The organism is Novosphingobium album (ex Liu et al. 2023) (assembly GCF_029076845.1).
Lineage (GTDB): Bacteria > Pseudomonadota > Alphaproteobacteria > Sphingomonadales > Sphingomonadaceae > Novosphingobium.
Genome location: NZ_JARESE010000015.1, coordinates 1 through 113568, shown reverse-complemented (window position 1 = coordinate 113568; position 113568 = coordinate 1). Strand labels below are relative to the sequence as shown.

Genomic DNA, 113568 nt, shown 5'->3' with positions numbered 1-113568 from the left:
CCTCTACACCCCGCTCACCCAGGCCGAATATGCCGGCATCACCGCCTATTCGGTCTATCGCCCCAAGAGCTGGACCGACAATCTTTCGGCAACGGTCACCAACACCGCCCTGTTCGATCTGCCCGCCGGCCCGGTCGGCTTCGCGGCGGTGGCCGAAGGGGGCAAGCAGGGCTACGATCTCAATCCCGATCCGCTGGCGCTGACCGACTACTACTATGGCCTCAAGGACAGCGACGGCCACGGCAGCCGCAGCCACTGGGCGCTGGGCGGCGAATTGCGCGTGCCCATCACCAGCTTCCTGCAGGCTTCGGGCGCGGCGCGCTATGACAGCTATCGCTTCGCCGGCAACACCATCGGCAAGTTCACCTATAACGGCGGCCTGGAACTGCGCCCGATGCGCAGCCTGCTGCTGCGCGCGGCCTATGGCACGGGCTTCCGCGCGCCGGACCTGCATTACGTGTTCACCGGGCCGGGCAATACCCATCCCTCCGCCACCGACTATTACCAGTGCCGCACCCAGGAGCCGGACGAGGACATCGGCGACTGCTCCTATTCGGACGAGGGCATCGTCGCCCGGCGCACCGGCAACCGCACGCTCAAGCCGGAAACCAGCAAGTCGCTGAACGCCGGCTTCGTCTGGCAGCCGAGCCGCCACTTCGACGTCTCGGTCGATTACTTCCGCGTATCGCTCGCCAACCAGGTGCAGGACCTGTCGATCGACCAGTTGCTGCGCGACGAGGCCGATTGCCGGATCGGCGAGACCACGGCGGGCAGCGCGGTCGACATCAACTCCCCCACTTGCCAGGATGCCATCGCGCGCGTGCAGCGCTATGCCAGCGGCGTGAACGAGGGCGAACTCGACGCGGTCTCGGTCAACCCGATCAACATCGCCCACGAGAAGACCAGCGGCATCGACGTGGCCATCCACGGCAACCTGCCGACCGATTTCGGCCTGTTCGCCCTCACCGCGTCGCACACCCATGTGTTCAAGCACAGCTTCCGCCAGTATCCCGGCGATCCGACGATCAACAAGCTGGCCTACGACAGCGGCTATGACATCCCGCGCGACAAGTCGACCGCCAGCCTGACCTGGAGCCTGGAGCAGCTCTCGTGGACACTTTCCGGCACGCGCCTGGGCAAGCTGCCGAATTATGACGAGGACGCCTACATCAAGGCCAGCTACCTGTTCAACACGAGCGTGCAGTACGACTTCACCGATCACCTGCGCGGCTCGCTGACCGTCACCAACCTGTTCGACAAGAACCCGGTGAAGGACGCGACTTATGCCAGCTATCCCTATTACGACATTAGCTGGTTCGACAGCGTGGGCCGCAGCATCTACCTGGAGATGACCTGGAAGCTCGGCGGCGCCGGGTTCTGACCGGCCGGGATCGCCCTGTCCCCGCGCGGGCTGGCGGAATATCGCGCGCAGCGAACGCATCATGCCGTTTCGGAATGTTTGCCGTATAGGCCGCGCGGTGAAGTCGGCGTATGGGCCCGGTCAACATTATTCGGGATGGTGGAGCGGTCTATGTCGGAAGCGATTTTACCCGAGGCGGTGGGTTTGCTGCGACATGTCCTGGCGATGCTGGACGAAGGGCAATTGCATCTGCCGGCAGTCCATGTCGAACATGCCTTGCATGTGCTGGAGGTCGGCCAGCGCGGCAGCCCGTTCGGCGCGGGTGACGGGTTCGACGGCGCCGACGCCTGATCCGCGGGCCCGAGGATGCGGACGCATCCTGGCCGGCGCCCTGCCCCGTCCCGCGATTATTTCGGCATTTCGGCCCGCTTCCTGAGGATCGCGGTCATCTTCTCGACGGCGGTCTGGGTCAGGCGGATATAGATGCGCCGCGCGTCGGCCAGATCGCGGCAGCGCACCACCAGCCCGCGTTCTTCCAGGATCGCCAGCCAGCGATGCGCCGTGGTCGGCGGCGCGGCCGAAGCAATCGCCGCGCTTTTCAATGAAACGCGCCGGCCGCGACTTTCGGAAATATAAAGATCCAGCAGTATATCCCAGGCTGCCTCGCCAAACAGATCGACCCCCAGCACCTTGTCCCTAAATCGCCTGCCAGTATAAATGATCTCGGCGACTTTGCTGAGATCATCGCTGGGCACACGGCCGCCGATGGTCCTGATCAGATCCGCCGTGAGCGAATCCTGATCATGGCCGTTGATCCGATCATCTGGATCGGATTGTTCCAAGATATCAGCAATTTGCCGCAATTCGCGCGCCAGCGCGTGCGGCCTTGTGCCGGTAACCATGCCTCTCACCGCCAGACTTGAAGCTGTTAAGCTTGTTCTGTTTGTAATGTTAACCCTAGCAGACCGGATATTGGCCCGCAATCCAGTCTCCGCGTTAGATCAGGCTAATTGTCTTCATTCTGAAGTCATTTCGATCCATGCTGAAAAGTCCGGCGGATCAAGGCGATTCGGCGATCAATTACTTTCGCCGGCCCCGGAACTCGCTGTAAAATGCGCCTTTTCCGCGCGTTGCCAAGCCGACTCTCAGTCGCGCGGGCGCAGGCCGTCGAGCAGGAGCCGGACGGAATAGGCGATCCGGTCCTCCATCTCGGCCTCATCCACCGGGTTGCCCGAGGCGACCACGCGCGCCGGGCCGCCCACCACCATGCTCATGAACGCGGTGGCGGCCATCTCCGGCCGCCCGGCGACGATGAGGCCCTTTTCGGCATCGCGCAGCAGCAGCGCCGCCAGCGCGGCCACCACCGGCCGGGTCACTTGCTCGGCCGCGGCGACGAAGATCTCGGGAAAGCGGAACGCCTCGGCATTCACCAGCCGTTGCAGCTTCACGCCGATCGGGCTCGTCACCTGCCGCACGCGCATCCGCGCCACTTCGACCAGGGCGAGTTCGAGTTCCGCCGCCGCCAGCGAGCGGAGCTTTTCGTCCTGGTCGGCGGTCAGCCGTTCGATGGCACGCTGGACCGTGGCCTTGAACAGCGCGGCCTTGTCTTCGTGGCGCGAGTAGATCGTGCGCTTGGTCATGCCCACCGAACTGGCGATGCGTTCAAGCGTCGCGCCGTCATAGCCGTATTCGAGGAACAGATCGACCGAGGCATCGAGCAGTTCCTCATGCCGGATATCGGCCTCTTCCCTGGTCGGCCGGCCGATCTTGGAACTGTGCGGGCGGCGAGGGGCGGCCGGGGTTTGCGCGGTTGCCTTCAAGAAAACCTCTTGCGGTAGGAGTCGAATCGACGATAACGATACCAATCAGGTGCTCTTTTGATTCTAGCAATCGGGCCGTTCGGGGAGAAGGATGATGAGTGAGCAGATCGAACGTCTGCTGGCGCTGGTCGCGGCGGGCGATCGCTATGACATTCCCTATGAGGAAATCCGCCCCGCGCAGATCGCCGCGGCAAACGCGCGCTTCCAGCAGAGGCTGGGCGAGATCGGGCTGCTGCGGCATCAGGCCGAAGCATCGGGCATCGCCGCGATTACGGATCTTGCCGATCTGGTGCCGCTGCTCTTCGCCCACACCACGTACAAGAGCTATCCCGAAAGCTGGCTGGTGCAAGGCAAGTGGGACCGGCTCGAGCGCTGGCTGGAGACAGTCTCGACTTATCCGATCACCGGCGTCGATCGCGCGGGCATCGCCGACATCGATGACTGGCTGCGCCGGCTGGAGGCGGCCGGTACGTTCGTATCGTGCTCCAGCGGGACCACCGGCAAGTGCTCGATGATCGCGGCGGCCGCGCCCGATCGCGCGTTCAGCCGGCGCAATGCGGCCATGGCCTTCGCCTGGGGCACCGGCATCGCGCCCGCGCACGATTTCAAGCTCATGGGGACGGTGCCTGTCCCCACGAGCCCGCGCAATGCCGACAGCCGCGCGGCGATCGCTGACAATTTCACCAATGGCGACGATTTCAATTTCCCGGCACCGCCGATCACGATCGGCCAGGTGAGCCGCATGGTGGCGCTGCGCCGCGCCATTGCCGACGGCACCGCCACGCCCAACGAACTGACCGACTATGAGCGGATCGCCGCCGAGCGCCAGGCCGGGATCGACAGCGGCATGGAACGCACGATCGAGGCGCTGATCGCGCATCGCGGCGAAAAGCTGCTGATCTCCGGCCAATTGGGGCTGCTGTTCCAGATGACCGGCAAAATCCGCGCGCAAGGCTATGGTGCCGGTGACTATCACCCGGAAAACGCGATGTTCCTGGGTGGCGGCCCCAAGGGCGCGGTGCTGCCCCCCGATTACCTGCAGATCCTGATGGAGACCTACAATGTCCGCTACGAGCGGCTGTTCCAGTATTACGGTATGCAGGAACTCAACACGACGATGCCGCGCTGCGCGAAAGGCCGCTACCATGTGCCGCCCTGGCTGATCCTGCTGCTGCTGGACGAGGGCGGCGAGGCGCTGGTCCCCGCGACGAACGGCGAAGCCGAAGGGCGCGCCGGCTTCTTCGACCTGTCGCTCGACGGCCGCTGGGGCGGCGTGATCTCGGGCGACAAGATCACCGTGCGCTACGGCAAGTGCGATTGCGGGCACCAGGGGCCGACGATCGGCCCAGATATCGTGCGCTATGCCGATCTGGGCGATGGCGACAAGATCACCTGCGCCGGCACGATCGACGCTTATGTAAGGGGTGTGGCATGACCGACCTGACGAGCCTGGGCGCGGCGGCGGGCGAGGCCGTCCGCGCGCCGTTCTTCATTCGCGGCAAGCTGGTCGATCGCGACGAGGCGCGCCACGTCTCGCGCGATCTGGGCGTGGCCTTCGCCTCGCCAAAGCTCAATCTCGACGATCTGGTGACGCCGCGCGCCGAGCCCGGCCCGCTGTTCGACGTGAAGCTGGGCGAGATCATCGACTTCCTGGTCGAGACCGGGCAGCGGCTGGATTACAAGATCAATCCCTATCTCCAGGAATGCCTGGAACGCACCGCGAAGACCAATCCGTTGCCCAAGGCGGTGATCGAGAACATCTACCGGCGCCCCGGCCGCTTCGCCACGCGCGAGGCGCTGGAATTCCAGGTCGAGGCGAACTTCCACGATCCCGCCTTCCTCGACGGCTGGGTGGAGCGAACCGACCCTTATGGCCAGCGCGCCCGGATTCGCGCCTTCCCGCCCCGGCTGGTCCACATCGCGGCCGGCAATTCGCCCAGCGGCGCCTTCGCCACGATCTCGCAAGGCGCGCTGGTCAAGGCGGTCAACCTGATCAAGATGCCGTCCAGCGATCCTTTCACGGTGGTCGCGATCCTGCGCACGATGGCCGATATCGATCCCGACCATCCCGTGGTCCGCGCCTTCACTGCCGTCTACTGGCGCGGCGGGGACGAGGCGATCGAGCGCACCTTGTTCCGCCCGCAGTATTTCGACCGGATCGTCGGCTGGGGCGGCGGCGATGCGATCAACAACCTGATCAAGTATCTCGGCCCCGGCCTGCAGCTCATCTCGTTCGATCCCAAGGCGTCGATCTCGATCATCGGGCCGGAGGCTTTCGCCAGCGAGGAAACGATGGACGAAGTGGCCGAGCTGGCCGCCGCCGACATCACCGTGTTCAACCAGGAAGCCTGCATCGCCAGCCGCTTCGTCTTCGCCGAAGGGCCGGCGGAGGGAATCGACAGGTTCTGCGAAAAGCTGCTGGCGCGCTTGGCGGTAGACCGCGAATATGCCTCGGCCAAGGGGCAGCCGCCGCCGGCCGATATCCGCGACGAGATCAAGGTGCTGACGGCGATGGGCGGCGAATATCGCGTCTGGGGCCATCCCGACGGTGCCGGCGTGGTCATCCGATCGCCCGAGCCGGTGGATTTCCATCCGGTCAACAAGACCGCCAACGTGATCCCGGTGGCGCGGCTGGAAGACGCGTTCCGCTATGTCAACGTGGCGACGCAGACGGTCGGCGTCTATCCCGCCCAGCACAAGGCGCGCCTGCGCGATGGCCTTGCCGGCGCCGGGGCACAGCGGATCGTGCGGCTGGGCTCGGCCGCCCGCAACACGCTGGGCAGCCCGCATGACGCGATGTATCCGCTCGCGCGCTTCGTCCACTGGACCGTCGACGAGGATATCTGAGCGGTGGCCGGGGCCCTGTCAGGCAAAGTGGCGCTGGTCACGGGCGCATCCTCGGGCATTGGCGAGGCGACGGCGCTGGCGCTGGCCGGGCACGGCGCGACGGTGGCGATCCTCGCTCGCCGGCGCGAGCGGCTCGACGCGCTGGCGGCGCGAATCGAGGCGGCCGGCGGCGAGGCACTGGCCTTGCCGGGCGACGTTGCCGAGGCGGGGGAGGCCGCGCGCGCCGTCACGGCAGCGGTGGCCCGCTTCGGCAGGCTGGATATCCTGGTGAACGCGGCCGGCATCATCCGCGCCGGCGGCGCCGAGGCCCTGCCCGCCGGGGAGTGGCGCGAAGTGATGGACGTCAACCTGATGGGCACGCTGCATTGCTGCCAGGCGGCGATCGCGCCGATGAAGGCGCAAGGCGGGGGACAGATCGTCAACATCTCCTCGCTGGCCGCGCGCCGGCCTTCGGGCGCGCTGGGGGCCTATGCGGCCAGCAAGTTCGCCGTCTCGGGCTTTTCCGAGAGCCTGCGGCAGGAACTGGCGCCGGCCGGCATCCGCGTCTGCACCATCGAGCCGGGCCAGACGCGGACCGAACTGGCGAACGGGCTGGCCACCGGAAACGGGCAGGCCACCGCCGGGCCGGCCCGATCGCCGACCGATACCGGGCTGCGCCGGCAGGAATTCATGGAAGCCTCCGACATCGCCGCGGCGGTCTGCTTCGTCGTCTCGCTGCCGCCCCGGGCCAATGTCGCGCAATTGCTGATCCTGCCCGCGGCCAGCACGGCGGCAGTGTAGCGGCGGGGCGGACGGAAGCGCCGGATAAAGGCAAAATGGCAATTTGTTTCGCTTGACGGCACAAACGACACTAAATAGTATCTTTATCAGGGAACGAATAGAATCCGGGTAAATCGCCAAGATTTTCCGATTATATCCGTTCACCCTCAATAATTTTCAAAAATATAATCGGATTGGCCATCGGCCTGGGACAAAACCACAATATAGTGGCGGGAGGATTCTATGAAAAATCGCAAGGGGGCATTGCCCTCCGTTCTTTCTATTCCATTCATGTGTCTCATCTCATCCCCGGCGCAAGCGCAGGAGGTGGATCACGCGCTGGGCGGTGCGGATATCATCGTGACCGCCCGCCGCGTCGAGGAGCGGCTGCAGGACGTGCCGATCTCGATCACCGCCTTCAGCCAGGAACAACTCGATACCAACAATGTCGTCGCGGCCAAGGATCTGGTCGCCTACACCCCTTCGCTCTCGGTCAACACGCGCTACGGCTCGGACTATGGTTCGTTCTCGATCCGCGGCTTCACCCAGGAAGAGCGCACCACCGCCTCGGTCGGCGTCTACTTCGCCGATGTCGTCGCCCCCCGAAATGGCGGCGCCTCGAACAGCGGCGACGGCGGCGGGCCGGGCAGCTTCTTCGACCTGCAGAACGTGCAGGTGCTGAAAGGGCCGCAAGGCACGCTGTTCGGCCGCAACACCACCGGCGGCGCGGTGCTGCTGGTGCCGCGCAAGCCCTCGCGCGATTTCGAAGGCTATGTCGAAGGCTCGATCGGCAACTCCGACATGCGGCGGCTGCAAGGCGTGGTGAACCTGCCGGTCAACGATACGTTCCGCCTGCGCTTCGGCTTCGACCGGCAGAAACGCGAGGGCTACCTCAGGAACATCTCCGGCATCGGCCCGAAGGACTTCGCCGATATCGACTATTTCGCCGCGCGCGTCAGCCTGGTGGCCGATCTGACGCCGGATCTGGAAAACTACACGCTCGCCTCATACGGCCATTCGACGCCGCATGGCTCGGTCGCCAAGCTGACCGACTGCTTCGACGGCAGCGTGCGCGTGATCACCGCGCAGTTCGTCTGCGCCCAGCTTGACCGGGAACGCGACGCGCCGTTCATGGCGGTGTCCAACTACCTGGCCGATGCACGGCAGGAGATCGAGCAGTGGCAGGTGATCAACACCACCACCTGGCAGGCCAGCGACACGCTGACGATCAAGAACATCGCCAGCTATGCCGAGCAGGTGCAGGACCAGTCGGTAGACCTGTTCGGCCTGTCCTTCGTCGTCCCGGCGACGCTGCGCAACACCAGCGGCACGCTGATCACCGTGCCAGCCGAGTTCGTCGGCATGGTCAGCGGCAGTTCCACCGTCCAGTCGCCGCCCGGATACGAGGCGAGCGATCAGGCCACCTTTACCGAGGAACTGCAATTCCAGGGCCGCTCCACCGATGGCCGGCTGACCTGGCAGACAGGCGCCTATTTTGAGAAGAGCACACCGCTCTCCGCTTATGGCACGCAGAGCCAGACCAACAACTTCTGCACCGATTCCAATACCTTCCAATGTCGCGATATCTTCGGCGTGATCACGGGCGCCAGCGTCGGATCGGTCAACCGCCAATTGGCCAAGACCACGTTCCGCAACATCGGCCTTTACGCGCAGGCCAGCTATGACCTGACGGAGCGGCTGAAAGTCACGGCCGGCCTGCGCTACACCTGGGACAAGGTGCGCACCGAGATTGTCGACAAGGCGCTCTACCGCTTCCTTGGCCCCGACCGCGACCAGCCGGTGCGAAGCTGCGTCGATGAGCCGGCGCTCACCGAATGCGGCCGGATCCTGCGGCAGGATTCCAAGGCGCCGACCTGGCTGATCGGCCTGGATTACAAGCCGAACCCCGATCTCCTGCTCTATGCGAAATGGGCGCGCGGCTATCGCCAGGGATCGACCAGCCCGCAGAGCATCCAGGGCCGCGACACCTACCGCCCCGAAAAGGTCGACAGCTATGAAGCCGGCGTCAAGGCGACGTTTCGCGGCGCGATCCCCGGCACGTTCAACATCGCGGCCTTCTACAACGATTTCCGCGATCAGCAGTTGAAGGCCACCTTCACCGGCGTGCCGCCCTATCCCTCGAACCTGGCCATCGTCAACGCCGGCAAGTCGCGGATCTACGGCGCCGAAATCGAAGCCACGGTCTCTCCGTTCGACGGTTTCCGCCTCCAGGCCAGCTATGCCTATCTCAACAGCAAGCTGGAGGAACTCGACGCCACCTACCTCGCCACGCCCGATCCGCTGCGCTACACCGACGGGCGCGGCCCGCTTGTCGGCGGCGCGCTGCCGTTCACGCCCAAGCACAAGGTCTCGGCCACGGCGAATTATACCTTGCCGCTGGACCGGGCCATCGGCGAGATCACGCTGGGCGGCACGTTCAGCTATACCGCCAGGATGTTCTACCAGGATCCGGTCACCTCGACCGGCCGCAGGACGATCCTGGGCAGCTTCGACGACTATTCGTTCATCGCGGCGAACACGCTGGTCAATCTCAACGCAAGCTGGTCGGGCATCATGGGATCGCCGGTCGATGCCCAGTTCTTCATGACCAACGCCTTCGACAAGCGCTATTTCACCGCGCACAACATCAGCCCGGCACAAGGCTATCTGGCGCGCTACATCGGCGAGCCGCGCATGTACGGGGTGCGCCTGCGCTACAGCTTCTGACGGCCCCGTCCGGGGAAAGCGCCCTCGCGGCGGGCTCCCCGGACGCAATCTTCCCCTTGCGATGGCAAGGCCAGCGCCTACCATGGCGCCAATTATCCACGGGAAGCGGCCTACGGTAACTTTATGGAAGGCTTAACCGTGCCATCGGGCATGGCGACATGGACAGCAACCACGAATTCCAGCGACGCGCATCCCGGCATCCGGGGTTGAACGCGCTGCTGTTCCTGGCCGTGCTGCTCGGGTTTGGCTGGACCGCGCCCGCCAATGCCGCCGAAGTCCGGCTCGGCCGGTCGCTGTGCCACGCGGTCAGTGCCCGGCCCCCGGCCAGCGATGCCCTGCCCACCCGATTCGCCTGCAAGGGCAAGCCTGCGGACTATCAGCGGGGCAGCCTCTGGCTGCATGTCGATCTTCGCCAATACCCGGTCGATCGCGATGACTTTGTCCTGCTGGTCCACAACACGCGGTTCGACCGGATGCAGGTCGCCTTCACCTATGCCGATGGCAGGATCGTGCGCCAGACGGTGCGCGGCGGCGACATGGGGTCGCACTGGCGGGCCGGCGGCCAGATCGCTTTCCCGGCACCGGATCGCAATGTGCCGCTGGTCGCGCTGACGCTGCGGTTCGACAGGCTGGCCAGCGCCGATCTGCTGCGCCTGCGCATGATGCGCGATGGCGAGGCCTCCATGCAATCGATCGCGCTGGCCACCTCGATCGGCGCGGCGCTGATGCTGCTGGTGATCGGCGCCATCTACAATGCGTCGCTGGCTTTCGCCGTCCGCCGCCAGTTTCCCGCATGGTAAGGCGCCTGGGCCGGGTGCATGGCGGTGTGGGGCGCGGTCTGGTCGCAGCTTCACCTGTTCTTCCTGCCGGGCATGGCCGGCGTGGTTTCAGCGCAGCTTTGCACCGGCCTTTCCTGCCTTGCGGTGACGCTCGCGACGCTGAGCGCGATCACCGCGCTGGACCGGGACCACCTGCCTCGCCGGCTCGGGCCGGCCACGCTGGTGCTCGGCGGCGTGATCGGCGTGCTCGGCGTGCCGCTGGCGTTCATGCGCGCCGGGCCGATCATGGCCCTGGCCGATGTCCTGGGCGTGCTGATCCTGGTCGATCTGCTGGCGGTCGCGGTGTGCCTGGGCTGCGCCTGGCGCCGGGGCAGCGCCGAGGCGCGCACGTTCGCGGTGGCCTGGTCGCTGCCGATGGCGGCGCTGGCGGTGGCGCAGTTCCTCGATGTCGATATGCTGTTCTGGGGCGGCGGATCGCAGACGCTGGTGCTGCTAGCAGCAGCCTGGCAGACGCTGTGGCTCTCGTTCGCGGCCTCGCGCACCCATGCCCGCCTGCGCGTCGAGCGCGACCGGGCGCGCCGGGCCGAGGCGCAAGCGCACGAACTGGCGCGGCGCGATCCGCTGACAGGGCTGCGCAACCGGCGCGGCTTCATCGACGTCGTCACCCCGATGCTCGAAGCCGCGCGCGCCAATGCCAGCCCGATCGCGCTGCTGATCGTTGATGTCGACTGGTTCAAGCGGATCAACGATGCCCACGGGCACGAAGCGGGCGACATGGTGCTGGCCACGATCGCGCGCCGGATCGGCCGCTGGGAAGGCGCCCTGTGCACGGTCGCGCGGCTGGGGGGCGAGGAATTCGCGCTGATGATCGGCGGCCTGGAAGGCTTCGCGCTGGCCCGCTTCGCGGACAGCGTCCGCCAGGAAGTCGCCGCCTGCGATCACCACGCGGCGATCGGCGGCGGCAAGGTGACTGTCAGCATCGGCGTTGCCGAAGCAGCAAAGGGCGCCGATTTCCGCCACTTGTACCGGCTGGCCGACGAAGCGCTCTACACCGCCAAGCACAGGGGCCGCGATCAGGTGGTCCTGCGATCGCTCGACGATGCGTCCGAGCACGCGTATCGCTTCGCGGTGGGCGCGTAGCCCGCCGATCCCGCCGCAAGAGCGAACCGCACGCGACCGCTCCCTCGGGCCCGCCACGATGGCTTGGCACGGCGCGCGACGATAGTATGCTTCGCGAACGCGCGCGGCGGGGCGGTTCGCAGGCCCCGTCCGCTCGCGCGAGGAGCGCCGCGATGAAGCCTGTCCCCGACCAAGCCAGCCGCGCGCGGTCGCCGGACAGCGCGGACCGTTACTGGACCCGCACGGGCGAGGATCTGCTGGCAGCGCTGGGATCGGCGGCAGCCGGGCTGGCCGACACGTCGGCCGCGGCGCGGCTCGCGCGCGAAGGGCCCAACCGGGTCACGCGCGATCACCGGGCCGGGCCGCTGGCCTTGCTGCGCCGCCAGTTCGCCAGCCCGCTGGTGCTGATCCTGCTGGCTGGCGCGGTAGTGTCGCTGGCGCTGCGGGACTGGAGCGACGCGGGAATCATCGCGGTCATCGTCATCAGCAGCGCGCTGCTCGGCTTCGCGCAGGAATATCGCGCGTCGCAGGCGGTCGCGGCGTTGCAGCAGCGGCTGGCGCTGCGCTGCACGGTGCTGCGCGGCGGCGCCGAGCGAGAGATTCCCGTCACCGACATCGTTCCGGGCGACATCGTCCGCCTCAGCGCGGGCAATCTCGCGCCCGCCGATGGCGTGCTGCTCGAAACCCGGGATCTTACCGTCAGCGAAGCCGCGCTGACCGGCGAGAGCTTCCCGGTCGAGAAGCGTCCGGGCGTCTCCGCCGCCGAGGCGCCGCTGGCCGAACGGCGCAACTGCCTGTTCGCCGGCTCGTCGGTGCGCAGCGGCACGGCCACCCTGCTGGTGGTGCGCACCGGCGCCGCGAGCGAATATGGCAAGATCGCGCAGCGCCTGGGCCGCCGCGCGCCGGAGACCGATTTCGAGCGGGGCGTGCGGCATTTCGGCGAGATGCTGCTGCGCGCGATGTTCCTGATGGTGGTCTTCGTGCTGGCGGCGAACCAGATGATGGGGCGCCCCTTCACCGAATCGCTGCTGTTCGCGGTCGCGCTTTCGGTGGGGCTGTCGCCCGAACTGCTGCCGGCCATCGTCAGCATCACGCTGTCGGCCGGCGCGCGCAACATGGCGCGGCGCGGCGTGATCGTGCGCAAGCTGGAAGCGATCGAGATGCTGGGCAGCCTCGACATCGTGTGCACCGACAAGACCGGCACGATCACCAGCGGCATCGTCACGCTGGCGGATGCGGTCGATCCCGCGGGCACGCCCCGCGCCGACGTGCTGGCGAGCGCCTTCCTCAACGCCTCGCTGGAAACCGGCATCGCCAACGCGCTCGACGCGGCGATCGTCAAGGCGGGCGAGGCCGCCGGCCTTTCGGCCACGGGGCTGACCAAGCTTGACGAGATTCCCTATGATTTCAATCGCCGCCGGCTGACCATCGTGGTGGCCGAGCCGGACCGCGAGCGCCACCGGCTGATCGTCAAGGGCGCGGTGGCGGAAACCCTGTCGGTCTGCACCGGCGTGATCGCCGCCGATGGCGAGGCCCCGCTCGACGATGCGCGGCGCGAGGCCCTGCTCGCCTATGTCGCCGAACAGGGCGCGCAGGGCCGGCGCGTGCTGGCGGTGGCGCAGCGCTGCCTGGCGCCCCAGCCGCGCTACACCGTCGCCGACGAGCACGACCTGGTCCTGCTGGGCTTCCTGCTGTTCGACGATCCGCCCAAGCCCGGCGCGCGCGAGGCCCTGCGCGCGCTTGCCGGGCTTGGCGTCAAGGTGAAAGTCGTGAGCGGGGACAACCGCTATGTCACCGCCCATGTGGCGCGCGAGGTGGGGCTCGATCCCGAAGCGATCCTGACGGGAGCGGACATCGCGGCGATGGGTGACGAGGCGCTGTGGCACGCGGCCGAGCGCGCGCAGCTGTTCGTCGAGATCGACCCCCAGCAGAAGGAGCGGATCGTCCACGCCTTGCGCCGGCGCGGCCACGCCGTCGGCTTCCTGGGCGACGGGATCAACGATGCGCCCGCGCTCTATTCGGCCGATGTCGGCATCTCGGTGGAAGGCGCGGTCGATGTCGCGCGCGAAAGCGCCGACGTCGTCCTCATGACCGCCGATCTCGACGTGCTGCGCCGGGGCGTGGAGGACGGGCGGCATACCTTCGGCAACACGATGAAATACATCGCCATCACCACCAGCGCCAATTTCGGCAACATGATCAGCATGGCGCTGGCCGTGCCGCTGCTGCCATTCCTGCCGCTGCTGCCCAAGCAGATCCTGTTCAACAACCTGATTTCCGACCTGCCGTCGATGGCGATCGCCACCGACGTGGTCGATCCCGAGCGGCTGGCCCGGCCGCAGCGCTGGGACGTGCGCGAGATCACCCGGTTCATGGTGGTGTTCGGCGTGGTCAGTTCGCTGTTCGACATGCTGACCTTCCTGTTCCTGCTGAAAGTGGTCCACGCGGATGCGACGATGTTCCACACCACCTGGTTCATCGTTTCGGTGATGACCGAGATCGCCGTCGTGCTGGTGCTGCGGACCTGGCGCCCCGCCTGGCGCAGCCGCCCGAGCGCGATGCTGGCGTGGAGCACGGCGGCGGTCGGCCTGCTGACGCTGGCGCTGCCGTTCGTGCCGCCGATCGCCGCCCTGTTCGGCTTCGTGCGGCTCGGCGGCATCGAACTGGTGGCAAGCCTGGGGATCGTGGCCGCCTATATCCTGACCACCGAAGCGGTGAAATACGCCTATGTGCGCCGCTTCATATCCGGGCCGAAGCGCGGCTGAAGGCGATCGCGGCCATCAGGCGAAAGTTTCGCGCATGGTGCGCCGATAGTGCTCTTCCGACGTGCTCCAGCGCAGATCGGCGAGAAACCTGCTGTCCGCACCGGCGAGGTAGCGCAGCCGGTCGCCCGGATCGGTGGCGGCCGCATGGACCGCTTCGGCCACTTCCGCCTCGGTGCAATAAGCGGTCGGGTAGTTCGCCATCCGCGCGAAGCAGGCCTGGGTGAAGGCGTGATAGTCGGCCGGGAACAGCCCCGTCATCCGCTCGCTGCCGTTGGCGGCGAAGCTGGTGGTGGGCGCATAGCCCGGCTCCACCAGCCGCGCCTGGATGTTGAACGCGCCCAGTTCATAGGAAAGCGCTTCGGTAAAGCCTTCCACCGCGAACTTGCTGGCGGCATAGATCGCGACCAGCGGCATCACGCCGATCGTCACGCTGGAGGTGACGTTCACGATCACGCCATGCCCCTGCCGGCGCATCTGCGGGATGATGGCGCGGCAGGCGGCGATCACGCCGAACGTGTTGGTCTCGAACATCTCCCGGACAGTGCTGTCGGGCGTGGCCTCGACAATCGAGGCAAGGCCAATGCCGGCGTTGTTCACCCACACGTCGATGGCACCGAAGGCGGCGACGGCAGCCTCGATCGCATCGGCGATGCTGGCCGGGCTGGTGATGTCGAGCGGCAGCACTTTCAGCCGCTCGGTCTCGCCGCCGAACAACGAGGCGTCCGGCCGCCGCATCGTCGCGACGACGTTCCAGCCACGATCGAGAAACAGGCGCGCGGCCGCCTTGCCATAGCCCGACGACGTGCCGGTGATGAGAATGGTCCTGGACATCTGGGTCTCCATTGTTTGGTCGCGGCCACCCTAGACTGCGCAATCGGATGATCTATAATCCATGATCCGACTTTGATTACGGATCGTCCAATGGACCCGCTCAGCGACATCATTGCTCTCCTGCGGCCCACCACCGCCATTGCCAAGCCGATCACCGGCCGGGGGCGCTGGGGCGTGCGCTATGCCGCGCATCGCGCGCCGGGGTTCACCATCGTGCTGCAAGGCGAATGCGCGATCGCGCTGGAGGGCAAGGCGCCGATGCGCCTGCGCAAGGGGGATTTCCTGCTCCTGCCCTCCACGCCGGCCTTCACCTTGTCCAGCCATCCCGGCATCGCCGGCGAACCGCGCGAGCCGGTGAACGCCCCCGTCCGGCATGGGGAGCAGCAGGGCGAGCCCGATTTCGTCTCGCTGGGCGGGACGTTTCGGCTCGAAGCGGTCCATGCGCCGCTCCTGCTCGGTCTGCTTCCCGATGTCGTTCATATTCCCGCGTCGGCCGGGCCGGCCGACCGGCTCGGGCGCGTGGTGCAGCTCATCATGGACGAATGCGCGGGCGAGGAGCCGGGCAAGGAGATGATCCTGCAGCGGCTGCTCGAAGTGCTGATGGTGGAAGCGCTTCGCTGGCAAGGGCCCGATCCCGGCGCGATCGCCACCGGCCTGCTCGACGGGATGCGCGACCCGCCGATCGCCCGTGCCTTGCGCGCGCTGCACGGCGATGTCCGCGCGGGCTGGACGGTTTCAGGCCTTGCCGGGGTCGCGGGCATGTCGCGATCGGCCTTCGCGGCGCGGTTCAGCGCGGTTCTGGGGTGCGCGCCGATCGAATATCTGGCGCGCTGGCGCATGGCGCTGGCCACGGATGCGCTTTTGCGCGGGGCGAAGACGCTCGATCGGATCGCGGACGAGATCGGCTACGAATCCGCCAGCGCGTTCAGCACCGCGTTCCGCAAGCGCATCGGCTGCGCGCCGGGTCGATTTGCCCGTTCCGCGCGCGCCGCCCTCGTGCAATAGAAGGCCAAACAGTTCGCCGCGAGTCTGATTGACGCCGCGACCGGCTTGATCGGGTTGTCCCGGCCTCCCTGCGGAAATTATCGTACGCATGGATGCAAGCTTGCGTCGATCGATCCTTATATTATTAGTTCATGACGCAACCATGAAAGGGGAAATGGTCCATGCCCGCGCGGCCCGTACATTCCGGTTCGAAACGCCTTGTCTTATCGGCGGTTCTTTTGTCGACTGCCGCCCTGGCAATGCCGGGAGGGCCGGCATGGGCCCAGAGCACGCAGGTCTTTTCCGAAACGATCGTGGTCAATGGCCATGGTGAGCCGGTGGACAGCGCCTCGTTCGAAACCCGCCATGCGCTGGATGGCGAAGCCGTGGCCGGGATCAACGCGGCGTCGGCGGACGAGATCCTGCGCCGCCTTCCGGCCGTGTACCTGCCCACCAATTCGCGCGGCGAGACGATCGCCTTCGTGCGCAACGCGGCCGAGCGCCAGGTGGCGATCTTCTATGAAGGCGCCGATATCAACGTGCCCTGGGACAACCGGCTGGACCTGGCCATGATCCCGGCCGGGCTGATCGGAACGGCCCGATCGGCCGCCGGCCCGCTGGCGCCGCATTACGGCGTGAACGCGCTGGGCGCGCTCAGCCTTTCGCCGACCGCGGGCCTGCGCGGCAAGGTGGCCTATGGCACGGGCGACAGGTTCGATGCCGATCTGGCGGTGCCGCTGGGCCCGGTCATGGTGGGGGGCAGCTATGCCAGCCGCGATGGCGAGCCGCTTTCGGACGAGGCGGACCTGCCCTATTCGCAAGTCGGGCGCAAACTGCGCACCAACACCGATCGCGAACTGGCCAGCGTGTTCGGCCGCGTCGGCGGCGAGGTGGGCGCGCATACCCTCAGCCTGACGGCGTTTCACGTCTGGGGGAACAAGGGCATCGCGCCGGAAAGCAACCGCGCGTCGGGCGCGCGGTTCTGGCGCTATCCCGATCTGCAGCACACGCTTGTCGTGGGCAACGCCCGCAGCGCGCTGGGGGAATCGACCGAGCTGGACAGCGTCGCCTGGTACCAGCGGTTCGGCCAGACGATCGACAGCTATGCCAGCGCCGCATACGACAAGGTCGCCTCGCGCGAGGTGGACAAGGATCGCACCTGGGGCGTGCGCGAACTGCTGAAGCACCGGGCCGGCCCGGCGATGCTGGTGGGTTCGTTCAATTTCCTGCAATCCACCCATCACCAGCGCGACATCAGCTATGACAGCGCCGGCAATCCGCCCGCCAGCCTGCCCGACGCGCTGTTCTACAAGCAGCGCAACTGGAGCGTGGGCGGCGAGCTGGAGTATGATTTCTCCACCGCCCTGCGCGCCGAGGTCGGTCTCGGCTACGACGTGGTCGACTATATGCGCACCGGCGACAAGCCGCCGGTCAAGGATGCCCGCGACTGGACCGGACGGGCCGGCCTCGTCCTCGATGCCGGAAGCGGCTGGCGAGTGCGCGGCGCGCTGGGCCGCAAGATGCGCGCGCCCACCATGCGCGAACGCTTCGGCGAAGGCATCAAGCGCTTCATGCCCAACCCCGATCTCAAGCCCGAGCGGATCGTGACGGCCGAGGTCGGCGCCGAATGGCGCGGCGAGCGGGGCGGCTTCTATGTCATTCCGTTCGTGCAGGATCTGAAGAACACGATCGACCAGCGCAATGTCGGCTCGCTCCGCCAGCGGATCAACCTGAAGGGGTCCAAGGTGAAGGGCATCGAGGTGGGCGGCAACTGGCGCCCGCACGAATATGTCACGCTCGCCGGAAATCTCACCTGGACCCATGTCCGGCGCAAGAACGCCGATTCCGGCACGCTCAACCGGATCGCCGAAAAGCCGTCGCTGCTGGCGAACCTGACCGCCAGCTATGCCCATCCCAGCGGCTTTGCCACCTCGTTCGAGGCGCTGCACAACGGCCGCGCCTATTCGGCCGACACCACCGGGGACATGGTGCCGCTGGAACGCTCGACCAGCTTCAACTGGCAGGTGAGCCAGGGCTTTCGGGTCAAGAATCAGCCATTTGACGTATTCCTCCATGTCGAGAACATCGGCGATTCCCTGATCGAGCCGCAGCTTGGGCTGCCGGCGGCGGGCCGCGCGGTGCGGATCGGCATAAGGGTAGGCTGAAGGTGGCAAGGCCGCGTCTGCGCAAAGTCATGCGGCTGGTCCATCACTGGACCTCGCTGGCCGTGCTGCTGACCGGCGGCCTTGTCGCCGTGACGGGCGTGCTCCTGCTGCTCAAGAAGGATGTCGACTGGTTGCAGCCCCCGGTCGAGGCGGCGTCGCGCACCGGCGCCGCCCAGGTCCGGGTCGACGCGCTGTTCAACGCCGCGTCGAACGCGGCGCCGCAGCCGTTGAGCTGGAGCGAGATCGACCGGATAGATGTTCGCCCGGTCGATGGCATCGCCAAGGTGATCACCGAGGATGCGCTGGAATATCAGGTCGATCTTCATACGCTGGAAGTATTGAATATCGATCATAGGGGCGCCGACATCGTTGAGAAGATCCACGACGGGACGTTCTTTGCCTCGTGGGTCAAATATTACCTGATGCTTCCTTCCGGCATCGCGTTACTTATCCTTTGGCTTACCGGGGTTTATCTGTTCTTCCTAACCCAGTTCCAGAAATGGCGCAACAAGCGGCGTTGAGGCGCTACGCACGGTGCGTCGAATCGCTGGTTCCGGCCTCGGGAAGAGGACGCGTCCGGCCTTATAATGCAGTGTGTTTGATCTATGGTTTGGCATATCAGCAGGGTGATTGCACCAAACCATGGCAACACTTCGATTCAGTTTGGAAAGAAATATCTGTAGCGATCAGTTATAGTTCGATGAAATCTGCCAGAAATTTCTCCGCCGGGCTGGAAGCAGGGGCCAGCCGGCGGCAACGATATAATCACTGAATTCCTGATGGGGTGGCCATGCAAAGATCGGGACCGCGCAAGCTGGCGCTTGCCATGACAGCGATGTCCCGCGCCGCCGCCAGGCCGAGCGATACCGCGCCGCCGCCATCGCAAGAGCCCGCGCCACCAGCGGCGGCGCGCGGCACGGGTTTTTTTCCGACAATAGGCTACCGGCACGCACACAAGGAGCACGCCAGCATGAGAATACGCATCATGAATCGTTCATTGCCTTCGATCCGCGCTCTCACGCTGGCCTGCGCCGCCCTGGCGGTGCCGCTCGCGCTCAACGCCGAGCCGCCGGCCGCGCCGGTCCAGCCGCAGGATGAGGAATATGCCCGCCTGATCCAGCAGCACCTGATCGACAAGCGCTTCACGACCGAGCTGGTCGATCACATGCCGCTTTCGGACACGGTGCCCTCGCCGCTCAAGTTCTTCGGCCGCATCCCCGGCACGCCGGACGAACTGACGTATGCCAAGGATATCCAGCGCTATTACGAAGAGCTGGCCCGCACCTCGCCGCGCGTGAAGTTCATGAAGCTGGGCACCACCGAGGAAGGGCGCGACCAGATCGTCATCGCCATCGCGGACGAGGCGACGCTCGCCAAGCTTGACCAGGTGAAGGCCGATCTCGCCGCGCTGGGCGATCCGCGCCGGACCAACGAGGCGCAGGCCAGGCAGATCATCGCCAACGGCAAGCCGATCTACTGGGTGACGAGCGGCATTCATTCGCCCGAAACCGGCGGACCGGAAATGCTGATCGAGCTGGCCTATCGCCTGGCCGTGGAAGAGACGCCGTTCATCCAGAACATCCGCAACAACATGGTGACGTTCATCACCCCCGTCGTCGAAGTGGACGGGCGCGAGAAGCAGGTCGACACCTATTACTACGGCAAGAAGACCGGCAAGGCCCGCCCGCCGCTGGTCTATTGGGGCAAGTATGTCGCGCATGACAACAATCGCGACGGCATGGGCCAGTTCCTCAAGCTGACGCAGAACATCACCAGGGGCGTGCTGGAATGGCACCCCACGGTGCTGCACGATCTGCACGAAGCACAGTCCTATCTCTACACCTCGACCGGCACCGGCCCCTACAACCCGTCGCTCGATCCGATCCAGAGCAACGAATGGTGGCTGCTGGCGGAAACCGAGGTCATGGAAATGACCAAGCGCGGCGTGCCGGGCGTGTGGACGTACGGCTTCTATGATGGCTGGGTGCCCAACTATCTTTTCTGGATCGCCCAGACGCACAACAGCTTCGGCCGCTTCTACGAAGTGCAGAGCTATGGCCCCGATATCCAGAAGGGCCTGAAGCTGGGCCCCACCGTCACCAGCCGGGAATGGTATCGCCCCAATCCGCCGCTGCCCGAGATCGACTGGGCCCCGCGCAACAACACCAACATCCAGGAATCGGCGCTGCTGTTCGCGCTCCATCGCGTCGCGACCGACCATTCGCTGTATCTTGAGAACTACTGGGTCAAGAGCAAGAACGCGATCACTGCCGGCCAGACCGGCAAGATCAACGCCTGGGTGATCCCGGCCCAGCAGGTCGCCTCGCTGAACGTGATCGACATGGTCAACGAACTGCGCCACCAAGGCGTGGAGATCAGCACTGCCAACCAGGCCTTCACCGCCGGCGGCGTGCAGGTTGCGGCGGGCGACTACATCATCCGCGGCGACCAGCCCTATCGCACGCTGGCGGACATGTACCTGAGCGTGCAGAACTATCCCGCGAGCAATCCGCGTCCTTACGACGATACGGGCTGGACCATGCAGTTCATGCGCAACGTCGATCTCAAGACGGTCAGCGATCCGGCGATCCTGCAGCAGCCGATGACGCTGCTCGCGGCCGACGTCACGCCGCCCGGCACGATCACCGGCACCGGCTCGACCATCCTGCTCAACCACACCGGCGAGAACGAACTCGTCTCGCTGCGCTTCAAGCTCAAAGGCGCCAAGATGCTGGCGGCCGAGGCCCCGTTCGAGCTTGGCGGCAAGAACTATGCGGCGGGCACCTTCATCCTGCCGAACGCCGATCGCGCCTCGGTGGAGCGGGTCGTGCGCGAGCTGGGCCTGCGCGGCGAGGCCGTCACCGGGATGCCCAGCGTGCCCACGCACGCGCTCACCGCGCCGCGCATCGGCTATATGCACAGCTGGCTGCGCACCCAGGACGAGGGCTGGTGGCGCGCCGCGCTTGACACCTATGGCATCCCCTACACCTATTTCGCCGATATCAAGGCGCGGGCGGGCGGGCTGCGCGCCAAGTACGACATCATCATCTATCCGACCGTGGGCACCAGCGCGCGCGAGCAGGTGATCGGCGTCGCGATGAACGGCAGCGATCCCATTCCCTACAAGAACAGCGCCCTCACCCCGAACCTCGGCAAGCTGGACAGCGCCGACGACATTCGCGGTGGCCTGGGCCAGGATGGCCTGGCCGAGCTGAAGAAGTTCGTGGAACAGGGCGGCACCCTGATCGGCGATGGCTCTACGGTAGAGATGCTCGCCGAATATGGCGTGGCCGAAGGTGTCAGCGTTTCCAAGCCCAGCGAGTTGTTCACCAAGGGCGCGATCATGCGCGGCGTGTTCACCGACAAGGCGAGCCCGCTGGCCTATGGCTACCAGGGCAAGGAGCTGCCGATCTACTTCTCAGAAGCGCCGGTGCTCACCATCAGCCAGGGCGGTCGTGGCATGGGCTATTTCGATCCCAGCGGCCCCGGCGTCCGCCTGAGCCAGAACACCACGCCGAACGCGGGCAGCGCGCCGCTTTCGACCTGGGGCGCGCAGCCGGCTCCGGCGGAAAAGCCCGCCGGCACCGACACCACCTCCCCCTTCGGCTCGCAGCTGCCGGTCTCCCGCCGGGGCGGCGCCGATCCGACCCAGTTCCCGCGCGTGGTGATGCAGTTCCCCGACAAGGGCGACGATATCCTGCTGAGCGGTATGCTGAGCGGATCGCAGGCGCTGACGCGCAAGGCGCTGATCGTCGACGTGCCGGACGGCAAGGGGCACATGGTGCTGTATGCGCTGCGGCCTTTCTGGCGGTGGCAGACGCAGGGAAGCTATTTCCTGGGCTTCAACGCGATCCTCAACTGGGATCACCTGGACGCCGGCGCGCCGGCCAAGCCGCGCCCCTGATCGGCAACACCGGAGCGTGCCTGCCAGCCAGGCACGCTCCGCCCCCGCCGGGAATCCCGGTATCGCAAGGCCGGATCGCTCCTGCTGACGAGCCAGCGGGAGCACCGGATCGGGCGATTACGGATTTCGAGAGGTTAGCCCCCCGGCTGCACCGGGATCTTCCCGACCCGGAGCATGTCAGCCGGCCGATGGCGCGGCCGGACCTGGCCGATCAGATATAGAAGCCGGAACGCCGCACGACGGCCTTGAGCGCGAAGCTCGAATTGACATGCGCCACATTGGGAATGCGCGTCAGCTTGATCAGCAGGCGCTGATAGTGGTTCAGGTCACGCACCACCACGCGCATCAGGTAATCGACGTTCCCGGTCATCATGAAGCAGCTGGTGACTTCCTCCAGCGCGCCGATATGGGCCTCGAACGCGGTCAGCGTGTCTTCCGACTGCTTGTCCAGCGTGACGGAGACGAAAACGCTCAGCGAGCCGACCAGCCGCTGCTCGTCGAGCGTCGCGGTATAGCTTTCGATGAAGCCGGCCGCTTCCAGGCGGCGCACGCGGCGCAGCGTGGGCGTGAGCGAAAGGCCGATCTGGTCGGACAAGTCGCGCCAGCTGATCCGGCCATCGTTCACCAGCGCCTTCAGGATCTTCATGTCGCAGGCGTCAAGCTCCGACGGCAACTCGACATGTTCCTTGGCGGGCGGTGATCCGCGACGATCGGTAACGGGGCGCGCCATCAGAGCACCGAAACGAGCTGGCCGTGGTCGATCCGGTAAAAGACCCCGCCCTTGTTCTCATCCACCAGCCGCATCGTGCCGCGCAGCACCAGCGCGCGCTCGGTCGGCTCCACCGGCCGGTCGGTGCGCACCTCGACGAACTGGGTCGGCCCCACGGACATGTGGAACAGGCAATCGGGCGCGGATGCGAACAGCAGGAAATGCCTGCGCCCCTCCTCGCCCTCGGCCAGCGGCATCATGAATCCGGCCAGTGTGACCGGCTTGTCGCGCAGCGCCAGCACCTCGGGCGAAAAGCCGGGACGGATGTGCTCGCGTCCCGTGCCTTCGTCCTGCCAGGGGATCACTTCGGAGGAAGCGAGCACTTGCCAGCCCAGCCCGCCTTCGGGCGTGGGCGCGCTGATCGCCTCATGCGCGTATGCGTTCGCCCCGCTTGCCAGGAAGGCCGCTGCAACCAGCCTTCCCAAGGGCAACCATATGGATTTCAAGCCTGTTCTCCGCTCGTGACCGGAAGGAGGCCGTGGTGGCATCGTTCGTCGAAACGAACGATGCCACGGCTACCGGGCAGGAGCAATCATTTGCCCTCGGCCAGCATGGCGGGCGTCGCCAGCGTGATGGGCTTCAGCTTCGCCTTGGCCGCCAGCGCGTTGAAGGCCGCCAGATCGCTGGTCTTCAGGCTCGCCCACGTGCCCAGATGGGTCGTGGCCATGGCCTTCAGCTCATCGAACTCCACATAGAGTTGGGTGGTGGGCTCGACGTCCCCTTCGGTGACGGTCCGCGAAAGCGAGGCCAGCATGTTGTTCAGCCGCACCGGGTGGTTGAGCGGGTCTTGCGAAGAGACCGACTTCTTCTGGATCAGCTCTTCCTCGACCGCGTTGACCTTGGCTTCCAGCGCATCGGCCGCCGCGATGACCCCGGCCCCGTTCGCGCTGCCGGCGGCGGCCTTGCGGACGTCGGCCAGCTTGGCGTGGAAATCGCGGATCTCGAGCACGGCCATCTGCACCGCGTTGAGCTGCGTGTTCACCGCCAGCGCCAGATCGAACTGCTTCTTGAGCTGGTCCGGGCTGACCGGGATCTTGCCGTAAGGCACGATCTCGATCGGCTGGGTCTGCACCTTGCCGTTGACCGTCAGCCGGGCGGTGTACTTGCCGGGCAATGCCACCGGGCCCAGCGTGGAGGCGTGCCACAGCGCCGACTTGGGCACCTGGACCGCACCGTCATAGCGCATGTCCCAGGCAAAGCGGTTCAGCCCCGCCTTGGTGCCGGGCGCCGGCGGCCTGCGCGGACCATCCTCGTCCTCGCCACCGTCGCTGTCCGCCTTGGGCTTGGCGGCGGCATAAGTGCGGATCACCTTGCCCGAGGCATCGAGAATTTCCAGCTTGATGCGATCGGCGGGAACTTCCTGCTTGAGCGAGTAATAGATGATCGTGCCCTGCGGGGGGTTGGGTCCGGCGAAAGTCCCGGTCATGTCGCCACGTCCGGTATACTGGATGCGGACCGTCTGGCGCGGCTTGAACAGGTGGAAGTCGGCCTTGGTGATGCTGTCCGACCACTGGCGCAGCGGGCTGACATCGTCGAGCACCCAGAACGACCGGCCATGCGTGGCCACCGCGATATCGCCATCGTGGACGACGAGATCGTGCACCGGCACGCGCGGCATGTTCTGCTTCAGCGGCTTCCAGCTGGCGCCATCGTCCAGCGAGAAGAAGATGCCGCTCTCGGTGCCGGCATAGAGCAGGCCGTCCCGCTCGGGATCGGCGCGGACGACATGGACATAGGCATCGGCGGGCAAGCCCTTGGTGATCGAAACCCAGCTCTTGCCGTAATCGTCCGTGCGGAAAGCATAAGGCGTGTTGTCGCCCAGCTTGTGGCGCTCGACCGCGATATAGGCGGTGCCGGCCTTGTGCGGATGCGGCTCGACCATGTCGACCGTGCCCCATTCGGGCATCGCGGCGGGCGTGATGTTCGACCAGTTCTGGCCGCCATCGCGCGTGAGCTGGATCAGGCCGTCATCCGTGCCAACCCAGATCAGGCCCTTTTCGACCGGGGATTCGTTCAGCGAGAAGATCGTGCCGTAGACTTCGACGCTGGTGTTGTCCTTGGTCAGCGGGCCGCCCGAGGCGATCTGCTTGGACTTGTCGTTGCGCGTCAGGTCCGGCGAGATGATGTCCCAGGACTTGCCGCCATTGGTCGTCTTGAACAGCACTTCGTTGGCGTAATAGAGCACGTTGGGATCGTGCGGCGAGAACGCGAAAGGCACGGTCCAGCCACGGCGATGCTTCAGGCTTTCCACGCCCCAGCCCATGCTCTCGCGCGGCCAGGGCTTGACGGGAACCGCCTCGCCGGTCCGCTCGTCATAGCGGGAGATATCGCCCCAGTAGCTGCCGGCATAGACAATGTTGGGGTCCTTCGGATCGGGAACGACATAGCCGCTCTCGCCGCCGCCGACCGAACGCCAGTGCTGCACGCCGATCGGCCCTTCGGTGTTGGCGCTGGGGATGCGGATCGTGGTGTTGTCCTGCTGGGCGCCATAGATGTTGTAGGGCACCTGATTGTCGACCGAGATGTGATAGATCTGCGCGGTCGGCTGGTTCATCTGCTCGGTCCAGGTCTCGCCGCCGTTGACCGAGATACCCGCGCCGCCATCGTTGGCGTTGATGATGTAACGCGGGTCGCGCGGATTGATCCAGAGCTGGTGCGTGTCGCCGTGGAACAGCGGCAGCGTCTTGAACGTCTTGCCGCCGTCGGTCGACTTCTGGCCGTTGACGTTCATCACGAAGACCTTGTTCGGGTCTTTCGGATCGGCATAGACGGTGGTGTAATACCACGCGCGCTGGCGGATCGAGCCGTCGCTGTTCATCAGCTGCCAGCTCGCGCCGGCGTCATCGCTGCGGTACAGGCCGCCCTTTTCCGCCTCGATCAGCGCATAGATGCGCTTGGGATCGGACGTCGGGGCCACGCCGATGCGCCCCCAGATGCCCGGCGGCAGGCCATTGCCCGACAGCTTCTCCCAGGTGTTGCCGCCGTCGCGCGAACGATAGAGGCCGCTGCCGGGGCCGCCGCTCTCCATGATCCAGGGCTTGCGGTGCGCCTGCCACATCGCGGCATAGATGAGGTTGGGATCGTTGGGATCGATCTGCACATCGACGCCGCCGGTCTTGTCATCGACGTAGAGCACGCGCTCCCAGGTCTTGCCGCCGTCGCGCGTGCGGAAGATGCCGCGCTCGCCTCCTTCGCGGAAGACGGGGCCGAGCGCCGCCACGAACACCGTGTTGGGATCGGTCGCGCTGATCGCCAGACGCCCGATGGCCTCGGACTGGCGCAGGCCGATGAACTGCCAGGTCTTGCCCGCGTCGAGCGACTTGTACATGCCGTTGCCCGCCGCGACGTTGCCGCGAATGGCGCTTTCACCCGTGCCGACATAGATGATGTTGGAATCAGAAGGCGCAACCGCCAGCGCGCCGATCGACGGCGAGGCTTCGGGGAACTTGTCCCACAACGGCTTCCAGGTCCGGCCGGCGTCCGTGGTCTTCCACACGCCGCCGGTGGCCGCGCCCATGTAATAGGTCGTGGGATCGTTCGTCACGCCCGAAACGCCGCTGGCGCGCCCGCCCCGGAAGGGGCCGATCATGCGATATTGCATGCCATCGAGCGGAAGAGCCTGGCTCTCCGCGGTGGTCGCGGCAGCATCGACGGGCTTGGCGGCATCCTTGGCGGCTGCCACGCTGGGCACACCGGCCAGGACGGAACCCGTCATCAAAGCCAACAGCAGGAGATTTGTCGCACGCATCTGACGTCCCTTTTCATGTCTTCCCGCCATTGTCGGCGAGGCCCGGAGGAGCATTGATCCACACACAATTCGTACTTCAGACGACGGTGGCGTGCGGCAGGAATAGCGCCTCCCGCCATCGTCGCATATTCGATTCAGCGCGGCATGATGCCGCCGCGCTGGAAAACCTTGCCATCGCCCGGCCACCCTCGCCCGCCGCCCCTGGGCGACAGCCGATCGCCGCGAACGGCATCGCCGGGCGCGCGGTGGAGGACGAGGATTTCCCGGTTGGCAAAGGGGGTGGCCGCCGCCGAAGCATAGGAAGCAGCCGCGCTCAAACCAGGGACGCGACGGCGAACTTGCTGCATTGAAACCATCCCCCCCAGAATGCCGCTCATGCGAAAACGGCCGGCCCTTTTCCAGGACCGGCCGTCAAAGCCATCAACGCAGCATCGTGCCGTTCTGCTTGAGCACTTCGCCATTCTTCATGACGAAATCCACTTGCTGCAACACGGTGATGTCCGCCAGTGGATCGCCCTTCACCGCCACGATATCGGCGAAGCGGCCGGTCTGGACCGATCCGACATTCTCCGAATCGCCCAGCAGTTCGGCGGCGTTGCGCGTGCCGGTGAAAATCGCCTCGATCGGCGGCAGACCGGCCTTTACCAGCAGTGCGAACTCTTCCGCCTTGTTGCGACCCGACAGGGCGCCCTGGTCCGTGCCCAGGGCGATCTTCACGCCGGCCTTGTAGGCGCGGCCGGCGTTTCCGATCATCGTCGGCGTCACCGCGATGGCCTTTTCGGCAACCGTCGGTGGCAGGGTTTCGGGGGATTTGACCGCATTCTGGTAAATCGCATCGGCGACAAGCAGCGTCGGCACGAGGAACGTGCCATGCTCTTTCATCAGCTTGTAGCTCTCGGCATCGGAATAAGTGCCGTGGTCGATCGAATCGACCCCGGCCTTGACCGCCGTGTCGATCGCCTTCTTGCCGTGGGCGTGCGCCAGCACTTTCATGCCCAGTTCATGCGCCGCGTCGACGATCGCCTTCATCTCGTCATAGGTCATCGTCATGTGGTTGGGATCGTCGCCGATCGAACCGACGCCGCCCGAAGGCATGATCTTGATGACCTTGGCGCCCCGGCGATGGTGCTCGCGCACTTTCATGCGCCCTTCCTCGGGGCTGTCGACGATCCCGGCATCGCGGCCGGCGATGCTGATATCGGGGCGCAGGCCATTGAGCCGGTCGCCATGCCCGCCGGTGGGGCCCAGCGGCTCAAGCGCCGGCCAGTAACGCGGGCCAACGATGCTGCCCGCGGCAATCGCGCGGTTCACCGCCGGCAGCGTCAGCGGGCCGGAGCCCGCGTCACGCACCGTGGTGAAGCCGGTTTCGACTTCGCGCCGGGCACTGCCCACCGCGGCGATCACAGCATCGCCTTCGGTCTGGACGAAACGGTTGAGCGGCCGGCGATCGCCATTGGACGAAGGGTGATCGTGCATGTCGATGAAGCCGGGAAGCACGGTTTCCCCCGACAGGTCGATCACTTCGGCTCCGGCCGGCGTCACGAAACCGCTCTGCACGCCGGTGATGCGGTCGTCCTTGACGATGATCGACACGTTCGTCCTGGGCGTGGCCGAAACGCCATCGATAAGCTTGCCCGCGTGGATCACGAAGTCCTTGGCGCAGGCAGTGCCCGCGCCAAGGATGGAAGCCATCGCAAGCGCGGCAGCCGCGCGGCGATGGACAAGACCTCGTTTCATCATGCCCCCCTTAGAACTTCGAACGGAAGCTGAGGCCCATGACCCGCGGCTCGATCGTGCTGATGTTCTGCGTGTCGTAAGACTGGCCGTTGACGATGGTCTTGGCGATCGTCGAGCTGGTGGCGCTCGACGACTTCGACAGGATCGCCAGCTTGTTGAACACGTTGTTGACGAAGGCATAGACGCCCCAGCGGCCGTCTTCCTTCTCCAGGCCGATGCGCAGGTTGACCGTGGCGTAGCCCGCCAGGTGATCGTTGTCCGGGATCACGCCGGCCGCCGACGGATCGTAGATCGTCCAGAAGCCGCTGCGATAGCTGACATCGGCGTGGCCCATGGCCGCCAGATCACCACCGACCGGCCGGGTGTAGTCGGCCTGGCCCTGGAGCGTCCACTTGGACGTGTAGGGCAGCGTGTTGCCCTTCTTGCCCAGGCCCCGGAAGACGACGCAGCCGACATAGGGCGGCGAGGTGTTCTGGCAGACGTTCAGGCTGCTGGGCAGGTTGATGTCATCCTGCAGCTTGGCGGTGGTGTAGCTGCCCGAAGCGCGCAGCGTCAGCCCGTCGAGCGGCATGACCGTGCTTTCCAGCTCGATACCGCGGATCCGCGCCTTGGCGGCGCTGTTGGTCAGGAAGCCGAACGCGCCCTGGTACGAGGCCGAAACCTGCATCCCGGTCCAGTCCATCTGGAACACATCGGCATTGACGATGAGCTTACGGTCGAACCAGCTGCTCTTCACGCCCAGCTCATAGTCCCACAGCTTGTCGGACTCGTACGTCGCCGCATAGCTCGGCAGGCCGAGCGTCTGGTTGACGCCGCCGGGGCGGTAGCCCTGCGAGGCCGAGGCGAAGATCATCACGTCCGGCGTGATCTTGTAGCTCGCGCCGAACTTCAGCAGCGTGCCGTTTTCCTTGCCCTTCATTTCCGAATAAGGCGTGATCGTGTTGCCCGCGACGTAGTTCGGGATGATCACTTCGGCGCCAGTGACCTTCTTGTATTCGAAGTACCGGATGCCGCCCGTCACGCTGAGCGCGTCGGTGATGTCATAGGTCAGTTCGGCGAAGCCGGCGATCTGCTTGAGCGAATCGTCGATCGTGCGATCCAGATGGGTCTTGCTGCCCAGGCCGTACGGCAGGACATAGCCGTTCGGATAGGACTGCGCGCCGGTGATCGGATCGACCGTGTTCAGCAGGCTGCGCGTGAAGTTCTTGCGATCACTGTGGTAGAACCCGATCGTCCACTTGAGCGCGTTGGCATCGCTGGCAAGCCGGATTTCCTGCGTCGAGGTCTTGTTGGTCTGCGGCTGGTAGGCCGTGAGATCACCCCAGCTGGTCACGAAGTTCTGGTAATCGGTGCCGGTGCAGCCCGGCAGCCCGGTGACGCGGCCGGCGTTGCAGTCCGAAGCGAACGCGGCATAACCCGGAATCCTCGCCGGATCGCCGGTGTAGGTGCCGGTGAAATAGCGCCGGAAATAGGGCGTGTAGTCGAAGTTATATTCGATATCGCGCTTCGAATACGAAGCGACCGCGGTCAGCGTGGCGAAGCCGAAGTCCCAGTTCAGCGTGCCGCTGTAAAGCTGCATCGCATCGCTGCGGGGCTGGCGGATGGTAAGCGTCTGGTCGAACTTGTTCCCGGTGAGGCGGTACAGCGTGTTGTTCCACGCGCCGGAATCGCCGCGGCTGTTCTGATAGACGGCCATGCCGTCGATCGTCAGGTTCTCGATCGGCCGGGCGCGGACCAGCAGGCGGCCGCCGTAGCCGCGGCTGTCGTTGATATCCTTCAGGCCCAGGATCGAATTGTTCACATAGCCGGGCGCGAAGTTGTAATAGCCGACCGCGCGCACCGCCAGCTTGTCGGCGATGATCGGCACGTTGGCCATGGCGTCAAGGATCTGGCCCGTGCCGCTGGCGCTGTCGGTGGTCGTCACCTGACCGTTGAGCGCGCCTTCGAAATCGACCAGATTGGGCTTGTTGAAGATGATGCGCATGGTGCCGGCCATCGAGCTGGCGCCATAGAGCGTACCCTGCGGCCCGCGCAGCACTTCGGCGCGCTCCACGTCGAACAGGCGCACGCTCGGCGAGTTGGCGCCGGCGTCGTTGCTGACGCCGCCCGTGCCCGACAGCGGCGTTTCGTCGTAGTAGAGGCCGACCAGCGCTTCACCCGAAGCGCGCAGGTTACGGATGGTGATGCGGCTGCCGCCGTTGTTTTCCTCGATACGCAGGTTGGGCGTGACGCGCGTCAGCTGCGTCGAGTCCGTGATGTTCTGGTTGGCAAGCGTGGCTGCCCCCACGGCCGAGATGGCGAGCGGGGTATCCTGGATGCTCGTCGCGCGCTTGAGCGCGGTGACGACGATGTCGGCATCGCCAGCCGGAGCTTCGGCCGCCGCCGAGGTGGTTTCCTGCGCGAAAGCCGGCGCGACCAGAACAGAAGCCGCCGAACAGAAGAGAGCAAGCCGAGCGCCAAAACGCGCGCCAGACCGAACCGCATGAGTTTTCATATGCACCCCTATTTTTATATGCCACCGAAAAATATGACGAACGCAGAACATCTTACCAAAAAATACGACCACATGAGCTCCACGTGGCGGCACCCCTCCCGAATCTTTATTATGTAGAATTTAACGCAACCCTTGAGACCGACATCTGAAGCTTTTTACAAAATGACTAATATTTCGGAATTTTCATCACATTTTTGCGAAAGATGTCATTCTGAAGTCTTTTTTCCACCATACATCGCGGGATTCAGAGCCGATCTGCACTATCTAACATACATAGATTCGGTTGGTGTTTCTTGCCAAAATGCGACACATGCAATCATAAAATTGGCGCAAAACATCCAAAAAAGCGTCACACATTAGTGCGATTGGACTCAGTCCCGTTCCGAGGCATACGATATGCTCCCGAGTCGCGGCGATCGGGGGCCGCGGCGCGCGCTTTCGCGGGGCCCTGTCGCCTGTCGGGAGTCGATGGAAAGCGGGCGCCGCCAGGCCGCGCCGTGGCGGCTTGCCGCCTCAGCGCTCACTCATGCCGCAGCGCGTCGATCGGATTGAGCGAAGCGGCGCGGCGCGCCGGAAAATAGCCGAAAACCACCCCGATCACGCCCGAGATGACGAAAGCGAGCAGGTTGATCTGCAAGTCGAACGTCCAAGGTACCTGCATCAGCGGGGTCGCCACGGCGATCACCAGTTGTGCCAGCACCAGCCCGATCAGGCCGCCCAGGCATGACAGCACCACCGATTCCACCAGGAACTGCAGCAGCACCTCGCTCGCCACCGCGCCGATCGCCAGGCGGATGCCGATCTCGCGCGTGCGTTCGGTAACGGAAACGAGCATGATGTTCATGATGCCGATACCGCCGACCACCAGGCTGATCGCCGCCACCGCCGCGACGATGCGCGTCAGCAGCGTGGTCGTGCCGGTCAGCGTGTCGGAGATCTGCTTGGTGTCGAAGATGTTGAAATCGTCTTCCTTGCCGCCGGTGATGTGCCGCCGTTCGCGCAGCAGCTCGGTGATCGCGGATCGCACTTGCGTGGTCGAATAGGCCTGATCGACGCCCACCAGCATCAGCCGGATATCGGTGCTGCCGGTAAAGCGCCGCTGCACCGCCTTGATCGGCATGATGACGACATCGTCCTGATCGCCGCCGAAACCGGCCTGCCCGCGCGTGGTGAGCACGCCGATCACATCGCAGCTCACCTCGCCGATGCGGAAGCGCCGGCCGATCGCGGCGCCGTTCCTGAACAGGTTGTTCTTCACGGTGGAGCCGATGATGCAGACCGCCTTGCCCGCCGCCTCTTCGGCCGGGGTGAATTCGCGTCCGGCGGCCAGCGGCCAGGGCTGCACCTTGAAGTAGTCGGAAGTGGTGCCGTTGATCGTGGTCGACCAGTTGGCGCCTTCGTAGATCGCGGTCGCGGTCGACTGCGCCTGCGGGGCCACCGCCGTGATGCCGGCGATCTGCCGGGCGATGGCGGTGACGTCGCTGGCATCGAAATCGGGCGGACGCGGGCCGCCGCCTCCTCGGCCGAACCCCTGCCCCGGCCGCACTTGCAGGACATTGGTGCCCAGTGCCGCGATCTGCTGCTGCACGGCCGAAGTGGTCGCCTTGCCCAGCGTGGTCATGGCGACGACCGCGCCCACCCCGATGACGATGCCCAGGATCGTCAGGAACGAGCGCAGCATGTGCCGCCGGATCGAGCGCAGCGCGAGCAGGAAGATCGTCCCCAGCATCAGGCCGGCGCCCGATCCGACTGTTCGATGCGATCGACCACGCCGTCCTTGAAATGGACGATCGTGCGCGCGAAGCCGGCCATCTCGGGCTCGTGCGTGACCATCAGCACGGTGATCCCCAGATCCCGGTTCAGCCCGGCCAGCAGCCGCATGATCTCCAGAGACCGCTCGCTGTCGAGATTGCCGGTGGGCTCGTCGGCCAGCAGCACTTCGGGATTGGTGACGATGGCGCGCGCGATCGCCACGCGCTGCTGCTGGCCGCCCGAAAGCTCGGCCGGGGTGTGATCCCACCAGTCCTTGAGGCCGACCTTGTCGAGCGCGGCCATCGCCGCGCCGCGCCGCGCCGCCTTCTCGTCACCGCGATAGAGCAGCGGCAGCTCGACATTCTCCAGCGCCGAGGTCCGCGCCAGCAGGTTGAACCCCTGGAAGACGAAGCCGAAATACTTGCGGCGCAGCAAGGCGCGCTGGTCACGATCCAGCGCCTCGACGCGGTGCCCCTTGAACAGGAAGCTGCCGCTGGAGGGAATATCGAGGCAGCCCAGGATGTTCATCGTGGTCGACTTGCCCGAGCCGGATGGCCCCATCACCGCGACGAAATCGCAGCGCATGATATCAAGGTCCACGCCCTTGAGCGCTGCGAACGCGGTCGGCCCCTCGCCATAGACCTTGGTCACGCCGCGCAGCGCGATCAGCGGCTCGCCCGCGCCGGCCGGCGCGGGCTCAACCACCGCCGCCTCCCCCCGCGCTGCCCTGCCGGCGCCCCTGGCCCTGGCCCTGGCCTTGTCCCTGGCCCGATGATCCGTCGCCCGAGCCGGAAAGCTCGCCGGTGATCACCTCCATGCCGGGCTTGAGCCCGCCCGAGACGACCTCGACTTGCGAACCATCGGTGTCGCCGGTGACGATCTGGATGGGCCGGGGCTGGCCATCATCGCCCTTGACGTAGATCGTCTGGGCCGCGCCCCGGCTCAGGGTCACGCTGCGTTCGGTGGCGCCGCGCCGCATCGGCCGCGGGCTGATCTGGCTGGCGATGCCGCCGCCCGTGCCGCCACCGCCGGTCTGCGCCTGCGGCGTGAAGCGCAGCGCGGCATTGGGGATCAGCAGGACATTCTTCTTGTCCGCTGTGACGATGTCGGCCGTCGCCGTCATGCCCGGGCGGAGCTGCTCGCCGGCATTCGCCACCGCGAGGTCCGCCGCATAGGACACCACTTGCCCTGCCGAGGAGGCCGAGCCGGCGCTCGCCGAGGACGACGACGAGGCGCTCGCGTTCTGGGCCGTCAGGTTCGAGGCGATCTCCACGCGCGTGATCCGGGCCGGGAATGTCTTGCCGGGGAAGGCATCGACGGTGAACGTCGCGCTCTGGCCCTGGCGGACAGAGCCCACGTCCGCCTCGTCGATCGAGACTTCCAGCTTCATCGTGGTCAGGTCTTCGGCAATGACGAAAAGCGTCGGCGTGTTGAACGATGCGGCCACGGTCTGCCCCGGATCGACCTGGCGGGCCAGCACGACCCCGGACACGGGCGAGCGGATGATGGCGCGGGCGCGCTGCGTCCTGCTCTGGGCCAGCGTCGCCTCGCTGGCGACGACATTGGCCTGCGCCACTTTCAGCGCGGCCAGCGCGCGCGCCGCATCGGCGCGGCCCGCCTGCAGTTCGGTGCCCGACGGCACGCGGCCACTGGACAGGCGAAAAACCTCTTCCAGCCGGGCAAGCTGCGCCCGCGCCTCGGCCACCGTCGCGCGCGCCTGCTCGACTTGCGCGCGGTTGGCGCCCAGCTGCGCCTCGTTCTGGCGGATCTGGTCGTCAAGCTGCTCGGGATCGATCTCTGCCAGCGGCTGCCCGGCAACCACGCGATCGTTGACGTCGACCAGCACTTTGACGATCTGGCCGGAAAGCTGCGAGCCCACCGTCACCTGGTTGGTCGGCGCCAGCTTGCCGGTGGCGGAAACCGTGGTGACGAGACGGCCACGTTCGGCCTTGACCGTGCTGTAGCCCGGCGCGTTCGAACCGCCCAGGCAGCGCGCCAGCGCCAGCACCAGCGCGAGCACGACCAGCACGGCGATGCCCCACCGGGCATGGCGCCGCCATGCCGGCTGCGGCTTCACACCCAGGAATTCGTCCAGATTCTCATCGGCCATCGTCAGTTCGTCCCCGGCGTGGTCGCAGTCCGCGCGGTGGGCGTGACGCTGGCATCCCAGCCGCCCCCGAGCGCCGCGTAAAGCGCGATCAGCGCGGTCGCCTTGTCCTGGCGCGCCTGGACGAGCCCATCGCGCGCGGAGACCAGCGCCGCTTCCTGCGTGTTCAGCGTGGTGAAGTCGGTCAGGCCCGAACGGTACTGGCTGCGGGCCAGAAGCGCCGAATTGCCGGCCGCGTCATAAGCGATGGCGAACTGGCGCTCCCGCTCCCCCGCCGCGTTCAGCGCGACCGTGGCGTTCTCCACATCCTCCAGCGCCGCCAGCACCGAAGACTGGTACGCGGCCAACGCGGCATCGGCGGCGGCGCGGCTGGAACGGACTTGCGCGTTCAGCCGCCCGCCGTTGAAGATCGCCTGCGTCAGCCCGGCGAACAGCCCGCCGGTTATCGTATCGAACAGCCCCCCGGCGCTGACCGCGTTGGTATCGAGGCTGCCCGAGATGTTGAGCGCGGGGAAAAGCTGCGCCCTGGCCACGCCGATCTGCGCGGTCGCGGCGGCAAGGCCGCGTTCGGCCGCGCGCACGTCCGGCCGCTGGCGCAGGACATTGGCGGGAATGCCCGCGCCCACGCTCTCCGGCCCGCGCGGGATCGGCCCCGGCGCGGCCAGCAGCGGCTTGAACGCGCCGGGCGCCTGCCCGGTCAGCACGGCGATGCGCGATACGGCGGCGTTATATTGCTGCTCCAGCGCGGGAATGCCGGCGGCGGTCTGCGCCCGGCTTGCCCGCGCCTGCTCGGCATCGACGGACGAGACAAGGCCCGCCTGCACGCGGAAGCCGGCGATTTCCAGATTGTCGTCCTGGATGGCAAGGCTGGCCTTCGCGTTCTCCAGCCGCGCCTGATACCCGCGTGCCAGCACATAGTTGCGCGCGACCTCGCTTTCGACCGAGAGCAGCATGGCCGCATAATCGAAACCGGCGGCCTCGTATTGCGCGCCGCTGGCCTCCACCTGTCGCCGCACGCCGCCGAACAGATCGACCTGGTAGCTGGCATCAAGCCCGAGCGAGAAGCTGTTGCGCCCGCCGCTGTCCGTGGTCGCGACCGTGCCATCGGGCAAGGTCACGGTCGTGCCGCCGCCGCGCAGCGGCTCGGTGCGGCTATAGCCGGCCGAGCCGCCGATGGTGGGAAACAGGTCCGACCGGCTGACCACCAGCGCCTCGCGCGCCTGCCGCAGCCGGGCGATCGCCTGGGCAATATCGAGATTGGCCGCCGCCGCCTGTTCGACCAACCGGGTAAGCACCGGATCGTCGAACTTGCTCCACCAGCGGGTAAGGTCTTCGGGCTGGGGCGCCGCGGCCACCGACCAGCCATCGGGCACGCCCAGTTCCGCCGCGCTGCGCACACGATAATCCGCCCCCGCGCCGCAGCCGGAAAGCGTCGCAAGTCCCATCAGGAGAAGGCCGGTACGCCGCATGAGGCCATGGATGGCCAAACCGCGCCGATAGCGCCAGTCGCAAATTGTCGTAGGCCGTCTGACGGGCACTGCGCGCAGCCATTCGACTTATGGGGATGGCGTTCGGGAATGCGCCAGTGCCCGGAACGCCCGCCTTGTGCTCACAGCTTGCCGAACTTCGCCTCATAGGCCCCGGTATCGCCGCTCGCCAGGAGCCTGGCCTGCTCGACCCAGTTATCGCGGCGGATGCGGCCGGTGAAGGCGCCCATCCCGGCGTCGATGCGGTCGATATCGGCTTCGCTCCAGGCCGCGATCTGGGCGTAGCTGGTGATCCCCAGGCCGTGCAGCAGCGCGACCAGCTTGGGGCCGACGCCTTTCAGCTTCAGCAGATCGTCGGCGGTGCCGGCGGGTTCCGGGGCGGGTTCCGGGGCTGGCGGCGGCGGTGGCGCGGGCTGCGCGGCAGCCGCCTCCTCGGCATCCAGGCGCCGGGCTTCGGCTTCTTCCACTTCCTCTTGCGCGGCCACGGCGATGATCTCGCCGATGCCCGCCATCGTGCCCGCGCCGGCCATCGGCATCAGCGCTTCGGCAGCGGCGGACGGCGCGTCGATCAGCGCCTGGTTGCGCTGCGCCGGGGCGGCGCCCTCGTCGAGCACGTCGGGCCGGCGATCGCGCGGCACGCCTTTCGATCCACGCGCGAACAGCCACCAGGCCACGGCGATGCCGATCAGCAGCGCCAGAATGAAGATCAGCCAGTTGGCCTCGATCAGTTGTACCATGCCCTATCCCTTCCGGTTCCAGACGAGCCAGCCGATACCGATGCCCAGTCCATAGGCAAGCAGCGTCGAGACGGCCATTTCAAGCCACAGCGGCACGCGCGTGTTCCTTCCTGATCGGCGCCGGCGGCTTCATCCGGCCCCCGGCGTGTCGATGGGGGTGGGTTTTACCGGCATCGAGGCGATTACCGAGAATTCGATGCGGCGGTTGGCCGGATCACGCGGATCGAGCCCGGCGACCGGGTGCTTCGAGCCGATCCCGGTCGATCGCAGGCCGTCGGCCGGGATGCCGCGCCCGATCAGTTCGAAACGCACCGCGTCCGCCCGCGCCATCGACAGCGCGATGTTGGCCGCTTCGTTGCCGTTGCCATCGGTGTGCCCGGTTATGGCGATGATGCTGCCCACGCAAGGGCGCAAGGCATCGGCCACTTCGTCGAGCAGCTTCTCGCTCGCCGGGTCGATCCGCGCGCTGGCCTCGGAAAAGCGGATGGTGCGCGTCTTGAGGATGCCTTCCACCTCGTCCTGGCAATGCAGCGGGGTGGCGCCGGTCGGCTCGGCGAGCGCATCGCCCCGCTTGCGCGATCCGGCCCAGTTGACGCCGCCGACGCCGGGCACGGCGGCGATGGCCTGCGCGGCGCGGGCGCGCGTGTCCTTGTCGAGCCCCTTGCCGCCGCTCAGCACCGGATGGCGCGTGAGCCAGCCGTGGCCCTCGATGAAGGTGATGACGATGCCCGCGCCGCCGGCCGCATCCCGCGCCGCCTCGGCGCGCTGGCGCAGCATATCGATCAGCGCCGGCCCGTTCATGCGCGCGCCGACCAGCGCCAGCGCAAGGCAAGCGACGGCGCCGGCAAACAGGACAAGGGCGGCTCGGACGGGCATTCTGGCCGCAGCCTAACCGCCATATCCCCCCGGCTCAACGCCGCATACGCGCCATCGGGTCGGAATTGCCGGGAAATCAGCCGCCTTTGAGCGAATCGGCCACGCTCACCAGCCGGATGAACTCCTGCCGCCAGAAATCGGTCTGCCCTGCGGCCAGCGCCGCGATCTGCCCGGCGCCGAAGCCGTTCAGCATCTCGTCGCCGCGCAGCGACTGGCCGAAGGCGGCAACCGCGGCGGCGAAGGCGAAATCGCCGCGCGGCTTGCCGGCGCTGGCCAGCAGGCCGGCCGGCACCGCCTTTTCGATCAGGCGCGAGGTCTGCCCGTCGGGCAGCTTGTAGCGCAGCTTGACGAAAGCCAGCTCGCCCGCGCCTTTCGCCGCCGCCGGCAGATCATCGTCATAGCGGCGCGGCGCGATCCAGCCCTTCACGCCAGCCGGCACGATCTCGTAGATCGCCGTCACCTGATGGCCCGCGCCGATATCGCCGGCATCGACCCGGTCGTTGTCGAAATCCTCCTCGCGCAGCGCGCGGTTCTCATAGCCCAGCACGCGGTACTGGCTGACTTGCGCCGGGTTGAATTCCACCTGGATCTTCACGTCCTTGGCAATGGTGAACAGGGTGGAGCCCATCTGGTCGCCCAGCACTTTCTTGGCTTCCAGCGCGCTGTCGATATAGGCGTAGTTGCCGTTTCCGTGATCGGCGATCTGTTCCATCATCGCTTCGTTGTAATTGCCCTGGCCGAAGCCCAGCGTGGTCAGCGTGATGCCGTTCTCGCGCTCCTTCTCCACCAGCTCGATCAGCGCCTTGGTGTTCGAGACGCCGACGTTGAAATCGCCGTCGGTGCCGATCAGGATGCGGTTGACGCCGCCTTCGACGAAGTTGTCGCGCGCGATGTTGTAGGCCAGCTGCAGCCCGGCCGCGCCCGCCGTCGATCCGCCGGCCTGCAGCCGGTCCAGCGCGTCGCGGATCTTGCGCGGATCGTTGGTCGGCTCCAGCACCAGCCCGGCGGCGCCGGCATAGACCACGATCGAGACCTTGTCCCAGGGCCCAAGCTCGCCAGCCAGGCCCGCCAGCGCGGCCTTGAGCAACGGCAGCTTGTCCTGGCTGCTCATCGAGCCCGAAACGTCGACCAGGAACACCAGGTTGGCCGGGGGCCGGCTGGCACGCGGCAAGTCATAGCCGCGCAGGCCGATGCGCAGCAGACGGGTATTGGGGTTCCACGGGGTCAGCGCCAGATCGGTCGTCACCGAAAACGGCGTCGAGCGGCTTTCGGGCCGCGCATAGTCATAGCGGAAATAGTTGACCAGTTCCTCGGTGCGCACCGCGTCCCGCGGCGGAAGCTGGCCTTGCGTCAGGAACCGGCGGGTATTGGCATAAGCGCCGGTATCGACATCGACCGAGAAGGTGGAAACCGGCTCGGCGCGCGTCAGGTGCACCGGGTTCACCTCCTTGCCGTCATAGCGCTCGCGCCCCGGATCGGTCGCCACCATGGCCGGGGGGACATAGCCGGGCGCGGCGATCTTGGCCATCGCGCGCTCGTTGCGCTGGCCTGTGACCATGACCGGCGCGGCCTGGGCCTGGGCGGTCGTGGTGATCATCGGCGGAGGGGGCGGCGGAGGAGGAGGAGGCGGTGGCGGCAGGTTGCCCGCGCCGCTATCCGCACCCTGCGTCGGGCTGGCCGTGGGGGCGATCTCGTCCGCGACCCGAGGGCTGGCCGCACAGCCCGCCAGCAGCGCGGCAAGGCTCGTGGCGGCGGCTATCGTGCAAGCGTGACGTCTGGCCATGCGCATGGCGTCTTCCCTCCATCCGGTCTTCCCGCGCGCCAAAATGGCGGTAGCGGCCGTTAATGGCGACTGAACGCTTCAGGCGTGCGACAAGTGGTTATACAGACGCGCTTTTTCGGAACAGTACGCGATCCTCGGGGCCGAATCCACGCCGCCAGATGATCGTGAAATAGACCCCCAGGATCGCCGCCACGCCGAAGGTAAGCTGCGCCCATTCGGGCAGGAACCGGATCGCCGCCCAGCCGACCAGCCCGGCGGGCAGGCCCGCGCCCGCCACCGCCCAGCGCCAGTTGGTGATCGGCTGCGCGAGGATGCGCCCCAGCACCCAGGACTTCACCATCGAGGCGAAGGCGAGCGACACCATCAGCGCGGCGGCGGCGGCGGCGGCCTGATAAAGTTCGTTATAGCCCAGCCGCTGCATCAGCAGGATGCCGCCCATCGTCAGCAGCGCCTGCAGGCCGACCGTGAGGATCGAGATAAGCACATTGCGCATCCGCGCGACATAGATCAGCGCCGCCTCGCTCACCACCGATGGCGCGGCGGCGACTTCGGCGGCAAGCAGGAAGGCCAGCGCGCCCGTGCCGCCGACGAATTGCGGGCCGATCAGGCCCATCACGCCCTTGCCCGGAATGCCCAGCGCCAGCGCGATCCCGGCCTGCGCGGCGGTGATCCAGAAGCCGACCTGGCACACCTGCCGGGCGATCGCGGCATAATCGCGCGTCTTGAGATTGCGGGTGATGACCGGGCCCAGGATCGGCTCGAAGCTGGTCTTGAGCTTCTGCGGCAAGCTGGCGACCTGCTGCGCGACGTAATAGACGCCGACCGCGCTGGGCGCGGCGAAGAAGCCCAGGATCAGGATGTCGAGCCGCCGCGTGCCCCATTCGATCGCATCGGCCGTGGCGATCGGCAAGCTGCGCCAGGTGAGCTTGCCCAGCCCCTTGAGCGATGGCCGCCAGCCGCGCGGCAGGCCATAGGAGCGCGCGAAAGGCACGAAAGCGGTCAGCGCGGCGGCCAGGGTGGAAGCAATATAGGCCAGCGCCAGCCCGCTTTCGGGCGCGATGAAGGTCATTGCCCCGGCCATGATCGAGATCGTCCAGGGCTCGACAATGGCGCGCGCGCGCACGCTCGCGCCGATATCGAAGCGATAGGCCAGTGCCGCCAGCCAGATCTCGGTCAGGGCCAGCGACGGGATCGCCAGCACCATCAGCCGGTCGATCGTGCCGAAGCGTCCCCCCGGAAACAGCGGCGCGGGAAAGAACCAGAAGACCAGCGCCATGACCGAGGACACCAGGAACGCCACCAGCATCCCGTCGGCCACGACATTGGCCGGATGCTCCTCCGATTCCGACAGGCGCTGCGCCAGCCCGCGCTTTTCGCCCAGGGTGCACAGCATCGCGGTCAGCTCGATCACCACGAGCGCGGAGGCGAAGACGCCCAGCGCCGCCGGGCCATAGGCCGGCGCGCGCCCGGCGATGAACAGGAACGGGATGCGCCCGGCAAGGCGCAGGAAGAAGCCGAGGAAATTGGTGCGCCCGCCCCGGGCGATCGCGGCGATATCCTCGCGCGATTTGCTCTCGCTCAAGCCGGCGGCTCCTGCTCGGCCTTGAGCGGGCGGGCCAGCAGGTCCGCCACCACCGCCCCGGCCGGCGCCGTGCCGGCCAGCAGGCGGCACACCGCATCGACGATCGGCATGTCGATCCCGTCGCGCGCGGCCAGTTCGGCCAGCACCGGCGCGGTATGCGCGCCTTCGGCGACGCTGCTCTTGCCGCAAAGCGCCTCGCCCGCGCTCAGCCCCTGCCCGAGCGCGAGGCCCAGCGAGAAATTGCGGCTCGACGTGGAGGAACAGGTCAGCACCAGATCACCCAGCCCGCACAGGCCCGAAAGCGTATCCGCCCGCGCGCCGCGCGCCAGGCCGAAGCGCAGCATCTCGGCATAGCCGCGCGCGATCAGCGCGGCGCGCGCGTTCTGGCCCAGCCCCAGCCCTTCGACCACGCCGCAGGCGATCGCCAGCACGTTCTTCACCGCGCCGCCGATCTCGGCGCCAGTCACGTCATCGGAATAATAGGGCCGCAGCGCCGGCCGCGCGATCAGCGGCGCCAGCCGGTCCCACTGCGCCCGCCCGCCCGCGCAGGCCAGCGTCACCGCCGTCGGCAGCCCGACGGCGACCTCATGCGCGAACGTGGGGCCGGACAGCACCGCGAGGCGTGCGGCTGGCGCCGCGTCGCGCGCGACATCGGCCATCAGCCGCCCGGTTCCCGCCTCGATCCCCTTGGCGCACAGCACCAGATCACGCGGGCCATCGGGCAGGCCCGCCAGCACCGCGGCAAGGAACTGGGCGGGCACCACCACCAGCAGCGCAGGCAGGCCGGCGAAGCGTGCCAGATCGCTGGATGCGCGCACCGTAGCGGCCAGCCGCGCGCCGGGCAGGTAAAGACTGTTGGTGCGCCGGGCGTTGATCTCCGCGACCAGCTCGGCCTCGCGCGCCCAGATCAGCACCTCGGTGCCGTCGCTGGCGAGCGACTGGGCCAGCGCGGTGCCCCAGGCGCCCGCGCCGATCACGCCGATCGCGCTCATGCCTTCACGCCCGCGCCGCGCACCGCCTCGGCCTCGGGATCGAGCGGCCAGCGCGGCCGGGCCATGATGTCGAGCGGATCGGACTGGCCCAGCGCCAGACGCTCGATCCCGGCCCAGGCGATCATCGCGGCGTTATCGGTGCACAGGCCCAGCGGCGGGGCGACGAAAGGCAGGCCGCGGTCGGCCGCCAGCGCTTCGAGCGCGGCGCGGATCGCGGTGTTGGCCGCCACCCCGCCCGCGACGACCAGCGCGTTGACCGGGCCGGCGGCGGCCAGCGCGCGCCGCGTGCGGTCGATCAGGCAATCGATCGCGGCCTGCTGGAACGCGGCGGCGATATCGGCATTCTGGTGCACGCCGGCCTGCTTCGCGCGCATCACCGCGCTCTTGAGGCCGGCGAAGGAGAAATGCGGCTCGGCGCTGCCCACCAGCGGGCGCGGCAGCGGCACGGCCCCGGCATCGCCTTGCGCCGCCAGCCGCTCCACCGCCGGGCCGCCGGGATAGCCAAGGCCCAGCAGCTTGGCCGTCTTGTCGAACGCCTCGCCCAGCGCATCGTCGATCGTGGTGGCCAGGCGGCGATACCGCCCCACGCCTTCGACCAGCAGCAACTGGCAATGCCCGCCCGACACCAGCAACAGCAGATAGGGATAGGCCAATGCCGCATCGGCAAGGCGCGGCGACAGCGCGTGGCCTTCCAGATGATTGATCGCGATCAGCGGCTTGTCGGCGGCCATGGCCAGCGCCTTGGCCGTCACCAGCCCCACCATCACGCCGCCGATCAGCCCCGGTCCGGCGGTCGCCGCCACGGCATCGACATCGGCCAGCGTCATGCCCGCGTCGGCCAGCGTCGCCTCGATCAGCGGGGCCAGCCGCTCGGCATGGGCGCGCGCGGCGATTTCGGGCACGACCCCGCCATAGGGCCGGTGCGCTTGGTCCTGCGAGGCGATCCGCTGCGCCAGGATGACGCGATCCTGCGTCACCAGCGCCGCGGCGGTCTCATCGCAGGAGGATTCAATGCCAAGGACTATCCTCATCCCGACCTTTCCCTGAACGACATTGGCGAGTAGCACAAGCCGCCGATGAACAGTGATCCGCAACCCCGCACCCGGCCCAGGTTCCGACTGGGCACCCGCCGGTCCCCGCTGGCCATGGCCCAGGCCGAAGAGGCGCGCGCGCGCCTGGCGACAGCCCATGCCATCGCCCCGGCCGATATAGAGATCGTGGCGGTTACCGCCAGCGGCGATCGCATCCAGGACCGTGCCTTGGCCGAAATCGGCGGCAAGGCGCTGTGGACCAAGGAGCTGGACGCCTGGCTGCTGGCCGGCGAGATCGACTTCGCGGTGCATTCGGCCAAGGACGTCGAGACGATCCGGCCCGAGGGCTTCGCCATCGGCGCGGTGCTCCCGCGCGAGGATGTGCGCGACGTGCTGGTGGGCGCCGCGACGATCGCCGCGCTGCCGCAAGGCGCGATCGTGGGCACCAGCGCGCCGCGCCGCGCCGCGCAACTGCTCCACGCCCGGCCCGATTGCACGGTCATCACCTTTCGCGGCAATGTCGCCACCCGGCTCGCCAGGCTGGCGGCGGGCGAGGCGGAGGCCACTTTCCTGGCCGCCGCCGGGCTGAAGCGCCTGGGCGAGACCGGCACCGGCCATCCGCTCCCCGCCGAGGACTGGCTGCCCGCCCCCGGCCAGGCGGCGATCCTGATCGAATGCCGCCGCGACGATGTCCGCACGCGCGAGGCGCTTGCCGCGATCGACCATGGCCCCAGCCGCGCGGCGGTGCTGGCCGAGCGCGCCCTGCTCGCCGCGCTGGGCGGCAATTGCCATAGCCCGGTGGCGGTGCTGACCGCGCCCGATGGCGACGATCTGGTCATGCGCGCCGCGCTGTTCAGCCCCGACGGGGCCGAGCGGATCGAAGCGACCGCGCGCTTTGCCGCCAGCGACGCCGCCGGCCCGGCCGCGCTCGCCGCCGATCTGCTGGCCCGCGCGGTGCCGGCCATCGCCGATCATTTCGCCGGGGCGGGATGATTCCGCTGATCATCATCCGGCCGCAGCCCGGCGCCGACGCGACTCTGGCGGCGGCGCGCGAACGCGGCCTTGACGCGCATGTCTTCCCGCTTTTCGCGATCCACCCCCTGCCCTGGGACGCCCCCCCGCGCGAGGATTTCGACGCGCTGCTGATCGGCAGCGCCAATGCCATGCGCCATGCCGGCGGCGCGCTGGCTGCCTATCACGCCATGCCGGCCTATGCCGTGGGCGACAAGACGGCATCGGCCGCGCGCGAGGCCGGGCTGGATGTCATCGCCTCGGGCGATGGCGGCTTGCAGCAGGTGCTGGCCGCGGTGCGGCCCGAGCATCGCCGGCTGCTGCGCATCGCCGGGCGCGAGCATGTCGACCTCATCGTACCCGAAGGCGTCACGCTGATGGCGCGCGAGGTCTACGCCGCCGAGCCCAAGCCGATGCCCCCAGCGCTTACGGCGCTGTTGCGCGAACCGGCGGCGGTGCTGCTCCATTCGGGCGAGGCGGCGGCGCATTTCACCCGGCTGTGCGACGAGAACGGCGTGGCCCGCGCGCGCGTCTCGCTCGCGGCGATCGGCCCGCGCGTCGCCGAGCGGGCCGGCCAGGGCTGGGCCGCGCTGCATCTGGCGCCCACCGCCAGCGACGCGGCCCTGCTGGCCTTGGCGAGCGAGATGTGCCAAGAGATGCTTGGGAAGCCCGTTCCCGACAAGAGCCCGATGCCCGAAGATACCGCTCCATTCCCCTTGCCGCCCGCGGCCCCGTCGCCGCGCCGATCCGGCGGGCGCCAGTTCACCGTGGCGCTGCTGGCTTTCCTGCTGGGCGCGGCGCTGGTCGGCTGGCTGGGCTGGAGGGGCTATCTGGCCGATCTGTTCCCCGATCGCGCGGACACGCCGGCCGCGCTGGCCTCGCCCATGGCCGACGCGCGCCCGAACAGCGCGCCGGCGCCATCCCCGGCCACGCCAGCGCCTGACCTCGGCACGTTCGAAACGCGCGTGGCCATGCTGGAGGATCGCCTGTCGCGGCTCGATTTCCAGACGACCGCCGCATCGGGCAATGCCGCGCGCGCCGAAGGGCTGCTGATCGCCTTCGCCACGCGGCGGATGGTCGATCGCGGCGAGCCGCTGAGCTATGTGGCCGATCAGCTGCGCCTGCGCTTCGCCAACGCGCAGCCGCGCGCGGTCGATACGATCATCGAATTCGCGCGCAATCCCGTGACGATCGACGATCTGACCGCCCGACTCGAAGCGCTCTCGCCCGAATTGACCGGCACGCCCGACGACGTCAGCCTGTGGCAGCGGGCGCGGCACCAACTGGCCAACATGTTCACCATCCGCCGCGATTCGAGCGCGCTGCTGCGCCCCGAGGCCCGGATCGAACGCGCGCGCATGATGCTCACCGCGCGCCGCATCGGCGATGCCATCGCCCAGGTCGAACGGCTGCCCGGCGCGGGCTCGGCCGACAACTGGATCGCCGACGCGCACCGCTATGACGACGTGCAGCACGCGCTCGACCTGATCGAAACCACCGCGATGCTCGAACCGCGCCGCCTGCAGGATGGCACTGGCCGCCGCATCCAGCAGGAAAGCCCGCTCGCCGCGCCCACGCCACCAGCACAAGCCACGCCGACACCGGAAGCCAGCGCCACGCCGAAGACCTGAGGCGCAAAGGGGCTGCCGAGCCGGCTGCCCTGTTTCCTCCTTACGCCCTCACTTCGCGCTGGCGGCGGCGATCAGCGCCTTGGCCGTGGGCGTGCTCTTCGCGACAGCGGCCCCCACGCAGTTCGCATCGGAACTGAACGGATAGAGCCGGTCAAGCTGGGCGCAGGCATCGTGGGCCACGCGCTCGATCCGCGTCATCAGCCGCTGGCCATCCTCGGGCTTCGCCAAATCGAGATCGCCGTAAAGCACCTGGATCCTGACCGTGGTGGTCACGATCGGCGCGCCCGAATAGGGGGAGCGTTCCGCCGGGGCCGGAACCGCGCGCGGCGCTTCCACCGTGATCTCGCTCGACGTGGTCTCGTCCGAACCGTCCACCGGCTGCGCCCCGGCCGCCGAAGCCGCAACGGCGATCAACAACGCGGCGCCAAGCCGGCCTGCAAATCTGGTCATGCCTGTCTATCCTTTCGGCCTTGGTCCGTGCCGCCGCCGGGCCAGGAAATCATTGATGAACCTCAAGGACTTGGCCCAGTCAAACCAAATCGGCCCCGGCCCGGACGCCCACCCGCGCGGGCGGAGCGGCGCTACCCCTAGCCCCGCAGCAGGGCGGGCAGTTTGCCGGACATGCCCCGCGCCTCGTTCATGAAGACGCGCTTGAGCATGGGCAGGCGCTGCACCGCGCCCATGCCCAGGCGCCGCGCGGCGCTGGGCAGGCGGCCGGGAATGCCGAACAGGCGGGTGAGCCCGTCCGTCACCGACATGGCCATGAACGTATCGAGGCTGCGCCATTTCTCGTAACGCGCCAGCAGTTGCGCGTCCCCCGGCTCCAGCCCGAGCCGCATCCCTTCGGCCAGCACTTCCACCAGCACGCCGACATCGCGCAGCCCCAGGTTGAGGCCCTGCCCGGCGATCGGGTGCATGCCGTGCGCGGCATCGCCGATCACCGCCAGCCGCTCGCCGATCAGCTTGCCCGAATGGTGGAAGCGCAACGGATAGGACATGCGCGGCGCGGCCAGTTCGATCGCGCCAAACACGCCGTGCATCCTGTCGGCGACTTCGGCCAGGAACACCGCGTCGGGCAGCTTGATCACGCCGGCCGCGTCCTTTTCGGCCACGGTCCAGACCAGCGCGCTGCGATGGCGCCCGTCGGGCGCATCGAGCAGCGGCAGCAGCGCGAAAGGCCCGGCCGGGTAGAAGATCTCCCAGGCCACGCCCTGATGCGGCTTTTCGTGATAGAGCGCCGTGACCATGGCCCGGTGCCGGTAATCCCACCGGGCCAGCGCGAAGCCGGCCTCATCGCGCGTGGGCGACTGGCGCCCTTCGGCGGCGACCAGCAGGCTGCCCTTCAGCACTTTCCCGTCGGACAGTTCCACTGCGACGCCATAAGGCCCGCGATCGCGCCGCACCGCCTCGGTGCGGGTGTGCCAGGCGATCGCCGGCTCATCGCGCGCCGCCTCGAACAGCGCGAGGCGCAAGTCGCGGTTGGCGAACATCCGGCCGAGCGAGCCTTCATCGGCCCTGGGGCGGAAATCGAGCCGGCCCGGCTTCATCCCGTCGGTAACGGCGATCGCCTCGATCGGGCAACCGAGCGAATCGAGCCGATCGCCCAGCCCGATGTTGGCGAACAGGTTCCAGCTCGCAGTCGAGATCGCCGAGGCGCGGCCATCCGCGCCTTCCGCGGTCAATTCGGCGGGATCGGCGCGATCCACCACATGGCTGGTGATCCCGGCCCGCGCCGCCGCCAGCGCCAGCGTCATCCCGACGAGCCCGCCGCCCAGGATGACGAGATCGCGTTTGTCTGTTGAGTCGTTTCCGGTCATTTCCCGCATGTATCGGACGGACCGCCGTCGATGTCGAGGCATCGTCCATCCCAGGTGCCCTGCGGCGCGGAAATCCCGATCATCGCCGCCAGCGTCGGGGCGATATCCACGGTTTCCACCGGCGCGGGCTGCTCGAACCCGGCCATGCCCTTGCGCCAGAACAGCATCGGCACGCGGCGGTCATAGTCCCAGGGGCTGCCGTGGGTGGCGGTATAGCCCAGGCGCGGCGCGGTGCCGGGCACCACGCCGCGGCGCGTCATCATCAGCACTTGCCCGGAGCGTTCCGGGTCATAGGACGCGCGCACCCGCTCGGCCATGGTCCAGTCCTGCGGATGGCCGGTGGGCACGGCCACTTTCGCCATGTCCTCGGCCGTGAACACCGCCGCGACTTGCGGATTGGCGCGCAGGATCGCGACGAGCGCGGCGATGGCCTTCTTCGCGTCCTGCCGGCTCAGCCCGTCGGCCAGCCAGATATCGCCCGAGCTGCCCGCGCCGTAGAACAAGTCGCCCGATTTCGCCTTCACGCCGGTCTGGCGCGAAACCGCCTCGGACAGCGCGCCGGATTCGAGCGCGGGGTCCAGCCGGCTCGCCTCGGGCACGCCTTGCAGCCGCTGCCGCTCGGGCGCGTCGGTGCCGCCGTGATCGGCCGAAAGCACCGCGACGTAATCGATCCCGCGCTGGTCCAGCGCATCGAACAGGCGGCCCAGCGTGGCATCAAGCTGGGCGAGCTGGACGCACATCTCCACGCCTTGCGTGCCATAGGCATGGCCGACATAATCGGTCGCCGAAAAGCTCACCGACAGGACATCGGGCACCGCGTCGCGGCCCAGCCCCATCTCGTCGACCAGGCGGACGGCCAGATCGCCCGTCACCGCATCCATGCGCGGCGATCGGTTGAACGTCTTGGCATCGCCGGGCGCCAGCGGGAAACGGTAAGTGCCGATGCTGAAATCGCCCAGCGGCAGCGCGCGATCGACCGCGCCGCACCAGGCCGGCTCGGGCAGTTCGGGCGCGCCTTGCGCGATCAGCTTGCCGGCGTCCTCGTTCTCGCGCTGCGCGGCAGGCGACAGCGCCCGGCCCTTGTACGTGGTGAAGCCCTTGCCCAGCCACCAGTAGGCGGCATCGGCCACATGCCCGCTCATCATCACGGCGGCGCGGTCCTTGGCCGAGACGGCGACGTTCAGCGCCGCCGGGTTCGCCTGCTTCATCAGGTCACCCAGCGTCGGCGCCTTGAGGTGCCGGGGCGAGACCACCGGGCTGTCCGACGTGCTGGCCGGATCGGTTTCATCCTCGGCGCAATAGACCTGCTTGTCGGCCCGGGCGATGCCGGTGACGAACCAGTCGTTGGCGACGATGCCGGTGCGCGCCGGATGCACGCCGGTCAGCAGCGTGGAATGGCCGGGGCACGTCTCGGTGGCGGCGTGCGACTGGAAGCCGGAGGGGAACACCGCGCCTTGCAGCAGCCGGGCGAAGCCGCCGGTGAAATGTTCGCGATACTGGGCGAAGAGGTCGGCCGAGAACTGGTCGATCGAGATCGCGAGCACCAGCCGGGGCTGGCCTTGCGGCACGGGGGCGGCGACTGGGGCGGCGGCCGGGGCCGGAGCGGGCGGCAGCGTTTCGGCGGGCGGCGCATCGGCCAGGGCGGGAGCGGCCAGAACGAGACCGGTGGCCAGAACAAGCGATGCGATCGAACGGCGCATGGGGATTCCTTGAAAAGTCATCGCGAACGGGGCAGAGCGTCGATGGCCGCAAAGCGCATCGGGTGCAAGGCCAAGTCCGCGCCGGACACGGGAGTTTGATGGAACAGCGCTGCTATCGCCTGCTTGTTGCGGTGCTGTGGCAGTTCGCCGCGCTGCTGCTCGCGGTGCCGCCATCACCGGCGCTGGCCCAGGCGCAAGCGACGCATATCGCCGCCCGGCTGGTCGCGCGCCCCGCCGTCGCGCCGGGCCAGCGCACTGATCTGGTGATCGTGATGACGCCGGCCAAGGGCTGGCACGGCTACTGGCTCAATCCCGGCGACGCGGGCCTTGGCATGACGCTGGCGTGGACCGCGCCCGCCGCCGCGCGGATCGGCCAGCCGCGCTATCCGGTGCCCGAGACGCTGCTGGTCTCGGGCCTGATGAACCATGTCTACAACGGCGCCTATGGCGTCGTCGTGCCGCTGGAGATCGCCGCCGACACCGCGCCCGGCCCGATGCCGATCGTGCTGAAGGCGCGCTGGCTGGCCTGCACCGAAGAGATCTGCGTGCCCGAAAGCGGCGAACTGCGCGCGACGATCCGCGTCGCCTCCGGCCCGCCCGCCGTCGCGCACGATCACGATATCGACCGATGGCTGCGCCGCCTGCCCGCCCCGCTCGACGCGCCGGTGCGTTTCGCGCTGGCGGGCGAGACGATCCGCCTGGGCATTCCGCTGCCCGCCAGCGTGGCGCTGGCCGATCCGCATGTCTTCATCGCCGAGGACAAGCTGGTCGATTACGCCGCGCCGCAGGACTTGCGCCGCAAGGGCGATCTCCTGATCGTGACGCTGCGGCGCCCCAGGCTGGCGGCGGCGCCCACGGTGCCGGCGCTTTCCGGCGTGCTGCGGCTGAACGACATGGGCGACGGCATCGCCTTTGCCGCCCATCCGGGCGCAGTGCCCACCGGCGGCACCCCGGTGGCCAGCGGCGGCGCGCCCAAGCTGCCGGCCTTGCCGCTGCTGCTGCTCGGCGCGCTGCTGGGCGGGCTGATCCTCAATGTGATGCCCTGCGTCTTCCCGATCCTCAGCCTCAAGGCGTTGAGCCTGGCCCGCGCCGGCGAAAGCGAGGCGCACGCGCGGGTCGAGGGGCTGGCCTATGCCGCCGGGGTGATCGCCGCCTGCCTGGCGCTGGGCGGCGGCCTGCTGGCGCTGCGCGCGGCGGGAGAGGAAGTGGGCTGGGCCTTCCAGTTGCAGGAGCCGGTGGTGATCGTCGCGCTGCTGCTGCTGGCGGTGGGGATCACCGCGAATTTCCTGGGCGCCTTCGAATTCGCCGTGCCCGGCTTCGCCACGCAAGGCTCGCCGCAAGGGGCCTTCGCCACCGGGCTGCTCGCCGCCTTCGTGGCGACGCCGTGCACCGGGCCGTTCATGGCCACAGCGATGGGCGCCGCGCTGCTGCTGCCGGTGGCGCCGGCGCTCGCGCTGTTCGCCGCGCTGGGGCTTGGCATCGCCTTGCCGTTCCTCGCGGTGGCTTTCGTTCCCGCGCTGCGGCGGCGGCTGCCGCGCCCCGGCGCGTGGATGACGGTGTTCCGCCGCTGGATGGCGCTGCCGATGGCCCTTACCGCGCTGGCGCTGGCCTGGCTCGCCTGGCGGACCGCCGGCGACCAGTTCGCGCTTGCCGCGACCGGCCTTGCGGTCATGCTCGTGGTCATCCTGGTGCAAGCCGGCCGAGCCCAGCGCGCGGGGCGGCCGGCGGCCAAGGTGGTGCTGCAACTGGCGCTGCTGGGCGCGGTCGCGGCGCTGATCCTGCCCGGAACGGTGCGCGCGCCCACGGCGGCGACGGCCGGCGTGCTCGATGCCAGGCCGTTCAGCGAAACCGCGCTGGCCGATGCGCGCGCCAGCGGCAAGCCGGTGTTCGTCTGGTTCACCGCCGACTGGTGCCTGACCTGCAAGGTCAACGAGGAAGTCGCGATCGAGCGTGAGGAAACCCGCGCGGCTTTCGCCAAAGCCGGCGTGATCGTGCTGCGCGGCGACTGGACGCGCCGCGATCCCGAGATCACCCGCTACCTCACCGCGCAAGGCGCGGCCGGCGTGCCGCTTTACATGTGGTACCCGGCCAGCGGCGGCGCGCCCGAACAGTTGCCGCAAGTGCTGACGGCGGGATTGCTGGCGGACAAGGCGAAGCGGTAGAACCGGCGGAAGGCTCAGCGCGCCTTTTCGTCCGCCGCCGGCAGCAGCACGCGCGCCAGCGCCAGCAGCCCCGGCAGCAGCATGGTGAAGACGGCGACGACCGTCAGCGGCGGCAGCCGGCCGGGTGCCACGTAGCCCACCGCGAACAGCGTGTAGATCAGGATCGGCAGCAGCGTGAAGGCACCGCCGAAGCGGTACGCCGCCCCTTCCCGCCGGGTGATCGCCCGGTCCACCGCGTCGAACACGAGGTAGATGACGAAGGTGTTGAGCACCCAGCCCACATAGTTGCGCAGCGGCACGCCGAAATAGGGTCCGCCCCCATGCCACACCCACACGCCGGCGCGGACCATCGGCGGGTCCATCACCATGTCCCAGCCGGTCATGGCCAGTGCCGAGAAAAGCGCCAGCGCCGCCATCCCGGCGGGCCTGCGCACATCCACGCCGCGCAGCAGCGCCTGCGCCACCACCCACGACGGATAGATCATCATGAACCAGCCCAGCGGGATCAGCACCGGCACGTGGCTGAGCTTGAAACCAAGCTGGTCGCTGTAATGGTATGGGCCGAAGATCACCCCTGTGCGCACGCCCAGTTCCTCGACGATGTAGGAGATCACCACGGTCAGCCCGAAGAACAGCGCCGCGCGCCGGCCGCCCAGCATCGCCCAGGCATGGAGCAGCGAGAACAGCGTGAAAGTCGGCACGAAGCCGATGTTGCCCGGCGCGGGCAAGGCCAGCCAGTAGTCGAGGATGCCGGCAACGATGAAATAAGCCAGAAGGGCGAAGACCGCCCAGGCCGCCGTCCGCACCATACGTTCCATCCGATCCCCCGATCGCTTGCCCCACGCCCGCGCGCGGCCAAGGGATATCACAGCCATGGCGTGATCGCCACTAGGCGCTGCCCCGCGCCTTGCCTGCCAGGGACGCCTGCCGCTTCCGCTGCCCGGCGCGATCTGGCAAGCTGGGCCGGCACGGGGCCCGCCCCGGCCCCCTCGGAGAAGCCCGTTGCGCAATATCGACTTCAGTTCATGGCAAAGCGTGATCGCCACGGTGATCGGCCTGGCGCTCGTCACGCTAATCGGCGTCGGCATCCGGCTGGTGATGATGGTCACGATCCAGCAGCGGCGCGAGCGGATGAACCGCCAGATCAACGAACGGCTGCGCACGCTGATCGCGGCTTACAAGACGCTGGGCGGCTCGTTCACCGGCAACCTGGCGGTCGATCCCACGCATCTGCGCGACTTGCGTCGGCGCGCGCCGGAGGCGGGTGAGGACGCCGGCGAGAACATGGCCGAGCCGGCCGCCGCCGGCGCGGAAGGATCGGACCGCGCGCGCCGCATCCGCGACGCGGTGGAGGCCGCCTTGTCCGACATCATCCTGCTGGGCACCGAGGAACAGGTCCGCCTGGCCGAGCGCGCCGCGCGCGAACTGGTCGCCGGGCGGCCCGTGCACACGCACGAGCTGGTCGTCTCGCTGCGCGATTTCGTGCGCGAGGCGCTCGATCTCGATCCGATCCCGGCCGACCTCGCGATCCCGACGCAAGGGCCCGCGCGGCCATTGGCTTCCGGCGGGCGGACGAAAGGCGAAAGCGGCAAGGACGGCGCGCGGCAAGGTGGCGGCGGCAGTGGCATGGGCGGCGGAATGGGCGGCGGAATGGGCATGGGCATGGGGATCGGTGGCGGCATGGGCCTGGGCGCCGGCCTCGGCGCCGACGCCGTCGACGATCCGCTCCCGCCCGGCCAGCAGCCTTAAGGGGTGTTTTCCAGTGCGCCTCCGGGCGCAAGGCGGCACCAGCCCGCTTTCAGGCCAGTTGCCGCCGGGCAGTCATATCCCCGCTGCGCCGCGCCGCGATCTCCACCCGGTTGCGGCCGCGCGCCTTGGCATGGAGCAGCGCCGCGTCCGCGGTCAACGTCAGGCGGGCGAAGGGGCAGTGCTCGGGCGCGCTGGCAACGCCGATCGAGACCGTGACCGAGCCGAGATCCTCGCCCCCGACACTGATGTTCAGCGCGTTGATCGTGGCACGGATCTCCTCGGCCCGGGCCAGGGCAAGGTCCGCATCGAGGCCGGGCAGCAGCAGCAGGAATTCCTCCCCGCCATAACGGAAGGCCAGGCCGGGCTCGCGCGTGGCCCCGGTCAGCACCGCGCCCACTTTCTGCAGCACGGCATCGCCCGCCTTGTGGCCGAACACGTCGTTGAACCGCTTGAAGTGATCGACATCGATCATCAGGCAACTGACCGTCGCGCCCAGCTGCCCCATCAGGCCCAGCTCGTCCCCCAGCACCGCGTCGAGCCGGCGCCGGTTGCCAAGGCCGGTCAGGCCATCGACCATCGCCATCTCGCGCAAGGTATCGCGCAGCCGCAGGTTGGCCAGCGCCAGGCTGATGTTCTCGGCCAGCATCCCCAGGTAGATCTCTGAAGTCGGGCTTGCCGCCGCGACGCCGCCGCGCGGCTCGAAATAGAGCAGGCCCAGCGTTTCGCGCTGCGCCATCAGCGGCAGGCACAGCGAATCGGGATAGGCATCGCCCTCCAGCGCGAGATGATCGCACGGAACGTCGATCTTTCCGCCGGTCGGCCGATGCGGCAGGCCCCGGCGCAAGGCCCAGCAGGCCACCGGGGAGAATTCGGGCCGCGAATGGATCGGCTCGAACCAGCTGCATTGCTCCACCACGGTGTTGCGCTTCCGGTCGAGCAGATAGAGCCGCCCGGCGCGGGCCGGCTCGATTTCCGGGATGAAGCGCAACACCACTTCGCGAAGATCGGCCAGGGTATCGCACCCCTGCATCCGCTGCGTCATGCGCGAAAGCAGGTCGCGGATATTGCTGTCGGCATCGCGTTCGGCCTCAAGCCGCTGGCGTTCCAGGCCGTTCTCGCGGAAGATGCCGATCGCCTCGGCCATATCGCCGATCTCGTCGATCTGCGTCAGGTTGGGCAGCTCGGCCGCGTAGTCCTGCGCCGCCAGGCGATTGACCACGTCGCTCAGCTTGATCACCGGCCGCAGCACGCGCCGCTTGAACACGAAATAGAGCACGCACAGGAACAGCAGCCCGGTGATGGCCAGCACGATCTCCGACAGGGTCTTCCACAGCCGGGCGGCCTCGGTCGCCTCGTTCACCAGCGTTTCGGTCCGCCGGTCCAGCCGGTCCTGGAACCGATCGATCAGCGCCTGCACCCGGTCCAGCTCGCGGCCATATTCGGCGCCGAACAGCAACTTGCGCGCCAGCGCCTCGTCGCCCCGGTCGAACGCGGCGATCGCCTCGCGCTGCTCGTCGTGCAGCGTGTCCGCCCAGCGGATCGCGTCCTTGAGCGCCTGCAGCTCCTGCGGACTGGCGCCGGCATCGCGGATGTGGCGGATGCGCTCCTCGACGGAAGCCAGCACGGCGGCATTGCGGTTGTAGATCAGGCGATCGGCCGGATCGCCAGTGTTGAGATATTGCCGCGCATGGTCGGTCAGCGCGTAGACGTCCGCCCCCAGCCGCGAGGTTGCCTGATCGAGAGCATAGCGTTGCGCGACCGCCGCGCGTTCATGCTCCTGGGCGTTCGACGCCAGAAGCATCGTGGTGCCGGAAACCAGGGTGAGCGCGACCGTCGCCCCGTAAGCCCAATTCGTTATCGTTGCGAGGCGCATGGCGTGATCCCTAGCGGCGCCGAAGCAACAAAAGGTTAACGAATGGCTCCGCCGACCGCTGCCGGCGCGTGAGCCGCTTGCGCTTGTGCCGGCCGGACCATATGACGCGGGCTCAACGCCTTGCAGGCCGGCGCCGGCAAGCGAGCATGGAGTATCGCACGATGAAGACACGACTGCTGGCGACGGCGGCGCTCCTCTCCAGCACCTTGTGGCTGGCATCCTGCGGTGGCGACGACAATTCGAGCCCCACGCCGACGCCCACCTCGACGCCGACCCCCTCGCCCACGCCCACGCCGACCCCGACTCCCACGGGCCCGCCGCCGGAAACCGACGCCAACCTCGCCGGCGCGAACATCAACGGCGTGCTCAACGCGCTGCTCAACTGCAGCGGCAAGCCGGTGCGCAACGAAGCCGGGCTGCTCGCGAACATCACCGAATCGACCGACACCACGGTGAAGATCGCCAAGATTCTCTACAAGGCGGCGGACACCTTCGACGTCTCGGTCGAGAGCGCGACGGCGGTGAACTTCACCCCCGCGAACCGGGTCAGCGCCTCCGACCATGCGCTGACCTGGCTGGCGAGCGGCGCCAAGCAGCTCGATTTCATCCGCAAGGACCGATTCGCCGCGCCATCGGTGACGCTGGGCACCTATTCGGACACGACCGTGTGCGTATTCGCCGCCGGCCTTGCGCCCAGCAACGTTCCGACCACCGGCACCAAGACCTATTACGGCTATGCCGACGGCCTGGCCCGCGGCACGACCTCGCAGCGCCTGCTGCTGATCAGCCACGGCACCGTGGCGCTCGATGCCGCCAACAAGAAGGCGACCGTGCAGATGCAGTTCGCCACGCTGGCCGATCCGCAGGAAAAGGGCCCGTTCCTTGACCTGACCGGCCGGCAGTCGGTGCAGCTCATCAGTGGCACGGCCACGCTCACCCAGGAAGGCGCAACGCTGAAGGCCGGCACGTTTACCGGGACCAACGGCTATGCCGGCACGATCTACGGATCGTTCATCGGCGCATCGGGCATCATCCTGCCGTTCGAGCTGCACACTTCCACCGGCGAGCGCATCTGGGGCGTGATCGCGGCGGACAGCGCGCTGACTTCCTAGGGCCGGTCGCCCGCAACCCACATCCTCCTCCCGCCGGGGAAGGAGGCCGCGAAGCCGCGCCACGGGGTGTATCCCCGTGGGCGCTCGCTCAGATGATGTCGGCCACGCCTTCCAGCGCCTCGCGCAGCTTGGCCAGCGCCTGCGCCTTGAGCTGGTGGACGCGCGGGATGCTGACTTGCAGCACTTGCGCGATTTCCGACAGGTTCAGTTCCTCGACGAAATAGAGCTGGACGATCAGCCGCAGCCGCTCGGGCAATTCGGCGATCGCCCCGGCCACCGATTCGCGCAATTCCTCGTCCGCCAGCAGGGTGAGGCTGTCGGGTGTGTCGGCGGCATAGGCCATGTCGTGGTCCGTGTAGATATCGTCGATCGAATCGAAACGCAGCGGCATACTGGCGTCGCGCAGGTTCGCCAGTTCCGTCTCGTCGATCCCCATGGCCTCGGCCAGTTCGTGCGAATCGGGATCGCGGCCGAAGGCGCCCCGCAGTTCCTGTTCCTTCTCGCGCAATTGCCGCCGCCGCTCGACCGCCCCGCGCGACATCGGCACGGTGCGGCGGATCAGGTCCACCATGGCGCCGCGCACGCGCATCTTGGCATAAGCGGCAAAGCCGTCCTCGCCCGGCCCCTGATGGCGCTGCGCGCATTCGGTCAGCGCGACGAGCCCCGCCTGGATCAGATCCTCCAGCTCGATGCCGGGGCGCCCCGTCCCGTGGACATGCCAGGCCAGGCGGCGGACCATCGGCAGGAATCGCCGGACCCGGTCGGCGATGTCGCCGGTATAGGCGCCTGCGATGCGGCGGGCCTGCGGGTTGGCCGAAGGGGTGAACTGGGTGTGGTCTTGCTTCATGCGGCCATGCTTTCGGCTGGGTCGACGGCATCGGGGTAAGGCAGGCCGGGGGCCTGGTGGTGCGGTTGCGGGGCGCCGATCACGTCGATCACCTCGATGGGCTGCGCGGCGGGCAGCTCGGCGATCGACAGGACCAGGCAGGACGGCACGCGCAGCCGCAGCAGCGCCGCCAGCGCGCGCCGCGCGCGCGGCTGGACGACCAGCGCCAGCGGGATCGCGTTGGGCCCGCGCATCTCGGTGAGCGCGGTAATGCGTTCGCCGATCATGCGGGCAAGATCGGGCTCGATCACCGGCTGGCCCGTGACGGGATCGTGCATCCCCTGCACGATCGCCCCTTCGAGCCCGGCATCGAGCGTCAGCACCGGCAGCCGCTCGTTCGGCGCGCAGATCCGCCCGACGATCAGCGCGCCCAGATCGGCGCGCAGCAGCTCGATCAGCCGCTCGTGATCGACGGTCTGCTGGATCGCGCGGCTGAGGCTGGTGAGGATCGGCAGCGGATGGCCAATCGGAATGCCGTCTTCCAGCAGCGCGCGCAGCAGCCGGGTGATCGCGGCGAGCGAGAGCGGCTGCGGATAGATCGTTTCGACCAGGCCCGAGGAATGCTCCTTCATCGCATCGAGCAGCGCCTTGACCTCGTCCGGGCCGAGCAGCTCCTGCGGCCGTTCGGACAGGAGCTGGTTCAGGTGCGTGGCGATGACGGTGCCGGCATCGACGGTAAGGAACCCTTCGGCGATGGCATGGTCGCGCGCGGAAGGCTCGATCCACAAGGCCGGGCAGCCGAAGCTGGGATCGCGCGTGGTCTCGCCCTTCAGCGTGTGGTTGGGCCGCGCCTCGCCCGCGTCGATCGCGAGAATCCGGTCGGCCCGGATCGAGGCGGTGCCCAGCACCACGCCGCCCAGCAGGATGCGGTAATCGTGCGGCGGCATATCGAGCGCGTCGCGCACGCGGAACTGCGGCACGATGAAGCCGAACGACTGGCTGAGCTGCTTGCGCACCCCGGTGATCCGCGCGATCAGCGGCGATCCGCGCCGGTCGTCGACCAGCTGGACCAGGCCATAGCCCAGTTCGATGGTGACGAGCGTGTGATCGGACACGTCCTCCAGCAGGATGCGCGAGGGATCGGGCGGCGGCGCCACCTCCTCGATCACCACCGGCGGCCGGCTGACCCGCTTCTTCAGCGTGTGCCACAGCCACAGCGCGAGGCCGGCGGCGGGCAGGAACACGGTCTGCGGCATGGCCGGAATGCAGCCGATGGCGCCCAGCACCACCGCGACCGGCAGCCAGGTGCTCGGCGCGGCGAACTGGCCGCCGATCTGCCCGGCAAGGTCGCGGCTGTCGGACACGCGGGTGACGATGGCGGCAGCCGCGATCGACAGCAGCAGCGAGGGCACTTGCGCGACCAGCGCGTCGCCGATCGCCAGCGTGACATAGGCCTGCGCCGCTTCGCCGGCCGACAGGCCATGGCTGATCATGCCCAGGCAGAAGCCGGCGATGATGTTGACGCCCAGGATCAGCAGCGCGGCGATCGCATCGCCCTTCACGAACTTGCTGGCGCCGTCCATCGAGCCGTAGAAGTCCGCCTCGGTGGCGACTTCGCGGCGGCGGGCCTTGGCTTCGTCGGCGGTGAGCAGGCCGGCGGCAAGATCGGCGTCGATCGCCATCTGCTTGCCGGGCAGGGCATCGAGGGTGAAGCGCGCGGACACTTCCGAGACGCGCCCCGCGCCCTTGGTGACGACGACCAGGTTGATGATCATCAGGATCATGAAGACGAACAGGCCGACGGCGAAGTTGCCGCCGATCAGGAAGGCACCGAACGCCTCGATCACCTTGCCCGCGGCGGCCTCGCCCTCATGCCCGTGGACCAGCACGACGCGGGTGGATGCGACGTTGAGCGCCAGGCGCAGCAGGGTCGCGAACAGCAGCACCGAGGGGAACGAGGAGAAATCGAGCGGCTTTTGCGCATTCATCGCCGCCATCAGGATGGCGACCGAGAGCGCGATGTTGAGCACGAACGAGATGTCGAGCACGGTCGCGGGGACCGGCACGATCATCAGCACGATCAACGCCAGGATGCCGGCGGGCAGCGCCAGCGCCGAGGGATTGGGCGCTTTCTCGAGGAAGATCACAGGTTGAACCTCGAAAGCTTGGCATAGGCATCACGCACGTGCGCGGGCATTCCGGCGTTGCCGGCCGCGCCGAACGAGGCTTGCAGCGTTTCGGCCATCGAGCGGGTGGCGACTTGCGGCACTGCGGCTTGCGCGGCGTGGAATTCGCGGGCGACCGGCCCCATCGGATAGTCCGGCAGGGCCGACGGCGCGCCGGTGGCGAAGTCAGGCCCGCCATCCGCGACCGCCCAGGCCCCCGCGTCGCCGCCTTCCATCGCGGACGAGACCTTGGCGCGCATCAGGTCCATCACGCCCGAAACGCTGCGCGGCGCGCCATTGGCGCCGAAGAAGATGCCGTGATTGGCCGCCGCCGCCTTGGGCAGCAGCGCGGCGGCGCTTTGCGCCGGATCGCTGGCCAGCGCGGACAGGAACGTCGTGGCCCCGCCGACGCCGAGGAAATGGCCGAGGTAAAGCTCGGCCGCATCGGGTTCGCGGCCCAGCGAGGTGGCAAGCTGGGCGCGGTTGTCGCTGGCCAGTTCCGCCGCCATCAGGGCCGAGGCATCGGCGTTGTAGCGCAGCGACATGACTTGCGCGCGCATCGCCGGATCGAGCACGCGACCATTATCGATCGCCTCGCCGGCCCAGCCGAGCCCGTGATCGGCCCCGTGGCGGTCCAGCGTTTCCAGCCAGGTGCCCTTGGTGAACTGATAAAGCCCGGCCGCGCTCGATGTCGGCGCCTTCGCCGTGGGGTTCAGGCTCGATTCCAGCTTGGCCTGCGCCAGCAGGTACTGGAAGTCGATTCCCGTCGCCTGCGCCGCACGCGCGATGGCGGCGCGCACATGGGTGCCGCCGCCATTCGTTGTTCCAATCGCTTGCGCCTCGCTCAAGTCGAGCTCCCGGTTTCAATGTTACCGGGGCAACTCCAGCAAACTTCGTGCCAAGATCGCTATCGACGCTCGCGCGTCAGGCGCGCCCGCCCGCATAGCCATAGCGCGGACCGGCCCGGTAAAGCTGCGGGCTACCGGTCAGCGCGTTCAGCCGCGCGCTGACATTGGCCGCGATCAGGTTGCGAACCTGCCGATTCACTTCGTTCAGGCGCTTCGCCGCGTCGAGCATTCCCCGGCATTCCTCGTCGATCTCGCCATCGACGCCGGCGTCCAGAGTGCCGCACAGGCGGTTCTTGTCATTGGCCGCGCCGACGATCGCATCGAGGTCAAGCCCGGCAAGCGCCTGCCGCTCTTCCTCCAGCACGGCAAGCATCTGCCGCAGGGCTTCGCGAAGCTCGATCGAGGTCATTGCTTGCCGCTCCTCAAGAGTACGCCGGCCGCGATCATCGCGTCGGCAATCTGCGTCGGGATCACCGGATAGGTGCCGCTCTCCACCGCCTTGCGGATCACCTGGACCCGATCGGTATCGACCGGCGCCGGGCCCGGATCCAGCGCGGGGCTTTTCTCGACGGCCGGGGCCGCCTGCTTCTCCGTCGAAACACCATTGGCGCCGGACAGAGTCTCTCCGCCCGCCTTGCGGGCCAGCCTGGCATTGATCGCGCCGATGGCGCGTGCAGGTCCCACTTCAATAGGTGGCATGATGCCGCTCCTTGGTCTTTCCTGGACCTGAGAACGGCGATCGGGAGGGACTTTTAAGGGGAATGGCGGCAGAAAAATGCCGCCATGGCCGGCAAATCCCTTCAGGGCAGCGGCAGGGAGACCAGTCCGGGGCGCACGATCTGCGCGCGCATCGGCTCGTTGCCGGTTCGCCCCGCGCCCGCCGGCCGCACGCGAATCCATGCGCCGACCTGGCCTGACTCCATGGCCTCGCCGGGTTGAGAAACCGTGAAGCCCTCACCCGCGACAGATATGGATATGGCATCGCCGCGATTGATCACGGGCCCCGCCACGGCTTCGGGCGCGGCTTGCCGCACCGGCACGAACAGCCGCCAGCCGCCGGGATCGGGGCATTGCACCACCACGCTTTCGCGCATCTGGGTGCGCCAGCTCAGCGCCAGCGGATTGCGGCAGGGCTGCAACCGCAGCCGCCGGTCGACCGGCAAGCTGGCCCCGCCAATCTCGCCGACCGGCGATCCGGTGAAGCCGGCCACTTGCCGGTCGATCGTATCGAGATCGGCGAACGGCGTCGCCGCGGCGAAAATCAGGCCCAGCGCGAGGCTCATGGCGTGTCCTTCCTGGTCACTACGTCTGGCCCATTTCCATGCAATTCACGTGCCACTTCCTGCCGGAGATCGTCCGAAGCGTCGAAGGCCAGCACGGCGCGCGCGGCGCCCTCGCCCGGCTCGACCACGATCCGCGCGGCCGCGCCGGCCTTGCCCGCCTCGGCGGCGAGCCGGCCCGCCTCGGCCAGCGCCGCGGCCTGGCCGCCGGGGCGATAGCGCGCGGTGACGGTAAGCTGCTGGCGATCGTCACGTGGCTGGTGCGCCAGCCATTCGGCCAGCGGCGGCGCGCCGGGCGCGGCGACATAGATCGCCAGCGGCTCCGATTGCGGCGAAGGCCGGGGATCGGACCGCGCGGCGGCGGGCTGTTCCGGGCCGGTAGCAGGCTTCAGCGACGTCTTCGACAGCGCCGCCGCGGTAATCATGAACAGGATCAGCGACAGGTCGGCCAGCATCGTCTGCCAGCCGGTGCCGGGGCGCAGCGTGATCATTCGGCGGCAACCGCCAGCGGCCGCGCGCCGGGGATGGCGGGCGTCACCTGCTCTTCCAGCCAGTCGACCAGCTTCTGCCGCTCCCGCTCCTCGGCGCGCGCGGCGCGATCGACGATGCGCGCCAGCGGGGCGAAGAACAGGTTGCCCAGCAGCAATCCGTAAAGCGTGGTCAGCACCGCCATCGAGATCGCGCCCATGAAGGCTTCGGCCGTGCTGCCGATCCGGGGAAGCTGGCTGAGCGAGATCAGCGTGCCGGCCAGCCCGAAGACCGGGGCCAGGTCCGCCGCCTGGATCAGCGTCTGGACCGCCTGCATGTTGCGCTCGATCCGCCGGCGCCGGTGCGCTTCGTGCGCGGCCTGGAGCGCGGCGAGCGAGCGCTTCCCGATCAGCGCGTCGGTGGCTTCGTCGAACTCGGGATCGCCCGAACGGCGCGGTTCGGCGCGCAGCAGCCCCTCCTGCTGGATCTCGCGGACTTGCGTGGCCAGCGCGGCGCGCGCGCGCGCCGCATCGAAGCGGCGTTGCCACAGGCCGCCGATCGCGCCGATCGCGGCGCGGGTATCCTCCATGCCACAGCGCAGCACGGTCGCGATCAGCGTGCCACCGACGACGATGGCCGCCGAGACGGGATCGAAAAGCTGTTCGGCTTGCATCGGACAGGGTTCTCCTTCGTTACGGTAGAACGGCGGCAAAATTCTCGATTCAGCCGGCGGACGACATTTGCCGCTTTCCGGCAACGCTTTGCCGGCCGGCCTGCCCCCATCCCGCGAAATAACGGAAATCCGCGCTTTGGCACGGTCCTTGCTCATCGTGAGGACAGGACACGACGGAGCAACACCGATGAGCGATAGCCTGTTCGGAATTCATGGGGCGGCCCTGGAACTGCGATCGCAGCGCATGGGGATGATCGCCTCGAACATCGCCAATGCCGCGACGCCCGGCTACAAGGCGCGCGACATCGATTTCGCCGGCGCGCTCAAGGCGACGATGGCCGGCACCGATGAGGACAAGGCGGCCGAGGCGGCCACGCTCTATCGCGTGCCGGTGATGCCCTCGCTCGACGGCAATACCGTTGAGCTGCAGAACGAGCAGCTCGCCTTCTCCGAAAACGCGGTCGGCTATTCGGCGACGCTTTCGTTCATCCGCGGCCGGGTCGATACCGTGACGCGGGCGATCCGGGGCGACTGACGATGCCGCAGCCCTTCACCCTTTTCGACCTCGCGCAGCGCGGCATGTCGGCACAGCTCGTGCGGATGAACGCGGCGGCTTCCAACCTGGCCAATGCCGGCACGGTGGCGAGCAGCGAGCAGGCGACCTATCGCCCGATCCGCGCCGTCTTCTCCGAAGATCTCGATCGCGCCTCGGGCCTGGCGACCGTGAAGGTCCAGGCCGTGACGCGCGAGGATGCCGCGCCGATCCGCGAGCACAATCCCGACCACCCGCTGGCCGATGCCAACGGCGATATCTGGCAGGCTCCCGTCGATGAGAACGCGGAGATGGTCGAGATGCTGGAAAGCGCGCGCCAGTACCAGAACCTGGTGGAAGCGCTTTCCACCGCCAAGCAACTCATGCTCGAGACGATGAGGCTCAAATGACCGTGACTTCCACTTATGGCAGCTATTCCACCAATACCGCCACCACCCCCACCACCACGAACAAGACCGGGCTCGGATCGCTGGGCCAGGCCGATTTCCTGAAGCTGATGACAGTGCAGATGCAGCAGCAGGATCCGTTCAACCCGGTGGACCAGAAGGAAATGCTCGCGCAGATGGCGCAGTTCTCCTCGCTCGCCGGCACCGCCGAGATGGGCGAGACGCTGAAGGACATCGCCAGCAAGCTCGACGCCGTGCTCAAGGCGCAAGGCATCGCCGCTTCGGCCGGCGACACGACCACCGGCACCGATACCACCACCACCACCGAAACCGCGACCGATACCTCGGCCGACACCACCCCGCAGGAGAATTGAGCCATGTCCTTCTATACTTCGCTGAGCGGCCTGAAGAACGCCCAGACCGACCTGAACGTGATCGCGCACAATATCGCCAACTCGGAAACCACCGGCTTCAAGAAGTCGCGCGTGGAGTTCGCCGACATCGTCGCCGGCACCGCCTATACCAGCCCCAAGATGATCCAGGGCATCGGCTCGACCGTCGAGGCGATCGACCAGAACTTCACCATCGGCCCGATCGAGCAGACCGGCTCCGCGCTGGACCTGGCCATCACCGGCGACGGCTTCTTCCAGACCAAGAACGTCGTTTCGGGCGATACGCTCTATACGCGCAACGGCAGCTTCAGCATCGATGAGAACGGCTTCATCAACGATGGCGCCGGCAATCGCCTGCAGTTCTTCGCGCCGGGCACCACCCCGCCCGCCGGCGCCCCCGGTGAATCGGCGATCCCCGCGACCAACGCGGCCGGCGCGGCTTTCGCCGGCGTCACCGTGGAGACCGACGGCACGATCCGCGCATCCTATGCGGACGGCACCAACACCGTGGTCGGCACCGTCGCGCTTGCCTCGTTCACGTCGCCCACCGGGCTCAAGCAGGTCGGTTCGTCGAACTGGCAGGCCACCGGCCTTTCGGGCACGCCCACGTTCGGCCAGCCCGACAGCGGCGTCTACGGCGGCCTGCTTTCGGGCGCGCTGGAGCGTTCGAACGTCGATATCGCCGAGGAACTGGTCAACCTGATCACCGCGCAGCGCTATTTCCAGGCGAATGCCAAGGCGATCGATACGGCCACCCAGATCTCGCAGACCGTCATCAACCTGCGCACCTGAGCCGAACGAGGGTAACGCCGGATGGACCGCCTGATCTACACCGCCGTCTCGGGGATGAACGCCTCGATGATCCGCGAGCGGATGATCGCCAGCAACATGTCGAACGCGCAGACCATCGGCTTCCGCGCCGAGATCCTGCAGGCGACGCCGATGACGCTGGAGGGCCCGCAGCTCGAAGTGCGCTCGCTCTCCCGCGCCGAGGTCAAGGGCGCATCGATGAAGGAAGGCGCCATCATCGAGACCGGCCGCGAGATGGACATCGCCATGCAGGGCGATGCCATGCTCGCGGTCCAGTCGATCGACGGCGGCGAGGCCTATACCCGGCGCGGCGACCTTTCGATCGCCGCCTCGGGCCTGCTCCAGAATGGCGAGGGCCTGCCGGTGCTGGGCGAGAACGGGCCGATCACGTTGCCGCCCGGCGCCAACGTGGCGATCGCGCCCGATGGGGCGGTGATGGTGTCCGATCCGGCGACGCCCGACGCGCCGCCGCAGCGGATCGACCGGCTCAAGCTGGTCAGCACCACCGGCTCGAAGATCGAGAAGGATCTGGCCGGCGTGTTCCGCGTGCCGAACGGCGGCGTGCTGCCGGTGAACGAGGATGCCAAGGTCATGCCCGGAGCGCTGGAGCAGTCCAACGTCAACCCATCGGAAGTACTTGTCGAGATGATCGAGGCGCAGCGCCTGTTCGACCTGCGCACCAAGCTTGTCCAGACCGCGCGCGAGCTGGACGAAGGCAGCTCGCGCCTGATGCGCATCGATAGCTGAGGAAAAAGAAGACCATGCCCAGTTCCGCACTTCACGTCGCCCGCACCGGCCTGGAAGCCCAGGACGCCCGGATGCGCGTCATCGCCAACAACCTGGCCAATGTCGGCACCACCGGCTTCAAGCGCGATCGCGCCAATTTCGCCACGCTGGCCTATCAGGACGCGCGCGTCGCCGGGGCGCAATCCTCGAACGAGACGACTTACGCGACCGGGCTTAACCTGGGCACCGGCGTCGGCATCCAGTCGACCACCCGGATCGAGACGCAGGGCACGCTGGAGACCACCGGCAACACGCTGGACCTCGCGCTCGATGGCGACGGCTATTTCCAGGTGCAGCTTCCCGGCGGCCAGCTCGGCTACACCCGCGCGGGCAATTTCACCCGCTCGTCCGAAGGCCAGCTCGTGACCACGCAGGGCTATATCGTCCAGCCGCCGATCACGATCCCCGAAGGCACCACCTCGATCTCGATCTCCGATGACGGCACCGTCTCGGCCTCGGTCGCGGGGCAGACCGACGCGGCCCAGCTTGGCCAGATCACCGTCGCCAGCTTCGCCAATCCCGGCGGCCTGCAGGCGGCGGCAGACAACTTCATGCTGGAAACCGGCGCCAGCGGCCAGGCCCAGATCGGCATCGCCGGCGAGAACGGGCGCGGCCACATCAAGCAGGGGATGCTCGAAGGCTCCAACGTCAACATCGTCGAGGAGCTGGTGGACATGATCGAGACCCAGCGCGCCTACGAGATCAACTCCAAGATGATCTCGGCGGTCGACGAGATGCTGCGCAACGCCAACCAGACGCTGTGATCGCCATGAATGTCCGTTCGCCTTTCACAGCCGCGCTGCTTGCCCTGTCCGTGCTCGGCCTCGGCGCCGCGCCCGCGCTGGCCAAGAAGAAGGAGAAGATCTCCGGCTTCGAGCCCACCCTGCCCGTGGCCGTGCCCGAGCCGGTGCCGGCCAGCGGCGGGATCTTCCAGGTCTCGGCCGGCTACGCACCGCTTTACGAAGGCAATCGCGCACGCCGCGTGGGCGATCCGCTGACCATCCGGCTGATCGAAAGCACCACCGCCACCAAGGCGGTCAACTCGAAAAGCCAGAAGGGCGGCGACGTGGGACTGGTCCCGCCAACCACCGGGCCTTTTTCCTTCCTCAGCGCCGATGCGCTTAAAGCCTCCAGTTCCTCGACGTTCAATGGTCAGGGAACGGCCGGCCAGACGAGCACCCTTTCGTCCACGCTTGCCGTCACCATTGCCGAAGTGCGCCCGAACGGAACGGCGCTGGTCAAAGGGGAAAAGCAGATGTTGCTGAGCCAGGGTAACGAATGGGTCCGGTTTTCCGGCATCGTTCGCCTGGCCGATGTCGACACGGAAAATTCCATCCTGTCCTCCCGGGTCGCCGATGCGCATATCGAATACTCGGGCAAGGGCGCGTTGCAGAACGCGAGCAAGCAAGGCTGGCTCGGCCGGTTCTTCAACATCATTTCCCCGTTTTGAGGGCCTGACGCCATGTTCCGCGCACTTTTCTGCTTCCTGATCACGCTGACGGCGCTGATGCCCAGCCTTGCCCACGCGGAGCGCGTGCGCGATCTCGGCCAGTTCCAGGGCGTGCGCTCGAACCAGCTCACCGGCTACGGCATCGTCGTGGGCCTGCCCGGCACGGGCGATGACAACCTTGAGTATCTCACCCAGGCGATGAAGGGCGTTTCGGGCCGCATGGGCCTGCAATTGCCGCCCGGCATCTCGCCCGGCCTGAAGAATGCGGCCGCCGTGATGATCACGGCCGATCTGCCCGCCTTCGCCAAGCCCGGCCAGCGCATCGACGTGACCGTGTCGACCATCGGCAAGGCCAAGAGCCTGCGCGGCGGGGCGCTGATCATGACCCCGCTCTATGGCGCGGACGGCCAGATCTATGCCATGGCGCAAGGCAACCTCGCGGTCGGCGGCCTGGGCGTTGCCGCCAAGGACGGCTCCAACGTCACCATCAACATCCCCACCGTCGGGCGCATCAGCGACGGTGCCAGCGTGGAGCGCGCGGTCGATACCGGGTTCGACAGCGGCGGCACACTGCGCTGGAACCTGTTCAACGCCGATTTCCTCACCGCCAGCCGCGTGCGCGACGCGATCAACCGCATGGTGCCCGGCACCGCCAGCATCGAGGACGGCATCACGCTTTCGCTGCGCCTGCCGGCCGATGCCGATACCCGCGCCAGCCTGATGGCGGCGATCGAGATGATCGATGTCGATCCGGCCGAAACGGCCGCGCGCGTCATCGTCAACAGCCGCACCGGCACGGTGGTGATCAACAGCGCGGTGCGCCTCTCGCCCGCCGCGATCAGCCACGGCAAGCTGACCGTGCGGATTGACGAAGACCCGCGCGTGATCCAGCCGGGGCCGTTCAGCCAGGGCAAGACCGCCATCGAGCAGAACAGCACGATCACCACCGATGAGGAAAAGCGCAGCGTCGCCCTGTTCAAGCCGGGCGCCTCGCTGTCGAAGATCGTCGATGCGCTCAACATGCTGGGCGTCACGCCCGCCGATCTCGTCGCGATCCTCGAAGCGCTCAAGCAGGCCGGCGCGCTGAAAGCCGAGATGGTGGTGATATGACGACTGTCGCCGCATCCCCCCAGGGCCTCTCGCTCACGCCGCAGAAGACCTCGGACCGCGCGAAGCTGGCCGAAGTGGCCAAGCAGTTCGAGGCGATCTTCATGCGCCAGATGCTGGCGGCCGCGCGCAAGACCGATTTCGGCGGTGATGACCTGTTCGGCGGCCAGGCGATGGAAACCTTCCGCCAGATGCAGGACGAGCATTTCGCCGATCTCACCGCCAAGTCCGGCTCGCTGGGCCTGGCCGCGAAGATCGAGGCGCAACTCGCGCGCTTCCTGCCGCCCGAAAGCGCGAGCGGCGCGACGGCTTCCGGGAAGGAGGGCTAAGGCCATGGCCTCCGATCTCCTCTCGATCGCGCGCAGCGGCACGCGGGCGGCGCGCGCCGCGCTTGACGTTACCGCGCAGAACATCTCGAACGCCTCGTCCGAAGGCTATGTCCGGCGCAGCGTGCGGCTGGAGGAAGTCTCGGCCTCGGGCGGCGTAGGCCGCGTCGGGGATATCTCGCTTTCGGGCGTGCGCGTGGCGGGCATCGTGCGCAACGCCGATCTGTTCCGCCAGTCCGAAGTGCGCCGCACCGGCGCCGATTTCGCGCGCGCGGATGCCGAGGTCAACGGGCTGGACAACATCCAGTCCGCGCTCGAACAGACCCGCGTCTACGAATCGGTGGTCCAGTTCGAAAGCTCGCTCCAGCAGCTCTTGTCCGACCCGACCGACGGCTCGCTGCGCGCCTCGGTGGTCGAAGGCGCGCGCACCATGGCGAACACGTTCAACGTCGCATCCTCCAGCCTCGACGCGGTGGGCCAGGGCCTGCGCTTCGAAGCGGGCGACGGGGTCGACCAGGTCAACCTGCTGGCTGGCGAACTGGCGCGCGTGAACTTGCGCCTCGCCCGCGCGGCCGATGCGTCGAGCGACCAGTCCACCCTGCTCGACCAGCGCGATTCGCTGCTGCGCCAGCTTAGCGACCATGTCGATATCGCCGCCGCCATCAGCCCGGACAACACGGTGGAAGTGCGCATCGGCGGCACCGCCGGCCCGCAGCTGGTCGCGGGCGGCACCGCCGGCACCATGGCCATGGCGACCGCCGCCGACGGCACGATCTCCTTCACCCTCGATGGCAATGCCGTCACCCCGGCCTCGGGCGCGCTCGCCGGCCAGGGCCAGGCGCTGACCAAGCTGGCGCAAGTGCGCACCAGCCTCGATACCATCGCCAGCGACGTGATCGACGCGGTCAACACCGCGCAGGCCGCCGGCGTCGATCTGGACGGCACGGCCGGGCAGCCGCTGTTTTCCGGCACCGGCGCCAGCGATATCGCCGTGGTCCAGAGCGATGGCCGCAAGCTGGCCACCGCGCCTGCCGGGGCCGGCGCCAACAGCCGCGATCCGACCAACCTGGTCGGCCTGCGCCAGGCGCTCGCCGGCACCGATCCGGCCGGCCAGATGGACGCGCTGCTGTTCGACGTGTCGAGCGAGGTCGCCGGCCGCACCGTCACGCGCGATGCGCTCGATTCGATCGCCAGCACCGCCAAGGTCGCGCTGCAGGCGCAAGCCGGCGTCGATCTGGACCAGGAAGCGGTGAACCTGATCCGCTTCCAGCAGGCCTTCCAGGCCTCGGGCCGGGTCATGCAGGTCGCCAGCGACATCTTCGACACCCTGCTCGGAATCAGGTGAGGTAAGCCATGCCGATCGTCTCCACCAGCACCAGCGCTTTCTTCGAACGCTCCCGCCGCGACATCAAGGCGCTGCGTTCCGAAGCGGAATCGATCCAGGCGCAGCTTGGCCGGGGCGAACGGCTGTCCAAGTCGTCGGACGATCCGGTGGCGGCATCGCGGCTGCGCACGCTGATGCGCACCGACAAGCTTTCCGCGATCGACGTGGCCAATGCCAACCGCGCCAACGCCGATCTCACGCTGGCGGATTCGACGCTGTCGGACTTTTCCGACTACATCACCCACGCCACCGAGCTGGCGACGCAGGCGGCCAGCGACACCCTGACCACCGATCAGCGCGCCAGCATCGGCCAGGAACTCCAGGCGATCCACGACAACCTGTTCGCGCTGGCCAACGCGCGCGATTCGAGCGGGCACGCGCTGTTCGGCGGCGAAAGCACGGCCGATGCCTATCAGCTCGATGCCGCGGGCAACGCGGTCTATGTCGGCACCCCCGGCGCGGGCAGCCTGCCGCTGGGCGAAGGCCAGAGCGTGACGCGCAGTATCACCGGGCCGGAATTCCTGAACTTCACGGTCAACGGCACGCCCACCAACCTGATGGCGGTGGTCAAGAACCTGGCCGACGCGCTGCAGAGCACCGCCACCGATCCGGCCGGCGCCGCGCGCACCGCACTCGATTCGCTGTCGGCCGGGCTGGATTCGGTCACGACCGGGCAGACGGTGGTGGGCACGCGCCTGGCCTGGATCGAAATGACCGGCGATCGCCGCGTGGACATGGGCGAGACGCGTTCGGCCGAGGAAGCCGACATCGGCGGCACCGATGTCGCCTCGGCCGTGGCCAAGCTGCAGGAAACGATGACGGTGCTGGAAGTCAGCCAGGCGAGCTTCGGCAAGCTCGCCAGCCTGACCCTGTTCGACCAGCTGCGCTGACCGCGCGGCCCGGTTCCATTCTGGGGGTAGTTTAGAAATGTACGCTGCGATCGGTGTCGTCATCCTGCTGGTGATGGTCTTCGGAGGCTTCGCCATCACTGGCGGCGCGCTGGGGCCCGTCTTCGAAGCGATCCCGCACGAGATGCTGATCATCGGCGGCGCCGCCGTGGGCGCGATCATCACCGGCAATTCGCTGCACGAGCTCAAGTCGCTGGGCGGCTCGTTCAAGAAGATCTTCAAGGGTCCGCAGCACAACAAGCAGGATCATATCGACGCGATCATCCTGACGACGCGGCTGATGAAGCTGCTGCGCTCCGAAGGCCCGGTCGCGCTCGAGGCGCATGTGCAGGACCCCAAGACCTCGTCGCTCTTCGCCGAATTCCCCCGGCTGCTGACCAACAAGCCGCTGGTGGACCTGATCTGCGACACGCTGACGCTGATCGTCGTCTCCTCGGGCACGCTGGAAGTCCACGCGGTCGAGGAGGTGATGGACAATGCGATGAAGACGCATTTCCAGGAAATGCACGAGCCGCAGCATACGCTGCAAAGCCTGGCCGACGCGCTGCCCGCGCTCGGCATCGTCGCGGCCGTGCTCGGCGTGGTCAAGACCATGGGCTCGATCGACAAGCCCCCGGCGATCCTGGGCGCGATGATCGGCTCGGCGCTGGTCGGCACGTTCATGGGTGTGCTGCTGGCCTATGGCATCGTCGGGCCGATGGCCGGTCGGCTGAAGCAGGTGATCGAGCAGGACGAGATGATCTTTCACGCGGTCAAGCAAGTGGTGATCGCCTCGCTCCACGGCTGGCCGCAGCCGCTGGTGGTCGAAAGCGCGCGCTCGGGCCTTGGCCATTCGTTCCGCCCCGGCCTTTCGGAACTGCTCGACGCGATGCGGGGACGCTGACATGGCGACCCCCAAGCGCGGCAAGAACGAGCCGCCGCCGCCGATCATCGTCAAGAAGATCACCGTCGTTGCCGGCGGCCACCACGGCGGCGCGTGGAAAGTCGCCTATGCCGATTTCGTCACCGCGATGATGGCGTTCTTCCTCCTGCTGTGGATCCTGGGCGCGACCACCGAAAAGCAGCGCAAGGGCATTGCCGACTATTTCACCCCCACCCTGGTCAAGACCCGGGAAGCCAGCGCCGGTTCGGCCGCGGGCGTGCTGGGCGGCTCGTCGCTGGTCGATGCCGACAACTATCCACATCAGGCCGGGCAGACCGGCACCCGCGCCATGACCATCCCGCGCGACGCGACCGGCGGGCCCAAGGAAGGCGGCACCAAGATCAAGCGCACCGCGCGCGCCAAGCAGGCGATCCAGCAGAAGCTGGCGTCAAGCGAAGCGCTGCGCCGGCTGGCCAAGCAAGTGCGGCTGGTCGATACCACCGAAGGCGTGCGCATCGACATGGTGGACGATGCCAACTTCTCGATGTTCCGCCTGGGCACCACCATCCTGACGCCCGACGCCAGCGAACTCTTGCGCGCGATCGCCGACGCGGTGGGGCAGGATGCCGGCTCGCTCACCATTCGCGGGCATACCGATGCCTTGCCCTGGCGCGCCGGGATGAGCGGCAACAACTGGTCGCTTTCGGCCGGCCGCGCCGAAGCCACGCGTCAGGCGCTGATGAGCGACGGCATCGCCGAAAGCCGGTTCAGGCGGATCGAAGGCGTCGCCGATCGCGAGCTGCTGATCCCGAACGATCCGGCCGATCCGCGCAACCGGCGCATCTCGATCACGCTGCTGGATTGAACCCGTCGGCGGGGCGGAGGGCTCGGTCCCCCCGCACGAACCGGCCTGCCCCTCCCCGCGCGAGCGGAACCGCCCCGGCGGCGCATTCCGGGCTTGCGCGGCCCGATCGGCTCGCGCACCATCGCTCCCGAAAACGAAATCGGGAGAGAGCCGCATGTCCTTCACCGGGCCTATCGAAGACCGCCTGGCGATCCGCGAGCTTTACGGCACATACGGCGATGCCAGCTGGCGGGGCGACCGCGAGGCGTGGATCGCCTGCTTCACCAGCGACGGCAAGTGGACCAGCCACTTGTTCGACTGCACCGGCCATGACGAGCTGCGCGCCACCTGGAACGATCTGTGGAAGGACTGGGAAGCGGTCGCCTTCCTGGGCGAGATCGGCGCGATCGAGATCGACGGCGATACGGCCACTTGCCGGTCCTATGCCCGCGAGGTCGTCCAGCTCAAGGCCGGCGGCGTGTTCAAGCTCTGCGGCCGCTATGACGATCGCGTGGTGCGGCAGGACGGGCAATGGCGCTTCGCCCGGCGCGACTATACCCTGACCATTCCCGAGCTTCCCGGCTGAGCGGGCCAATGCCCTTTACCGGCCCGCGCGAGGACCACCTTGCCATCCGCGAACTCTACGAGACCAATGCCGATGGCGGCAGCCGGCGCGACCGCGCGGCCTGGCTGGCCTGCTATGCCCCGGACGCGCGATGGAAGAGCCCCTATTTCGACCTGACCGGCCACGCCGCGATCGGCGCCATGTTCGACGAGATCATGGCCGGCGTCGTCGATACGACCTTCTTCGTCCAGATCGGGGCGATCGAGGTGACGCACGATCGCGCGCGCTGCCGGCTGCAACAGGCCGAAAGCCTGCTCTATGCCGATGGCTCGACTTATGAACTGGTTGGCCAGTACCAGGACGAGCTGGTCCGCCGCGATGGCCGCTGGCTGTTCCTCGATCGCGACTATGCACTCAAGCGCGAGCAGCGCCCCCTGCCCGCCGCCCGCTTTTCCGGGCCGCCGGCCGACCGCGCCGCGATCCGCGAGCTGCACGCCACTTATGCCGACGCCGCCTCGCGCCGGGACAAGCAGCAATGGCTCGATTGCTGGACCGACGATGCCGTCTGGGTCACGTCGATGGGCGAGGTCCGCGGCAAGGCGGCGCTGGCCGAACGCTGGGACCAGCTTTTCACGACGATGGACGCGCTGGCCTTCCTCTCGATGACCGGCGCCGTGGCGGTGCGGGGCGACCGGGCCACGGCCTGCGATCACGTGCGCGAGATCGCGCGCATCGATGGCCAGGTGCTGAAATTCGCCGCGCGCTATGACGACGAACTGGTCCGCACCGCGAACGGCTGGCGCTTCGCCCGGCGCGGCTATGCGATGAACATCGCCGAATAGGCGCATCACGCGCGCCATGTTCGCGCCCCACGCGCGAAAGCCCGCCGGTGGCGGGCTGGCGAGAACATGAAAAGGGCCCGGCGGTCTGGGGATCACCGCCGGGCCCATGCCTGCAGGGACAGGCTATTTCATGGCCGCAAGGCTTAACGCAGCAGCGACAGCACGTTCTGCTGGCTCTGGTTGGCCTGCGCGATCATCGCGGTCGAGGCCTGGGTGAGGATCTGGGCCTTGGCCATGTTCGTGGTTTCGACCGAGTAGTCCGTGTCTTCGATCCGCGAACGCGCGTCCGACAGGTTGGTGACGTTGCTGGTCAGGTTGTTGACCGCCGATTCCAGGCGGTTCTGGCCGGCACCGAGCGAAGCGCGGGTGGCGTTCACATCGGCAAGCGCCAGGTCGACGTTGTCGATCGTGGTCGAAGCGGCCGAGGCGCTGGTCACGTCGAGCGCGGTGGCGTCGATGTTGGTGCCGTCGATCGCGGTCGAGGTCAGCGTGATCGTCTCGCCCGAGTTCGCGCCGGTCTGGATGTCGAAAGTGACGTCCGTGCCCGAGGTGGTCGAGAAGAGCGAGTTGCCGTTGAACTCGGTGGACGAGAGAACGTCGTCGATCTGCTCGGTCAGCGCGGTGACTTCCGACTGCATGTAGGTGCGGTCCGAGCTCTGGTACGTGCCCGACGAGGACTGCACGGCCAGTTCACGAACGCGCTGCAGCATGTTGGTGACTTCCGACAGCGCGCCTTCGGCGGTCTGCGCCAGCGAGATGCCGTCGTTGGCGTTGCGGATGCCCTGGCTCATGCCCTTGACCTGCGCGGTCATGGTGGTGGAGATGGCGAGGCCGGCGGCGTCGTCCTTCGCGCTGTTGATGCGCTTGCCGGTCGAAAGGCGTTCCATCGCCGTGCCGAGCATCTTGTTGGCCGAGATCGAGGCGTTCGAAGCCTTCATCGCCGAGATATTGGTGTTGATAACAGACATTGTGCAAACTCCCGTGTGGTGTCCCGATGATCCGGGCTGCCGTGCCGGACCGTCCGACGTGGCTGCCAAGGCCAAGAGCGGTTGCCGGCCGGCAAATTTAAGGCGGGGTGCGGAAAGAGGCTGCCGGGTGCCCCCTGCGAAACCTGCGAAACTAAGGGTTAATACGGGGCCTTAAATTACCAAAGTTTATGACGTTTACGCGCAGAAGAGCCTTCGGAATGTGGTTAATTCTCGGGGGTCAGAAAAAATGAGCGCATTGGCAATCGGCGATACGATTTCACGACGGCACGGTCCGCTGATCCAGCGTGTGGCCGCGATCGCCGGGTCGCTGTTCGACTGCGATGCGATCGATCTGCGCGACGCGAGCGACGAACATCCGGCCCGCCCGCGCACCCGCACGGTCAGCCTGTGCCGCGGCAATGCCCCGGCGATCGCCCGCGACGGGCAATCGCGCATCGCGCTCGCCTATGCCGATCCGGTGAGCGAAAGCGCGCTGGCCATGACGCTGGCCGCCATGGCCGGCCCCGACGAGCCGATCGCCGCCGACCCCGAGAGCCTTTCCGTCTTCGCCCTGGCCGATCGCCTTGCCACCAGCGACATCCCCGTGCTGATCAACGGCCCCACCGGCACCGGCAAGGAAGTGCTCAGCCGCTTCATTCATGCGCGCAGCACGCGCCGCAACGGCCCGTTCATCGCGGTCAATTGCGCCGCCATGCCCGAAACCATGCTCGAAGCGATGCTGTTCGGCCACCAGAAGGGCGCTTTCACCGGCGCCACCCAGGCCAGCGAAGGCTTCATGCGCGCGGCCGACGGCGGCACGCTGCTGCTCGACGAAATCGCCGAGATGCCGCTGGCGCTCCAGGTCAAGCTGCTGCGCGCGCTGCAGGAACGCGAAGTGGTGCCGATCGGCTCGACCCGCCCGATCAAGGTCGACGTGCGGATCATCGCCTGCGCCAACCGCGACTTGCCGCTGGAAGTCGCCGAGGGCCGCTTCCGCGCGGACCTGTTCTATCGCCTCAACGTCTTCCCGCTCTCGCTGCGCCCGCTGCGCGAGCGGCCCGACGATATCGCCCCGCTGGCCTATGCCATGGCGCTGCGCCACGCGCCCGATCCGACGCTGGTGCCCTGCTTCAGCGAGGCGGCGCTGGCCATGCTCAAGCTGCATAGCTGGCCGGGCAACGTGCGCGAGCTGGAAAACGTCGTGCGCCGCGCGCTGCTGCTCGCCTTCGGCCGTTCCACCATCACGCCCGAGCACATCGCCTTCGACAGCCCGGCCCGCCTGGTGCCGGTGGAAGCCGAAGTGGTCGAGCTGGAAGGTCCGGGCGGGCGCCGCCTGTCCAGCATCGTCCAGCTTTCCGAAGCGCGCGCGATCATGGAAACGCTCGAAGCCTGCGGCGGCAGCCGGGTGCGCGCCGCGCGCGAGCTGGGCATTTCCGAACGCACGCTGCGCTATCGCCTCGCCTCGTTCCGTGAGGCCGGCATCGAGATCGGCCGCAAGGCCGCCGGAGGCGGTCGATGAGCGGCATCGGCGGCATTGGCGGCGGCGCGGGCGGCATCCAGCAGATCATGGCCTTGCGCCAGCAGATCATGGACCGTTCGCAGCTTCTGCAGCAGCTCCACGGCCCGCAGGGCGCGGGCCAGGCCGGCGCCGCGCAAGGCACGGCCGCGCCGCAGGGCCCGGCCCAGGGCTTCGCCGATACCCTCAAGTCCGCGCTCGACGGCGTCAACGCCGTGCAGGCCAAGGCCGAAGGGCTGGGCGAGGCCTACCAGCGTGGCGAAGTGACCGATGTCGCCAAGGTCATGCTCGCCCGGCAGGAAGCCGGCGTCGCCTTCGAAGCGACGCTGCAAGTGCGCAACAAGCTGCTGTCCGCCTATCAGGACATCATGCGGTTGGGGGTCTGATAAATGGCCGATCTCGTTCCCGCCGGCGAAGGCATGGCGCTTGCGCCCGCGCCTTCGACCTCGCTCATCGCCCCGTTCACCGATCCGCGCGGTGGCAGCGTGCTCACCCGCCTGGGCAGCTTCGCCGCGCAGCCGGCGATCAAGCGCATGGTGCCCTGGTTCCTGGGCGTATCGGCGATCGGCGCCGCCGCGCTGGCCTTCACCACGATTTCGCCCTCGCCCCAGCGCACGCTCTATTCCCAGCTTGACGACAACGAGCGGGCCAATGTCGTGGGCGCGCTGGATCAGGCCGCGATCCCCTACACGATCGACAACGACACGGGCGCGCTCACCGTCGATGAAGGCGATTTCTACCGCGCGCGGATGCTGGTGGCGCAGGACGGCGCGCTGGCGACGCCCGAAAGCGGCGACAAGATGCTCGATTCGCTGCCGATGGGCGCCAGCCGCACGCTGGAAGGCGAACGGCTGCGCTCCGCGCGCGAGCACGACATGGAGCAGACGATCCAGGAGATCGACGGCGTCGAATCCGTTCGCGTCCATATCGCCGAGGGCGAAAAGTCCGTCTTCGTGCGCGACAATGCCCCGCCGACCGCCTCGGTCATGGTCCGCCTCGCGCGCGGGCGCTCGCTCAGCGACAGCCAGGTCCAGGCGATCACCAATCTCGTCGCCGGCTCGGTGCCCGGCCTTTCGCTCGATGCGGTGCGGGTGATCGACCAGCACGGCCGCCTGCTGTCCGAAAAGGCCAGCCCCGAGGACGACCGGCTCGACATGCAGGCGCGCATGGAGGAAAAGCTGCGCGCGCAAGTCTCGCAACTGCTCACGCCGATGCTGGGCGACGGCAATTTCACCACCGAGATCCAGGTCGAGCTCGACATGGACGAAGTGACTTCGGCCCGCGAAAGCTACGACAAGGACGGCGTCGTCCGCAGCGAAACGCAGCAGCAGTCGCAATCGACCGCCGCCGCGCCCGCCGCCGGCGTTCCTGGCGTGCTGGCGAACACGCCCCCGCCCGCGACGCAGGCCACCGCCGCGCCGCCGCAAGGCACGCAGCCGCCCACGGGCCAGCAGGCGCCCTCGAACGGCGAATCCAGTTCCACCCGCACGTATGAGCTGGGCCGCGAAGTCTCGGTGGCCAACCAGCGACCCGGCGGGATCAAGCGCGTGACCGTCGCGGTCGCGCTGTCGCAGAACGCGATGAAGGGCGCCAAGCCGCAGGACATCCGCGATATCGAGGCGCTGGTCGGCGCCGCCGTGGGCGCCAATCCGCAGCGCGGCGATCAGGTCAAGGTCGTGATGCGCAGCTTCGAGCCAATCGTCGACGTGCCGACGCCGTTCTACGAGACCGCCTGGTTCGCGATGGTGGTGCGCTATGGCGCGGCGGTGCTCGCGGTGCTGCTGGTCCTGCTGCTCGGCGTGCGGCCGCTGGTCAAGGCGGTGCGCGGCGACAAGCCCAAGCGCCTCAAGCGCGCGAAAGGCGATGGCGAGGACGTGGCCGAAGTGGCGGAAACGGCCAGCGAAGGCACGCCCGCCATCGCGGGAAGCCCCGGCCCGCGCGCGGTCAGCCTTGAAGGCGGCGTCGATGTCGAGATCTCGCGCTCCGATCTGCTGTCGCGGCAAGTGGGCCTGGCCCAGCAGCTCGTCTCGCAGCGGCCCGACAGCGCGCTGCAGGCGCTGCGCCAGATGCTCAACCAGCCCGAAGGCGAAGCCGCCAAGCCGGAGAAAGCCGCATGAGCCAGGTTCCATCCCTCGATCCGGCGGGCAACGCGGCCGTGATGGTCATGCTGCTGGAAGAGGATCAGGCCGCACAGATCCTGTCCGAGCTGGAGCCCGACGAACTGCGCCTGCTGGGCGAGAAGATGTGCGCGCTGGGCGAGATCAGCCCCGAAGTCATCGCCGGGGCCATCACCGGCTTCGTCGAGAAGACCGAGAAGCTGGGGCTCGTCGCGCATGACCGGATCGGCCAGGTGCACACGATGATGACGCGCGCGGTTGGCGAAGTGAAGGCGGAAAACCTGATGCGCCGCATCGTGCCCGAGCCGCCCAAGGCATCGCCGCTCGAACTGGCGCGCTGGCTCACGCCGCAAGCGCTGACGCCGCTGGTCAAGGGCGAGCATCCGCAGGCCGTCGCGGTGCTGCTGGTCCAGCTCGATCCCGAAGTCGCGGCCGAAGTGCTGCATTCGCTGCCGCCGCACGCGCAGTCGGAGATCGTCCACCGCATCGCCACGCTTGGCCCGGTCTCGGCCGAGGCGATCGCCATGCTGGAAGAACTGCTGACGCGCCGCATCGGCGAACGCCACGGCCAGGCCGCGCTGTCGATCGGCGGCCCGCGCGAGGCGGCCGACATCATCAACGGCGCCGGCAAGGTCGTGGAAAAGCGCGTCATTTCCGAAATCACCAAGATCGACAAGGCGCTGGCCAAGGAGATCGAGAACGAGATGTTCAAGTTCGAGCATCTGTTCGGCCTCGATCCGCAATCGATGGGCGCGCTGCTGCGCGAGGTGGACAACGATACGCTGATCGATTCGCTCAAGGGCATTGCCGAGGAAGAACGCGAAACCTTCTTCCGCGCGATGTCGAGCCGCGCCGCCGACGGCGTGCGCGACGAGATCGCGGCGCGCGGCCGGGTCAAGCTCGCCGATGTCGTCGCCGCGCAGAAGCAGGTCGTCGCGGCCGCGCGCCGGCTGTCGGCCGAAGGCGTGATCGTGTTCGGATCGGGCGACGACGAATATGTCTGAAATGCCCATGCGCCTGCCCTTCGCGGCGCTTTCGGAACCGGGCGGCTTTCGCGCCGACGCGCGCTTCGGGCTGTCGCTGCCGGCCAGGCGCGAGCCCGAGCCCACCCCGATCCCGAACTTCGAGACGGCGGAGCCCGATCTCGTGTCGGAAGCCTTCGCGCAAGGCTATGCCGCCGGGGCCGAACAGGCGCGCGCCGAAGCCGAGGCGGTGGCCGCGGCCGACGCGGCGGCGGCGGGCAAGCTGGCGCTGTCGTTCTCCCGGCTCGACAAGGCGATGGAGGACGAATTGCGCCTGCGCCTGCGCGATACGGTCGCGGCGCTGTGCGAATCGGCGATCATGCCCCTGGCGCTGGACGAGGACATGCTGGTGCGCCGGATCGAAACCGCCGTCTCCATGCTCTCGCGCGCGGATGACGAACGCGTGATCCGACTGCACCCCGATGATTTCAAGCTCGTCTCGCCACGCCTGTGCGCCGAATGGGACGTTCAGGCCGATGCCACGATGCCGCGCGGCGAACTGCGCGTCGATTGCACCAACGGCGGCGTCGAGGATGGCCCCGCCACCTGGCGCCGCGCCATTGCCGAGGCGCTGCACCAGTGCTGAAGATCTTCGAACCGATCCTGACCGATCTCACCGCCGAGCCGATCAGCCTGACGCCGCGCCGCTTCGGCCTGGTCGCGGCCTGCGATGGCGGCCTGCTGGAAGTGAGCGGGCTGTCAGTGCCGGTGGGCGCGATGTGCCGCGTCGCGCATGGACGCGGCATGGGGCTGGCCGCCGAAGTGATCGGCTTTCGCAATGGCCGCACGATGATGATGCTTCTGGGCGATTCGGTGATGCTGCGCCCCGGCGCGCGCGTCTGGCCCGAAGGACGGCCTGGCCTGCTGCCGGTGGGCGAGCCGTTCCTGGGCCGCTCGGTCGATGGCGAGGGGCTGCCGATCGACGGCGGCCCGCCGATCCACCCGCATTGCGAATGGCCTTCGGGCGGCATCCGCAGCTCCGCGCTCGATCGCAGCCCGGTGCGCGCCTGCTTCGATACCGGCGTGCGCTCGCTCAACGCGCTGACCACGTTCGGCGTCGGCCAGCGCATCGGCGTGATGGCCGGATCGGGCGTGGGCAAATCGGTGCTGATCGACATGATCGCGCGTGGGGCCTCGGCCGACATCATCGTCGTCGGCCTGATCGGCGAACGCGCGCGCGAGGTCTCCGACTTCGTCGAGCGGCACATGAACGCCGAAAAGCGCGAGAAGACGATCGTCGTCGCGGTGCCGGCCGACCATGCGCCCAACTTGCGCCTGCGCGGCGCGATGCTGGCGACATCCATGGCCGAGCATTTCCGCAGCGCCGGCAAGCGCGTGCTGCTGATCCTCGACAGCCTGACCCGCGTGGCCCACGCCGCGCGCGAGATCGGCCTGCTGCTGGGCGAACCCGGCGCGGCGCGCGGCTATCCGCCTTCCGCGCTGGCGACGATCACCAAGCTGGTGGAACGCGCGGGCAATTCGGCGGCCAGCGGCGGCTCAATCACCGGGCTCTACACGGTGCTGGCTGATGGCGACAACCAGGACGATCCCGTGGTCGATACCGCGCGCTCGATCCTCGATGGCCACATCGTGCTCTCGCGCGAGCTGGCGCAGCGCGGGCAATATCCGGCAGTCGACATCGCCGCCTCGCTCAGCCGCGTGATGAACGATATCGTCAGCCCCGAGCACAAGCAGCTTGCGCGCGAGTTCCGCGCGCTTTCAGCCAGTTACGAGGCAAACCGCGACCTGGTCCTGATGGGGGCCTATCGCGCCGGGGCCGATCCCCAGCTTGATCGCGCCATCGCCATGCACCAGTTGCTCAATGCCTTCCTGTGCCAGTCGGCCGACGAGACGATCGACCTCGCCGATAGCGCCGCGCAGCTTTCGGCGCTGCTGGGATGAACGCGGATCGCGCCCGGCTCGCGCGGCTGCGCCGGCTCGAACGGATCCGCGACGTCGCCAAGCAGGCCGCCGCCGCCGAAGCCGCCGAGGCCGAAAGCACGCTGACGCAATTGCGCGCACTGACCGAGCGCACGCGCCGGCTTGCCGCCGACTATGCTACGCGGCGCGAAGTGATGGACGGCGCCGGGCTGCGCCAGCTTGGCCGCTTCGTCGGCGGGCTGAACGCCTTGAGCCGCACCACCGAAGGCGATGCGACGCGCGCCCAGTCGATCGCCGATGCCAAGATGCAGCAACTCGCCGAGGCCGAACGGCGCCGCGCCGCGATTGGCGAACGGGCCGACCTGCAAGCCCGGATGATCGCCAAAGGCGCCGAAAATCCGGCGCTGGGCAGCCGAAAGGCAATTGGCACGGGTCTTGAATAACCTTCTGCATGGTTAATGCGAAGGACGTCACCCCCATGCACCAGCTTTCCGCCGCTTCGGGCCAGCCGGCACTGCCCGGCAAGACCGCCGCGCCCGCTGGGCATGGCGCCGGAGCCACGGATTTCCTGGCCATCCTGGGCAATGCGACGGCCATCCCGGCCGAAGGCGAAGCCGCGCCGGCCGATCCGGCACAGGCGCAGCTCGCCGCGCTGACCGCGCCGCAAGCCGGCACGGGCGGCATCGCCGGCAAGCCGGGCGGCAAGGCTTTGCCGGTCTCCTTGCCGGACGTCCCTGCATCGGCCGCGACATTGCCGGTCGGCAAGGCGCCGGCCACTCCCGTGCCGACCTCGCTCCTGCCGACCACTTCATCCAGGGCGGTTGCCGGCCTGTCCCGGCACGCCGCCCGGCCGCAAGCCGATGCCGCCGGGACCGCGACGCCGGGCGAGGCGCCAGACGCGCCCCACGCCGCCGAGGCGGAACCGACCATCGCCCTGCTGCTCGGCCTGGCGCCGCAGATCACCCCGGCGGCCCCGAACACGCCCGATACCGGCGCTTCCTCGATCGCGCCGCGCGCGATGGCGGCCACTCTGCTTGCCGCCACCGCCGCGCGGGCCCCGATCGCCGCGAAGCAGCCGGCTGCGGGCCAGGAGGCGCCATCCGCGTCCGCCCTGCCCGCCCCACAAGTGGACGAAGCCGAAGCCACCGGCGCGAAGCCCGCCGCCGCCACGATCAGCGCCGAAGTCTCGCGCCTGCGCCTGGCCCCGATCGAAGTGATCGCCGCCAAGCCGGTCGCGACCGAGACCGCGTTGCGCGCCATGACCGACACCAGGCCCACCGCCGGCACGCACGCCGCGCCGGCCCGCGCCTCGACGCAGCCCGAGCCGGCGCCCGCGCCCACCGGAAACGCGACGCCCACCCTCGCCACGCCGAGCGAAGCGGCAAGCCCGGCCAAGGCGGCCGAACGCACCGCCAGCGCGCCGCTCGCGCCTGCCCCGGCCCCGCTGGCGATGGCGGAAATGCCCGCGACACCGCTTGCAATCGATGCGCCCGCCACGCCGCGTGCCGAGACGGGCACGCCCTTCTCCGCGCCGGCGGCGGCCCCGGCGCAGGCCCCGCACGATTTCTCCACGCTGGTCGACCGGCTGGTCGAGGCGCGCGAGGCGGCGCAGCCCAACCTCGTGCGCACCGCGCTCACCCATGCCGAGTTCGGCACCGTTTCGCTGCAGTTCCGCCAGGACCAGACGCATATGAACGTGACGGTCGCCGGTGCCGACCCCGGCCTTGCCCCGGCGGTGCAGGCCGCTGCGGCCGCCTCGCTGGCGGCGGGCACGGGCAATGGCGATGGCGAGGCACCGCGCCAGGACGGGCAGCAGCAGCCCCAGCAAGGCCCGCAACAGCAGCAGGCCGGCACCGCCACCGGCCAGGGCCAGCAGCAATCCACCGCGCGCGGCGATGCCACGGCGCGCGAATCCCTTCGCGAGCAGGCGGCCTTCGCCCGCTCTTCCTCCGGCGAGCCACGCGGAAAAGCCGGGTCGGAAACCCCGGCCCGCCGCAGCGGCATCTACGCCTGAAGCCCTGACCTTTCCAAGGAACGACCATGAGCGACAAAGCCGAAAAGAGCGCGAAGCCCAAGAAGGGCAAGGGCATGATGATGAAGGTGCTGGCCGGCGTCGGCCTGCTGGCGGCCGGGGGCGGCGGCGTCTTCGGCATGATGCAGGCCGGCATCATCGGCGGCGGGCATGAGGCGAAGGAAGACAACACGCCCAAGCTCATCCGCAAGGGCGAGGAAGATCCCTATGCGCCCAAGACCGAGGGCAAGGAAGGCGAAGGCGAAGGCGGCGCCGATGTGGAAGGCGAAGGCGGCAGCGAATTTCGCACCGCCTATTACACCTTCTCCGACGACTTCACCTCGAACCTCAGGAATTCCGACGCGCTCGTCCAGCTCAGCCTGGCCTGTTCCACGCGCCGCGATGGCCGGGTACTGATGTGGCTGAAGAAGCATGAGCTGGCGATCCGGTCCGAAATCCTGACGATCCTGGCCGATACGCCCGAGGAAGACGTCTATACCGTGCCGGGCAAGGAACGCCTGCAGAAGCGCCTGACCGCCGCGATCAACAAGGTCCTCGCCGAAAACGAGGGCTTCGGCGGGGTCGATGCCGTCTACTTCCGCAGCTTCATCATCCAGTAAGCATGGCCATGAAGCCTGAACGCGCCCTTGTTGCGGACCGAACGCAGGCCCGGCATTGCCCGGAGCTGCTGGCCGCCGAGCCCGCCACTGGCGAGCTTGGCCCGGCGCTGAACCTGCTGGGCGAACGCCTCGCCCGCACGCTCGCGGTCGGCCTTGCCCGGCTTTCGGGCACCGATGCGCCGAAGATCACGCCCGGGATGCCGCGCGATTGCACCATGGCGACGATCGCGGCCGAAGGAGCCGCGCTGGCCTCGCACAGCCTGCTGGCGGTGGGCCCGGAAGGCCGCTCGCTGCTGGCCACGTTCGATGCCGCGCCGGTGTTCCGCCTGGTCGATCGCGCCTTCGGCGGGCGCGGCCAGGTGCCCAATCCGATGCCGGCGAGCTTTCCGCTTTCCGCCGAGCTGCTGATCGCCCGGCTGGAAGCCACCGTGGCGACCGCGCTGGGCGAGGCGTTCGGCGCCGCGTTCCCGGTCCACCCGCTGCGGCGCGATACCAGCCTGCGCCAGCTTTCGGCCTATGCCGAGACCGAAGCCATGCTTCAGCTGGTGCTGGTGGTGCAGGAAGAAGGCTGCGAGCCCTGGATGCTCTCGCTCGCCTTCCCGCACGCCACGCTGGCCCCGATCTTCTCCGGCAGCGCGCGCGCCAGCCGCCCGCACACGCCCGCGCGCCCCGCGCCGAGCCCGGTGGACGAGCCCTTCGCCTCGATGCCGCTGACGGTGACGGCGGTGATCGTCGACATGGCGATCGGCTTTTCGAAGCTGGCGGATCTCAAGCCCGGCGACGTGCTGCCGGTCGCGGTGGCGCGCAGCGTGCCGCTCAGGATCGGCGACCAGACCATCGCCACCGGCACGATCGGCGACCTCGACGATCGCGTCGCGGTCCGCATCAATCACGCATTCTGACGAAAGGGACACTTTTCCATGAGCATTCACCCCCGCGGCTTCGATTTCCTCAAGGATGTCGACGTGCGCCTTTCGGTCGAGCTCGGCCGCGTCGACATGAAGCTGAAGGACGTGCTCTCGCTGGGCGAGGAAAGCGTGGTCGTGCTCGATCGGCTGACCGACGAGCTGCTCGACGTGCTGGTCAACGGCAAGCCGATCGCCAAGGGTGAGATCGTGGCGCAGAATGGCCGGTTCGGCCTGCGCATCGTCGAGCTGGCCGGCTCCAGCCCCGCGCCGGGCGCGGCCGCCGGCGATACCGGCTCGGCCATGGTCCCCGGCGCCGCCGGAGGGGCTGGCGCCTGATGTTCTGGTACATCCTCAAGCTGCTGATCCTGTTGCCGCTGATCTGCGGCATCGCCTGGGGCTGCATGAAGCTTGCGCAGAAGCTGCAGGAAAAGGCCGGCATCGGCGGCGGATCGAAATCGGTGAAGATCATCGAGACGACCATGCTTTCGCCCACGCTCAAGCTGGCGGTGATCGAATTCCACGGCCGCGAGATCCTCGTGTCCGTCTCGCGCCAGGGCCTGTCCCGGCTCGCCGAGGCGCCCGCGCGGCCCCGCCCCGAAACCCCTGACGCAGGAGAGGCCGCGTGAAGCGCTTGCTCAAGGCCGCGGCCATCGCCGCGCTGCTGCTGCCCATCGCCGCCCACGCGCAGGAAGCCACGCAGGCCGCCGCGCAAGTGGCCTCGCAAGCCGCCGCCGCTCCGGCCGCCACCGCCATTCCCGGCGCGCTGGACCGCGCTTTCGGATCGCTGGGCGGGACTGACGGGCCGGGCATGAGCCTGTCCTTGCAGCTCCTCCTCGTCATGGGGCTGCTGACGATCCTGCCCAGCCTGATCCTGATGATGACGAGCTTCACCCGCATCCTCGTCGTCCTGGCGATCCTGCGCCAGGCGCTGGGCCTGCAGCAGTCGCCGCCCAACCAGGTGCTGATCGGGCTGTCGCTGTTCCTTTCGCTGTTCGTCATGGCGCCCACGCTGGAAAAGGTGAACCAGAACGCGATCGCGCCTTATTCGGCCGGCACCGTCAACGCCGAGCAGGCGATCCAGATCGCCGGGGGCGAGTTCCACAAGTTCATGATCCGCCAGACCCGCGAGCGTGACCTGATGATGTTCGCCGACATGGCCAAGGCGCCCAGGTTCACCTCGCAGGCGGACGTGCCGTTCTCGATCCTGCTGCCCGCCTTCGTCACCAGCGAGCTGAAGACCGCGTTCCAGATCGGCTTCATGCTGTTCCTGCCGTTCCTCGTCATCGACCTTGTCGTCTCGTCCGTGCTGATGAGCCTTGGCATGATGATGATGAGCCCCATGGTCGTCTCGCTGCCCTTCAAGCTGCTGCTCTTCGTCCTGGTGGATGGCTGGGCGCTGCTGATGGGATCACTCGCGGCCAGTTTCGGATAGCGCCCCATGGACGACGTTTCCGCGCTCCTTTCTCTCGCTGACCGGATGCTCTGGGTGACGGCGCTGGTCGCCGCCCCGGTGCTGCTGGCCTCGCTGGTCGTCGGCCTTGCCGTCGGCGTCATCCAGGCGGCCACCTCGGTCAACGAGCAGACGCTCACCTTCGTGCCCAAGCTGGCCGTCACCGCGCTGGTGCTGGTGCTGTTCGGCGGTTCGATGATGGCGCTGGTCGGCGATTTCACCGAAGAGATCTTCGCCCAGATCGCCAACGTCTCGCACATGGAAAGCAGCCCGACGTGATCCAGCTGAGTTTCGGCTTCGGCGCGCTCGAAGCCGAGTTCTGGCGCTTGCTGTTCGTGATGACGCGCGTCGGCGCGGCGATGGTCGCCGCCCCGCTGTTCGGCATGGGCGGCGTACCGCCGCAGCTGCGCGTGATCGCCGCCGGCGCCGTCGCCGTGCTGATCTGCGCCTGGACGCCGGTGCAGGCGCCGCCGGCGCTGCTGTCGCTGGCGGGCATGGTGATGGTCGCGGGCGAAGTGCTGGTGGGCCTGTCGCTGGGCTTCGTGCTGCAGATGGCCTTCACCGCCCCGGTCATCGCGGCCGAGCTGATCGGCGGGTCGATGGGCATGAGCATGGCCACTTCGGTCGATCCCAATTCGGGCGCGCAATCGCCCGCGCTGGGCCATTACTTCAGCGTCGTCGTCACGCTGATCTTCCTGGCGCTGGGCGGGCACCTGCAATGGCTGGCGCTGGTGGTGGAAAGCTACCGCGTGTTCCCGCCGGGCGAGACCTGGCTGGGCGCCGAGCGCTTTGCCGAGATCGCCGGCTTTGCCGCGACGATGTTCGCCACCGCCGTCGCCATCGCCCTGCCCGTCTCGCTGGTGCTGCTGGTGGTGCAGGTCATCACCGGCGTGCTCAGCCGCTCGGCCCCCGCGCTCAACCTCTTCGCGCTGGGCCTGCCGGCCGGCGTGCTCGCGGGCATCGCCGCGCTGATCGTTTCCGCGCCGATCCTGACCGATCAGGTGACGGAACTGTCCGCCACCGCCATCGGCGCCACCGCAAGGCTGCTGGAACGATGAGCGACGACGGCGGCGAAAAGAGCTTTGCGCCAAGCGCCAAGCGCAAGCAGGACGCCGCCAGGAAGGGCGACGTCCTGCGCTCGCGCGAACTGGCGACGGCGGCGACGACGCTGGTGGGCGCCACCTGGCTGCTGGTTGCCGGGCCGTGGGTGCTGGGCCTCATGGCCGATGGCCTGCGCGCCGGCTTCACCTGGGACCGCGCCGCGATCGACGATTTCGCGCCGGGCCGGCTGCTGCTGTCCGCGCTGATCGCCGCGCTGCCGCCGGTCTTCGTGCTGGGCGTGGGCGTGCTGGCGGCCTCGCTGGTCTCGCAGCTCGGCTTTGGCGAGGGCCGCTGGGTGGGCGGCAACATGGCGCCCAAGGCCTCGCGGCTGAACCCGCTTTCGGGGTTGCAGCGCATGTTTGGGCCCACCGGCTGGATCGAGATGGCCAAGGGTCTGGCCAAAGTGGGCCTGCTGGGCACGATCGCCTGGGTCTGGGGGCGTGACCGCATCGCCACGCTGGCCGGGCTCGGCCGCGGCGATCTGACCTCGCAGCTTGCCTGGGGCTGGCACGCGATCATCACGCTGCTGTTCGCGCTGTCCGCCGGGCTGATCATGATCGCGCTGATCGACCTGCCGGTGCAATGGGTCCGCCGCATGATGCGGCTCAAGATGTCGCATCAGGAAATGCGCGACGAGCACAAGGAAATGGAAGGCTCGCCCGAACGCAAGGCAGCGATCAAGGACCGCCAGCGCAAGATCGCCATGGGCGGCCTGGTCCCGGCGATGAAGGAAGCCCAGTTCGTCATCACCAACCCGACGCATTTCGCCGTCGCCCTGGCTTACGATCCGGCCAGGGCCTCCGCGCCGATCGTGCTGGCCAAGGGGCGCGGCGACAAGGCGCTGGCGATGCGCGAGCTGGCCGCCGAATACGCGGTGCCGGTGCTGGAATACCCCGCGCTCGCCCGTTCGGTGTTCTACACCACGCGCGAAAAGCAGGTCATCCGCGAGGAGCTCTACGTCGCCGTCGCCGCGATCCTGGCCTTCGTCCTCTCGTTGAAGCGCGGCGAAAAGCCCCTGCGCCCGCAAGTCGACGTGCCGGTCATCCTGCGTTTCGACACCGAAGGCCGGCTCGATCCCTCGGCCATCGGATAGCTGGCGATTTCCCTGCGGCGCGCGCCGTATCAGCCCTTAATTCCGGGGTCCGGGCACCGTTCTGGAAAGCATGGCCTCCACGATCTCCTCGACCTCGACCCAGTCGCTCGTGACCGCGCTCGGGGGCGGCAGCGGGATCGACATGGCAGCCCTGGCGAACAATCTCGCCGTGGCCCAGTTCTCGGCGCGGACCGATCGCCTCTCGGCCAAGTCCGACAAGCTCAACGCGCAGATCTCCTCGGCATCGAACATCAAGTCGATGCTGTTCAGCCTGTCCAGCTCGCTGGGCGACCGCGTCCGCCAGGGCGACCTTTCGCCCCAGCCCAAAGTGGCCAACGCCGCCGTGGCCCAGGCCGCGCTTTCCGGCACGCGCCAGCCCAAGGGCAGCTATTCGCTGGAAGTGACCGCGCTGGCCAAGCCGCAGACGCTGGCGAGCAAGGCTTATGCCTCGGCCACCAGCACGGTCGGCGCCGGCACGCTGACGCTGCGCTTCGGCACGGTTGCGGGCGGCACTTTCACCGAGGATACCGGCCATGTCGCCGCCAGCATCACGATCGCCAGCGGCGCGACGCTGACTGACGTGGCCGCCGCGATCAACGGCGCCAACGCGGGCGTTTCGGCCTATGTCGCGCAGACCGTCGACGGCGCGCAGCTCGTGCTCAAGGGCAAGGATGGCGCCGCCAACGGCTTCGTCCTCGATGCTAGCGAGGCTTCGGGCGAACCGGGCCTGGCGGGGCTCGCCTGGACGCCCGGATCGAGCCAGGGCCAGCTCCTGGCCACGGCGAGCGATGCCGCCTTCAAGATCGACGGCCTGTCGATGACCGCCGGATCGAACACGGTTTCCGAAGCGATCCCCGGCGTGAAGCTCAATCTCACCGCCACCAACGCCGGATCGCCGACCACGGTGTCCTTCGCCGATCCTTCGGCGACGATCACCTCGGCGATGAGCGATCTGGTTTCCGCGCTCAACGAGATCGCCGGCGCGGTGAAGATCGCGACCGATCCGCTGACCGGCGACTTGCGCTCCGACGGCGGCGCGCGCAAGCTGCGCAACGACCTGTCGCGGCTGGCCGGCACGACGATCATGCCCAATGCCACCGGCGCGGCCAAGACGCTGGCCGACCTTGGCGTCTCGACCCAGCGCGACGGCACCTTCACGCTCGACACCGCGCGGCTGGCCGCCACCATGGCGAAAGATCCCGACGGGGTCGCCGCCATGTTCACCACCGGGCTCTACGGCGTCTATTCGAGCGTCGACAAGCTTTACCGGGGCGCCAGCTCGACCACCGATCCGGGATCGCTGGGCGGCTCGATCAGCCGCTATACCAGCCAGCTCAAGCAAGTGGCCGAGGACCAGACCAGCCTGGCCGACGATCAGGAGAAGCTGCGCGCGAGCTTGGCCGCGCGCTTCGCGGTTTCGGAAAACCGCGTCAGCGCATCGAAATCGACGCTGAGCTTCCTCCAGAACCAGATCGCCGCCTGGAACAAGTCGACCAACTGACATGCTAGCCGTCCGCTCCCCTCACGAAGCCTATCGCCGCGTCGATTTCGATGCCCGCGTCAATGGCGCCACCCCGGCCGAACTGGTCCACTTGTGCTACGATCACCTCGTCAGCGCGCTGGGCACCGCGATCCACGCCAATAAGATCGGTGACAACAGCCTGAAGAGCCGTTCGCTCACCCGCGCGCTCACCTCGATCACCGCGCTGCAACTCGGGGTCAACGGGCAGGACGGCGTGGCCGGCGCGCTCCACCAGCTTTACGAAGGCGCCCGCCGCACGATCCTGGACAGCGCGCTGCGTTTCGATTCGGCGCGACTCGCGCAAATCCGCACCGATTTCATGGAGATCGGGCAGGCCCTGCGCGGCACCTGAGCGGGACTGATCCCGTTTCGGTACGCACAAACCCTAGGATTGCCGCAGAATCGTCATGAATGCGTAGTTTCCCGTGCTAAAACGGATCAGGAACGGCGCGCTTTTCCGACAGCTTCGTTGAATACCCGCCATAGGGCATAGGCTTTCGGGGGGCAGCGATGGACAATCCCACCAATCTCATTCTGATCGATAGCGATTCGCGCCGCCGCGCCGCGATCAGCCACGCGCTTTCCGCCTGCCGCATCCATGTCGAACCGTTCGAGAACATCGCCGAGCTGGCGGCGGCCTGGCCGCGCAACGGGGTGATCCTGATCCACGACGGCGCCAGCTCGATCAGCGAGCTGATCGAGAAGATGGCGCTGCACGGCACCTGGTTTCCCGTCGTCGCGTTCAGCGAGGCCCCCACGGCGGGCCGCATCGTCGAGGCCATTCTCGAAGGCGCGATCGATTATGTCGCCTGGCCGATCAGCGCCGAGGAGCTGAACGCCACGCTGGTGCGCGCGATCGACCGGGCCGAGAACGTCGGCCACGCCAAGCTGCGCGAGGTCATGGCGCGATCGCGGATCGACCGCCTGACCCGCCGCGAACGCGAAGTGCTGAACGGCGTCGCCTCCGGCCTGTCGAACCGCCTGATCGGCGAGAAGCTGGCGATCAGCCCGCGCACGGTCGAAATCCACCGCGCCAACATGCTCAACAAGCTGGGCGCCACCCACACCTCCGAAGCGATCCGCATCGCGATCGAGGCTTCGATCGTCATCTGAAAGGGTGTTTGGAAACGCGCCTGGCGGCACCATCTTGCCCGATGTGGTGCACGGGCATGATAAACGGTCCGGTCATAAATTCCGGCCTTCGCGCCCCGATCCGCCCTTCCCCGTGCCCTGGCCGGGTGCGGCGCGGCAAGGCGAAATTAACCGCCTCTGCCCTTAGTGGTTAAACAGATAACCAGACTCATTCAGGCTTAGCGGCTCACGGCTATCACGTCCTTGTCGGTGCCGGGCCCGCGCACGGTGCCGACACCCGGTTCCCGTCGCCGTTTCGCGGAAAATGCCATGCCCCTTCGCCCCCTCCCCAGGCGTGGTGCATCCGCAGGCATTGGCCGGGAGCCAGACCGGCCGGCGGGATCGCGCGAATGCCGCGATCCCGCCGTCTTTTCCCGATCGCGGCGCCTCGCGCCGTCAATGCATCCGCGCGCCCGCCACCGCCGCGCGCGCCGGCCCGGTCATGCTCGCCGCCTGCTCGGCCAACGCCAGCAGCACGGTGAGGTGAACCGACAGCAGGGCGAGCGCCACCGTCCTGCCCTCGGCGACAAGTTCCTCGGTGCCGCCCGGCCGCATCATCGAGGCGAGGCACACGCCGTTGGCCCCGCGCGAAACGATGAACGGCGTCTGCTCTCCCAGCGTGGCGAGCGCGGCACTGACGGCGGCACCGCGCGCCAGCAAGGCCTCGATCCGGTCGAATTCGGGCGCGCAGGCAAAGCCTTCGATGCTGACCGGAGCGGCGCGCAGCAGCAAGGCCGCCTCGCGGATGCGGTCCGCTTCTTCCACCGGGGCGCTGGCCACACAGTCATGCAGAAGGTCACGCACCATAATGGTCCAGTCTTCGATACCGGGTATATGATCCTGCCGAATATTTGCCATGGTTGCCTTCGTACCAGCGATATAAGCGACAGCGTCAGCAGTAGAGCGCGGAGCGAGTCAATCCGCAGGAGCCACGATGACATGCGCCCTGTCTCGTATTGCTACATCGAAAATCGCCACAACCGGGCCTCATACTGCTCCATTCAGTAAACGCCGGATTTTGCTAATCCTCTTTACCATGTTTCCGCAAGAGGGCGCGCGAGACTGCCAGTGCCGCGCCCCTTGCGTCGGGAACGGTCCTGCGCCTAAGAAAATCCGTGACTATCAGGCCCATCCATCCGCGCAGACGGGATGCCGAAGCCACGCGGGCGCGGATTCTCGATGCGGCGCAGCGTGCCTTTTCCGAGACCGGCTACTCGCATACCGGCATTCGCGAGATCGCCGCGATGGCCGGAACCAGTTCCACGCTGCTGCTGCGCTATTTCGGATCGAAGGCCGGGCTGTTCGAGGCGGCGTTGCGCGCGGCGATGCCGGTCTCGATCGCGATCGCCGGCCCGCGCGAGCGGCTGGGCGAGGATCTGGCCAAGGCCCTGCTCGATCCGGCCAACACCATCCGTCCGCCGCTGATGATCGCGCTCGCCTCCGGCGACCCGGAAGCCGCCGCGATCGCGGCGCGGGTCTTCGAGGAAATGAGCATCACTCCGGTGGCCGCATGGCTGGGCGCGCCCGATGGCCGCGCCCGCGCGCTGGAGATCGCGATGCTGGCGACGGGGCTGGTGTTCTATTTGCGCCAGCTCCCGCTCGCCGCGCTTTCCCCGCGCGAGCAGCAGCATCTCACCGACTGGTTCGCCGGCGCGGTGAAGGCCGTGGTCGAGCAAAGCCCGAAGCAAAACTCGGCCGGGCCCGCCGATGGGGAGCGCTGAAGCGGCGCCGGGCGCGGCTGTCCGACAAAATCGGGGCCTGCGCGCGGCAGGCCCCTTATTGTGCCGAGGCGCTTATGCGCCTCGATCCTCCCCGACCCGCCCAGGCCGGCGCGAGGATCACGCGACGACCTTGATCTCCTCGTCAGTGCATTCCCAGAACGGCTTCCTGCCGGGCAGCGGCTCTTCGGAAATGATCCACTTCACGATCCGGCGCATGGGCTCGATGCCGTCCTGAGGGCCGACGAGTCCGGGGCCGTTGAAGGCATATCCTAGCGCAACAAAGCGCTGGCCGCCATGCAAAGCGCCACGGTGGCGCACAATTTCGCGCAAGGATTCGGGGAACACGCCGACCGTCTGGGTATAGGCATCGACCACGTCGAGCACTTCGTCGAGCGTTTCGACCGGGATCAGGTTGACCGTGCGATCGGCCAGATATTCCCAGAAATCAACGCGATCCGATGTGTGCGAGACGATCACCGCGCCTTCGTCATCCTCGCCGCCGATCACGGTGTAGAAATCGTCGGACAAGCGCAGCATATCGACCTGGCTCTTGAGGTCGCGGTCATAGCGCTTGGGCTTGGTGGTCAGCGCCTGGGGCAAGCGCATCATCGCGTCATAAGTCATGCGCCCGAGTCGCTTGAGCTTTTCGACGCCTTCCCCGTCGGTGCCACACATCACATAGACCATGCGACAGGCGGCGCAGGCGGTCTGGTTGCCGGTGGCGACGTCGGTGGCGATGCGGTTCGCCGCCTCGTCCATCAGCTCGGGCGTATCGAGCGCCTCGCCGCCGACGATCGAGGCCGAGCGCTTGGGATCGAGGCTGATCAGCTCGATCCCCGGCTGGATATACCTGGTGACGTGCTTGACCGAGGCGAAACCGCCCCAGGCGCAGATCTTCTCGATGTTGTGCGGCTGGTAGAGGCGGCTTTCGAGCGCCTCGTCGCCGCCGCGCCAGTACGCGACCGCCAGATGCCGGGTGATCGGATGATCGGGCGCCATGTCCACCATGGTCCGCGCGATCGCGCCAGTGGTGAACGGATCGTTCGACGGCACCTTCACGATCGTGTCGCCCCGCGTCACCGCGCCGCGCAGCACCGTCAGCGCCCCCAGCACCGGGCCATTGCCGGCGACGATGTGCAGCGTGCGGGCGCCATAGGCGCGGATGCCCACTTTCGATCCGTTGATCGCCTTTTCCACCCAGCCTTCGAGATAATCGATGCCGATGTTGAAATCGACCATGCCGCGAATGCGCTCCTTGTCGAACATGAACGGCATGTCGTGGAAGAAGCCGTCCATGATCGGCTTGGTCGTGGGCGCGGTGGCGTAAGAGTATTCGAGCGCTTCCTGAAGATAGGCGTTGTCCTTCAGGTGCAGCCGCTCGCCGAGCTCGGCCAGGTAATCGAGGATGTCCTCAAACGAGAGTTCGTAGAGATCCTCCATCAGCCGAGGGCTGGCGAGCGGGATCTGGTCGGCGATCAGTCGCGGATCGGGCGCGAGGAACGTGATGTCCCCGCCCCGGCCGCCGAATTCGATCAGGTCGGTCTCGATCACCTTGCCGCGCAGCACGGCATAGGAAATGGGTCGCTTGGGGCTCATCTTGCTTATCCTCCGAAGCCGGTGAGGAAATCCATGGCTTCCGCCTGCGCGGCGGGGGTGGCGGCACAGGAGATCTTGTCGTCCCCGCCCTGAAGCTCGCTCACACGGTTGATCTTCTTTTCCAGCGCTACCGAAGTGCGGCCGCATTCGCACGGGCGGTCCCAGTCCACCGTGACGAGATCGCCGGTGACGATGCCGCCCCAGGTCGAATCCTGCGTCATGTCGAAGAAGGCGGCGCGGCCGGTCTGCGCGCCGTGGCGCGGCAGCGGCTGGCCGGTCTCCAGATCGAGCAGGAACACGGTGACCCACGGCAGGACGTGGTAGCGATCGTGGTCGCACAGCACCGAGAAGCTGTTCATCTCGGTCATGCCATAGGCCGAGATCATGCGCTCGCAGTTGAAGAACCGGCAGACGACCTCTTCCAGATCGTCGGGCAGCGGCACGCCCTTGGCGCCGCCGCCGCCCATGAACACCGAATCCGGCGCGAACACGCCAGAGAGCCCTTCGTCCAACCCGCGTTTGGCGGCAGCGTAGAGCAGGTTCGAGGTGCCCATGACGAAGACGCGCTGGCCTTTCAGCTCATGGATCATGCGGTTGACGAATTCGAGCTGCTGGGCGGGCATGTCCTTCTGCGCCTGCTCCCACTCGGCGCGGCGGGCGAGCAGCGAGGGCGGCACGTCCACCTTCGAGGCATCGCCCTTGGCCGTGGCAGCGCGCAGGCGGGCGGCCAGCCACATCAGGTCCGAGCTGATCTTGAAGTTGAAGCAGGTGTGCCAGTAATCGGGATCGTCGTGCGCGAAGATCTTGCCGAAATACTTGGCGAACGCCCCGGTGGAGGCATGGCCGTCGCGATAGAGCGGGATGATCGCGTGGATCTTGTCCGCAAGGTCGCCCGGCCGGGGATGCTCGCCGAATTTCTGCGCCAGCTGCACGCGCATTCCCATCACCGAGGTCATGTAATCGCGCTTCGACTTGGGGAAGAACGAGCAGGTGCCGCTGGAGCCCGATGAGGTGGCGACATCCAGCGGGGTCTCCTCGCGCAGCCGCACCAGCCAGGAATCGATCGAATCGCAATCGGACACGTCCACACCCGAAACGTCGTAGCGGGTGAGGCGCGAGAGCCAGGTGGTGATCTGGTCGAACCGCTGCTTGGCCAGGAGCGAGACCGGATAGGACTTGTAGATGTCATGCGGCATCAGCAGCGGCGCCATGTCGTCCAGCGTGGCCAGCGCGGTTATGTTCTGGCCGTCCGCCAGCTTTTCCAGCGTCTTGATCTGGCCGCGCCGCTCCGCCAGCCGCCGGTTCATCGCCGCCAGCTGCACCGCTTCCACTTCCTCGCACGGGAGCGTGTGGATGCGGGTGTTGTGGTAGCCGAAGTGGTCGTAGGGATCGTGCATCCAGGCTTCGGCCTCACGCTCGATCGCCGTATCGTTGGGGGGTGCGACAGTCGCCATGCCTTCTCTCTCCATGCCCTTTCGCCAGTCTCTCGCCGGCCATCGAATCGCAGCATGCGCATGGGGACAAGCGAAAGCAACCAAATGGTTGGTTGTTTCTCTCCGAGGCAATTGCTAGCGCTGATCGCGGCCTGGGAAGAGGAAACCGCGACGCGTGGCATCGACGAGCAAGACCGCAGGAAAGCACGCCGAAACCGCGCCCCGGCGGCGGCGCACCTACATGCCGGCGGCAGAGCGGCGCAAACAGATCATCGCCGCCGCGCAGCAGGTCTTCGCCGAAGCCAACCTGAAAGGCGCGCGCACGCGCGACATCGCCCGTGCCGCCTCGGTCAACCAGGCGACGATCTTCGAGCACTTCCCCTCCAAGGAAGCGCTGTTCCAGGAAGCGGTGGTCCAGCCGCTGATCGACGCGATGCGCGGTATGCATGAACGCAAGGAGATCTACGAGACCGCCACGACGGCGGACGAGATGGCCGCCCTCGCCCGCGCTTCGGCACAGCGTCATGTCGGCGACATGGTTGATATCTTCCCGCTGTTCACCGCCGCGCTGTTCAGCGACCCCGAGCTTGGGGGAAAGCTCTATCGCGAGCACATCGCGCCGCTGATCCACGCGCGCGGCGAAATCCTCGACGGGCTGGCGCGCGAGGGGCTCGATCTCGATTTCGTCGGCCTGGCCAATTTCGGTATGCTCTTCGCGATCGCGCTCGACCGGCATTTCGGCGGCGGGCAGGCCGATCTTGACCATACCGCCGAGCAATTCACGCGCATGTCGACGGGCGGCTTCGCCCGCGCCAGAAGCACGATGGACCTGAGGGAGAGAGACGATGGCGACGCAACTTGACCACTACCGACTGCTGGGACGATCGGGGCTGCGCGTCTCGCCGCTATGCCTTGGCGCGATGACGTTCGGCGTCGGCCCGGGCGCCTGGGGCTCGACCGACGAGGAAGCGGCCCGGATGGTCGATAGCTACATCGACCGGGGCGGCAACTTCATCGACACGGCCAATTTCTATGGCCAGATGGGCGGCTCCGAAACGCTGCTGGGCAAGCTGCTGGGCGACCGGCGCGAGCGGATCGTAATCTCGACCAAGTATTCGCTGACCACGCGGCCGGGCGATCCCAACGCGGCGGGCAATTCGCGCAAGAACATGGTCCGCTCGGTCGAGGCCAGCCTCAAGCGCCTGGGCACCGACTATATCGACCTGCTCTACCTACACATGTGGGATTTCAGGACGCCGGTGGACGAGATCCTGCGCGCGTTCGACGATCTCGTGCGATCGGGCAAAGTGCTCTACATCGCGTTGTCGGATACGCCCGCATGGCAGGCCAGCCGGATGCAGGCGATCGCCGAGCTGCGCGGCTGGAGCCAGTTCTGCGCCTTGCAGATCTCCTACAGCCTGGCCGAACGCACCGTGGAGCGCGAACTGGTGCCGATGGCGCGCGAGATGGGGCTGGGCGTGTGCCCGTGGTCGCCGCTGGGCGGCGGCGTGCTGACCGGCAAGTACACGCGCGCGGACCTGGCCGGCGAGGCCGACATCGGCTCGCGCAAGGGGCAGAACGTGATGACCGGGCGGCTCAACGAAAAGAGCCTCGCCATCGCCGACGTCGTGCGCGCGGTGGCGGGCGAAGTGGGCTGCACCCCGGCGCAAGTCGCGCTGGCCTGGCTGCTGACCCGGCCCGGCGTCGCCGCCCCGGTGCTCGGCGCGCGCACGCCCGCGCAGCTTGACGACAATCTCGGCGCGCTGGCGATCACCCTTGACGACGCGCACCTCGCCCGGCTCGACGAAGTGAGCGCGGTGCCCCGGGTCTTCCCGATCGACATCATCAAGTCGCCGGCCGAAAGCATGATGTTCGGCGGCGTGACGGTGGAGGAACGCGGCTAGGGCCGCTCGCCATTCAGCCCTGACGGCAAGGCGCGGAACAGCCGCGCGAGCAGCACCATCGCGGCGGGGAACGTCACGGCCCAGGCGGCGGCGGGCCAGATGAGCGCGGGGACGTACATCTGCAGCGCCAGGAATGGCAGCAGCGCCCCGTTGGCGATCATCGCCAGCCGGGCCGGCCGCGCGAAACGGGCGGCCGGCAGGCCGAACGCGCCAAACAGCGTGGCCAGGCTCATGAAGCTGTAGCCCAGCAGATCGACGGCGAAGAGGAACGAGCGGTAAGGCACGAACAGCAGCAGGCCGATATCGCCCGTGTCATGCGCGGCCATGCGCGGCACGACCAGCGTGAGCTGGACGAAATAGACCATGCCGGTGAGCGTCGCATAGGCAATCGCGAAAGCGAGCGCGGCCAGCGTCAGGGCCTTGCGGCTGGCCGGTGCCGCCTCGTGCAGCGCGGCCATCGTGGCGATGAAGGCCGAACCCAGCAGCAGCGACGGGGTGAGGATCAGCACCAGCCCGGAGGCGGTGCTGGCGCTTCGCGGGCCGCCAGCCGAGCCGAGCACGCCCAGCCACTCGCAAAGCTGCAACCCGACATAAAGCAGGCCCAGCACCGCGCAGCCGGCGGCCGACCAGAAGCCCAGCGCCCTGGTGATCACCGGAACCGCCATGGATCGTCCGCCCCCCGCCCGCTCAGCTGGTGAACATCGTGTAGATCCGCGCGCTGAAGCGCCACGCGCCATCCACCTTGACGAAGCTGTCGTGATATTCGCCGAAGACCTTGTGCACGGTGCCGTGGATCTGCGCTTCCATCACGCAATCGGCCGTCGCGGTATCGCCCTCGATCGCGATCATCAGGTTGTGGATCAGCGGCACCGGATGCGGCTTGCCCTTCCCCTGCTCCAGATAGGCGACAAGATCCTCCGGGCTTTCGAACCGGCTGCGCAGGCGGAATTCGGGCAGCGAGGGATGCCCCTCGCGCACTTCGAACGTGCCGCCGGGGGCGAACAGCGCCCCCAGCCCCTCGGGCTGGTCGCGGCGGACCAGCCGGGCGTACTGGTGGATCAGATCGGCGATCGCAGCTTTCGCCGCGATGGTTTCGCTGGTGGCGGTCATGCGGTTTCGCGCGCGAGGCAGGCGGCATGGATGGCATTCATGCGCTTCTCCACCGAAGGCCAGGCATCGGGATGGGTGATGATATAGGCATCGTTGCGCGCGATGCCTTCGGCAACCATCTCGCCCACTTGCCCGGGCGTGATCGCCGATTGCGGGATCGCCATCGGCGACTGGCGCACTTGCCCGCCAATGCGCACGGTGTTCTGCGCCAGGTTGGTGGTGACATAGCCCGGGCACAGCGCCGAGACGCCCACGCCGTGCGGCGCCAGTTCCTTGCGCAGCCCTTCGCTGAGCGCGGTGACGCCGAACTTGGCCACGGCATAGGCGCCGACGCCCGGCACGCTGGCGGTCAGCCCGGCCTGCGACGAGGTGTTGACGATATGGCCGCGCCCGCGATCGCGCATTTCGGCGGCGAAGGCGAAGACGCCGTTGGCGATGCCGACAAGGTTGATGGCGATGATGCGATCGAAGCTTTCCGGGTCCATGTCGGCGAACTGCTGGCCATTGGGCGCGATGCCGGCATTGTTGACCAGGATGTCGACCGGGCCGAACGCGGCCTCGGCCCCGGCCTTCACGCGCTTCCAGCCTTCGCGGTCACGCGTGTCGAGCAGGGCGCCGTGCCAGCGATCATCGTTCGCGGCGATCACTTCGGCCAATGCTTCTTCGTTGATGTCGGCAATCGTTACCGCGATTCCCCGCCGGGCCATCGCTTGCGCGATACCAAGACCCAGCCCGCTGGCCCCGCCCGTGATGAAGGCGTGCCTTGCCTCGCTCAATTCCATGTTTTCAGCCGCTCCCGTCGGTACAGTCCCTTTTCGCCGGCAGGTTGCATAACCGGGGCACGCCTTGCAATCGCAGAGTCCCCCATTCATGACCAATCGGACGAACGAACAAGCGATGGGGGGTGATGGGATGACTGCCGACGACGTGATCGAAGCGGCCAGCAGGCAGACGGGGCTGACCGATATCGGCGATCCGGCGATCCGCGAAGGGCTGGAACTGCTGTGCCGGGCCTATGGGGAGGAAGCCCATTTCACCGCACGCGGCCTGGAGATGGCCAACGCCGATCTCGTCACCCAGATGGCCAACCGGATGAAAGTGGAAGACTGGCTATCGCGCCATCCCGAGCTGTTGGAACGGCCGGTGGAAAAGCCGCTGTTCGTCTTCGGCCTGCCGCGCACCGGCACGACCCTGCTGATCAACCTGCTGCACGCGGACCCGGCGCGGCGATCGTTCCTGCGCTGGGAGGCCTATGATCCGGTGCCGCCGCCCCGCCCCGGGGAACTGCACGCCGGGCCGCGATACCAGGCCATGCAGGACAAGACGCAGATGGCGCTCAAGTTCATGCCGCAGATCGCCGCGATCCACTATGAAGACGCGGACAGCCCCACCGAATGCCAGTTCGCCATGGCGCCTTCGTTCTGTGCGCAAGTCTATGAGGCGCAGGCCGATATCCCGAGCTATCGCGACTGGTTCCTGCACCGGGCGGATTACCGGCCCGCTTTCCGCTATCACAAGCGCCTGCTCCAGCTTCTCCAGGCCGAAGCGCCGGGCCGCTGGACGCTGAAGAACCCCTGGCACCCGCTGTTCCTTGACGCACTGACCGAAATCTATCCCGACGCGCAACTGGTGATGACGCATCGCGATCCGGCCGAAGTGCTCGGCTCGATCGGCAGCCTGATCAAGCATGTGCGGCAGGTCTATTCCGACAAGGTCGATCTCCACCGCATCGGCGAGACCTTTGTCGAGACCTTCCGCCTGATGATCGACCGGCAGCAGGCGTTCCGCGACAAGCACGGGCAGGACGCGATCCTGGACGTGCAATATGCCGATGTGATGCGCGATCCCATCACCGAGGTGCGGCGCATCTACCAGCGTTTCGACGAACCGCTCACGCCGCGGGCGCTAGCCGCGATGGACGCCTACCTGGCCGCCAACCCCAAGGGCAAGCACGGCAAGCACGACTATTCGCTGGAGGAATATGGCCTGACCCGGCAAGGCGTCCATGCCGCCTTCGCGGACTATATCGAACGCCATGCGATTCCGGTAAGGTCGTGATCCGATGCATATCGGCGATCGCTATGGCCAGCTCTTCCAGATGAGCTACATCACGCGCGACATGGACGCGGCGATCGCGCACGCGCGCGACCAGCTTGGCATCACCGGCTTCCGCCGATCGGAATCGACCATCGAGGTCATGTCCTTCGGCCAGAAGCGCACGCTTTCGGTAAAGGCGGCGATGGCAGATATCGGCGCCAACCAGTTCGAGATCATCCAGCCGGTCGCCGGCGCGACCGAGATCTATACCGACGAAGTCGATCTGGGCGGCCATATCCTCAATTTCCACCACGTCGCCATCGCGGTGGAAGGCGGCTATGACAACTGGGCGCGCCTGCTTGACGATGTCCGCGCCAGCGGCGACGAATTCGCGTTCCTGTTCCCGGCCGAGCCGGACCCGCAGGCGAAGGTCTGCTTCTGCTATGTCGATACGCGCCAGCGCATCGGCCACTATACCGAATACCTGTGGATGGACCCGGCGCTCGCGGGAGCCGCGCCGGCAAGCTAGGAGGCAAGCGATGTCAGGTTCAGCCCGTCTCGATGCGCTGCTCGGCCTGCTGCCGGCGCCGATCGGCGAAGCGCTGCTGCCGCACGCCCGGCTGGCGACGCTGCGATCGGGCCAGATCGTCATGGGCCACCAGGATGCGACCAACGAGGTCTTCGTGGTGATCGAGGGATCGCTGCGGATCGAGCTGGTTTCGCGCAACGGCCGCGAGATCATCCTCAACGATGCCGGGCCGGGCGATCTGGTGGGGGAATTCGCCGCGCTTGACGATCAGCCCCGTTCGGCCACCGTCACCGCCACCAGCAAGTCCACGCTGGCGCGCATTCCCGGCGCGGCGTTCAAGGAAGCGATGCTGGGCGATCCGCGCTGCGCCGACTGGCTGACCAAGCGGCTGGTGCGGCTGATGCGCGGCATGACCGAGCGGGTGTTCGAGCTGAACGCGCTGGCCGTGCGCAGCCGGCTGCATTGCGAGCTGCTGCGGCTCAGCCTTGATGCCGGGATCACCGGCAACAGCGCCCTGATCGCGCCTTCGCCCACGCATGTCGAGCTGGCCAACCGGATCGGCACTCACCGCGAGGCGGTGACGCGCGAGCTGCAATACCTGCAGAAGCAGGGCATCACCGTGAGCGAAGGCCGCAGGCTGAGTGTCGAGGACGTGACCCGGCTGGCCGAGATCGTGCGCGCCGCCGCGGGCGATGTCGAGCTGATCCAGCGCGCCAGCCAGGCCGGGATCGGCCGCGCACTCGATTAGGAGCATTCCCGCCCGCGCGATGTGGGAAATATCACATCGCGCGTGTGGTCTAGCCCACGGCGCGATGCCGGCGATTGCGCCACAAGCAGGTCGTCCGGCAAGCGAACCCCGCGAGCGAGCCGGACACGGGCCGGAAGGGGCGACGTTCGGGGGTGGCTTTCAACGAACGCGAAGTCTCCCTTTCCGGTCCGACATCACTCGCAAGACTTGTGGCGGCGGCCCGGCCAGTCGGCCTTCTCCAATCCTGGGGTCGCCGCCACTCTTTTGCCTGTGACGCCGCGCGGGATCAGGCCGCCAGCGGCGCCCCTTCGCCGGAAGGCGCGCCATAAGTCATGCGCCGCCAGAGCGCTTCCATCGGGCCCTGCCGGCGACGCGCCAGCCACCAGCGGGAAAGGAGAATCTGCCCGGCATAGAGCACCAGCGCGATGGCATAGACGAACAGGATCTCGATCCGCCCCATCATGCCCAGGCCGATCCCGTAGAAGATCAGATCGCCCACCACCGACTGCGTCAGGTAATTGGTCAGCGCCATGCGCCCGACCGGCGAGAGCAAGCCCAGCACCGCGCGGGCATGGGGCCAGGCCAGCAGGAACGCCGCGCCATAAGCCAGCCCTTGCGGCGCGGTACCGATCAGCGAGGACCACGATGCCTGCGAATGCGGCGGCAGATGCGCATAGGCCAGGTTCGCCGGCACGCCGATGACGAGGCCGCCGACCAGCACGATCCACAGCAGCCGCCGGTTCTCCAGCAATTGCCCGCGCAGGAGGTAGCGCCCGGCCAGCATCCCCAGCAGCATCGTGCCCAGCACTTTGGCGATGCGCCAGTTATCGAGCCGCTCGCCGTAGTTGTAGGCCCAGCCGGTCGACTGCCAGACGACGAATTCGTGCCAGCCGCCGTGCCCGACGAAGGCGATCGGCGCGATCTTGGCATTATCGATGCCTTGCGCGGCGGTGATCGCGCTGGCCAGCGCGAAAAGCGGCGCGCCCGGCTCGATCCCCGCCGCCGCGCACAAGGCGACGCCCGCTACCGGCACCCCGAACAGGAACGCCAGCGCCCAGACCAGCAAGGCCCGGTCGCTCGTCCGCCGGAACAGCGGCAACGCGAAGCCCAGCGCGGCATAAAGCGTCAGGATGTCGCCATCCCAGATCAGGAAGATGTGCAGGCAGCCGATCAGCAGCAGCGCCGCCATGCGCCGACGGAAGATGCGCAGCCCATCCGCGCCGCGCCGTTCCAGCCGATCGAGCTGCAAGGCGAAGCCGAGCCCGAACAGCAGCGAGAACAGCGTGTAGAACTTGCCGTCGAGCACGAAGTTGAAGAAGGCCGAGAAAGCCTGCAGATCGATCCGGCCCGCCAGCGCCTTCAGTTCCTCGGGGCTCGCGAAAGGCAGGCCCGCCCAATAGGGGAGATTGGCCAGCAGGATGCCGAACAGGGCGAAGCCGCGCAGCGCATCGAGCGCCTCGATCCGGTCCTTGCCCGGCGCCGGCCCCGCCGGTGCGGGCTCGCCCGCGGTCATAGCCCCTGTCACGCCCGCTGCCTCCCTGACGTTTCCGGCAAGGTTATGCCATGGATTGGCCGTTCGGCGTAACGAATCCCGCCGCGCGATCGCGCGTCAATCCCCGGCGGGATAGCGATCGAACTGGGGAAGCGCGTGCGCGTGCTCCATCCAGCCGATCCGCTCGGCCACTTGCACATGGATCTGCAGCGGGAAGACGTCAGGATCGTCCAGCGTCGCGGTCTGTACGTCGATCATGCCGGGAAAGACCGTTTCGTTGGTGTAGAACAGGCCGCTGCCGCATTCCGCGCAGAAATGCCGGCGGGCGTTCTCGGATGAGGCATAGGCTTTGGGTTCACCGCCGATCGTCACCGCATCGCGCGGGAACAGTGCCCAGGCAATCGCGGGCGCGCCGCTTGACCGGCGGCAATCGGTGCAATGGCACATCGCATGATAGGCGGGCTCGCCCGAAACCTCGAAGCGGATGGCGCCGCAGTGGCATTGTCCGGTGGCCGGCATGTTCGTTTCCCGCGATGGCTGCTTTGCGAATCGCGCTTACCGCCATCACGGGAACAAATCAAGAACTTCGGCGCGTGCCGGACAATCAGGTGCCGTCGGTGTTGACGCTGGCGATCCCCGGCCGCTCGGCGCCCATGCCCGAAAAGCCGATGCAGTAGCCACCATCGACCGGCAGGATCACGCCCGTGACATAAGCCGCCTCGTCGCTCGCGAGGAACAGCGCGGCATTGGCGATGTCTTTCGCAAGACCCCAGCGGCCCATCGGGATGCCCGCCAGCACCGGAAAGCTTTCCGGCGGCGTGTCATGCGTCTTCGAGGCTTCGACCAGGCCCGTCCACATCGTGCCCGGCGCGATCGCGTTGACGCGGATGTTCTGGTCCGAATAATCGAGCGCGGCGACTTTGGTGAGCTGGTTCACGCCCGCCTTGGCCGCGCCATAGACGCCGTGATGCTTCCAGCCGATCACGGCCGAGGCCGATGTCGTGTTCACGATCGCACCGCCGCCGGTCTTGAGCATCGAGATGATGCCGTGCTTCATGCCGAAGAACGCGCCCTTGAGATTGGTGGCGTGGACCTTGTCCCAGGTTTCGACCCACTGCGTGTGCAGCGGCGCCATCGGACCGCCGAAGCCGGCATTGTTGCACAGCACGTCGAGCCGGCCGAAGCGGTCCTCGGCGGTGGTGATCATCGCCTGCACTTGCGCCTCGTCGGAGACGTCGCACTGCACGCCCACCGCCTCGGTGCCGAGCGATGCGGCCACTTCGTCCTGCCTGCCCGAGATATCGGCGAGCACCAACCTGGCGCCCTCGGCACTGAACAGCTCGGCCATCGCCTTGCCCATGCCCGATGCGGCGCCGGTAATCACCGCGACTTTGCCTTGCAGCCTTCCAGCCATTGTGTCTTCTCCCTTGGTATCTGTCGGCTTTGTTCAGGCCGTGGTGTCGATGGTCGGACGGATCGAGATTTCCGAGATGTTCGTCCGGCGCGGCATCGACAGGATGAAAACGATCGCCTCGCCGATGTCGCGCGGCTTCACCGCGCCTTCCTTGCTGACGTGCTGCTGGATCGCGGTGCGCCAGTTGGGGTCCTTGATGCTGTCGCCCACCTCGGTCTCGGTCGCGCCGGGCATCAGCGTGCAGACGCGGATGTTCCGCCCGCCCAGTTCCTGGCGCATACCGTCGGTCATGAAATTGACCGCGTGCTTGCTGGCGGAATAGGCGCTGGTCATCGGCCCGCCCTTGCGGCCCGCCAGCGAGGAGATGGTGATGATATCGCCCACTCCCTGCTCCAGCATGTGCGGCACCGCTTCGGCGCAAGTATAGACCGTGCCCATCAGGTTGATGTCCATCACCTGGCGGTAAAGCTCGGTATCGCAGTTCTCGATGCCGCCCGCCTGCATCACTCCGGCCGAATTGACCAGGATGTCGATCCGCCCGAACGCGGCGACGGTTTCGGCGACGGCCTTGCGCGCGTCGGCCTCCACGCTCATGTCGCCGGGGATCGCCAGCGCCTTGCCGCCCAGCTCCTCGATCCTGGCGACGAGCCCCGCCAGGCGCTCGGCCCGGCGCGCCGACATCGCCACGGTGGCGCCCGCTTCAGCCAGGCACAGCGCCGCCGCCTCGCCGATCCCCGAGGATGCCCCGGTCACAAGCGCGACTTTGCCTTCGAGCGTTTTCGACATGCCTTGCCATCCTCCCGGTCATTCGCCCCATTGGCTTATGGGGCTTGCAAAAAGTATCCAATCGCTGGCCTGCCGGGGCCGCGCTGTCAATGGTCTTTGCTGAACAGGTGGTCAAATCACCTGCGCAAAGTATACCAATCACGCGCACGGCGTACTCACGCGATGGCCAGCACGCTGCGGTGGATGAACCGCACGAGGTCCGCCTGCCCGCGCGCGCCGGTCTTGGCATAGATCCGCTTCGAATAGGTCCGCGCCGATTCGACCGTCAGCCCCAGCTCGCCCGCAGCCTCGGTGATCGACATGCCCCGGCTCAGCGCCAGCGCCAGCCGCGCCTCGCTGGGCGCCAGGTCGAACAACTGGCCAAGCTGGTCGCAGCGATCGGCCGAGGACCAGTTGTCGGCATGGACGTAAGCGACGATCGCCGGGGTGGCCTGCGTCGTGCCCATGCGCTGCGCCGAAGGGACCAGCAGCAGGTCCAGCCAGGGCTCGCGGCTGAGCACGATCGCTTGCGGGCGCGCCTGCGGATTTTCCGCCAGCGCGCGGATCGCGCCCAGGATCTCGCGCCGCAGATCGGGATCGCGCGCGGTCAGCCGTCCGTCCTTGCCGCGCGCCAGCGTGCCCGACGTGGCGAGCAGGTCCGCGCCGTTGAGATCGGCGTCGAGGATGCGGCCACTTTCGTCCAGCGTCACCCAGCCAAAGCTCATCCGCCGCACCGCCTCGGTCGCGATGGCGGCGGTCATCCGCTCCCGCTCCAGCGCGACGAAGCCGCGCAGCGCGGCGCTGAGATAAGGCGCCAGATCGGCCAGCAACGCATCCACCTCGGCGGCGAAATCGCCCCGCGTGCGCGTGATCGTCACCCAGCCGCTGATCCCGCCCGGCTCGGCGAAGCGCATCATGCGCATCGTGTTCATCCCGCTCGGCACCAGCAGCGCGCGCAGGAAGGCGACATGATCGGGATCGTCGAACTGCAGCAACTCGGCCAGCGCATAGACCCGGCCTTCCGCCATCTGGTGATAGGGCATCGGATCGTGGCGATAGAGATTGTCGCGATAATGCTTGGAAACGCCGGGCGGCGAGGGCTGGCCGGAATAGAGGTGGATCACGCGCGCCTCGGGCGTGCCGAAAGGCAGCGGCCGGAACACGATGCTGGCATAATCGCCCCCCACCCGCGCGCGCAGGCGCGCCAGGAACGTGGCCCACGGCGGGTCTTCCACCGTGCCCGCGATCAGCGGTTCCAGAAGCAGGGCAGCATCCTCGCCCCGAAGCATCCTCTACCCCGTATCCTCTATCCCCAAATGGGAATTACCTTGCCCCCGCCACTACCGCACTACTGCGGCCCAGACAATGGCGCGCCGGCCCTTCCGCATGTCCGGCGCATCGGGAAGAGGACCGGCGATGAAAGTGCAACCCGCGGCGTTCCTGCGCACCACCCTGCCCTTGGGCATCGACATGGTCGGCGAATACGATTCGGGCCGCTACCATTCGATCTGGCTGCCCGATCACATGGTCAGCTTCTGGCCCGATTCGATCTGGACGCCCGAATTCACCGATCTGGCCAAGGCATCGCCCAGCCCGCACCGCCACCTGGACGGCATGGCGGTGAGCGCGGCCGCCGCCGTGCTGACGAAGAACACCCCGCTTGCCACCACGGTGATCGACACGGTGCGCCGCCACCCCTCGCTGCTGGCGCAATCGGCGCTGACCATCAGCCATCTGTCGAAAGGCCGCTTCATCCTGGGCCTGGGCTCGGGCGAGCTGGAAAACACCGTGCCTTACGGCTTCGATTTCCGAAAGCCGGTCAGCCGGCTGGAGGAATCGATCAAGGTGATCAAGCTGCTGTGGCATTCGGATGGCCCGGTGGATTTCGAGGGCGAGTTCTACAAGCTCGAACACGCGCGGATGGATACCGAATTCTACGATGGCAAGGCGCCGCCGATCTGGATGGGCGCGGCCGGCCCGCGTATGCTGGGTATCACCGGGCGCGAGGCCGACGGCTGGTGGCCGGCCGGCTCCTACACGCCCGAGGACTATGCCGCCAAGCTCAAGACCATCACCGACGCGGGCGAGGCGGTGGGGCGCGACATGGCGGGCTTCACGCCCGCGCTCACCCAGATCTGCCTGATCGGCGACGAGGGCGAGATCGACGAGATGCTGGAGCAGCCGATGGTCAAGTCGATCATCGCCATGCTCAATGCCAAGGATGTCGAACAGTTCGGCTATCAGCACCCGATGGGATCGAACTGGCGCGGGATCATGGATTTCGATCCGCACGTCTTGACGCGCGAACGGATGATCCGGTTCTGCGAGGAGCTCGACACGCGGATGATCCGCGATATCTTCCCGGTCGGCACGCCCAAACAGGTCGCCGCCAAGATCAAGGGCTTCGCCGATGCCGGGATGCGCGTCTACAAGCTGATGGAATATGGCGCGATGGGCGGCATCCGCTTCAGCGCCAATTCCGCCGCCAAGGTCCGCGAGACCGAGGACGAGATCCAGAAGCTGGTGGAGGGGTGAGCATGGCGACGATCGCCGAAGGCAAGCTGGACGCCGCAGCCCTGCTCGATCGCGCGAAGGGCGAAACCGGCCTGTCCGACTGGGCCGATGACGGCTTTGCCGAACGCTTTTGCCTGGCCGTGGCGCATATCAATTCGATCCCGATGGACGCGGCCGGGCGCGAGGCGGCGGCCCGGAACATCCACTGGCTGCTGACCGACCGGCTGCGGTTCTTCCAGGACCGCAAGGACTATCCGCTGGCCGACGAGGTGATCGAGCGGCCGATGTTCGCCAGTGGCGAGCCGCGTTCGGGCACCACGCTGATGCACGCGCTGATGTCGGTCGATCCCGATGCGCGGGCGCTGCGCTTCTGGGAAGTGATGCACCCCTCGCCGCCGCCGGGCACGGTGGCGGGCATCGATCCGCGCCTCGCGCTGGCCGACGAGGAATGGCGCGAGATCAATGCGAAAATGTGGAAATGGCTGCATTGCCACCCCTACAACGACATGCTGGGCGATGGCTTGCCCGAGGATGAGCGGACCTGGGCCTTCGACTTCCGGGTGATGACGCCCACCGCCTGGTGGCGCGTGCCGATGCAGAACCTGTCGATGGGCCTGCCGACCGATCCGACGGCGCAATACCGCATCCACAAGGCGATGCTGCAAGCCTTCCAGTACAACCGGCCGAAGAAGTACTGGGTACTCAAGGGCTTCCACACCATGCGCCTCAAGGAATTCTTCGATGCCTATCCCGACGCCACGCTGGTGTGGCTGCACCGCGATCCGGTGATGGTGGCGGCCAGTTCGACGATGATGATGGCCGACATCATGGAAGGCATCGTCGGCAAGATCGACCTTGTTGCCGAAGCCAGGATGCACCTGGAACGCGTGCGCTGGTCGATCGGCAATACCATGGCGAACCCGCTGACCGACGATCCGCGCATCCACCATGTGCGTTATAGGGACTTCGTGGCTGATCCGATCGGCACGCTGCGCGGCTACTACGCGTTCGCCGGCCGCGAATACACGCCGCGGGCCGAAGCGGCGATGCGCGATTACCTGGCCAACAACAAGGGCGACCGGCATGGCAAGTTCCATTACTCGACCAAGGTGCTGACCGACGCGGGTTATGACCTTGACGCGCTCTATGAGGAATTCCGCCCGTTCCGCGAACGCTTCGACGTGCCGATCGAGAAGCGGGACTAGGGCGCCATGCACGCGCGCGTCTGCCTGCATCAGGTGGGGTTCGTGGCCGAAGGCACCACCGCCTTCGTCGAATTCTGCCGTTCGACGGGCATCGGCCATATGACCATGGTCAACCCGCACCTGCTGGGCGAAGGCGTGCTGGCCGAGGCGCAGGCGGCGCTGGCGGCGGGCGGCCCGCGCGCGACCACGCTGAACCAGCCCTTCGCCCGCTTCCCCGACATCGAGCGGGACGAGGGCGAGGCGGCGCTGCGGCTGAACGAGGCGATCGAGGCGGCCGCCACGCTGGGCGCGCCGCAGCTCTACATCGTCACTGGCGGGCGCGGCGGGCTGGACTGGGAAGCGGCGGCGACGCGCCTCGCCGAACTGATCGCGCCCTGCCGCGATCTGGCCGCCGCACGCGGCGTGCGGCTGCTGGTCGAGAACGCCAACTGCTTCAATGCCGACATCCATATCGCCCACACCATCGACGATACCATCCGCCTGGCCGAACTGGCCGGGATCGGCGTGTGCATCGATCTGGGCGCGGGCTGGTTCGAAGGCGGGCTTCGGGAAAAGTTCGCCCGCGCCATGCCGCTGACCGGGCTGGTCCAGGTGAGCGACTATGTGCTGGGCGATCGCAGCACGCCCTGCCGCGCGGTGCCGGGCGACGGCTGCGTCCCGCTGGAACGCCAGATCGGCTGGCTGCTCGATGCCGGCTACGAAGGCGTGTTCGACCTTGAACTGGTCGGCCCGCGGATCGAGGCCGAAGGCGTGCGCGCCGCCTCCTCGCGCGCCGCCGAAACACTTTCCAACATGCTGACACGGCTGGGAGCCTGACGATGGCCTATGGCGACGGACCTGCCGACAACGATCTCAAGGCCGGGTGGGACCGCTTCTGCGACCGGCTCAGGGACGCGGGCGACAAAGCGTTCAAGCAGGCCAATCCGCCCGCGCCGATCCATCGCGCCGATGCCTATCGTTTCCTGACGCAGAACCTTGGGCAAGCCTTCGACCTGGCGCTGGAAACGAAGGACGCGGCCTATCCGCAGATCCATTACTTCACCACGCCGACGATGAAGCTGGGCGGCGACGTCTCCGATTTCACCTATCGGCAGGCGTGGATCTCGGGCGAGCACAGCTATCGCCTCACCGGCAAGCGCGGCACCGCGCGCTGGCTTAACCTCACCGTGCAAGGCCCCCGGCCCCAGACGATCCCCGGCACCGACTGGCCGAGCCTGCACGAACCGTTCGGCGACATTCCCGAGCGCAACATCCTCGGCCATCAGCTCCAGACCGATGCCGATGGGAATTTCGAACTGTTCATCGGCGGCGGGGAGCGCCCCGGCAACTGGCTGCCGACGACGCCGGGCAGCCGCAAGCTATTCATCCGCGAAGCCTTCGACACCTGGGGCGAGACGCCTACCACGCTCACGATCGAGCGTATCGGCATGGATACCCCGCGCCCCCTGCCCGGCCCGGACCGGATGATCGAGGCGATGGACTGGGCCGGCGATTTCGTGACCGGCCTGATGCGCGACTGGCCCGAGCATTCCTGGCTGACCTCGCGCGGGGTGTGCGATCCCGACCAGCGCAACCAGTTCCCCGCCGACAAGTCCGCCAACACCGCCGACGACACCAGGCGCGGACGCATGGCCGCGCACATGATCTGGCGGCTCCAGCCCGACGAGGCGCTGATCGTCGAGATGGACTGGCACGATGGCTTCTGGATCTTCGGCATGGGCGGGGTCTTCGTCGGCTCGATGGATTTCCTCCACCGCCCGACCAGCTACACGCCGGCCCGCACGGTCGTCGATGCGGACAAGGTCGTGCGCCTGGTCATCGCCCATGACGATCCCGGCGTGCACAACTGGCTGGATTCCCAAGGATTCTCCGACGGCAATCTGACCTATCGCAACCTGATGAGCCAGAACCCGGCGACCTTCCGCACCCGGCTGGTCAAGCGCGCCGACGTGCTCGCCCATCTGCCCGCCGACACCGCGATGGTGAGCCCGGAGGAACGCGCCACGATGCTGCTCGAACGCTATCGCGCGATCAAGCTGCGCTTCGGGATTTAGGCGGCGTGGACGAAATCCACGCAGGCGGACGGCCGGCTTCCGGGGATAGCCAAAGCATGTCCACATTCTTTTTCCCGTCACCCCGGCCTTGAGCCCAGGTCCAGCTCCTTTCTCCCGATCGGGGAAGCGAGAACGGCGGAACCCCGTCTCAAAGCAGAGGCGACGAGTGAATGTAAGGAACTGCTAATCACCGCATCGCGTGGCACCCGAATTTGTCCACGCCGCCTCACGAGCACGAACACCCCCCTACCCGTCCTGGCCCTCGGTCGCGCGCGCCTGCGCCAGCACGACTTCCAGATGGGCGCGCACGGTTTCCGGCAAACGCGAGAGGTCGATCGGAAAGCCGTGCACCAGCATATTCTGCAAGCCTCCGATCTGGTGATTGGCAAAGGCCATCTGCATCGCCTGGCGGCGACCCATGGCATCCTGAAGCCTTGATGAGCTTGAGCGTGGAGCGATCGGTCCGCGCGATCTCCCCCGCCAGCTCGAGGGCACGCGCCTCCAGCGCCGCACGCGGCACCACTTCGTTGACCATGCCCGCCGCAGCCGCCGCATGGGCTGATAGCCAGCCGTCGGTGAACAGGAACTGCTTGGCCCGCCGCATGCCCGGCTCGAACGGATGGGCGAAGAACTCGACGCCGGGCACGCTCATGTCGGAGCCGGTGTTGTCGGGAAGCCGCGCATCGTCGGCCGCAACGATCGCCCCCCCGCGCCAGCACGATCCGCGCGACCAGCGGCACCGGCATCTCATAGCGCACCTGGCTGAATTCGCCCGCCTCGCCCATGCGCCGTCCCCTCCCCCGGCTTCGCCCGATGACGCCCCCCCGCCACCATATCGCGCGCGCACCAGGCGGCAACGCGGTTACCCGCCTCGCCCATGCGCAAAGCCCCTTGCACCAACCGCCCACCCCCGGTAAACGCCGCCCCCTGTCCGGGGCCCAGGCCCAAGGCACGCCGCAGTAGCTCAGCTGGTAGAGCACGACATTCGTAATGTTGGGGTCGGGGGTTCGAGTCCCTTCTGCGGCACCACCTTCTCAAAACCATTTTCGCAAGAAAAACCGCTGGTTAACGGCTGGAAGGTCATTGGCTTTAGGGGGCGATTGTTGCTTTCTGAAAGGTCTTTGACCCACTCCCGGCGGCGATCAGGGTGGAAGCGCTTTCAGTTTATCTTTTTGCATCAGTCACTTGAGGATACTATCAATCACCAAACGACCCAGCAATGGCCAGTAGAACCCTAGCTTGTTGATTTCCGCTGAGAGCTGACCCGGGAGGCTCCAAAGTTTCCACTGAGAAGTGACCCATGTTCTGAGCTTCCCCCTGGCATTTGCGTCGGGGGATCAAGGAGTGATCGACATGGCGTTATTGAGCGTAATCCGGCGCTGGCATTTCAGCGCAGGAAGCCGATCCGGGAGATTGAGCGACGCACCGGACTGTCGCGCAATACGATCCGCAAGTACCTGCGCGCGGGCACCGTGGAGCCGAAGTTCAGGGTTCCCGAGCGGCCGAGCAAGCTGGACCCGTTCGCCGAGAAGCTGTCGGCATGGCTGCGGATTGAGACGGGTCGATCGCGCAGGCAGCGCCGCACGGCCAGGCAGATGCATGCCGATCTGGTTGCGCTGGGCTATGACGGATCCTACAACCGCGTCGCCGCCTTTGTCTGCACCTGGAAGGCCGAGCGGCAGCGCGATGCCAGAAGAGAACTTATAAGTTTCGTTCAAGAAATTTATTCAGAAATATAAGTCAATTCATTTCTATGAAACATACCCTCATAAATCACTTCACTGGAGAAGAATTAGGAGGTTTTGAGTCCTCTCGCGCGTCATCCTGAAACTTTAACAAAATAACCAAGCTATTACTTTCGTCCACCATTGTCCACTGCAATTTGCACGCTTCCGAAGGATGGGGTCTTGCGCATCCCCTGCGATGCAGCAATCCAATCCACCGCACTTCAAACTGTGACGTGCTCGCCTGATTGTTACCATTCAGAGGTAGAGTCTCGCTCCTTCATGCTGGTTGTTTGC

107 protein-coding genes, 1 tRNA gene and 1 pseudogene (1 of these 109 only partly in view) are annotated in these 113568 nt (G+C 67.6%); 64 read left to right on the top strand and 45 right to left on the bottom strand.

Annotation, left to right across the window (positions count from 1 at the left end):
• Positions 1–1381: the 3' portion of a TonB-dependent receptor plug domain-containing protein gene (locus PYV00_RS05660; protein ID WP_275227302.1), read on the top strand. The gene continues 1496 nt to the left of window position 1, outside the view; the window shows 1381 of its 2877 coding nt (coding positions 1497–2877); its start codon lies beyond the left edge, outside the window; its stop codon occupies positions 1379–1381.
• Positions 1382–1531: 150 nt separating this feature from the next.
• A complete protein-coding gene (locus PYV00_RS05655) occupies positions 1532–1711 on the top strand; it encodes a hypothetical protein (RefSeq protein WP_275227301.1) in 180 nt (59 codons plus the stop codon).
• A gap of 56 nt (positions 1712–1767) precedes the next feature.
• On the opposite strand, the gene PYV00_RS05650 is transcribed toward PYV00_RS05655, so the two are convergent.
• Both PYV00_RS05650 and PYV00_RS05645 read right to left on the bottom strand, forming a co-directional pair.
• Positions 1768–2343 carry a MarR family winged helix-turn-helix transcriptional regulator gene (locus PYV00_RS05650; RefSeq protein WP_275227300.1) on the bottom strand — a complete coding sequence of 192 codons (576 nt, stop codon included), beginning with the start codon at positions 2341–2343 and terminating at the stop codon, positions 1768–1770.
• A gap of 162 nt (positions 2344–2505) precedes the next feature.
• Positions 2506–3180, bottom strand: coding sequence for a TetR/AcrR family transcriptional regulator (locus PYV00_RS05645; protein WP_275227299.1), 675 nt, complete (start codon positions 3178–3180; stop codon positions 2506–2508).
• A gap of 94 nt (positions 3181–3274) precedes the next feature.
• Between PYV00_RS05645 and PYV00_RS05640 the strand changes: the two genes are divergently transcribed.
• The 7 genes from PYV00_RS05640 (at position 3275) to mgtA (ending at position 14176) form a co-directional block, all read left to right on the top strand.
• Complete coding sequence (locus PYV00_RS05640; protein WP_275227298.1) at positions 3275–4615, top strand: hypothetical protein; 1341 nt, start codon at positions 3275–3277, stop codon at positions 4613–4615.
• Positions 4612–6027 (top strand): acyl-CoA reductase, encoded by a 1416-nt coding sequence (locus PYV00_RS05635; RefSeq protein ID WP_275227297.1) that lies wholly within the window; start codon positions 4612–4614, stop codon positions 6025–6027. The genes PYV00_RS05640 and PYV00_RS05635 overlap by 4 nt, the downstream gene beginning before the upstream one ends.
• Before the next feature lie 3 nt (positions 6028–6030).
• Positions 6031–6807: an SDR family oxidoreductase gene (locus PYV00_RS05630; protein WP_275227296.1), complete on the top strand. Its 777-nt coding sequence runs from the start codon at positions 6031–6033 to the stop codon at positions 6805–6807.
• 270 nt (positions 6808–7077) lie between these two features.
• Positions 7078–9513, top strand: coding sequence for a TonB-dependent receptor (locus PYV00_RS05625; protein WP_275227295.1), 2436 nt, complete (start codon positions 7078–7080; stop codon positions 9511–9513).
• A gap of 158 nt (positions 9514–9671) precedes the next feature.
• Positions 9672–10313 (top strand): hypothetical protein, encoded by a 642-nt coding sequence (locus PYV00_RS05620; protein WP_275227294.1) that lies wholly within the window; start codon positions 9672–9674, stop codon positions 10311–10313.
• Positions 10314–10331: 18 nt separating this feature from the next.
• Positions 10332–11432 carry a GGDEF domain-containing protein gene (locus PYV00_RS05615; protein WP_275227293.1) on the top strand — a complete coding sequence of 367 codons (1101 nt, stop codon included), beginning with the start codon at positions 10332–10334 and terminating at the stop codon, positions 11430–11432.
• 152 nt (positions 11433–11584) lie between these two features.
• Positions 11585–14176, top strand: a complete 2592-nt coding sequence (mgtA, locus tag PYV00_RS05610; protein ID WP_275227292.1) for a magnesium-translocating P-type ATPase — start codon at positions 11585–11587, stop codon at positions 14174–14176.
• 15 nt (positions 14177–14191) lie between these two features.
• Here the strand turns inward: mgtA and PYV00_RS05605 are convergent, their stop codons facing one another.
• Positions 14192–15007 (bottom strand): SDR family oxidoreductase, encoded by an 816-nt coding sequence (locus tag PYV00_RS05605; RefSeq protein WP_275227291.1) that lies wholly within the window; start codon positions 15005–15007, stop codon positions 14192–14194.
• Positions 15008–15097: 90 nt separating this feature from the next.
• On the opposite strand from PYV00_RS05605, the gene PYV00_RS05600 reads away from it, so the two are divergent.
• From PYV00_RS05600 to PYV00_RS05585, 4 genes are all read left to right on the top strand, one after another.
• Positions 15098–16012 (top strand): AraC family transcriptional regulator, encoded by a 915-nt coding sequence (locus tag PYV00_RS05600; protein ID WP_275227290.1) that lies wholly within the window; start codon positions 15098–15100, stop codon positions 16010–16012.
• A 218-nt stretch (positions 16013–16230) separates the two neighbouring features.
• A complete protein-coding gene (locus PYV00_RS05595; protein ID WP_275227289.1) occupies positions 16231–18156 on the top strand; it encodes a TonB-dependent receptor in 1926 nt (641 codons plus the stop codon).
• A 29-nt stretch (positions 18157–18185) separates the two neighbouring features.
• A complete protein-coding gene (locus tag PYV00_RS05590) occupies positions 18186–18677 on the top strand; it encodes a PepSY domain-containing protein (RefSeq protein ID WP_275227288.1) in 492 nt (163 codons plus the stop codon).
• Between the two features lie 464 nt (positions 18678–19141).
• Positions 19142–22060, top strand: a complete 2919-nt coding sequence (locus PYV00_RS05585; protein WP_275227287.1) for a M14 family zinc carboxypeptidase — start codon at positions 19142–19144, stop codon at positions 22058–22060.
• A gap of 211 nt (positions 22061–22271) precedes the next feature.
• Here the strand turns inward: PYV00_RS05585 and PYV00_RS05580 are convergent, their stop codons facing one another.
• From PYV00_RS05580 to tsaD, 16 genes are all read right to left on the bottom strand, one after another.
• The gene (locus PYV00_RS05580) at positions 22272–22790 is read right to left on the bottom strand and encodes an Lrp/AsnC family transcriptional regulator (protein WP_275227286.1); all 519 of its coding nucleotides are present in this window, start codon (positions 22788–22790) and stop codon (positions 22272–22274) included.
• Positions 22790–23254, bottom strand: a complete 465-nt coding sequence (locus PYV00_RS05575; protein ID WP_275227285.1) for a hypothetical protein — start codon at positions 23252–23254, stop codon at positions 22790–22792. Before PYV00_RS05575 ends, PYV00_RS05580 begins: the two co-directional genes overlap by 1 nt.
• Before the next feature lie 107 nt (positions 23255–23361).
• Positions 23362–26511: a WD40/YVTN/BNR-like repeat-containing protein gene (locus PYV00_RS05570; protein ID WP_275227284.1), complete on the bottom strand. Its 3150-nt coding sequence runs from the start codon at positions 26509–26511 to the stop codon at positions 23362–23364.
• 200 nt (positions 26512–26711) lie between these two features.
• Positions 26712–26954, bottom strand: a complete 243-nt coding sequence (locus tag PYV00_RS05565) for a hypothetical protein (protein ID WP_275227283.1) — start codon at positions 26952–26954, stop codon at positions 26712–26714.
• 43 nt (positions 26955–26997) lie between these two features.
• A complete protein-coding gene (locus tag PYV00_RS05560) occupies positions 26998–28269 on the bottom strand; it encodes a metal-dependent hydrolase family protein (RefSeq protein ID WP_275227282.1) in 1272 nt (423 codons plus the stop codon).
• Positions 28270–28324: 55 nt separating this feature from the next.
• Positions 28325–30808 carry a TonB-dependent receptor gene (locus tag PYV00_RS05555; protein WP_275227281.1) on the bottom strand — a complete coding sequence of 828 codons (2484 nt, stop codon included), beginning with the start codon at positions 30806–30808 and terminating at the stop codon, positions 28325–28327.
• Between the two features lie 520 nt (positions 30809–31328).
• A complete protein-coding gene (locus PYV00_RS05550; RefSeq protein WP_275227280.1) occupies positions 31329–32537 on the bottom strand; it encodes an ABC transporter permease in 1209 nt (402 codons plus the stop codon).
• Positions 32537–33265: an ABC transporter ATP-binding protein gene (locus tag PYV00_RS05545; protein ID WP_275227279.1), complete on the bottom strand. Its 729-nt coding sequence runs from the start codon at positions 33263–33265 to the stop codon at positions 32537–32539. The genes PYV00_RS05550 and PYV00_RS05545 overlap by 1 nt, the downstream gene beginning before the upstream one ends.
• Positions 33258–34670 carry an efflux RND transporter periplasmic adaptor subunit gene (locus PYV00_RS05540; RefSeq protein WP_275227278.1) on the bottom strand — a complete coding sequence of 471 codons (1413 nt, stop codon included), beginning with the start codon at positions 34668–34670 and terminating at the stop codon, positions 33258–33260. Before PYV00_RS05540 ends, PYV00_RS05545 begins: the two co-directional genes overlap by 8 nt.
• A 2-nt stretch (positions 34671–34672) precedes the next feature.
• Entirely contained in the window at positions 34673–36136 is a 1464-nt protein-coding gene (locus PYV00_RS05535; RefSeq protein WP_275227276.1) for an efflux transporter outer membrane subunit, read from the bottom strand.
• 140 nt (positions 36137–36276) lie between these two features.
• A complete protein-coding gene (locus PYV00_RS05530) occupies positions 36277–36891 on the bottom strand; it encodes a hypothetical protein (RefSeq protein ID WP_275227275.1) in 615 nt (204 codons plus the stop codon).
• A gap of 129 nt (positions 36892–37020) precedes the next feature.
• A complete protein-coding gene (locus PYV00_RS05525; protein ID WP_275227274.1) occupies positions 37021–37767 on the bottom strand; it encodes an OmpA family protein in 747 nt (248 codons plus the stop codon).
• Between the two features lie 76 nt (positions 37768–37843).
• Positions 37844–39550, bottom strand: coding sequence for a vWA domain-containing protein (locus tag PYV00_RS05520; RefSeq protein ID WP_275227273.1), 1707 nt, complete (start codon positions 39548–39550; stop codon positions 37844–37846).
• A 97-nt stretch (positions 39551–39647) separates the two neighbouring features.
• Entirely contained in the window at positions 39648–41132 is a 1485-nt protein-coding gene (locus tag PYV00_RS05515) for a lipopolysaccharide biosynthesis protein (RefSeq protein ID WP_275227272.1), read from the bottom strand.
• Positions 41129–42124 carry an NAD(P)H-dependent glycerol-3-phosphate dehydrogenase gene (locus PYV00_RS05510; RefSeq protein ID WP_275227271.1) on the bottom strand — a complete coding sequence of 332 codons (996 nt, stop codon included), beginning with the start codon at positions 42122–42124 and terminating at the stop codon, positions 41129–41131. The genes PYV00_RS05515 and PYV00_RS05510 overlap by 4 nt, the downstream gene beginning before the upstream one ends.
• On the bottom strand, positions 42121–43155 hold the full coding sequence (gene tsaD / locus PYV00_RS05505) for a tRNA (adenosine(37)-N6)-threonylcarbamoyltransferase complex transferase subunit TsaD (RefSeq protein ID WP_275227270.1): 1035 nt from the start codon (positions 43153–43155) through the stop codon (positions 42121–42123). The genes PYV00_RS05510 and tsaD overlap by 4 nt, the downstream gene beginning before the upstream one ends.
• 45 nt (positions 43156–43200) lie before the next feature.
• Between tsaD and hemC the strand changes: the two genes are divergently transcribed.
• Positions 43201–44148, top strand: a complete 948-nt coding sequence (gene hemC / locus PYV00_RS05500; RefSeq protein WP_275227269.1) for a hydroxymethylbilane synthase — start codon at positions 43201–43203, stop codon at positions 44146–44148.
• Entirely contained in the window at positions 44145–45797 is a 1653-nt protein-coding gene (locus tag PYV00_RS24345) for a uroporphyrinogen-III synthase (RefSeq protein ID WP_342803798.1), read from the top strand. The genes hemC and PYV00_RS24345 overlap by 4 nt, the downstream gene beginning before the upstream one ends.
• Positions 45798–45845: 48 nt before the next feature.
• On the opposite strand, the gene PYV00_RS05485 is transcribed toward PYV00_RS24345, so the two are convergent.
• The 3 genes from PYV00_RS05485 to PYV00_RS05475 form a co-directional block, all read right to left on the bottom strand.
• Positions 45846–46247 (bottom strand): UrcA family protein, encoded by a 402-nt coding sequence (locus tag PYV00_RS05485; protein WP_275227268.1) that lies wholly within the window; start codon positions 46245–46247, stop codon positions 45846–45848.
• A gap of 137 nt (positions 46248–46384) precedes the next feature.
• Complete coding sequence (locus tag PYV00_RS05480) at positions 46385–47614, bottom strand: FAD-dependent monooxygenase (RefSeq protein WP_275227267.1); 1230 nt, start codon at positions 47612–47614, stop codon at positions 46385–46387.
• The gene (locus tag PYV00_RS05475) at positions 47611–49314 is read right to left on the bottom strand and encodes an alkaline phosphatase family protein (RefSeq protein WP_275227266.1); all 1704 of its coding nucleotides are present in this window, start codon (positions 49312–49314) and stop codon (positions 47611–47613) included. The genes PYV00_RS05480 and PYV00_RS05475 overlap by 4 nt, the downstream gene beginning before the upstream one ends.
• A 98-nt stretch (positions 49315–49412) precedes the next feature.
• Between PYV00_RS05475 and PYV00_RS05470 the strand changes: the two genes are divergently transcribed.
• Positions 49413–51476 (top strand): protein-disulfide reductase DsbD family protein, encoded by a 2064-nt coding sequence (locus tag PYV00_RS05470; RefSeq protein ID WP_275227265.1) that lies wholly within the window; start codon positions 49413–49415, stop codon positions 51474–51476.
• 14 nt (positions 51477–51490) lie between these two features.
• Here PYV00_RS05470 and PYV00_RS05465 read toward each other — a convergent pair whose 3' ends face one another.
• Positions 51491–52294 (bottom strand): carotenoid biosynthesis protein, encoded by an 804-nt coding sequence (locus PYV00_RS05465; protein WP_275227264.1) that lies wholly within the window; start codon positions 52292–52294, stop codon positions 51491–51493.
• A gap of 184 nt (positions 52295–52478) precedes the next feature.
• Here PYV00_RS05465 and PYV00_RS05460 point away from each other — a divergent pair, with 184 nt between their 5' ends.
• A complete protein-coding gene (locus PYV00_RS05460) occupies positions 52479–53225 on the top strand; it encodes a hypothetical protein (RefSeq protein ID WP_275227263.1) in 747 nt (248 codons plus the stop codon).
• Between the two features lie 49 nt (positions 53226–53274).
• Here the strand turns inward: PYV00_RS05460 and PYV00_RS05455 are convergent, their stop codons facing one another.
• Entirely contained in the window at positions 53275–55098 is a 1824-nt protein-coding gene (locus tag PYV00_RS05455) for a diguanylate cyclase (RefSeq protein WP_275227262.1), read from the bottom strand.
• Between the two features lie 161 nt (positions 55099–55259).
• On the opposite strand from PYV00_RS05455, the gene PYV00_RS05450 reads away from it, so the two are divergent.
• Positions 55260–56210: a hypothetical protein gene (locus tag PYV00_RS05450; protein ID WP_275227261.1), complete on the top strand. Its 951-nt coding sequence runs from the start codon at positions 55260–55262 to the stop codon at positions 56208–56210.
• A gap of 88 nt (positions 56211–56298) precedes the next feature.
• Here PYV00_RS05450 and PYV00_RS05445 read toward each other — a convergent pair whose 3' ends face one another.
• The 8 genes from PYV00_RS05445 to PYV00_RS05410 all read right to left on the bottom strand — a co-directional run bounded on the left by PYV00_RS05445 (position 56299) and on the right by PYV00_RS05410 (position 62470).
• Positions 56299–57057 carry a sigma-70 family RNA polymerase sigma factor gene (locus PYV00_RS05445; RefSeq protein WP_275227260.1) on the bottom strand — a complete coding sequence of 253 codons (759 nt, stop codon included), beginning with the start codon at positions 57055–57057 and terminating at the stop codon, positions 56299–56301.
• Positions 57054–59108 (bottom strand): flagellar biosynthesis protein FlhA, encoded by a 2055-nt coding sequence (locus PYV00_RS05440; protein WP_275227534.1) that lies wholly within the window; start codon positions 59106–59108, stop codon positions 57054–57056. Before PYV00_RS05440 ends, PYV00_RS05445 begins: the two co-directional genes overlap by 4 nt.
• 71 nt (positions 59109–59179) lie before the next feature.
• Positions 59180–60001 carry a transglycosylase SLT domain-containing protein gene (locus tag PYV00_RS05435; protein WP_428981609.1) on the bottom strand — a complete coding sequence of 274 codons (822 nt, stop codon included), beginning with the start codon at positions 59999–60001 and terminating at the stop codon, positions 59180–59182.
• A gap of 124 nt (positions 60002–60125) precedes the next feature.
• Positions 60126–60458 carry a flagellar protein FlgN gene (locus PYV00_RS05430; protein ID WP_275227258.1) on the bottom strand — a complete coding sequence of 111 codons (333 nt, stop codon included), beginning with the start codon at positions 60456–60458 and terminating at the stop codon, positions 60126–60128.
• Entirely contained in the window at positions 60455–60748 is a 294-nt protein-coding gene (locus PYV00_RS05425; protein WP_275227257.1) for a flagellar biosynthesis anti-sigma factor FlgM, read from the bottom strand. The genes PYV00_RS05430 and PYV00_RS05425 overlap by 4 nt, the downstream gene beginning before the upstream one ends.
• A gap of 101 nt (positions 60749–60849) precedes the next feature.
• Entirely contained in the window at positions 60850–61332 is a 483-nt protein-coding gene (locus tag PYV00_RS05420; protein WP_275227256.1) for a flagella basal body P-ring formation protein FlgA, read from the bottom strand.
• Positions 61329–61820 (bottom strand): hypothetical protein, encoded by a 492-nt coding sequence (locus tag PYV00_RS05415; RefSeq protein ID WP_275227255.1) that lies wholly within the window; start codon positions 61818–61820, stop codon positions 61329–61331. Before PYV00_RS05415 ends, PYV00_RS05420 begins: the two co-directional genes overlap by 4 nt.
• On the bottom strand, positions 61817–62470 hold the full coding sequence (locus PYV00_RS05410) for a MotA/TolQ/ExbB proton channel family protein (protein ID WP_275227254.1): 654 nt from the start codon (positions 62468–62470) through the stop codon (positions 61817–61819). Before PYV00_RS05410 ends, PYV00_RS05415 begins: the two co-directional genes overlap by 4 nt.
• Before the next feature lie 187 nt (positions 62471–62657).
• Here PYV00_RS05410 and flgB point away from each other — a divergent pair, with 187 nt between their 5' ends.
• From flgB to PYV00_RS05335, 15 genes are all read left to right on the top strand, one after another.
• Positions 62658–63005 carry a flagellar basal body rod protein FlgB gene (gene flgB, locus PYV00_RS05405; RefSeq protein WP_275227253.1) on the top strand — a complete coding sequence of 116 codons (348 nt, stop codon included), beginning with the start codon at positions 62658–62660 and terminating at the stop codon, positions 63003–63005.
• 2 nt (positions 63006–63007) lie between these two features.
• Positions 63008–63412, top strand: coding sequence for a flagellar basal body rod protein FlgC (gene flgC, locus PYV00_RS05400; RefSeq protein ID WP_275227252.1), 405 nt, complete (start codon positions 63008–63010; stop codon positions 63410–63412).
• Positions 63409–63783 carry a flagellar hook assembly protein FlgD gene (locus tag PYV00_RS05395; protein WP_275227251.1) on the top strand — a complete coding sequence of 125 codons (375 nt, stop codon included), beginning with the start codon at positions 63409–63411 and terminating at the stop codon, positions 63781–63783. Before flgC ends, PYV00_RS05395 begins: the two co-directional genes overlap by 4 nt.
• A 3-nt stretch (positions 63784–63786) precedes the next feature.
• Positions 63787–64593 carry a flagellar hook-basal body protein gene (locus PYV00_RS05390; protein ID WP_275227250.1) on the top strand — a complete coding sequence of 269 codons (807 nt, stop codon included), beginning with the start codon at positions 63787–63789 and terminating at the stop codon, positions 64591–64593.
• A gap of 21 nt (positions 64594–64614) precedes the next feature.
• Positions 64615–65358: a flagellar basal body rod protein FlgF gene (locus tag PYV00_RS05385; protein WP_275227249.1), complete on the top strand. Its 744-nt coding sequence runs from the start codon at positions 64615–64617 to the stop codon at positions 65356–65358.
• A gap of 14 nt (positions 65359–65372) precedes the next feature.
• On the top strand, positions 65373–66161 hold the full coding sequence (gene flgG / locus PYV00_RS05380; protein WP_275227248.1) for a flagellar basal-body rod protein FlgG: 789 nt from the start codon (positions 65373–65375) through the stop codon (positions 66159–66161).
• 5 nt (positions 66162–66166) lie between these two features.
• Positions 66167–66847 (top strand): flagellar basal body L-ring protein FlgH, encoded by a 681-nt coding sequence (locus PYV00_RS05375; protein WP_275227246.1) that lies wholly within the window; start codon positions 66167–66169, stop codon positions 66845–66847.
• Between the two features lie 12 nt (positions 66848–66859).
• Positions 66860–67957 carry a flagellar basal body P-ring protein FlgI gene (locus tag PYV00_RS05370; protein ID WP_275227245.1) on the top strand — a complete coding sequence of 366 codons (1098 nt, stop codon included), beginning with the start codon at positions 66860–66862 and terminating at the stop codon, positions 67955–67957.
• Positions 67954–68283, top strand: coding sequence for a rod-binding protein (locus PYV00_RS05365; protein WP_275227244.1), 330 nt, complete (start codon positions 67954–67956; stop codon positions 68281–68283). The genes PYV00_RS05370 and PYV00_RS05365 overlap by 4 nt, the downstream gene beginning before the upstream one ends.
• A gap of 4 nt (positions 68284–68287) precedes the next feature.
• A complete protein-coding gene (flgK, locus tag PYV00_RS05360; protein ID WP_275227243.1) occupies positions 68288–69625 on the top strand; it encodes a flagellar hook-associated protein FlgK in 1338 nt (445 codons plus the stop codon).
• Between the two features lie 8 nt (positions 69626–69633).
• The gene (locus tag PYV00_RS05355; RefSeq protein ID WP_275227242.1) at positions 69634–70554 is read left to right on the top strand and encodes a flagellar biosynthesis protein FlgL; all 921 of its coding nucleotides are present in this window, start codon (positions 69634–69636) and stop codon (positions 70552–70554) included.
• 37 nt (positions 70555–70591) lie between these two features.
• A complete protein-coding gene (gene motA / locus PYV00_RS05350) occupies positions 70592–71455 on the top strand; it encodes a flagellar motor stator protein MotA (RefSeq protein WP_275227241.1) in 864 nt (287 codons plus the stop codon).
• A gap of 1 nt (position 71456) precedes the next feature.
• Positions 71457–72299, top strand: a complete 843-nt coding sequence (locus PYV00_RS05345) for a flagellar motor protein MotB (RefSeq protein WP_275227240.1) — start codon at positions 71457–71459, stop codon at positions 72297–72299.
• 154 nt (positions 72300–72453) lie between these two features.
• Positions 72454–72864 carry a nuclear transport factor 2 family protein gene (locus PYV00_RS05340; protein WP_275227239.1) on the top strand — a complete coding sequence of 137 codons (411 nt, stop codon included), beginning with the start codon at positions 72454–72456 and terminating at the stop codon, positions 72862–72864.
• An 8-nt stretch (positions 72865–72872) separates the two neighbouring features.
• A complete protein-coding gene (locus PYV00_RS05335) occupies positions 72873–73685 on the top strand; it encodes a nuclear transport factor 2 family protein (protein ID WP_275227238.1) in 813 nt (270 codons plus the stop codon).
• 143 nt (positions 73686–73828) lie between these two features.
• Here PYV00_RS05335 and PYV00_RS05330 read toward each other — a convergent pair whose 3' ends face one another.
• Complete coding sequence (locus PYV00_RS05330) at positions 73829–74653, bottom strand: flagellin (protein WP_275227237.1); 825 nt, start codon at positions 74651–74653, stop codon at positions 73829–73831.
• A 247-nt stretch (positions 74654–74900) separates the two neighbouring features.
• Between PYV00_RS05330 and PYV00_RS05325 the strand changes: the two genes are divergently transcribed.
• From PYV00_RS05325 to PYV00_RS05235, 19 genes are all read left to right on the top strand, one after another.
• Positions 74901–76172 carry a sigma-54 interaction domain-containing protein gene (locus PYV00_RS05325; RefSeq protein ID WP_275227236.1) on the top strand — a complete coding sequence of 424 codons (1272 nt, stop codon included), beginning with the start codon at positions 74901–74903 and terminating at the stop codon, positions 76170–76172.
• A complete protein-coding gene (gene fliE / locus PYV00_RS05320) occupies positions 76169–76555 on the top strand; it encodes a flagellar hook-basal body complex protein FliE (protein WP_275227235.1) in 387 nt (128 codons plus the stop codon). The genes PYV00_RS05325 and fliE overlap by 4 nt, the downstream gene beginning before the upstream one ends.
• 3 nt (positions 76556–76558) lie before the next feature.
• Positions 76559–78286: a flagellar basal-body MS-ring/collar protein FliF gene (gene fliF, locus PYV00_RS05315; protein WP_275227234.1), complete on the top strand. Its 1728-nt coding sequence runs from the start codon at positions 76559–76561 to the stop codon at positions 78284–78286.
• Positions 78283–79290, top strand: coding sequence for a flagellar motor switch protein FliG (fliG, locus tag PYV00_RS05310; RefSeq protein ID WP_275227233.1), 1008 nt, complete (start codon positions 78283–78285; stop codon positions 79288–79290). Before fliF ends, fliG begins: the two co-directional genes overlap by 4 nt.
• A gap of 7 nt (positions 79291–79297) precedes the next feature.
• Positions 79298–79894 carry a FliH/SctL family protein gene (locus PYV00_RS05305; protein WP_275227232.1) on the top strand — a complete coding sequence of 199 codons (597 nt, stop codon included), beginning with the start codon at positions 79298–79300 and terminating at the stop codon, positions 79892–79894.
• Positions 79888–81210: a FliI/YscN family ATPase gene (locus PYV00_RS05300; RefSeq protein ID WP_275227231.1), complete on the top strand. Its 1323-nt coding sequence runs from the start codon at positions 79888–79890 to the stop codon at positions 81208–81210. Before PYV00_RS05305 ends, PYV00_RS05300 begins: the two co-directional genes overlap by 7 nt.
• A complete protein-coding gene (locus PYV00_RS05295; RefSeq protein ID WP_275227230.1) occupies positions 81207–81632 on the top strand; it encodes a hypothetical protein in 426 nt (141 codons plus the stop codon). The genes PYV00_RS05300 and PYV00_RS05295 overlap by 4 nt, the downstream gene beginning before the upstream one ends.
• An 8-nt stretch (positions 81633–81640) precedes the next feature.
• Positions 81641–83203, top strand: coding sequence for a hypothetical protein (locus tag PYV00_RS05290; protein ID WP_275227229.1), 1563 nt, complete (start codon positions 81641–81643; stop codon positions 83201–83203).
• A 26-nt stretch (positions 83204–83229) separates the two neighbouring features.
• Complete coding sequence (locus PYV00_RS05285) at positions 83230–83820, top strand: flagellar basal body-associated FliL family protein (protein ID WP_275227228.1); 591 nt, start codon at positions 83230–83232, stop codon at positions 83818–83820.
• A gap of 8 nt (positions 83821–83828) precedes the next feature.
• Positions 83829–84722 carry a FliM/FliN family flagellar motor switch protein gene (locus tag PYV00_RS05280; protein ID WP_275227227.1) on the top strand — a complete coding sequence of 298 codons (894 nt, stop codon included), beginning with the start codon at positions 83829–83831 and terminating at the stop codon, positions 84720–84722.
• A gap of 18 nt (positions 84723–84740) precedes the next feature.
• Complete coding sequence (fliN, locus tag PYV00_RS05275; RefSeq protein WP_275227226.1) at positions 84741–85064, top strand: flagellar motor switch protein FliN; 324 nt, start codon at positions 84741–84743, stop codon at positions 85062–85064.
• On the top strand, positions 85064–85354 hold the full coding sequence (locus PYV00_RS05270) for a flagellar biosynthetic protein FliO (protein ID WP_275227225.1): 291 nt from the start codon (positions 85064–85066) through the stop codon (positions 85352–85354). The genes fliN and PYV00_RS05270 overlap by 1 nt, the downstream gene beginning before the upstream one ends.
• Positions 85351–86160, top strand: coding sequence for a flagellar type III secretion system pore protein FliP (fliP, locus tag PYV00_RS05265; protein ID WP_275227224.1), 810 nt, complete (start codon positions 85351–85353; stop codon positions 86158–86160). Before PYV00_RS05270 ends, fliP begins: the two co-directional genes overlap by 4 nt.
• 6 nt (positions 86161–86166) lie before the next feature.
• Entirely contained in the window at positions 86167–86457 is a 291-nt protein-coding gene (fliQ, locus tag PYV00_RS05260; RefSeq protein WP_275227223.1) for a flagellar biosynthesis protein FliQ, read from the top strand.
• The gene (fliR, locus tag PYV00_RS05255; RefSeq protein WP_275227222.1) at positions 86454–87236 is read left to right on the top strand and encodes a flagellar biosynthetic protein FliR; all 783 of its coding nucleotides are present in this window, start codon (positions 86454–86456) and stop codon (positions 87234–87236) included. The genes fliQ and fliR overlap by 4 nt, the downstream gene beginning before the upstream one ends.
• Positions 87233–88372 (top strand): EscU/YscU/HrcU family type III secretion system export apparatus switch protein, encoded by a 1140-nt coding sequence (locus PYV00_RS05250; RefSeq protein ID WP_275227221.1) that lies wholly within the window; start codon positions 87233–87235, stop codon positions 88370–88372. The genes fliR and PYV00_RS05250 overlap by 4 nt, the downstream gene beginning before the upstream one ends.
• Before the next feature lie 70 nt (positions 88373–88442).
• On the top strand, positions 88443–89873 hold the full coding sequence (gene fliD / locus PYV00_RS05245) for a flagellar filament capping protein FliD (protein ID WP_275227220.1): 1431 nt from the start codon (positions 88443–88445) through the stop codon (positions 89871–89873).
• Position 89874: 1 nt separating this feature from the next.
• Positions 89875–90246, top strand: coding sequence for a flagellar export chaperone FliS (gene fliS, locus PYV00_RS05240; RefSeq protein WP_275227219.1), 372 nt, complete (start codon positions 89875–89877; stop codon positions 90244–90246).
• A gap of 158 nt (positions 90247–90404) precedes the next feature.
• Positions 90405–91007: a response regulator transcription factor gene (locus PYV00_RS05235; RefSeq protein ID WP_275227218.1), complete on the top strand. Its 603-nt coding sequence runs from the start codon at positions 90405–90407 to the stop codon at positions 91005–91007.
• A gap of 414 nt (positions 91008–91421) precedes the next feature.
• On the opposite strand, the gene PYV00_RS05230 is transcribed toward PYV00_RS05235, so the two are convergent.
• On the bottom strand, positions 91422–91829 hold the full coding sequence (locus PYV00_RS05230; RefSeq protein ID WP_275227217.1) for a hypothetical protein: 408 nt from the start codon (positions 91827–91829) through the stop codon (positions 91422–91424).
• Positions 91830–92140: 311 nt separating this feature from the next.
• Between PYV00_RS05230 and PYV00_RS05225 the strand changes: the two genes are divergently transcribed.
• On the top strand, positions 92141–92746 hold the full coding sequence (locus PYV00_RS05225; RefSeq protein ID WP_275227216.1) for a TetR/AcrR family transcriptional regulator: 606 nt from the start codon (positions 92141–92143) through the stop codon (positions 92744–92746).
• 117 nt (positions 92747–92863) lie between these two features.
• On the opposite strand, the gene PYV00_RS05220 is transcribed toward PYV00_RS05225, so the two are convergent.
• A complete protein-coding gene (locus PYV00_RS05220) occupies positions 92864–94342 on the bottom strand; it encodes an acyl-CoA reductase (protein ID WP_275227215.1) in 1479 nt (492 codons plus the stop codon).
• 5 nt (positions 94343–94347) lie between these two features.
• The gene (locus PYV00_RS05215; RefSeq protein ID WP_275227214.1) at positions 94348–95796 is read right to left on the bottom strand and encodes a hypothetical protein; all 1449 of its coding nucleotides are present in this window, start codon (positions 95794–95796) and stop codon (positions 94348–94350) included.
• A gap of 154 nt (positions 95797–95950) precedes the next feature.
• Between PYV00_RS05215 and PYV00_RS05210 the strand changes: the two genes are divergently transcribed.
• Together PYV00_RS05210 and PYV00_RS05205 are read left to right on the top strand one after the other, a co-directional pair.
• Positions 95951–96637, top strand: coding sequence for a TetR/AcrR family transcriptional regulator (locus PYV00_RS05210; RefSeq protein WP_275227213.1), 687 nt, complete (start codon positions 95951–95953; stop codon positions 96635–96637).
• On the top strand, positions 96621–97679 hold the full coding sequence (locus tag PYV00_RS05205; protein WP_275227212.1) for an aldo/keto reductase: 1059 nt from the start codon (positions 96621–96623) through the stop codon (positions 97677–97679). Before PYV00_RS05210 ends, PYV00_RS05205 begins: the two co-directional genes overlap by 17 nt.
• On the opposite strand, the gene PYV00_RS05200 is transcribed toward PYV00_RS05205, so the two are convergent.
• The 3 genes from PYV00_RS05200 to PYV00_RS05190 are packed head-to-tail and all read right to left on the bottom strand — an operon-like array spanning position 97676 to position 99571.
• Complete coding sequence (locus PYV00_RS05200; protein WP_275227211.1) at positions 97676–98344, bottom strand: hypothetical protein; 669 nt, start codon at positions 98342–98344, stop codon at positions 97676–97678. The two genes, PYV00_RS05205 and PYV00_RS05200, sit on opposite strands and share 4 nt — an antisense overlap.
• A gap of 22 nt (positions 98345–98366) precedes the next feature.
• A complete protein-coding gene (locus PYV00_RS05195; RefSeq protein ID WP_275227210.1) occupies positions 98367–98789 on the bottom strand; it encodes a nuclear transport factor 2 family protein in 423 nt (140 codons plus the stop codon).
• Positions 98786–99571, bottom strand: coding sequence for an SDR family oxidoreductase (locus PYV00_RS05190; RefSeq protein ID WP_275227209.1), 786 nt, complete (start codon positions 99569–99571; stop codon positions 98786–98788). Before PYV00_RS05190 ends, PYV00_RS05195 begins: the two co-directional genes overlap by 4 nt.
• Positions 99572–99659: 88 nt before the next feature.
• On the opposite strand from PYV00_RS05190, the gene PYV00_RS05185 reads away from it, so the two are divergent.
• The 3 genes from PYV00_RS05185 to PYV00_RS05175 are packed head-to-tail and all read left to right on the top strand — an operon-like array spanning position 99660 to position 102103.
• Positions 99660–100847 carry a sulfotransferase family protein gene (locus tag PYV00_RS05185; RefSeq protein WP_275227208.1) on the top strand — a complete coding sequence of 396 codons (1188 nt, stop codon included), beginning with the start codon at positions 99660–99662 and terminating at the stop codon, positions 100845–100847.
• 4 nt (positions 100848–100851) lie between these two features.
• Positions 100852–101355, top strand: coding sequence for a VOC family protein (locus PYV00_RS05180; protein WP_275227207.1), 504 nt, complete (start codon positions 100852–100854; stop codon positions 101353–101355).
• A 10-nt stretch (positions 101356–101365) separates the two neighbouring features.
• Entirely contained in the window at positions 101366–102103 is a 738-nt protein-coding gene (locus PYV00_RS05175; RefSeq protein WP_275227206.1) for a Crp/Fnr family transcriptional regulator, read from the top strand.
• 286 nt (positions 102104–102389) lie between these two features.
• Here the strand turns inward: PYV00_RS05175 and PYV00_RS05170 are convergent, their stop codons facing one another.
• The 5 genes from PYV00_RS05170 to PYV00_RS05150 all read right to left on the bottom strand — a co-directional run bounded on the left by PYV00_RS05170 (position 102390) and on the right by PYV00_RS05150 (position 107063).
• Complete coding sequence (locus PYV00_RS05170) at positions 102390–103628, bottom strand: DUF418 domain-containing protein (protein WP_275227205.1); 1239 nt, start codon at positions 103626–103628, stop codon at positions 102390–102392.
• A gap of 84 nt (positions 103629–103712) precedes the next feature.
• Positions 103713–104114, bottom strand: a complete 402-nt coding sequence (locus PYV00_RS05165; protein ID WP_275227204.1) for a GFA family protein — start codon at positions 104112–104114, stop codon at positions 103713–103715.
• Between the two features lie 85 nt (positions 104115–104199).
• Positions 104200–105009 (bottom strand): SDR family NAD(P)-dependent oxidoreductase, encoded by an 810-nt coding sequence (locus PYV00_RS05160; protein ID WP_275227203.1) that lies wholly within the window; start codon positions 105007–105009, stop codon positions 104200–104202.
• A 33-nt stretch (positions 105010–105042) separates the two neighbouring features.
• Positions 105043–105795 (bottom strand): SDR family oxidoreductase, encoded by a 753-nt coding sequence (locus PYV00_RS05155; protein ID WP_275227202.1) that lies wholly within the window; start codon positions 105793–105795, stop codon positions 105043–105045.
• A 155-nt stretch (positions 105796–105950) separates the two neighbouring features.
• The gene (locus PYV00_RS05150) at positions 105951–107063 is read right to left on the bottom strand and encodes a helix-turn-helix transcriptional regulator (protein WP_275227201.1); all 1113 of its coding nucleotides are present in this window, start codon (positions 107061–107063) and stop codon (positions 105951–105953) included.
• A gap of 127 nt (positions 107064–107190) precedes the next feature.
• Between PYV00_RS05150 and PYV00_RS05145 the strand changes: the two genes are divergently transcribed.
• Genes PYV00_RS05145 through PYV00_RS05130 form a run of 4 tightly spaced genes read left to right on the top strand, consistent with a single transcriptional unit; the run spans position 107191 to position 111547 of the window.
• Positions 107191–108309, top strand: a complete 1119-nt coding sequence (locus tag PYV00_RS05145; protein ID WP_275227200.1) for an LLM class flavin-dependent oxidoreductase — start codon at positions 107191–107193, stop codon at positions 108307–108309.
• A gap of 2 nt (positions 108310–108311) precedes the next feature.
• Positions 108312–109493 (top strand): sulfotransferase family protein, encoded by a 1182-nt coding sequence (locus PYV00_RS05140; protein ID WP_275227199.1) that lies wholly within the window; start codon positions 108312–108314, stop codon positions 109491–109493.
• 6 nt (positions 109494–109499) lie between these two features.
• Complete coding sequence (locus PYV00_RS05135) at positions 109500–110309, top strand: sugar phosphate isomerase/epimerase family protein (protein WP_275227198.1); 810 nt, start codon at positions 109500–109502, stop codon at positions 110307–110309.
• A gap of 2 nt (positions 110310–110311) precedes the next feature.
• Positions 110312–111547, top strand: a complete 1236-nt coding sequence (locus PYV00_RS05130; RefSeq protein WP_275227197.1) for a hypothetical protein — start codon at positions 110312–110314, stop codon at positions 111545–111547.
• Between the two features lie 246 nt (positions 111548–111793).
• On the opposite strand, the gene PYV00_RS05125 is transcribed toward PYV00_RS05130, so the two are convergent.
• Positions 111794–111967, bottom strand: coding sequence for a hypothetical protein (locus PYV00_RS05125; protein WP_275227196.1), 174 nt, complete (start codon positions 111965–111967; stop codon positions 111794–111796).
• 533 nt (positions 111968–112500) lie between these two features.
• Here PYV00_RS05125 and PYV00_RS05120 point away from each other — a divergent pair.
• Positions 112501–112576: transfer RNA gene (locus PYV00_RS05120), tRNA-Thr, on the top strand.
• A gap of 324 nt (positions 112577–112900) precedes the next feature.
• Positions 112901–113229, top strand: a pseudogene (locus PYV00_RS05115) (IS21 family transposase); the annotation flags it as partial.
• Positions 113230–113568 lie beyond the last annotated feature (339 nt).

Bases quoted from the DNA above. Each gene is read 5' to 3' on its own strand.
- PYV00_RS05550 (WP_275227280.1), bottom strand. From the start codon at position 32,537: ATGCTGGGGACGATCTTCCTGCTCGCGCTGCGCTCGATCCGGCGGCAC.
- PYV00_RS05325 (WP_275227236.1), top strand. From the start codon at position 74,901: ATGAGCGCATTGGCAATCGGCGATACGATTTCACGACGGCACGGTCCG.
- PYV00_RS05190 (WP_275227209.1), bottom strand. From the start codon at position 99,571: ATGGAATTGAGCGAGGCAAGGCACGCCTTCATCACGGGCGGGGCCAGC.
- PYV00_RS05555 (WP_275227281.1), bottom strand. From the start codon at position 30,808: ATGAAAACTCATGCGGTTCGGTCTGGCGCGCGTTTTGGCGCTCGGCTT.
- PYV00_RS05290 (WP_275227229.1), top strand. From the start codon at position 81,641: ATGGTTAATGCGAAGGACGTCACCCCCATGCACCAGCTTTCCGCCGCT.
- PYV00_RS05590 (WP_275227288.1), top strand. From the start codon at position 18,186: ATGCGGCTGGTCCATCACTGGACCTCGCTGGCCGTGCTGCTGACCGGC.
- PYV00_RS05445 (WP_275227260.1), bottom strand. From the start codon at position 57,057: ATGAAGCAAGACCACACCCAGTTCACCCCTTCGGCCAACCCGCAGGCC.
- PYV00_RS24345 (WP_342803798.1), top strand. From the start codon at position 44,145: ATGATTCCGCTGATCATCATCCGGCCGCAGCCCGGCGCCGACGCGACT.
- PYV00_RS05450 (WP_275227261.1), top strand. From the start codon at position 55,260: ATGAAGACACGACTGCTGGCGACGGCGGCGCTCCTCTCCAGCACCTTG.
- PYV00_RS05355 (WP_275227242.1), top strand. From the start codon at position 69,634: ATGCCGATCGTCTCCACCAGCACCAGCGCTTTCTTCGAACGCTCCCGC.
- flgK (WP_275227243.1), top strand. From the start codon at position 68,288: ATGGCCTCCGATCTCCTCTCGATCGCGCGCAGCGGCACGCGGGCGGCG.
- PYV00_RS05635 (WP_275227297.1), top strand. From the start codon at position 4,612: ATGACCGACCTGACGAGCCTGGGCGCGGCGGCGGGCGAGGCCGTCCGC.
- PYV00_RS05270 (WP_275227225.1), top strand. From the start codon at position 85,064: ATGTTCTGGTACATCCTCAAGCTGCTGATCCTGTTGCCGCTGATCTGC.
- PYV00_RS05250 (WP_275227221.1), top strand. From the start codon at position 87,233: ATGAGCGACGACGGCGGCGAAAAGAGCTTTGCGCCAAGCGCCAAGCGC.
- PYV00_RS05580 (WP_275227286.1), bottom strand. From the start codon at position 22,790: ATGGCGCGCCCCGTTACCGATCGTCGCGGATCACCGCCCGCCAAGGAA.
- PYV00_RS05420 (WP_275227256.1), bottom strand. From the start codon at position 61,332: ATGAGCCTCGCGCTGGGCCTGATTTTCGCCGCGGCGACGCCGTTCGCC.
- fliQ (WP_275227223.1), top strand. From the start codon at position 86,167: ATGGACGACGTTTCCGCGCTCCTTTCTCTCGCTGACCGGATGCTCTGG.
- PYV00_RS05430 (WP_275227258.1), bottom strand. From the start codon at position 60,458: ATGACCTCGATCGAGCTTCGCGAAGCCCTGCGGCAGATGCTTGCCGTG.
- PYV00_RS05125 (WP_275227196.1), bottom strand. From the start codon at position 111,967: ATGGGTCGCCGCCAGGCGATGCAGATGGCCTTTGCCAATCACCAGATC.
- fliS (WP_275227219.1), top strand. From the start codon at position 89,875: ATGCTAGCCGTCCGCTCCCCTCACGAAGCCTATCGCCGCGTCGATTTC.
- fliF (WP_275227234.1), top strand. From the start codon at position 76,559: ATGGCCGATCTCGTTCCCGCCGGCGAAGGCATGGCGCTTGCGCCCGCG.
- PYV00_RS05150 (WP_275227201.1), bottom strand. From the start codon at position 107,063: ATGCTTCGGGGCGAGGATGCTGCCCTGCTTCTGGAACCGCTGATCGCG.
- PYV00_RS05345 (WP_275227240.1), top strand. From the start codon at position 71,457: ATGGCGACCCCCAAGCGCGGCAAGAACGAGCCGCCGCCGCCGATCATC.
- PYV00_RS05640 (WP_275227298.1), top strand. From the start codon at position 3,275: ATGAGTGAGCAGATCGAACGTCTGCTGGCGCTGGTCGCGGCGGGCGAT.
- PYV00_RS05135 (WP_275227198.1), top strand. From the start codon at position 109,500: ATGCACGCGCGCGTCTGCCTGCATCAGGTGGGGTTCGTGGCCGAAGGC.
- PYV00_RS05560 (WP_275227282.1), bottom strand. From the start codon at position 28,269: ATGGCTTCCATCCTTGGCGCGGGCACTGCCTGCGCCAAGGACTTCGTG.
- PYV00_RS05220 (WP_275227215.1), bottom strand. From the start codon at position 94,342: ATGAGCCCCAAGCGACCCATTTCCTATGCCGTGCTGCGCGGCAAGGTG.
- PYV00_RS05540 (WP_275227278.1), bottom strand. From the start codon at position 34,670: ATGGCCGATGAGAATCTGGACGAATTCCTGGGTGTGAAGCCGCAGCCG.
- PYV00_RS05395 (WP_275227251.1), top strand. From the start codon at position 63,409: ATGACCGTGACTTCCACTTATGGCAGCTATTCCACCAATACCGCCACC.
- PYV00_RS05215 (WP_275227214.1), bottom strand. From the start codon at position 95,796: ATGGCGACTGTCGCACCCCCCAACGATACGGCGATCGAGCGTGAGGCC.
- PYV00_RS05415 (WP_275227255.1), bottom strand. From the start codon at position 61,820: ATGATCACGCTGCGCCCCGGCACCGGCTGGCAGACGATGCTGGCCGAC.
- PYV00_RS05480 (WP_275227267.1), bottom strand. From the start codon at position 47,614: ATGACCGGAAACGACTCAACAGACAAACGCGATCTCGTCATCCTGGGC.
- PYV00_RS05465 (WP_275227264.1), bottom strand. From the start codon at position 52,294: ATGGAACGTATGGTGCGGACGGCGGCCTGGGCGGTCTTCGCCCTTCTG.
- tsaD (WP_275227270.1), bottom strand. From the start codon at position 43,155: ATGAGGATAGTCCTTGGCATTGAATCCTCCTGCGATGAGACCGCCGCG.
- PYV00_RS05335 (WP_275227238.1), top strand. From the start codon at position 72,873: ATGCCCTTTACCGGCCCGCGCGAGGACCACCTTGCCATCCGCGAACTC.
- PYV00_RS05525 (WP_275227274.1), bottom strand. From the start codon at position 37,767: ATGCCCGTCCGAGCCGCCCTTGTCCTGTTTGCCGGCGCCGTCGCTTGC.
- hemC (WP_275227269.1), top strand. From the start codon at position 43,201: ATGAACAGTGATCCGCAACCCCGCACCCGGCCCAGGTTCCGACTGGGC.
- PYV00_RS05510 (WP_275227271.1), bottom strand. From the start codon at position 42,124: ATGAGCGCGATCGGCGTGATCGGCGCGGGCGCCTGGGGCACCGCGCTG.
- PYV00_RS05295 (WP_275227230.1), top strand. From the start codon at position 81,207: ATGAACGCGGATCGCGCCCGGCTCGCGCGGCTGCGCCGGCTCGAACGG.
- PYV00_RS05390 (WP_275227250.1), top strand. From the start codon at position 63,787: ATGTCCTTCTATACTTCGCTGAGCGGCCTGAAGAACGCCCAGACCGAC.
- fliE (WP_275227235.1), top strand. From the start codon at position 76,169: ATGAGCGGCATCGGCGGCATTGGCGGCGGCGCGGGCGGCATCCAGCAG.
- PYV00_RS05620 (WP_275227294.1), top strand. From the start codon at position 9,672: ATGGACAGCAACCACGAATTCCAGCGACGCGCATCCCGGCATCCGGGG.
- PYV00_RS05615 (WP_275227293.1), top strand. From the start codon at position 10,332: ATGGCGGTGTGGGGCGCGGTCTGGTCGCAGCTTCACCTGTTCTTCCTG.
- PYV00_RS05425 (WP_275227257.1), bottom strand. From the start codon at position 60,748: ATGCCACCTATTGAAGTGGGACCTGCACGCGCCATCGGCGCGATCAAT.
- motA (WP_275227241.1), top strand. From the start codon at position 70,592: ATGTACGCTGCGATCGGTGTCGTCATCCTGCTGGTGATGGTCTTCGGA.
- PYV00_RS05410 (WP_275227254.1), bottom strand. From the start codon at position 62,470: ATGCAAGCCGAACAGCTTTTCGATCCCGTCTCGGCGGCCATCGTCGTC.
- PYV00_RS05145 (WP_275227200.1), top strand. From the start codon at position 107,191: ATGAAAGTGCAACCCGCGGCGTTCCTGCGCACCACCCTGCCCTTGGGC.
- PYV00_RS05175 (WP_275227206.1), top strand. From the start codon at position 101,366: ATGTCAGGTTCAGCCCGTCTCGATGCGCTGCTCGGCCTGCTGCCGGCG.
- flgC (WP_275227252.1), top strand. From the start codon at position 63,008: ATGCCGCAGCCCTTCACCCTTTTCGACCTCGCGCAGCGCGGCATGTCG.
- PYV00_RS05655 (WP_275227301.1), top strand. From the start codon at position 1,532: ATGTCGGAAGCGATTTTACCCGAGGCGGTGGGTTTGCTGCGACATGTC.
- flgB (WP_275227253.1), top strand. From the start codon at position 62,658: ATGAGCGATAGCCTGTTCGGAATTCATGGGGCGGCCCTGGAACTGCGA.
- fliN (WP_275227226.1), top strand. From the start codon at position 84,741: ATGAGCATTCACCCCCGCGGCTTCGATTTCCTCAAGGATGTCGACGTG.
- PYV00_RS05280 (WP_275227227.1), top strand. From the start codon at position 83,829: ATGAAGCCTGAACGCGCCCTTGTTGCGGACCGAACGCAGGCCCGGCAT.
- PYV00_RS05140 (WP_275227199.1), top strand. From the start codon at position 108,312: ATGGCGACGATCGCCGAAGGCAAGCTGGACGCCGCAGCCCTGCTCGAT.
- mgtA (WP_275227292.1), top strand. From the start codon at position 11,585: ATGAAGCCTGTCCCCGACCAAGCCAGCCGCGCGCGGTCGCCGGACAGC.
- PYV00_RS05180 (WP_275227207.1), top strand. From the start codon at position 100,852: ATGCATATCGGCGATCGCTATGGCCAGCTCTTCCAGATGAGCTACATC.
- flgG (WP_275227248.1), top strand. From the start codon at position 65,373: ATGCCCAGTTCCGCACTTCACGTCGCCCGCACCGGCCTGGAAGCCCAG.
- PYV00_RS05375 (WP_275227246.1), top strand. From the start codon at position 66,167: ATGAATGTCCGTTCGCCTTTCACAGCCGCGCTGCTTGCCCTGTCCGTG.
- PYV00_RS05165 (WP_275227204.1), bottom strand. From the start codon at position 104,114: ATGCCGGCCACCGGACAATGCCACTGCGGCGCCATCCGCTTCGAGGTT.
- PYV00_RS05475 (WP_275227266.1), bottom strand. From the start codon at position 49,314: ATGCGCCGTTCGATCGCATCGCTTGTTCTGGCCACCGGTCTCGTTCTG.
- PYV00_RS05440 (WP_275227534.1), bottom strand. From the start codon at position 59,108: ATGATCGTGCCGGTCCCCGCGACCGTGCTCGACATCTCGTTCGTGCTC.
- PYV00_RS05605 (WP_275227291.1), bottom strand. From the start codon at position 15,007: ATGTCCAGGACCATTCTCATCACCGGCACGTCGTCGGGCTATGGCAAG.
- PYV00_RS05485 (WP_275227268.1), bottom strand. From the start codon at position 46,247: ATGACCAGATTTGCAGGCCGGCTTGGCGCCGCGTTGTTGATCGCCGTT.
- PYV00_RS05535 (WP_275227276.1), bottom strand. From the start codon at position 36,136: ATGCGGCGTACCGGCCTTCTCCTGATGGGACTTGCGACGCTTTCCGGC.
- PYV00_RS05235 (WP_275227218.1), top strand. From the start codon at position 90,405: ATGGACAATCCCACCAATCTCATTCTGATCGATAGCGATTCGCGCCGC.
- PYV00_RS05160 (WP_275227203.1), bottom strand. From the start codon at position 105,009: ATGGCTGGAAGGCTGCAAGGCAAAGTCGCGGTGATTACCGGCGCCGCA.
- PYV00_RS05185 (WP_275227208.1), top strand. From the start codon at position 99,660: ATGACCAATCGGACGAACGAACAAGCGATGGGGGGTGATGGGATGACT.
- PYV00_RS05565 (WP_275227283.1), bottom strand. From the start codon at position 26,954: ATGAGCGGCATTCTGGGGGGGATGGTTTCAATGCAGCAAGTTCGCCGT.
- PYV00_RS05470 (WP_275227265.1), top strand. From the start codon at position 49,413: ATGGAACAGCGCTGCTATCGCCTGCTTGTTGCGGTGCTGTGGCAGTTC.
- PYV00_RS05370 (WP_275227245.1), top strand. From the start codon at position 66,860: ATGTTCCGCGCACTTTTCTGCTTCCTGATCACGCTGACGGCGCTGATG.
- PYV00_RS05130 (WP_275227197.1), top strand. From the start codon at position 110,312: ATGGCCTATGGCGACGGACCTGCCGACAACGATCTCAAGGCCGGGTGG.
- PYV00_RS05195 (WP_275227210.1), bottom strand. From the start codon at position 98,789: ATGACCGCCACCAGCGAAACCATCGCGGCGAAAGCTGCGATCGCCGAT.
- PYV00_RS05520 (WP_275227273.1), bottom strand. From the start codon at position 39,550: ATGGCCAGACGTCACGCTTGCACGATAGCCGCCGCCACGAGCCTTGCC.
- PYV00_RS05455 (WP_275227262.1), bottom strand. From the start codon at position 55,098: ATGCGCCTCGCAACGATAACGAATTGGGCTTACGGGGCGACGGTCGCG.
- PYV00_RS05205 (WP_275227212.1), top strand. From the start codon at position 96,621: ATGGCGACGCAACTTGACCACTACCGACTGCTGGGACGATCGGGGCTG.
- PYV00_RS05340 (WP_275227239.1), top strand. From the start codon at position 72,454: ATGTCCTTCACCGGGCCTATCGAAGACCGCCTGGCGATCCGCGAGCTT.
- PYV00_RS05585 (WP_275227287.1), top strand. From the start codon at position 19,142: ATGAATCGTTCATTGCCTTCGATCCGCGCTCTCACGCTGGCCTGCGCC.
- PYV00_RS05385 (WP_275227249.1), top strand. From the start codon at position 64,615: ATGGACCGCCTGATCTACACCGCCGTCTCGGGGATGAACGCCTCGATG.
- PYV00_RS05330 (WP_275227237.1), bottom strand. From the start codon at position 74,653: ATGTCTGTTATCAACACCAATATCTCGGCGATGAAGGCTTCGAACGCC.
- fliD (WP_275227220.1), top strand. From the start codon at position 88,443: ATGGCCTCCACGATCTCCTCGACCTCGACCCAGTCGCTCGTGACCGCG.
- PYV00_RS05365 (WP_275227244.1), top strand. From the start codon at position 67,954: ATGACGACTGTCGCCGCATCCCCCCAGGGCCTCTCGCTCACGCCGCAG.
- PYV00_RS05200 (WP_275227211.1), bottom strand. From the start codon at position 98,344: ATGGCGGTTCCGGTGATCACCAGGGCGCTGGGCTTCTGGTCGGCCGCC.
- fliG (WP_275227233.1), top strand. From the start codon at position 78,283: ATGAGCCAGGTTCCATCCCTCGATCCGGCGGGCAACGCGGCCGTGATG.
- PYV00_RS05530 (WP_275227275.1), bottom strand. From the start codon at position 36,891: ATGGTACAACTGATCGAGGCCAACTGGCTGATCTTCATTCTGGCGCTG.
- PYV00_RS05600 (WP_275227290.1), top strand. From the start codon at position 15,098: ATGGACCCGCTCAGCGACATCATTGCTCTCCTGCGGCCCACCACCGCC.
- PYV00_RS05155 (WP_275227202.1), bottom strand. From the start codon at position 105,795: ATGTCGAAAACGCTCGAAGGCAAAGTCGCGCTTGTGACCGGGGCATCC.
- PYV00_RS05625 (WP_275227295.1), top strand. From the start codon at position 7,078: ATGTGTCTCATCTCATCCCCGGCGCAAGCGCAGGAGGTGGATCACGCG.
- PYV00_RS05305 (WP_275227232.1), top strand. From the start codon at position 79,298: ATGCGCCTGCCCTTCGCGGCGCTTTCGGAACCGGGCGGCTTTCGCGCC.
- PYV00_RS05285 (WP_275227228.1), top strand. From the start codon at position 83,230: ATGAGCGACAAAGCCGAAAAGAGCGCGAAGCCCAAGAAGGGCAAGGGC.